The organism is Mycobacterium conspicuum (genome assembly GCF_010730195.1).
Lineage (GTDB): Bacteria > Actinomycetota > Actinomycetes > Mycobacteriales > Mycobacteriaceae > Mycobacterium > Mycobacterium conspicuum.
Genome location: NZ_AP022613.1, coordinates 5,833,116 through 5,947,273, shown reverse-complemented (window position 1 = coordinate 5,947,273; position 114,158 = coordinate 5,833,116). Strand labels below are relative to the sequence as shown.

109 protein-coding genes and 1 tRNA gene (1 of these 110 only partly in view) are annotated in these 114,158 nt (G+C 67.0%); 43 read left to right on the top strand and 67 right to left on the bottom strand.

Translation table 11 applies throughout. The features are described from left to right. Positions 1 to 71 precede the first annotated feature (71 nt). Positions 72 to 656, top strand: coding sequence for a TetR/AcrR family transcriptional regulator (locus G6N66_RS27410; RefSeq protein ID WP_085233985.1), 585 nt, complete (start codon positions 72 to 74; stop codon positions 654 to 656). On the opposite strand, the gene G6N66_RS27405 is transcribed toward G6N66_RS27410, so the two are convergent. Next, positions 643 to 1,245, bottom strand: coding sequence for a TetR family transcriptional regulator (locus G6N66_RS27405; RefSeq protein WP_085233984.1), 603 nt, complete (start codon positions 1,243 to 1,245; stop codon positions 643 to 645). The two genes, G6N66_RS27410 and G6N66_RS27405, sit on opposite strands and share 14 nt — an antisense overlap. Positions 1,246 to 1,262: 17 nt before the next feature. Here G6N66_RS27405 and G6N66_RS27400 point away from each other — a divergent pair, with 17 nt between their 5' ends. The 4 genes from G6N66_RS27400 to G6N66_RS27385 all read left to right on the top strand — a co-directional run bounded on the left by G6N66_RS27400 (position 1,263) and on the right by G6N66_RS27385 (position 4,569). Continuing rightward, on the top strand, positions 1,263 to 2,330 hold the full coding sequence (locus tag G6N66_RS27400) for a DUF1214 domain-containing protein (protein WP_085233983.1): 1,068 nt from the start codon (positions 1,263 to 1,265) through the stop codon (positions 2,328 to 2,330). Beyond that, positions 2,327 to 3,499: a sulfotransferase family protein gene (locus G6N66_RS27395; RefSeq protein ID WP_085233982.1), complete on the top strand. Its 1,173-nt coding sequence runs from the start codon at positions 2,327 to 2,329 to the stop codon at positions 3,497 to 3,499. The genes G6N66_RS27400 and G6N66_RS27395 overlap by 4 nt, the downstream gene beginning before the upstream one ends. A gap of 65 nt (positions 3,500 to 3,564) precedes the next feature. Beyond that, a complete protein-coding gene (locus tag G6N66_RS27390; RefSeq protein WP_232079431.1) occupies positions 3,565 to 3,930 on the top strand; it encodes a hypothetical protein in 366 nt (121 codons plus the stop codon). A gap of 69 nt (positions 3,931 to 3,999) precedes the next feature. Then, positions 4,000 to 4,569, top strand: coding sequence for a TetR/AcrR family transcriptional regulator (locus G6N66_RS27385; RefSeq protein WP_085233981.1), 570 nt, complete (start codon positions 4,000 to 4,002; stop codon positions 4,567 to 4,569). Positions 4,570 to 4,584: 15 nt separating this feature from the next. On the opposite strand, the gene G6N66_RS27380 is transcribed toward G6N66_RS27385, so the two are convergent. From G6N66_RS27380 to G6N66_RS27345, 8 genes are all read right to left on the bottom strand, one after another. Further along, a complete protein-coding gene (locus G6N66_RS27380; protein ID WP_085233980.1) occupies positions 4,585 to 5,760 on the bottom strand; it encodes an acyl-CoA dehydrogenase family protein in 1,176 nt (391 codons plus the stop codon). 64 nt (positions 5,761 to 5,824) lie between these two features. Continuing rightward, a complete protein-coding gene (locus tag G6N66_RS27375) occupies positions 5,825 to 6,058 on the bottom strand; it encodes a hypothetical protein (RefSeq protein ID WP_139825299.1) in 234 nt (77 codons plus the stop codon). 170 nt (positions 6,059 to 6,228) lie between these two features. Further along, a complete protein-coding gene (locus G6N66_RS27370) occupies positions 6,229 to 6,882 on the bottom strand; it encodes a PadR family transcriptional regulator (protein ID WP_085233978.1) in 654 nt (217 codons plus the stop codon). Continuing rightward, positions 6,879 to 7,295 carry a Zn-ribbon domain-containing OB-fold protein gene (locus G6N66_RS27365; protein WP_139825312.1) on the bottom strand — a complete coding sequence of 139 codons (417 nt, stop codon included), beginning with the start codon at positions 7,293 to 7,295 and terminating at the stop codon, positions 6,879 to 6,881. The genes G6N66_RS27370 and G6N66_RS27365 overlap by 4 nt, the downstream gene beginning before the upstream one ends. Positions 7,296 to 7,300: 5 nt before the next feature. Then, the gene (locus tag G6N66_RS27360; RefSeq protein ID WP_085233976.1) at positions 7,301 to 8,491 is read right to left on the bottom strand and encodes a thiolase family protein; all 1,191 of its coding nucleotides are present in this window, start codon (positions 8,489 to 8,491) and stop codon (positions 7,301 to 7,303) included. Continuing rightward, a complete protein-coding gene (locus G6N66_RS27355) occupies positions 8,481 to 8,807 on the bottom strand; it encodes a hypothetical protein (RefSeq protein WP_085233975.1) in 327 nt (108 codons plus the stop codon). Before G6N66_RS27355 ends, G6N66_RS27360 begins: the two co-directional genes overlap by 11 nt. A gap of 1 nt (position 8,808) precedes the next feature. Next, entirely contained in the window at positions 8,809 to 11,151 is a 2,343-nt protein-coding gene (locus tag G6N66_RS27350) for a CaiB/BaiF CoA-transferase family protein (protein WP_232079430.1), read from the bottom strand. Between the two features lie 2 nt (positions 11,152 to 11,153). Beyond that, on the bottom strand, positions 11,154 to 12,506 hold the full coding sequence (locus tag G6N66_RS27345; protein WP_085233974.1) for an amidohydrolase family protein: 1,353 nt from the start codon (positions 12,504 to 12,506) through the stop codon (positions 11,154 to 11,156). A 183-nt stretch (positions 12,507 to 12,689) separates the two neighbouring features. Between G6N66_RS27345 and G6N66_RS27340 the strand changes: the two genes are divergently transcribed. Continuing rightward, on the top strand, positions 12,690 to 14,009 hold the full coding sequence (locus G6N66_RS27340) for an acyltransferase family protein (RefSeq protein WP_085233973.1): 1,320 nt from the start codon (positions 12,690 to 12,692) through the stop codon (positions 14,007 to 14,009). Here G6N66_RS27340 and G6N66_RS27335 read toward each other — a convergent pair. Then, positions 13,978 to 15,357 (bottom strand): FAD-binding oxidoreductase, encoded by a 1,380-nt coding sequence (locus tag G6N66_RS27335; protein WP_085233972.1) that lies wholly within the window; start codon positions 15,355 to 15,357, stop codon positions 13,978 to 13,980. The genes G6N66_RS27340 and G6N66_RS27335 overlap by 32 nt on opposite strands. A gap of 158 nt (positions 15,358 to 15,515) precedes the next feature. On the opposite strand from G6N66_RS27335, the gene G6N66_RS30190 reads away from it, so the two are divergent. After that, positions 15,516 to 18,446, top strand: a complete 2,931-nt coding sequence (locus G6N66_RS30190; protein ID WP_163645930.1) for a helix-turn-helix transcriptional regulator — start codon at positions 15,516 to 15,518, stop codon at positions 18,444 to 18,446. 3 nt (positions 18,447 to 18,449) lie between these two features. On the opposite strand, the gene G6N66_RS27325 is transcribed toward G6N66_RS30190, so the two are convergent. From G6N66_RS27325 to G6N66_RS27295, 7 genes are all read right to left on the bottom strand, one after another. After that, complete coding sequence (locus G6N66_RS27325; RefSeq protein WP_085233970.1) at positions 18,450 to 18,719, bottom strand: DUF4242 domain-containing protein; 270 nt, start codon at positions 18,717 to 18,719, stop codon at positions 18,450 to 18,452. A gap of 25 nt (positions 18,720 to 18,744) precedes the next feature. Then, a complete protein-coding gene (locus tag G6N66_RS27320; RefSeq protein ID WP_085233969.1) occupies positions 18,745 to 19,308 on the bottom strand; it encodes a cytochrome b in 564 nt (187 codons plus the stop codon). After that, positions 19,305 to 20,444, bottom strand: coding sequence for a catalase family peroxidase (locus G6N66_RS27315; protein WP_179968325.1), 1,140 nt, complete (start codon positions 20,442 to 20,444; stop codon positions 19,305 to 19,307). Before G6N66_RS27315 ends, G6N66_RS27320 begins: the two co-directional genes overlap by 4 nt. 69 nt (positions 20,445 to 20,513) lie before the next feature. Then, entirely contained in the window at positions 20,514 to 21,506 is a 993-nt protein-coding gene (locus G6N66_RS27310; RefSeq protein ID WP_085233968.1) for an ATP-binding cassette domain-containing protein, read from the bottom strand. A gap of 3 nt (positions 21,507 to 21,509) precedes the next feature. After that, on the bottom strand, positions 21,510 to 22,559 hold the full coding sequence (locus tag G6N66_RS27305; protein WP_085233967.1) for an ABC transporter permease: 1,050 nt from the start codon (positions 22,557 to 22,559) through the stop codon (positions 21,510 to 21,512). A 46-nt stretch (positions 22,560 to 22,605) separates the two neighbouring features. Further along, entirely contained in the window at positions 22,606 to 23,691 is a 1,086-nt protein-coding gene (locus G6N66_RS27300) for a phosphotransferase family protein (protein WP_085233966.1), read from the bottom strand. Continuing rightward, entirely contained in the window at positions 23,688 to 24,794 is a 1,107-nt protein-coding gene (locus G6N66_RS27295) for a DUF7064 domain-containing protein (RefSeq protein WP_085233965.1), read from the bottom strand. Before G6N66_RS27295 ends, G6N66_RS27300 begins: the two co-directional genes overlap by 4 nt. A 65-nt stretch (positions 24,795 to 24,859) precedes the next feature. Here G6N66_RS27295 and G6N66_RS27290 point away from each other — a divergent pair, with 65 nt between their 5' ends. The 4 genes from G6N66_RS27290 to G6N66_RS27275 all read left to right on the top strand — a co-directional run bounded on the left by G6N66_RS27290 (position 24,860) and on the right by G6N66_RS27275 (position 29,923). Beyond that, complete coding sequence (locus G6N66_RS27290) at positions 24,860 to 25,480, top strand: TetR/AcrR family transcriptional regulator (RefSeq protein WP_085233964.1); 621 nt, start codon at positions 24,860 to 24,862, stop codon at positions 25,478 to 25,480. A 73-nt stretch (positions 25,481 to 25,553) separates the two neighbouring features. Then, positions 25,554 to 26,690, top strand: coding sequence for a phosphotransferase (locus G6N66_RS27285; RefSeq protein ID WP_085233963.1), 1,137 nt, complete (start codon positions 25,554 to 25,556; stop codon positions 26,688 to 26,690). A 133-nt stretch (positions 26,691 to 26,823) separates the two neighbouring features. Next, positions 26,824 to 28,584: an N-acyl-D-amino-acid deacylase family protein gene (locus tag G6N66_RS27280; RefSeq protein WP_085233962.1), complete on the top strand. Its 1,761-nt coding sequence runs from the start codon at positions 26,824 to 26,826 to the stop codon at positions 28,582 to 28,584. A gap of 4 nt (positions 28,585 to 28,588) precedes the next feature. Beyond that, positions 28,589 to 29,923 carry an aromatic ring-hydroxylating oxygenase subunit alpha gene (locus G6N66_RS27275; RefSeq protein ID WP_085233961.1) on the top strand — a complete coding sequence of 445 codons (1,335 nt, stop codon included), beginning with the start codon at positions 28,589 to 28,591 and terminating at the stop codon, positions 29,921 to 29,923. Here the strand turns inward: G6N66_RS27275 and G6N66_RS27270 are convergent. Continuing rightward, positions 29,920 to 30,609, bottom strand: coding sequence for a cutinase family protein (locus G6N66_RS27270; protein WP_085233960.1), 690 nt, complete (start codon positions 30,607 to 30,609; stop codon positions 29,920 to 29,922). The genes G6N66_RS27275 and G6N66_RS27270 overlap by 4 nt on opposite strands. Positions 30,610 to 31,001: 392 nt before the next feature. Between G6N66_RS27270 and G6N66_RS27265 the strand changes: the two genes are divergently transcribed. Further along, positions 31,002 to 31,376, top strand: coding sequence for a limonene-1,2-epoxide hydrolase family protein (locus G6N66_RS27265; protein WP_085233958.1), 375 nt, complete (start codon positions 31,002 to 31,004; stop codon positions 31,374 to 31,376). 13 nt (positions 31,377 to 31,389) lie between these two features. Here G6N66_RS27265 and G6N66_RS27260 read toward each other — a convergent pair whose 3' ends face one another. From G6N66_RS27260 to G6N66_RS27245, 4 genes are read right to left on the bottom strand one after another with little or no spacing between them, the layout of a single operon-like run. Then, on the bottom strand, positions 31,390 to 32,409 hold the full coding sequence (locus G6N66_RS27260) for an aldo/keto reductase (RefSeq protein WP_085233957.1): 1,020 nt from the start codon (positions 32,407 to 32,409) through the stop codon (positions 31,390 to 31,392). Between the two features lie 43 nt (positions 32,410 to 32,452). Then, positions 32,453 to 33,460, bottom strand: coding sequence for an alpha/beta hydrolase (locus tag G6N66_RS27255; protein ID WP_085233956.1), 1,008 nt, complete (start codon positions 33,458 to 33,460; stop codon positions 32,453 to 32,455). 41 nt (positions 33,461 to 33,501) lie between these two features. Continuing rightward, positions 33,502 to 34,005 carry an SRPBCC family protein gene (locus G6N66_RS27250; protein WP_197747054.1) on the bottom strand — a complete coding sequence of 168 codons (504 nt, stop codon included), beginning with the start codon at positions 34,003 to 34,005 and terminating at the stop codon, positions 33,502 to 33,504. A gap of 1 nt (position 34,006) precedes the next feature. Beyond that, the gene (locus tag G6N66_RS27245) at positions 34,007 to 34,939 is read right to left on the bottom strand and encodes a zinc-binding dehydrogenase (RefSeq protein ID WP_085233955.1); all 933 of its coding nucleotides are present in this window, start codon (positions 34,937 to 34,939) and stop codon (positions 34,007 to 34,009) included. A gap of 66 nt (positions 34,940 to 35,005) precedes the next feature. Between G6N66_RS27245 and G6N66_RS27240 the strand changes: the two genes are divergently transcribed. From G6N66_RS27240 to G6N66_RS27225, 4 genes are all read left to right on the top strand, one after another. Next, positions 35,006 to 35,410, top strand: a complete 405-nt coding sequence (locus G6N66_RS27240; RefSeq protein WP_085233954.1) for a winged helix-turn-helix transcriptional regulator — start codon at positions 35,006 to 35,008, stop codon at positions 35,408 to 35,410. 71 nt (positions 35,411 to 35,481) lie between these two features. Beyond that, positions 35,482 to 36,111, top strand: coding sequence for a TetR/AcrR family transcriptional regulator (locus G6N66_RS27235; protein WP_085233953.1), 630 nt, complete (start codon positions 35,482 to 35,484; stop codon positions 36,109 to 36,111). Positions 36,112 to 36,142: 31 nt separating this feature from the next. Then, a complete protein-coding gene (locus tag G6N66_RS27230) occupies positions 36,143 to 37,354 on the top strand; it encodes an acyl-CoA dehydrogenase family protein (RefSeq protein ID WP_085234089.1) in 1,212 nt (403 codons plus the stop codon). A 26-nt stretch (positions 37,355 to 37,380) separates the two neighbouring features. Then, positions 37,381 to 38,598 carry a GNAT family N-acetyltransferase gene (locus G6N66_RS27225; RefSeq protein WP_085233952.1) on the top strand — a complete coding sequence of 406 codons (1,218 nt, stop codon included), beginning with the start codon at positions 37,381 to 37,383 and terminating at the stop codon, positions 38,596 to 38,598. On the opposite strand, the gene G6N66_RS27220 is transcribed toward G6N66_RS27225, so the two are convergent. Further along, entirely contained in the window at positions 38,595 to 39,506 is a 912-nt protein-coding gene (locus G6N66_RS27220) for an SDR family NAD(P)-dependent oxidoreductase (RefSeq protein WP_085233951.1), read from the bottom strand. The two genes, G6N66_RS27225 and G6N66_RS27220, sit on opposite strands and share 4 nt — an antisense overlap. A 95-nt stretch (positions 39,507 to 39,601) precedes the next feature. Between G6N66_RS27220 and G6N66_RS27215 the strand changes: the two genes are divergently transcribed. The 4 genes from G6N66_RS27215 to G6N66_RS27200 all read left to right on the top strand — a co-directional run bounded on the left by G6N66_RS27215 (position 39,602) and on the right by G6N66_RS27200 (position 43,966). Continuing rightward, positions 39,602 to 40,171, top strand: coding sequence for a TetR/AcrR family transcriptional regulator (locus G6N66_RS27215; protein ID WP_085233950.1), 570 nt, complete (start codon positions 39,602 to 39,604; stop codon positions 40,169 to 40,171). 84 nt (positions 40,172 to 40,255) lie between these two features. Continuing rightward, positions 40,256 to 42,493 carry an NADP-dependent isocitrate dehydrogenase gene (locus tag G6N66_RS27210; protein ID WP_085233949.1) on the top strand — a complete coding sequence of 746 codons (2,238 nt, stop codon included), beginning with the start codon at positions 40,256 to 40,258 and terminating at the stop codon, positions 42,491 to 42,493. 19 nt (positions 42,494 to 42,512) lie between these two features. Beyond that, positions 42,513 to 42,743 carry a DUF167 domain-containing protein gene (locus tag G6N66_RS27205; protein WP_085233948.1) on the top strand — a complete coding sequence of 77 codons (231 nt, stop codon included), beginning with the start codon at positions 42,513 to 42,515 and terminating at the stop codon, positions 42,741 to 42,743. Positions 42,744 to 42,787: 44 nt separating this feature from the next. Further along, positions 42,788 to 43,966 (top strand): sodium-dependent bicarbonate transport family permease, encoded by a 1,179-nt coding sequence (locus G6N66_RS27200; RefSeq protein WP_085233947.1) that lies wholly within the window; start codon positions 42,788 to 42,790, stop codon positions 43,964 to 43,966. Between the two features lie 4 nt (positions 43,967 to 43,970). Here the strand turns inward: G6N66_RS27200 and G6N66_RS27195 are convergent, their stop codons facing one another. The 5 genes from G6N66_RS27195 to G6N66_RS27175 form a co-directional block, all read right to left on the bottom strand. Further along, positions 43,971 to 45,311 carry a sensor histidine kinase gene (locus G6N66_RS27195; RefSeq protein ID WP_085234088.1) on the bottom strand — a complete coding sequence of 447 codons (1,341 nt, stop codon included), beginning with the start codon at positions 45,309 to 45,311 and terminating at the stop codon, positions 43,971 to 43,973. 58 nt (positions 45,312 to 45,369) lie between these two features. Continuing rightward, a complete protein-coding gene (locus G6N66_RS27190; protein WP_085233946.1) occupies positions 45,370 to 46,362 on the bottom strand; it encodes an LLM class flavin-dependent oxidoreductase in 993 nt (330 codons plus the stop codon). 9 nt (positions 46,363 to 46,371) lie between these two features. Then, positions 46,372 to 48,183, bottom strand: coding sequence for a selenocysteine-specific translation elongation factor (gene selB / locus G6N66_RS27185; RefSeq protein ID WP_085234087.1), 1,812 nt, complete (start codon positions 48,181 to 48,183; stop codon positions 46,372 to 46,374). Further along, the gene (gene selA / locus G6N66_RS27180; protein WP_085233945.1) at positions 48,180 to 49,478 is read right to left on the bottom strand and encodes an L-seryl-tRNA(Sec) selenium transferase; all 1,299 of its coding nucleotides are present in this window, start codon (positions 49,476 to 49,478) and stop codon (positions 48,180 to 48,182) included. The genes selB and selA overlap by 4 nt, the downstream gene beginning before the upstream one ends. Positions 49,479 to 49,494: 16 nt before the next feature. Beyond that, positions 49,495 to 49,587: transfer RNA gene (locus G6N66_RS27175), tRNA-Sec, on the bottom strand. A gap of 137 nt (positions 49,588 to 49,724) precedes the next feature. Here G6N66_RS27175 and selD point away from each other — a divergent pair. Next, positions 49,725 to 50,705 carry a selenide, water dikinase SelD gene (gene selD, locus G6N66_RS27170; RefSeq protein WP_085233944.1) on the top strand — a complete coding sequence of 327 codons (981 nt, stop codon included), beginning with the start codon at positions 49,725 to 49,727 and terminating at the stop codon, positions 50,703 to 50,705. Positions 50,706 to 50,712: 7 nt separating this feature from the next. On the opposite strand, the gene nrfD is transcribed toward selD, so the two are convergent. The 13 genes from nrfD to G6N66_RS27100 form a co-directional block, all read right to left on the bottom strand. Next, complete coding sequence (gene nrfD, locus G6N66_RS27165; RefSeq protein ID WP_085233943.1) at positions 50,713 to 51,774, bottom strand: NrfD/PsrC family molybdoenzyme membrane anchor subunit; 1,062 nt, start codon at positions 51,772 to 51,774, stop codon at positions 50,713 to 50,715. Beyond that, positions 51,771 to 52,733, bottom strand: a complete 963-nt coding sequence (locus G6N66_RS27160; RefSeq protein WP_085233942.1) for a 4Fe-4S dicluster domain-containing protein — start codon at positions 52,731 to 52,733, stop codon at positions 51,771 to 51,773. Before G6N66_RS27160 ends, nrfD begins: the two co-directional genes overlap by 4 nt. Next, the gene (fdh, locus tag G6N66_RS27155; RefSeq protein ID WP_232079429.1) at positions 52,733 to 56,020 is read right to left on the bottom strand and encodes a formate dehydrogenase; all 3,288 of its coding nucleotides are present in this window, start codon (positions 56,018 to 56,020) and stop codon (positions 52,733 to 52,735) included. The genes G6N66_RS27160 and fdh overlap by 1 nt, the downstream gene beginning before the upstream one ends. A gap of 43 nt (positions 56,021 to 56,063) precedes the next feature. Further along, positions 56,064 to 56,951 carry a fructose bisphosphate aldolase gene (locus tag G6N66_RS27145; RefSeq protein ID WP_085233939.1) on the bottom strand — a complete coding sequence of 296 codons (888 nt, stop codon included), beginning with the start codon at positions 56,949 to 56,951 and terminating at the stop codon, positions 56,064 to 56,066. A gap of 207 nt (positions 56,952 to 57,158) precedes the next feature. After that, the gene (locus tag G6N66_RS27140) at positions 57,159 to 57,911 is read right to left on the bottom strand and encodes an ABC transporter permease (RefSeq protein WP_232079428.1); all 753 of its coding nucleotides are present in this window, start codon (positions 57,909 to 57,911) and stop codon (positions 57,159 to 57,161) included. Beyond that, positions 57,908 to 58,870: an aliphatic sulfonate ABC transporter substrate-binding protein gene (locus G6N66_RS27135; protein WP_372515950.1), complete on the bottom strand. Its 963-nt coding sequence runs from the start codon at positions 58,868 to 58,870 to the stop codon at positions 57,908 to 57,910. The genes G6N66_RS27140 and G6N66_RS27135 overlap by 4 nt, the downstream gene beginning before the upstream one ends. Then, complete coding sequence (locus tag G6N66_RS27130) at positions 58,864 to 59,631, bottom strand: ABC transporter ATP-binding protein (RefSeq protein ID WP_179968374.1); 768 nt, start codon at positions 59,629 to 59,631, stop codon at positions 58,864 to 58,866. The genes G6N66_RS27135 and G6N66_RS27130 overlap by 7 nt, the downstream gene beginning before the upstream one ends. A 26-nt stretch (positions 59,632 to 59,657) precedes the next feature. Further along, positions 59,658 to 60,773, bottom strand: coding sequence for an ABC transporter substrate-binding protein (locus G6N66_RS27125; protein ID WP_085234084.1), 1,116 nt, complete (start codon positions 60,771 to 60,773; stop codon positions 59,658 to 59,660). A 23-nt stretch (positions 60,774 to 60,796) separates the two neighbouring features. Beyond that, positions 60,797 to 61,585: an ABC transporter ATP-binding protein gene (locus tag G6N66_RS27120; protein ID WP_085234083.1), complete on the bottom strand. Its 789-nt coding sequence runs from the start codon at positions 61,583 to 61,585 to the stop codon at positions 60,797 to 60,799. Then, complete coding sequence (locus tag G6N66_RS27115; RefSeq protein ID WP_085233937.1) at positions 61,582 to 62,400, bottom strand: ABC transporter permease; 819 nt, start codon at positions 62,398 to 62,400, stop codon at positions 61,582 to 61,584. Before G6N66_RS27115 ends, G6N66_RS27120 begins: the two co-directional genes overlap by 4 nt. Continuing rightward, positions 62,397 to 63,224: an ABC transporter ATP-binding protein gene (locus G6N66_RS27110; RefSeq protein WP_085233936.1), complete on the bottom strand. Its 828-nt coding sequence runs from the start codon at positions 63,222 to 63,224 to the stop codon at positions 62,397 to 62,399. The genes G6N66_RS27115 and G6N66_RS27110 overlap by 4 nt, the downstream gene beginning before the upstream one ends. Further along, positions 63,221 to 64,090, bottom strand: coding sequence for an ABC transporter permease (locus G6N66_RS27105; RefSeq protein WP_085233935.1), 870 nt, complete (start codon positions 64,088 to 64,090; stop codon positions 63,221 to 63,223). Before G6N66_RS27105 ends, G6N66_RS27110 begins: the two co-directional genes overlap by 4 nt. 127 nt (positions 64,091 to 64,217) lie before the next feature. After that, positions 64,218 to 65,729 (bottom strand): adenylate/guanylate cyclase domain-containing protein, encoded by a 1,512-nt coding sequence (locus tag G6N66_RS27100; RefSeq protein WP_085233934.1) that lies wholly within the window; start codon positions 65,727 to 65,729, stop codon positions 64,218 to 64,220. A 98-nt stretch (positions 65,730 to 65,827) separates the two neighbouring features. Here G6N66_RS27100 and G6N66_RS27095 point away from each other — a divergent pair, with 98 nt between their 5' ends. Beyond that, positions 65,828 to 66,505 (top strand): SDR family oxidoreductase, encoded by a 678-nt coding sequence (locus G6N66_RS27095; RefSeq protein WP_085233933.1) that lies wholly within the window; start codon positions 65,828 to 65,830, stop codon positions 66,503 to 66,505. Positions 66,506 to 66,540: 35 nt separating this feature from the next. Here G6N66_RS27095 and G6N66_RS27090 read toward each other — a convergent pair whose 3' ends face one another. Then, entirely contained in the window at positions 66,541 to 67,482 is a 942-nt protein-coding gene (locus tag G6N66_RS27090; RefSeq protein ID WP_085233932.1) for an alpha/beta hydrolase, read from the bottom strand. Positions 67,483 to 67,643: 161 nt separating this feature from the next. On the opposite strand from G6N66_RS27090, the gene G6N66_RS27085 reads away from it, so the two are divergent. After that, positions 67,644 to 68,648 (top strand): LacI family DNA-binding transcriptional regulator, encoded by a 1,005-nt coding sequence (locus G6N66_RS27085; protein WP_085233931.1) that lies wholly within the window; start codon positions 67,644 to 67,646, stop codon positions 68,646 to 68,648. Between the two features lie 9 nt (positions 68,649 to 68,657). Here the strand turns inward: G6N66_RS27085 and G6N66_RS27080 are convergent, their stop codons facing one another. Continuing rightward, positions 68,658 to 70,058, bottom strand: a complete 1,401-nt coding sequence (locus G6N66_RS27080) for a xylulokinase (protein ID WP_085234082.1) — start codon at positions 70,056 to 70,058, stop codon at positions 68,658 to 68,660. Positions 70,059 to 70,261: 203 nt separating this feature from the next. Here G6N66_RS27080 and G6N66_RS27075 point away from each other — a divergent pair, with 203 nt between their 5' ends. Continuing rightward, positions 70,262 to 70,666 carry a SecDF P1 head subdomain-containing protein gene (locus G6N66_RS27075; protein ID WP_085233930.1) on the top strand — a complete coding sequence of 135 codons (405 nt, stop codon included), beginning with the start codon at positions 70,262 to 70,264 and terminating at the stop codon, positions 70,664 to 70,666. A gap of 80 nt (positions 70,667 to 70,746) precedes the next feature. Here the strand turns inward: G6N66_RS27075 and G6N66_RS27070 are convergent, their stop codons facing one another. Continuing rightward, positions 70,747 to 71,067: an STAS domain-containing protein gene (locus tag G6N66_RS27070; RefSeq protein ID WP_085233929.1), complete on the bottom strand. Its 321-nt coding sequence runs from the start codon at positions 71,065 to 71,067 to the stop codon at positions 70,747 to 70,749. A 98-nt stretch (positions 71,068 to 71,165) separates the two neighbouring features. Here G6N66_RS27070 and G6N66_RS27065 point away from each other — a divergent pair, with 98 nt between their 5' ends. Further along, a complete protein-coding gene (locus tag G6N66_RS27065) occupies positions 71,166 to 71,684 on the top strand; it encodes a nuclear transport factor 2 family protein (RefSeq protein ID WP_085233928.1) in 519 nt (172 codons plus the stop codon). Between the two features lie 20 nt (positions 71,685 to 71,704). Here G6N66_RS27065 and G6N66_RS27060 read toward each other — a convergent pair whose 3' ends face one another. Both G6N66_RS27060 and G6N66_RS27055 read right to left on the bottom strand, forming a co-directional pair. Further along, positions 71,705 to 72,742 (bottom strand): LLM class F420-dependent oxidoreductase, encoded by a 1,038-nt coding sequence (locus G6N66_RS27060; RefSeq protein WP_085233927.1) that lies wholly within the window; start codon positions 72,740 to 72,742, stop codon positions 71,705 to 71,707. Positions 72,743 to 72,753: 11 nt separating this feature from the next. Then, positions 72,754 to 73,176, bottom strand: coding sequence for a nuclear transport factor 2 family protein (locus G6N66_RS27055; protein WP_085233926.1), 423 nt, complete (start codon positions 73,174 to 73,176; stop codon positions 72,754 to 72,756). A 112-nt stretch (positions 73,177 to 73,288) separates the two neighbouring features. On the opposite strand from G6N66_RS27055, the gene G6N66_RS27050 reads away from it, so the two are divergent. The 5 genes from G6N66_RS27050 to G6N66_RS27030 are packed head-to-tail and all read left to right on the top strand — an operon-like array spanning position 73,289 to position 77,032. Continuing rightward, entirely contained in the window at positions 73,289 to 73,855 is a 567-nt protein-coding gene (locus tag G6N66_RS27050; RefSeq protein WP_085233925.1) for a PadR family transcriptional regulator, read from the top strand. 9 nt (positions 73,856 to 73,864) lie between these two features. After that, entirely contained in the window at positions 73,865 to 74,788 is a 924-nt protein-coding gene (locus G6N66_RS27045; RefSeq protein WP_085233924.1) for a TIGR03619 family F420-dependent LLM class oxidoreductase, read from the top strand. 44 nt (positions 74,789 to 74,832) lie between these two features. Then, positions 74,833 to 75,789 (top strand): DMT family transporter, encoded by a 957-nt coding sequence (locus G6N66_RS27040; protein ID WP_169721524.1) that lies wholly within the window; start codon positions 74,833 to 74,835, stop codon positions 75,787 to 75,789. A 56-nt stretch (positions 75,790 to 75,845) separates the two neighbouring features. Continuing rightward, a complete protein-coding gene (locus G6N66_RS27035; RefSeq protein WP_085233923.1) occupies positions 75,846 to 76,286 on the top strand; it encodes a flavin reductase family protein in 441 nt (146 codons plus the stop codon). An 8-nt stretch (positions 76,287 to 76,294) separates the two neighbouring features. Beyond that, positions 76,295 to 77,032 (top strand): pyrimidine reductase family protein, encoded by a 738-nt coding sequence (locus tag G6N66_RS27030; RefSeq protein ID WP_232079427.1) that lies wholly within the window; start codon positions 76,295 to 76,297, stop codon positions 77,030 to 77,032. On the opposite strand, the gene G6N66_RS27025 is transcribed toward G6N66_RS27030, so the two are convergent. Further along, positions 77,008 to 77,931, bottom strand: a complete 924-nt coding sequence (locus tag G6N66_RS27025; RefSeq protein ID WP_085233921.1) for a class I SAM-dependent methyltransferase — start codon at positions 77,929 to 77,931, stop codon at positions 77,008 to 77,010. The genes G6N66_RS27030 and G6N66_RS27025 overlap by 25 nt on opposite strands. Positions 77,932 to 78,028: 97 nt before the next feature. On the opposite strand from G6N66_RS27025, the gene G6N66_RS27020 reads away from it, so the two are divergent. After that, positions 78,029 to 78,646, top strand: a complete 618-nt coding sequence (locus G6N66_RS27020) for a TIGR03085 family metal-binding protein (protein ID WP_085233920.1) — start codon at positions 78,029 to 78,031, stop codon at positions 78,644 to 78,646. Between the two features lie 2 nt (positions 78,647 to 78,648). Here the strand turns inward: G6N66_RS27020 and G6N66_RS27015 are convergent, their stop codons facing one another. Then, complete coding sequence (locus G6N66_RS27015) at positions 78,649 to 81,561, bottom strand: aminotransferase class I/II-fold pyridoxal phosphate-dependent enzyme (RefSeq protein WP_085233919.1); 2,913 nt, start codon at positions 81,559 to 81,561, stop codon at positions 78,649 to 78,651. 242 nt (positions 81,562 to 81,803) lie between these two features. Between G6N66_RS27015 and G6N66_RS27010 the strand changes: the two genes are divergently transcribed. Further along, complete coding sequence (locus tag G6N66_RS27010) at positions 81,804 to 82,049, top strand: hypothetical protein (RefSeq protein WP_085233918.1); 246 nt, start codon at positions 81,804 to 81,806, stop codon at positions 82,047 to 82,049. Positions 82,050 to 82,060: 11 nt separating this feature from the next. On the opposite strand, the gene G6N66_RS27005 is transcribed toward G6N66_RS27010, so the two are convergent. Both G6N66_RS27005 and G6N66_RS27000 read right to left on the bottom strand, forming a co-directional pair. Next, the gene (locus tag G6N66_RS27005; RefSeq protein WP_085233917.1) at positions 82,061 to 82,777 is read right to left on the bottom strand and encodes an NUDIX hydrolase; all 717 of its coding nucleotides are present in this window, start codon (positions 82,775 to 82,777) and stop codon (positions 82,061 to 82,063) included. Continuing rightward, complete coding sequence (locus tag G6N66_RS27000; RefSeq protein ID WP_232079426.1) at positions 82,774 to 83,835, bottom strand: ketopantoate reductase family protein; 1,062 nt, start codon at positions 83,833 to 83,835, stop codon at positions 82,774 to 82,776. The genes G6N66_RS27005 and G6N66_RS27000 overlap by 4 nt, the downstream gene beginning before the upstream one ends. Positions 83,836 to 83,863: 28 nt before the next feature. On the opposite strand from G6N66_RS27000, the gene G6N66_RS26995 reads away from it, so the two are divergent. The 3 genes from G6N66_RS26995 (at position 83,864) to G6N66_RS26985 (ending at position 85,972) form a co-directional block, all read left to right on the top strand. After that, entirely contained in the window at positions 83,864 to 84,130 is a 267-nt protein-coding gene (locus G6N66_RS26995) for a YdeI/OmpD-associated family protein (protein ID WP_085233916.1), read from the top strand. A 206-nt stretch (positions 84,131 to 84,336) separates the two neighbouring features. Then, on the top strand, positions 84,337 to 84,735 hold the full coding sequence (locus tag G6N66_RS26990; RefSeq protein WP_085233915.1) for a Zn-ribbon domain-containing OB-fold protein: 399 nt from the start codon (positions 84,337 to 84,339) through the stop codon (positions 84,733 to 84,735). Positions 84,736 to 84,760: 25 nt separating this feature from the next. After that, a complete protein-coding gene (locus G6N66_RS26985; RefSeq protein WP_085233914.1) occupies positions 84,761 to 85,972 on the top strand; it encodes a thiolase family protein in 1,212 nt (403 codons plus the stop codon). Positions 85,973 to 86,057: 85 nt separating this feature from the next. Here G6N66_RS26985 and G6N66_RS26980 read toward each other — a convergent pair whose 3' ends face one another. From G6N66_RS26980 to G6N66_RS26960, 5 genes are all read right to left on the bottom strand, one after another. Further along, entirely contained in the window at positions 86,058 to 87,707 is a 1,650-nt protein-coding gene (locus tag G6N66_RS26980; protein ID WP_232079425.1) for an MFS transporter, read from the bottom strand. Positions 87,708 to 87,753: 46 nt separating this feature from the next. After that, complete coding sequence (locus G6N66_RS26975) at positions 87,754 to 88,677, bottom strand: TIGR03564 family F420-dependent LLM class oxidoreductase (protein ID WP_085233913.1); 924 nt, start codon at positions 88,675 to 88,677, stop codon at positions 87,754 to 87,756. 78 nt (positions 88,678 to 88,755) lie between these two features. Then, the gene (locus G6N66_RS26970; protein WP_085233912.1) at positions 88,756 to 89,496 is read right to left on the bottom strand and encodes an SDR family NAD(P)-dependent oxidoreductase; all 741 of its coding nucleotides are present in this window, start codon (positions 89,494 to 89,496) and stop codon (positions 88,756 to 88,758) included. Between the two features lie 114 nt (positions 89,497 to 89,610). Then, complete coding sequence (locus tag G6N66_RS26965; RefSeq protein WP_085234079.1) at positions 89,611 to 90,426, bottom strand: SDR family NAD(P)-dependent oxidoreductase; 816 nt, start codon at positions 90,424 to 90,426, stop codon at positions 89,611 to 89,613. 17 nt (positions 90,427 to 90,443) lie between these two features. Continuing rightward, positions 90,444 to 93,596, bottom strand: coding sequence for a bifunctional cytochrome P450/NADPH--P450 reductase (locus G6N66_RS26960; protein ID WP_085233911.1), 3,153 nt, complete (start codon positions 93,594 to 93,596; stop codon positions 90,444 to 90,446). Between the two features lie 125 nt (positions 93,597 to 93,721). Between G6N66_RS26960 and G6N66_RS26955 the strand changes: the two genes are divergently transcribed. Continuing rightward, positions 93,722 to 94,753 (top strand): fused (3R)-hydroxyacyl-ACP dehydratase subunits HadA/HadB, encoded by a 1,032-nt coding sequence (locus tag G6N66_RS26955; protein ID WP_085234078.1) that lies wholly within the window; start codon positions 93,722 to 93,724, stop codon positions 94,751 to 94,753. Here G6N66_RS26955 and G6N66_RS26950 read toward each other — a convergent pair. Further along, the gene (locus G6N66_RS26950) at positions 94,750 to 95,229 is read right to left on the bottom strand and encodes a DUF4262 domain-containing protein (protein WP_085233910.1); all 480 of its coding nucleotides are present in this window, start codon (positions 95,227 to 95,229) and stop codon (positions 94,750 to 94,752) included. The two genes, G6N66_RS26955 and G6N66_RS26950, sit on opposite strands and share 4 nt — an antisense overlap. A gap of 150 nt (positions 95,230 to 95,379) precedes the next feature. Here G6N66_RS26950 and G6N66_RS26945 point away from each other — a divergent pair, with 150 nt between their 5' ends. Further along, positions 95,380 to 96,711 carry an NtaA/DmoA family FMN-dependent monooxygenase gene (locus G6N66_RS26945; RefSeq protein ID WP_197747053.1) on the top strand — a complete coding sequence of 444 codons (1,332 nt, stop codon included), beginning with the start codon at positions 95,380 to 95,382 and terminating at the stop codon, positions 96,709 to 96,711. Positions 96,712 to 96,727: 16 nt separating this feature from the next. On the opposite strand, the gene G6N66_RS26940 is transcribed toward G6N66_RS26945, so the two are convergent. The 11 genes from G6N66_RS26940 to G6N66_RS26890 form a co-directional block, all read right to left on the bottom strand. Further along, positions 96,728 to 98,077: an LAGLIDADG family homing endonuclease gene (locus G6N66_RS26940; RefSeq protein ID WP_085233909.1), complete on the bottom strand. Its 1,350-nt coding sequence runs from the start codon at positions 98,075 to 98,077 to the stop codon at positions 96,728 to 96,730. A gap of 106 nt (positions 98,078 to 98,183) precedes the next feature. Beyond that, entirely contained in the window at positions 98,184 to 99,998 is a 1,815-nt protein-coding gene (gene dnaB, locus G6N66_RS26935) for a replicative DNA helicase (protein ID WP_085233908.1), read from the bottom strand. 506 nt (positions 99,999 to 100,504) lie between these two features. Continuing rightward, entirely contained in the window at positions 100,505 to 101,215 is a 711-nt protein-coding gene (locus tag G6N66_RS26930) for a sensor domain-containing protein (protein WP_139825297.1), read from the bottom strand. Between the two features lie 57 nt (positions 101,216 to 101,272). Next, positions 101,273 to 101,731: a 50S ribosomal protein L9 gene (rplI, locus tag G6N66_RS26925; RefSeq protein ID WP_085233906.1), complete on the bottom strand. Its 459-nt coding sequence runs from the start codon at positions 101,729 to 101,731 to the stop codon at positions 101,273 to 101,275. A 30-nt stretch (positions 101,732 to 101,761) separates the two neighbouring features. Beyond that, positions 101,762 to 102,016, bottom strand: coding sequence for a 30S ribosomal protein S18 (gene rpsR, locus G6N66_RS26920; protein ID WP_085233905.1), 255 nt, complete (start codon positions 102,014 to 102,016; stop codon positions 101,762 to 101,764). Between the two features lie 55 nt (positions 102,017 to 102,071). Further along, positions 102,072 to 102,590 carry a single-stranded DNA-binding protein gene (locus G6N66_RS26915; protein WP_085233904.1) on the bottom strand — a complete coding sequence of 173 codons (519 nt, stop codon included), beginning with the start codon at positions 102,588 to 102,590 and terminating at the stop codon, positions 102,072 to 102,074. Between the two features lie 68 nt (positions 102,591 to 102,658). Beyond that, on the bottom strand, positions 102,659 to 102,949 hold the full coding sequence (gene rpsF, locus G6N66_RS26910; protein ID WP_085233903.1) for a 30S ribosomal protein S6: 291 nt from the start codon (positions 102,947 to 102,949) through the stop codon (positions 102,659 to 102,661). 119 nt (positions 102,950 to 103,068) lie between these two features. After that, positions 103,069 to 103,710, bottom strand: a complete 642-nt coding sequence (locus G6N66_RS26905; protein WP_179968324.1) for a DJ-1/PfpI family protein — start codon at positions 103,708 to 103,710, stop codon at positions 103,069 to 103,071. Next, positions 103,707 to 105,392, bottom strand: a complete 1,686-nt coding sequence (locus G6N66_RS26900) for a glycosyltransferase family 87 protein (protein ID WP_085233902.1) — start codon at positions 105,390 to 105,392, stop codon at positions 103,707 to 103,709. The genes G6N66_RS26905 and G6N66_RS26900 overlap by 4 nt, the downstream gene beginning before the upstream one ends. After that, entirely contained in the window at positions 105,389 to 107,818 is a 2,430-nt protein-coding gene (locus G6N66_RS26895) for a transglycosylase domain-containing protein (RefSeq protein ID WP_085233901.1), read from the bottom strand. Before G6N66_RS26895 ends, G6N66_RS26900 begins: the two co-directional genes overlap by 4 nt. A gap of 139 nt (positions 107,819 to 107,957) precedes the next feature. Then, on the bottom strand, positions 107,958 to 108,392 hold the full coding sequence (locus G6N66_RS26890) for a DUF5318 family protein (RefSeq protein ID WP_085233900.1): 435 nt from the start codon (positions 108,390 to 108,392) through the stop codon (positions 107,958 to 107,960). Between the two features lie 248 nt (positions 108,393 to 108,640). On the opposite strand from G6N66_RS26890, the gene G6N66_RS26885 reads away from it, so the two are divergent. From G6N66_RS26885 to G6N66_RS26860, 6 genes are all read left to right on the top strand, one after another. Beyond that, positions 108,641 to 109,171: a PadR family transcriptional regulator gene (locus G6N66_RS26885; RefSeq protein ID WP_085233899.1), complete on the top strand. Its 531-nt coding sequence runs from the start codon at positions 108,641 to 108,643 to the stop codon at positions 109,169 to 109,171. Positions 109,172 to 109,233: 62 nt separating this feature from the next. After that, positions 109,234 to 110,331, top strand: coding sequence for an inositol-3-phosphate synthase (locus G6N66_RS26880; protein ID WP_085233898.1), 1,098 nt, complete (start codon positions 109,234 to 109,236; stop codon positions 110,329 to 110,331). Between the two features lie 75 nt (positions 110,332 to 110,406). Next, positions 110,407 to 111,279 carry an alpha/beta fold hydrolase gene (locus tag G6N66_RS26875; RefSeq protein WP_139825296.1) on the top strand — a complete coding sequence of 291 codons (873 nt, stop codon included), beginning with the start codon at positions 110,407 to 110,409 and terminating at the stop codon, positions 111,277 to 111,279. Beyond that, a complete protein-coding gene (locus tag G6N66_RS26870; RefSeq protein ID WP_085233896.1) occupies positions 111,276 to 112,100 on the top strand; it encodes an LLM class F420-dependent oxidoreductase in 825 nt (274 codons plus the stop codon). Before G6N66_RS26875 ends, G6N66_RS26870 begins: the two co-directional genes overlap by 4 nt. 84 nt (positions 112,101 to 112,184) lie before the next feature. Then, positions 112,185 to 112,925 carry a GntR family transcriptional regulator gene (locus G6N66_RS26865; protein ID WP_085233895.1) on the top strand — a complete coding sequence of 247 codons (741 nt, stop codon included), beginning with the start codon at positions 112,185 to 112,187 and terminating at the stop codon, positions 112,923 to 112,925. 40 nt (positions 112,926 to 112,965) lie between these two features. Then, on the top strand, positions 112,966 to 114,158 hold the 5' portion of the coding sequence (locus G6N66_RS26860) for an ABC transporter substrate-binding protein/permease (protein WP_085233894.1). 619 nt of this gene lie beyond the right edge of the window; the window shows 1,193 of its 1,812 coding nt (coding positions 1-1,193); its start codon is at positions 112,966 to 112,968; its stop codon lies off the right edge, out of view.

Sequence of the window (114,158 nt, the reverse complement as noted above, 5' to 3'; positions counted from 1 at the left end):
GAGACGGACCGTCTCGTCGTGTGGCAGACTACGGGAGCGGGTCACCAGATGTAAAGCGAGGGTCCAGCCAGATGCCAACCGATCTCACCCCGGTCAGCCCGCCCCGGCGCCGCAGTGAGAAGTCGCGCATGGCGATCGTCACCGCCACCCGCGAATTGCTGCTCGAGCGCGGGTTCGACGGTCTGACGATCGAGGCGGTGGCCGCTCGGGCCGGGGTAGGCAAGCAGACCATCTACCGCTGGTGGCCCAGTCGTCCCGCGCTGGTCGCCGACGTCATGCTCGAGGACGCCGACAGGATCCTGGCGTCGGTGGACCACACCGACGACCTGTCCGCCGACCTGGTGGGGTGGGTGCGCAAACTGGCCGCGACCCTGACGTCGGCGCGCGGTTCGGCGATGTTGCGAATCCTGACCGTCGCCGGCATGGAGCACGAAGACACCAAGGCGAAGCTTCGGGCCGGGTTCAGCAAGCCGTTGCACGACAGCGTCCGCACGCGCCTGCTCGCCGAGGGAATCGACGACGCCACCGCCGAGTCGGCCGCGGATGCCATCGTCGGCGGCGTGGTGTATCCGATCCAGTCGGACGCCCAACGGTATTCGCGGCGACGGGCGGAACTGACCACGCGGCTGATCGTCGCGGGGCTCACGCGATCGTGATCGCCGCCAGGCCGTGGCGAATGCGGCCGGGCAGCGACCCGCCGTGGACCAGCCAGTCGTCCAGCGCGATGCGCACCGTGGCCATCGCCAGCGCCCCGATCAGGCGGGGTCGGGGATCTTGCGGAATCAGCCGGGGTATGCGCGGCGCGATGAGTCCGGCGATCGCCTCTTCGTAGCGCACGTAGATGTGCAGCGTCCACGCGTCCAGCGTCTCGGATGACCGGGTGAGCGTGGCCAATTCGCGGACTTGCTCCTCGATCTCGCCGAATCCGTCCGCCAGGTCGTGAAAGGCTCCGATGACGGCCTCGACCGCGGTCAGGTCGTCGGCTTGGGCCGCCAGCGCCGCAGTGATCCGGTTGAGCCAGTGCACGTTCATGCCCTCGGCGACGGCGTCTTCCTTGGAGTTGAAGTAGCGGAAAAAGGTCGCCCGGCTGATGTCGGCCGCATCCGCGATGTGCTCCACCTTGGTCGCCGCCAGACCGCGTGCGGCCACCACCTCGGCGGCGACGGCCGCGATGCGCCGTCGCATCCCCATCCGCTTCCGGTCGGCGAGCGAATCTCGCGAATCACTATCTAAGACGTGAGACATCGTCTAATTATGAGACTATGACTCAAGCATCTACAGCCGCGTGGCAGTTCTTTCAGCAGATGCTCGCCGACGTCACCAAGATCGTGACCGAAGACGCCGAGTCGGAGCGCGAACTCCTCGAAGGGCTGCGCGTCATCGCCCGGGTGTCGTCGCTGTGCTCGCAGATGTCGGTCGAATCCGACCTCGCCCGGCCGGTGTTCTTCGACATGTGCTCCGAGAACCGGATGATCGGCGGCCCCAACCCGGACGGCAACTACTTCCTGGCCATGATCCGCGGCGATCGCCGCTACCGCATCGCCGGCACCCGCGGCGGCACCGCCTACCTCGGCTTTCAGGTCCTCGCCGGCACCGGGCTCACCCCGCGCCGGATGTCCAATTACGTCAGCGACGCCGACCTACGGCTCAGCGGTGACGACTTCGCCCTGGTGCTGTCGGCGCAGGACCCCGGCGACCTGAGCGGCGCGCAGTGGGTGCAGATCCCCGAGGACGCGTCGGCCGTCGTCGTCCGGGAATACATCGCTGACCGCGCCACCGAAAAGCTGGCCACGTTGCACATCGAGGCGCTCGACCCGGACCCGGTGGCGCCGCTGACCGACGACGACCTCGCCGAACAGTTCACCGCGATGGCGTGGTCACTGATGAAGCTGGTCACGCTGCACCGCACCATCAAGCCCGAGCTGCTCGACCGTCCCAATGTGTTGCTGACCGCCGAGGCCGCCGATCTGGGCGCGGCCGACACCACCCCGGACAACCTGTACATGATGGGCACCTTCCGCCTCGAACCCGGCGAGGCGCTGGTGCTCGACATCGAGCCGCCCGACACCCGGTACTGGAACGTCACGCTGGAGAACATCTGGCATGAGTGCCTGGAGCCGCGCCGGCGCCACAGCTCGGTCACCAACCGGGGGGTGCGCCCGGACGCCGACGGGCGGGTGCGCATCGCGATCTCCGATCAGGACGTCGGGTTCGGCCATTGGCTCGACACCGGCGGCCGGCATCGCGGATTCGTGGTGCTGCGCTGGCTGGACAACCCGGCTCCGCCCGACGTGAAGGTGTCGGTGCGCCGGCAGGAGGAAACGGCATGACGCCGCCGGATCGGTTCAATCCGGAACGGCTCATCGCCGCCGCCTGCGAGGAGGCGGGCAGCGACGACTTCGGCGCAGATGGCTGGCGGGACGGGCTAAACCGGCTCGCCGATGGGCTGGTCAACGAGGCGCGGCTGAACGCCATCGGGGTCGAAGTCGCCTACCTCGACGTCATGCGCGCGCTCAAAAACCGGCTCGGCGTGATCGCGTGGCGCAAGCAGCACCCCGAGATCGCCACCGAGCCGATCACCCAGCCGATCGTCATCATCGGCCAACCGCGCACCGGAACCACCATCCTCTACGACCTGCTCGCCCAGGATCCCGAGCTGCGTGCACCGCTGACCTGGGAAGTCGACGAACCGCTGCCGGTCCCGCAGCCCGAGACCTACCACGACGACCCACGCATCGCGCAGGTGCAGGCCACCATCGAAATGTCCGAACAGATCATTCCCGGGTTTCTGAAGTTCCACCCAATGGGCGCTCTGGTCGGACAGGAGTGCGTCCGGATCACAGCCAGCGAATTCACGTCCATGATCTTCCCGGTGCAGTACCGCCTGCCGAGCTACTCGCACTGGCTGCTGTACGACGCCGACTATGCCGGCGCCTACCGCTACCACCGAATGTTCCTGCAGCACTTGCAATCCGGTGTCCCCGGCCAGTGGCTGCTGAAATCGCCCGCGCACCTGTGGCAGTTGGACGCGCTGTTGGCCGAATACCCCGACGCCCTGATCGTGCAGGCGCACCGCGACCCGCTCAACGTCATCTCCTCGATCGCCGCGCTCACGCACCACCTGCGGCGCATGGCCAGCGATGAATCGAGCATTGCCGAGTGCGCGGCGCAGTCCTACGAGGAGATCGTCGTCGGCCTCGAGCGCGGCATGGCGTCGCGCGACAGCGGCGCCATTCCCCCCGACCGCATCGTCGACGTGCAGTTCACCGATTTCATGAGGGACCCGTTCGCCACGATCGGCGATATCTATCAGAAGCTGGGCCGCGAGCTGCGACCCGACACCGAGCAGAAGATGCGCGACTTCCTGGCCGCCCATCCTTCAGATGGCGGCGGCGCGCGCTACACCTGGTCAGACACCGGGCTGGACGCCGCCGAGGTGCGCGACCGGGTGCGCGCCTACCAGGACCGCTATGCGGTACCGACCGAACAGCTGCGTTAATTGGGTCACAATTAGGCATCGATTGTCTTTCAAATCACAGCACAAGCCAATTAGACTCCCGCCTTGTGACGACCGCGTCGAACGCTTGGGCCGACGAATGGGGAATGCTCTCGCGTCAGCGCGGAGACCAGTGTCTGGGCCGTCGGCAGGCGCGACGGCTGAGCCGGCGCTTCGCGCAAGTCGGCGTCGATACCGAGCCGCAGCGCCTGCAACAGCTGGTTGCGGGTGCGCCCGTGCCGGATCACGAAGTGACCGATGTGCATTTCGCGTTGATCGCGAGCCAGATCAAACGCGACGAGCGCACCGCGAAGTTCGAGCGCCTGCAACGCCGCGGCACCAGGTTCCTCATCTTCCTGGGGCTGGTCCTGGTGATGTTGAACTTCCTGTGCTGCATCGCCTATCTCCTCGTTAGCCTGACGCAGCAGGCATAAGCGGCGGCTCGGCTCTTTCGAGCCCTTTGGGGACGCTTTCGAGCCCTTTCGGGCCGTAGTCTGCCCAGTATGCGACCGCCGCATAGATCACCGGGCCCGCTGTCGGTCAGTGATTGGTTGGAGGCCGGCTACGCACTGATCGCCGAGGAGGGTGCGCGGGCGCTGAAGATCGAGCGGTTGTGCCAACAGGTCGGTGCGACCCGCGGAAGCTTCTACTGGCATTTCGAGGACATCGCCAGCTACCGCGAAGCCCTTGTCGCATCGTGGAACTCGTTTTTGGAAAAAGACCGTGATTCGCTGGCCGGGCTCGACGGATTGCCTCCGCGCGAGCGGCTGTCGAAGATGATGGACCTGCTGGTCAGTCCCGAGCATTGGATGCTCGAGCGCGCGATGCGCGAATGGGCGCGAACCGACGCAACGGCGGCCGCCAACGTCCGCGCCGCGGACCGTCGCGTATTGCGCGCGGTGGCAAAGGCATTCGAGGACCACGGGTGCAGTCAGGACGAGGCACGATTTCGCGCCGAGGCGACGTTCGCCGCCGGCATCGGCTTGCTGCACCTGGCCGGGTCCGCCGCGCAAACCGGGTCGACGGCGCAACGGGAACGGTTCGTCGATCTGATGCTCGCCAACCCGGGCTGAGGGCGGCCACTGCTTTTAGATCATCGCAAGCGGGGAGATCCCGGCGCCGATCGACAACGCTCCAGACAGCTCGCGGCTCAGGTCGTAATCAAAAACGACGTGGCCCGCGGCGATATCGACATCGCGTTTGGCCCGCTGCAGCGGGTTGCTCAGAAACTGGGCGCTGGCCCCGGACGCTTCCAGCAGATCGGCGATGACGGCCCGCGACTCGTGCACGATGTGCGCGGCCGCGGCCCGCGCGTCCGCGCGCACCGCGCGGGGCACCCGATCGCCGGCGGCGACAATCCGCTCGATGCCGGCCGCGGTGTCGTCGACGAGGGCGCTCAGGGCGCGCAGCCGCACCCGCGCGTCGCCGAGCCGGATCTGTGCAGCCGGTTGGTCTTTTTGCGCCACGCCGCTGTAGGCCAGCACCCGGTCTCGCACGCGTTCGCGGTACAGCTCGACCACCTTTTCCGCCGCACCCAGCACCGGCATCGCGGCCGTCAGTGCCAGCGCCGGAACCATCGGCCAGCGGTACGTGGCGGCGCCGTGGGCGATGGCGCCCGGGGCGGTCCCGCCGTAGATGTCGACCACGCTGACGACACGGCGCCACGGGACGAAAACGTCGGTGACGATCACGTCATGGGAGCCGGTGCCGCGCATGCCCGCTGTGTGCCAGACGTCGACGACCTCGGCCTGGTCCGCCGGCAACGCCACCAGCGCGGGATAGACGCCGCCCGCACCATCTTCGGTGATGGCGCCGACGATCACCCAGTCGGCGTCCATGATGCCGGTCGCCCACGACCACCGGCCGGTCAACCGGACACCCCCGTCGACCGCGACGGCGCGCCCGGTGGGCGCCAGCGGCGCCGGAGCCAGCACCGGTCCCGAAGCGAACACCTCCGCTTGGGCCTCGATGTCGAACAGCGAGAGCATCCAGTTGTGCAGGGTGTAGAAGCCGAGCGTCCACGCGCTGGATGCGCATCCGTGCGCCATCCGGCGGACCGGGTCGAGCAGCCGGGGGAACGGGGCTTGCCGGCCGCCGAATCTCTCCGGGAGCAGCAACGTCGCCAGCCCGCAGGCCTTGAAGTCTTTGATCGTTTCCGGCGGGAGTCTTCTCAACCGCTCGGCTTCATCGGCGCGGGCGGCCAACGCGGCGACGAACTCGGTGCTGACGTCTCCTTGTGCCGAGACCTCCTCGGGCGAAGACATTTCCGCACCCTAGCATACTTTTTAGTACGGACTGTGGCGCCCTTCGTGGGCGAGCGCGCACCCGTCAGCTAATGCGGTCGCGCGCCGGGAATTCGAGCACCGTGGTGCCACGCAGCACGCGCAGCTCGCGCACCATGGCGCCCTTGCCGTCTTCTCCCAGGACAGCGCGGTGCAGGCGGGATTGGTACGACGGATGGCGGCGCATGGCGGCCCTGAGTTCTTCCGCCCGTCGCTCGGCCGCGGCAAAGGCCGGATGTGACTGGAGGCGAATCACTGCTGCGTCAGGTGCACTGGCCATGCTCGCGAATACCTCTCAAAGAAAAGCCTCAAACCCCCTCAGCTACACCTCGTCGTGTGCTGCGCTTGCCGGGCAACTACCTACTTCCTCGAAGTACAGCTTGCCGGTCAAAGCTGAGCGATGTGCTTAAAACACCCAAGATGTTGCTGAGAGCCGCGGGACTGTTCCAGCTAGGAGCCATTTGTGGGCACGCGGCGACGCATTTGTCCCTTGGCGCGTCGGACTCGCTTGATCGGATCCCGGGTGGTGCCGTGGGCGATCTCGTCGCGCAGCTGGCCGATGTTCGACAGCTCCGCGTACAGGCCGCGGATCGAATAGTCCAGGACGGCGAACGAGAAACGCTGATCCGGATCGTCGACGATGCCGAGCTCGCGGGACCGCTGCCGTGACCACAGGGCTTCGTCCAGCCGAGCCCGAGTGGCTTCCAGATGCCGGTCCAAGGTGTCGACGATGTGTTCCGGATCCTCGCCCCGGGCCAGCCACGTCCGCAGGATGACCGGGTGCTTGATGACGACCTGGTCATGACCCGGGAAGTGTTGCACCCACCGGCGCAGGGCGTCGCGCCCGGCATCCGTCGTCTCGTAGAGGGTGATGGCGCGCTTTCCGGATTGCGCACCCATCTCGCGAACCATGCCCCGCGCCAACAGCCTGTTCAGTTCGCGCCGCACATGACTGACCGATGGCGACCAGTAGAAGTGCCCCACCGACAGTTCGGCGCGCGTCTTGATCTCACCGGCGGTGAGTTGCTCGTCATTCGCCGCCAGCACGCCCATCACGAGGTAGGCGGTTACCGGCAGGTCGCCGCTGGCGCGGATCGGGCTCACGACCGTGCGGTGAAGTACGGCAGGGTGAGATCGTCACCCACAGCATGGAATTGGACCTGCACGGGCAGGCCTACCGCCAGGGTCTCGGGCGCCACGCCCACGATGTTGGTCAGCATCTGATAACCCTCGCCCAACGTGACAATCGCTGGGGCATAAGGGGGTTCGAATTCGGCCGTTACCGGCCGGTGGACCACCGTCCAGCTGTAGATCTCGCCGAAGCCATCGCTGGTGCGCCAATCCAATTCGGCCGATAGGCACTGCCGGCAGTGCTCTGTCGGCGGAAAGTTCGACAGGCCGCACGCCACGCAACGTTGATAGCGCAGCTCCCCGGCTTGGCAAGCCTGCCAGAACGGGGCGCTGAGGTGACTACTGGCATGGGGCACGGGGCCGGTCTGCGGGCGCAACCTGATCATCTCCGTCATCGCGGTTCGTCTCCCAGGATCATCAAGGTGGTGAACAAGGCTCCCGCTCCCCCGTTGCTGCACAACGCAATATGGGCGTCGGGCACCTGCAGCGTGCCGGCGTCGCCGCGCAATTGCTGGACGGCGCGAATGGCGCGCTGCATCATTTGCGGATTCGAACCCGCGTGGCTGAAGGACATCGTTCCGCCGTCCGTGGTGACCGGGTGACTACCGTCGATGGCGATATGGCCGTCGGCAACAAAGGGTCCGCCTTCGCCCTCGCCGCAGAAACCGAATGCCTCCAGCTGCCGAATGATCTCGAACGAGAACGGATCGTAGAGCTCCAGCACGTCCACCTCGTCACGGCGCAGTCCCGCGTGAGCGAACGCCAGATCGGCGGCGCGGGCACCGACCACCCCGTTGACGTGATCGCCGCGCCGGCCGGCCAGGTCCCACGCGGGCGGGTGCTGATACGACGGGCCGTGAAAGTCCGCGCCGCTGCCCAATACGTAGATCGGCTGGCTAGCTCGCCCGACTTCGGCGTCGATCTTGTTCAGGTTGGCCACCACCAGCGCGCAGCCCCCTTCTGAGGTGGTCGCGCAGTCAAGGAGGTGAAAGGGCTCGGCGATCGGTCGTGACGCGGTGATGTCGTCGGGGGTGAACGGTCCGCGTTGATAGTAAACGGCTTCGGGGTTCTGTGAGCCGTTGTTCCGAATGGTGGCGGCGACCACCGAAAGTTGTTCGCGCGTCGTGCCGTAGACGTGCATGTGACGCCGGGCGATCAGCGCGAACTCGGCGGTGGTGAACATGCCCCAGGGCGCGACGAATTCGTTCTCGGGCCGGGTCCACGGGGCGGTAGCCTCGTGATCACGGTATTCGCCGGCCTGCGCCGCGACGAGCACCACCACGTCTGCCATGCCGTGCTCGATGGCGGTGGCCGCCTCGGTGATCATGCCGACCCCGAAGCCCAGCCCCTGCCACGCCGGGCCGATGCGCAGGTCGTAGATCAGGGTTGTGGACAGTGGGCCCGCGCTGATGCCGTCCACGTCGTCGAGGGTCAGACCGGCATCGGCAAGCGCGCCGTGAATTGCCTTGAGCGCCAGGCTGCGCGACGTTTCGCCGTCAAGGCGGCGGCCCTGCCGGGTGTTGTGGACCCCGACGATAGCGGCCCTGCGATTCGTCACCGGCGACTCCGTTCTAGTTTTCATCCGCGACCACCCCGAGATAGGTGCCCATGACGTCGTATGGCCGTCCGTCGCGGACAATGCGGCCGATCGTTTTGGTCCGCGGCTCCGTGCGGGCCCCGGGATCCACGATGTCGATTCGCACGTCCACGGGCCGCGCCGTTTGCGGGTCGGTGATCTCGACGACCATCGCGACCGCCCGTTCGCGCTCATCCCACTCGACGCCGGTGATCCGGTGTCGCGCAGTCAGTTCCATCACCAGCGAGTCCTCCCGGACCAGGAAGCGGACCGGCGCGCAGAGCTCGCCCGGCCGGGGCGGCACGCACAGCGTGACGGCCACGTCACAGCCCCGCCGGACGCACACTGGTGACCCCCGCTTCGCGCAACCGCGCCAGGTCCTGCTCGCCGTGCCCCAGCACGCCCATCAGCACCTCGTCGGTGTGCTGTCCGTACAGCGGCGGCACTCGGCGCAGCCAGCGCCTGCGCTTCCCGACGAACTCAAACGGCATCCCGGTACACAGAAATGCCCCCACGACCGGATGGTCGACCGTCTCCCAGAAGCCCCGCGCGAGCAGATGCGGGTCGCTCAGCAGTGCTGCGGGCCCCGTCACGGGCGCGGCGGCCACACCGCAGGAACGAAGCGCCGCAACGGCTTCCGAGACCGTGCGCCCGCTGGCCCAGGCTGCCAGTTGCTTGTCGACGTCGTCGGCGCGTTCCCGCCACCCGGCCTCGTCGGGTGCCAGGTCGGGTTGGCCGATGAGCCCCGCCACGGCGGCGCGGCCGGCGTCGTCCAGCGCGGCGAGTGCGATCCACTCGTCGTCGCCGCGGCAGCGGTAGACCCCCTGGGGGCTCGCGCCCGGTCCGCGGTTTCCCTGCCGCCGCATCTCGATTCCGTTGCGCGAGTGCTCCACCAGCATTTCGGCGGCGACATTGAGCGCCGACTCCACCATCGTCGATTCGACGTGCAGGCCGGTCCCGGTCCGGTCGCGAATCGCCAGGGCCGCGATGGCGGCGAAGACGGCGTGCAGACCCGCAATCGGGTCGCACACCCCGCGCGGGATCACCGGAGGTCCGTCGGCGTGCCCGGTCATCCATGCCATGCCGGTGGCCTGCTCCATCGTCTGGGCGAAGCCGACGCGGTCGCGCCAGGGGCCGTCGAGGCCAAAGGCCGGCATCCGGACCATGATGGCGCGCGGGTTGGCCGCCGCCACGGCCTCCCACTCCAGGCCGAAGTTTTCCATCACGCGCGGCGAGAAGTTCTCGATGACGAGATCGGTCGCCGCGATGAGCTCCAGCGCGACGGCCCGCCCGGCGGCGGTGCTGAGCTCGAGGCTGACGCTGCGCTTGTTGTTGTTGCTGCACAGGAAAACTGGTCCGGTTTCCCACCACTGATCCCAGTCGGGGGGACGGCCCGCGGAGAACCTCATGCCGTCGGGCCGGCGCACGCCCTCGAGTTTGATCACGTCGGCGCCGAGGGTCCCGAGCAGTTGGGTGGCGACGGGCCCGGCCCAAAAGGCGGTGAGGTCGGTAACCCGGACGTCGGCCAACGGGAGCGCGTCGGCAAGGGTTGGCCGCCGGTGCCGTCGGGGCCAGTGAACGCGGCCGTTGTCCGCGCCCAGCGACGGCGGCCCCGCTCCGGGCGTCCTCGTCGCGATCGCGTCGCTGCGGTACGGCACCCGCGGCGCAATGACGCCCGGCTGCGATTCGACGAACACCCCGCGCTGCACGAAGTGGTCGACGGTCAGCAGCGTGGCGGGGGTGGCGATGGGGGCCACCGGGATCCGGAACGCCACCGCGAGATCGACGATCTCGTCGGTGGTGCGGGCCAAGGTCCATTCGGTGACCATGCCGACGAACTCGTCGCGGCGCTCGATCCGGCCGGCGAACGACGCCAGTTCGGCGTCGTCGACCAAATCGGCCCGATCGATCATCACCAGGAAATCCTGGAACTGCTGGGCGGTGATGGTGCAGAAGCCGACCAGCCCGTCGGCCGTGGGGACGATCGATGGCAGCTCCAGGCTGCGTTGCTGGATAAGGGAATCCGGGCCCAGCACGCTGGCGGACATGGCCGGCAGGCCGCCCATCGCGATCACCATTGACTCATGGATTGAGACGTCGACGATCTCGCCGCCGCCACCCAGCGCGGCGTGCCTGGCGGTCGCTGCGGCGACCGCGGCGGCATACGTGCCCGCCAGCCACTCGCCGAGACGTCCACCCGCCTGGACCGGTTCGTCGTCCGGCCAACCGCGACCGGCGGTCGAACCGCACAGGGCCTGCAGGATGAATTCGTTGGCGGCGACGCGGTCGTCGACGTAGGGACCCGTCAGCCCGAATGGCGTCACCGTCACGACCACCGCCGACCGGCCCGTGTGCGCCGTGATATCCGCCAGCGTCCAACCGTCGGTCAGGTCGGTGAGCACGACATCGGCGCCGGCCAGGAGCGGCGTCACCGCCGCCTTTTCCCGATAGGTCACCGACTTCTTGCCCGCCGCCAGATAGCCGAACAGGGCGCCGGCCGGCCCACCCGCGTTCCAATTCCGCATCGAGTCGCCTTGGGGTGACTCGAGTTTCACCACCTCGGCGCCCGCGTCTGCGAACATCTTGGCGCAGTACGACACCGCGATGCCGTTCGACAATTCGAGCACCCGCCAGTCGGCGAACGGTGCCTGGGCGTGGTCCGCCACGCTCAGTTGCCCAAAGTGGTCGCGCGTTGCGCGATTCCGGTGGCCTCCACCGTCGCCGGTGTCGCCGCGGCCTGCGCCTGCAGGGCGAATTGCGTCATCCGGGTCCACGCATCGCGGTCACGCTGGCTGGCCCGGCGGCCCACGTGGGTGACCACGTCGACGTCGGTGGCCTGGGCACGTAGCTGCCCGGCGCGGGCGTGCTCTTTCGGGATGTATCTGAACGGATCGAAAGAGTATGCGGCCATTGCGTTTTCGTGCGTGATCTTGTTGATGACCGCGTCGTCGAGATGGCCCATGGTTTCGATGACGTCCTCCGGCGCGAACGGCCAATTGCTGTCCGAGTGCGGGAAGTCGGACTCCCAGCACAGCATGTCCTCGTTGAACCAGTCCATGTTGCGCACGCCCACTTTGTCGCTGATGAAGCAGGTGTAAAAGTGTCGCTTGAACACGTCGGCGGGCCCGCTGTAGCCCGGCGGGAATTTTGCCAGCGTCCAGCCCGAGTGCCGGTTGTAGACGTGCTCGGCGCGCCACAGGAAATACGGGATCCAGCCGACATCGCCCTCGGTGAGCGAGAACTTCAGTTGCGGGAAATCGGCCCAGAATTCGGCCCAGATCAGCTCGGTGAAGGTGAACATGCTCATCATCGACGACGCCGTCATCTGCACACTGGGTGGGGCGTCGGTCGACACCTGCGGAGACCGCGACGCCGAGCCGACATGTGTGCACAGCACCGTCGTGTTCTCGCACACGGCCTCGAACAACGGATACCAGTACTTGGTATGAATGCTGGGCATTTGCAATGCTTCTGGATTTTCGGAGAAAGTCACCGCGTGACATCCCTTGTCCGCCAGGCGTTTTACTTCCTTGGCGGCTTCGTTCACGTCATACAGCGGCAGGATCCCGCACGGAATGAAGCGGCCCGGGTATGCGGCGCACCATTCATCGATGTGCCAGTCGTTGTAGGCCTTGATCATCACCAGGTTGACGTCGCGGTCGGGGCCTTGATTGAGGACCTGGCCCGAGAAGCCGGTGAAGTTGGGGAAGTTCAAACCCGCCAGCTGGCCGCCGGCGTTCATGTCGCGGATCCGCTCGTCGACGTTGAAGCAACCCGGGCGCATCTCGTCGTAGCGGGAGGCGTCGATGTTGTACATCTCGCGCGGCTTGCCCGCGACGGCGTTCAGACCCATGTTCCGGCCGCGGATCTCGCCGTAGTACCACTGCTGGACGCCGTCCGGTTCCATCACCACCCGAGGGGCCAGGTCCTTGTACTTCGGGGGGACGTGCGCGTCGAACATGTCCGCGGGCTCGGCGATGTGGTCGTCCACGCTGATCAGGATCAGATCGTCCTTTTGCATACTGACTATTAGATAATGGTGTCAATCACAGAGTCAACGGATTCTGGCGCGTACTGCCCAGCGCAGGCGGGCCACGTGCGGTAATTTTTCATGGACTATTAGTCCCTATATTGCGTAGGCCTACCCCCAAGACAGGTAGAACTACGCACGCGGCGGCGCCCGCCGGTCGGCGACGCTCAGGGAATGAAATTGCAGACCGCCTTTCCCAGCGCCGCCGAACTGGCCGACCGCACCCCGCCCGAGCGTGACCGGGCCATCGACGTCATCCGGATCGTCTCCTTGATCGGGGTGGTGGTCGGGCACACGGTGATGGCCATCAGCATCATCCGTGGCGGCGTGCTGATTTGGGACAACCTGCTCACCACCTCACCGGTGTTTCAGGCCCTGACGTGGATTTTCCAGATCATGCCGCTGTTCTTCTTCGCCGGTGTGGCGGCGTGCGAGGCGTCGTGGCGACCGGGCACCAACTGGGGCGGCTGGCTGCTGAAGCGCTGCAGCCGGCTGTTTCGTCCGGTGTTCTACTACTTCGCGTTCTGGGCGGTCGCGCTGACCCTGCTGTCCGCGGTGCTGCCCCGGCACGTCTACGAGCCGATAGCCGGTGTCAGCATTCAGTTGCTGTGGTTTTTGGGTGCCTATGTGCTGGTGCTGGCCGCGATGCCGCTGCTGTACCGGATCACCACCACCGCCCGGCTGGCCGCGGGCGTGGCCGCGGTGTACGGGGCCATCGCCATCATCGATGTGGTCAGGCTGCACTGGTCCGCCGCGTCCTCGCTTGGTTATCTCAACCTCGCGGTCTGGCTGATCCCGGGCATGTTCGGCATCGCCTACCGGCGCGGGCTGCTCACCGGCCGCGCCGCGCTGGGCACGGCGCTGACGCTGCTGGCCGTCGACATCGCGCTGATCCATTGGGGCCCTTACGAATTGAGCATGGTCGGGACCGGCGACCACCGCCTGTCCAACACCAGCCCGCCGTCGCTGCTGCTGGCCGGGCACGCGATCGTCCTGAGCGCCTTGGCAATCCTGGCCGCGCCGGCGATCGCCCGGTGGGCGCAGCGGCCACGGGTGTGGTGGCTGGCCGCGATCGGCAACTCCGGCGCAATGACCCTCTACCTCTGGCACATGCCCGTGCTGCTGGGCGCGCATTTGCTCTTCGACGGTCTGGGTCACCCCCGCTACCCCGGGCAGCCGCACTTCGTCCTGATCAGCGTCGCGCAACTGCTGCTCGTAATCGCCGGGGTGGCCGTGCTTTTCCTCACGTTGCGACCCCTGGAGAACAACCCGTTGTCCGGTTGGGACGGGGCACCCCCGGTCACCTCGGCCCAGCGCGGCGCGGCGGTCGGGGCGCTGCTGTGTGTGGCGGGGGTCGCGACCCTGGCCGCGATCAGGTGGGGGCTCAAAGACGACGGGCTGATCTGCGTGGCGACCATGGTGACCGCACTCGTGGCGGCACGGGCGGTGGCCGAAGTTCGGATCAGCCGCCCGCCGGCGGGATGTTCTGATTGATCCGGAACACGTTGCCCGGATCGTACTGCGCCTTGATTTCGCTGAGCCGTTGGCAATTCGGGCCGTAGGTGGCGCGGATGCGGTCCTGGCCCTCGTCCATCATGAAGTTCACGTAGGCCCCGCCGGCCGAATGCCGATGGGTCGCGTCCCAATAATCCACCGCCCACCGCTTCAACACCTCGGCGTTGGCCGGGTCCGGGTCGACGCCGGCGATCACCTGGGAGAAGTTCACGTCCCGGTAGGCGAACGCGGTGTCGGTTTGCCCGACGCGGTGCACCGCCCCGTCGATCGGATACAGGTGCATCGTGGAGTGCATCGTCGGCAGCTCCTCGGCGAAGCGCGCGTGCGCGTCCACCGCGGCGTCGGACACCGTCCGGAAAAAGTCGCCGCGCCAATACCATTGCAACCCTTTGGGATACAGGTCATCGAAGGTGGACTGCAGCGCGGGATACGGAGCCGGCCCGAGGCCGTCGAAGGCCGGCTCCATCTGCCGCACCGGCGCGAAGGCCTCATCGGCCCGCGCGGGATCACCCGAATAGCACCACACCACCGCGCACGCCTTCTGCAGATGGAAGGCCTCGGGGAACGGCGCCACCGGCGGGACGGTCATGGTCGCGAAGAACCCGTAGAGATCCTCGTCCTGCGCGGGCAGGAAGTCCCGGTACCAGCTCAGGATGTCGGCGGTGGCCGACGCCGGCCATGCGGTGGGGCCGCAGATCACGGTGTGCACCGGGTGCAGACGGAAGGTGAACGCCGTCACCACCCCGAAGTTTCCGCCTCCGCCCCGCAGCGCCCAGAACAGGTCGGGGTGTTGGGATTCGGACGCGGTCACCACCCGCCCGTCGGCCAGCACGACCTCGGCCTCGAGCAGGTTGTCGATGGTCAGGCCGTGCTTGCGGGACAGGTAGCCGTGGCCGCCGCCGAGGGTGAGGCCGCCGACCCCGGTGGATGCGATGATGCCGGCCGGTGTCGCCAAACCGTAAGCGTGGGTTGCGCTGTCGACCTGGCCCCAGGTTGCGCCGCCCTGGACGCGGGCGGTGCGTCGGTCGCGGTCCACGTCGATGCGATTCATCGGCGACAGGTCGATGACGAGGCCGCCCTCGACGGAACCGAAGCCCGGACCGTTGTGACCGCCGCCGCGGATCGCGACCAAAAGCTTCGCCCCCCGGGCAAACTCCAGCGCGCCCGCGACATCGGACGCCGAACGGCAACGCACAATCACCGCGGGCCGCTTGTCGATCATGGCGTTGTGCAGCGCCCGCGCGTCGTCGTAGCCCGGGTCGGCGGGCAGGATCACCTCGCCGCCCAGCCGGGCGCGGATGTCGTCGGTCGCGGTTGTGAGGCTCATCGGCAGAACCTTCTCCTTGCTTTGCAGGGGCTGATACCGCGACGCTACGAGGCCAGCAGGTGATGCGTCATGACCACAACGGGGCATTTGCGGGCCGCTCCCTGTTTAGTCAGATCTGACTATTCTCCACCCGGCATCGGCGCGGCTACCTTATGAGCATGGCTCAGGCCATCAAGTGGGTGCCACCGCCGCTTCCGGCCGAACTGATCGCGCGTCGCCGCGGCCCGCTGGTGGGCCGCGCCACCGAGCTCGCGGCGTTCGAGCGGGCGTGGGAGCGGGTCGAAAGCAGCAACCGCCAGGCGGTGTTCATCGGCGGTGAGCCCGGGGCCGGCAAGACGCGTCTGGCCGCCGAGGTCGCCGCGACGCTGGCCGAGCACGATGTCGCGGTGCTGGTGGGCAGCTCAACGGCCGACGCCGACGTCCCGTACGCACCGTTCGCCGAGGCGCTGGATCGGCTGCTGGTGGCCAGCCCCGCGGGCTCGATGGCCGACCTATTGGCGGACGCGGGTCCCCAGCTGCGCCGGCTCACCACCCAGGTGGATCGGCACCTGCCGGACGCCGGCGCGGTAGCGGACGACGGCGGCACCGCCCGCCGCGCGCTTTTCGACGCGCTCACCGGCTTTCTGAGGCGCCTGGCCGCCGACCGCCCCATCGCGTTGATCCTCGACGACCTGCATTGGGCGCAGCTGCCCACCCTCGCGATGCTCGAACAGGTGCTCATCGGCTGCGCCGACGTCCGACTGCTGCTGGTGGCGACATTCCGCACCACCGAACCCGACCGCTCCGACGAGCTCATCACCCGGCTGGCCGAGCTGCACCGGTTCGACGGCGTACGCCGGCTGGATCTCGGCGGCTTGGACACCGAGGCGATCGCCGAATTCGTCAGTCAAACACAACAATTGGCGCCGTCGTCGGCACGTACGGCGGCGGCCCTGCTGCGCGACAGGACCGGCGGCAATCCGTTCTTCGTCACCGAACTGTGCAACGACCTCGAACTCCGCGGCGGCCCAGCCGGATTGGCCGCATTGAGCTCGCAACAGACCGTTCCGGCGTCGATTGGTGATGCGATTGCCCGACGGCTCAGCGGACTGGGCCTCAGCGTCCGCAAGGTTATCGAGCAGGCGGCGGTGCTGGGCGAGACCTTTGATCTGCCCGCGCTCATCGCATCCAGCGAGACTGATCTCACCTCGACGCTGGCCGCCGTCGATGCGGCCGAGGGGCTCGGGCTGATTCGGCCGGTCGACGACTCCGACGGCGAGTTCTCGTTCGTGCACGCACTCACCCGCGAGGCCGTGGTCGCCGGGATGGCGGCGTCCGCGCAGCGGATCATGCACGCCCGGGCGGCCGAGGCGCTCGAGGGACGCGCGGACCCGACGTTGGTTCCCCGACTGGCGAACCACTACCTGCGGGCGCATGTGCTCGGCTACCACGAGCAGGCACTGCGGTACGCGCGTGAGGCGGCCCGGATGGCCGAGCAGAGCGTGGCCTACGAAGACGCGGCCAAATGGTTCGAACGGGCCGCGTCGCTCCCCGAGCTGAGCCCGGAGGATCGGGCCCGAATGAACCTTGGTGCGGCGGCAAACCATGTGCGCGCCGGTGACTTTCCCCGCGCGCTGGCAATCTATGAGCGCGTCAGCGCGATGGACGACCCGCTGGTCCGATTGGAGGCCGCCGTCGGCTATGAGGACGCGAACTGGCGCTACCGGCGGGCCGATTCGAAGGCGGCCGATCTGCTGGCATCGGCGCTGGAATCGTGCGGATTGCAGACGGACGACCCTCGCTACCTGCAGGCGCTCGGCAGCTTCGGGCGGGCGCTGGCGTTCGGCGGTGAGGTCGTGCGGGCCCGTGAAATCAGCGACCGCGCCATCGAGCGCGCGCGAATCGCGGGCGACCCGGCGGTCCTGCTGCACACCCTGACAACGAGTTTGTGGCAAGGCCTCACCCCGGAATTGTGCGAAATCCAACTCGAGCGTTCGGCCGAGGTTTCGCGCACGGCGCTGGCGAACCGCAACTACGAGGCGTTGGGTGCATCTTCGCATTTCCGTGCCATGGCAAGCTATCTGGCCGGCCGGCCGGACGACTTGGCCACGTCGACCGTCGACATGCGGCGCGCCGCTCAAGCCTGCGGTCAACCCGTCTTCGGGTTCGTCGGCGCATGCGTGGAGCAGGCGCTGACGTATCTGCGCGGCGATTTCGCCGGGGCCGAACGGTGGGCCGACATCGCTTTGCGCACAGGCAATTTGTTCGATGCCGAGGACACCGAGGGCTCGCACGGGGTCCAGATGTTCATGATCAACCGCGAAACCGGCGGCTTGAAAAGCTACGGCGGGTTTGTCGACGGCAGCGAGACATTCGCGGGCCGCTGGGTGCCCGGCTTACTCGCGCTGTATACCGAGCTCGACTGCGAACGCGGCATGACCCGAGCGCTCAATCAGTTGCTCAACCGCAACCTTTCCGACCGGACCAACGAGGCGCAGTGGCCGATGGAGCTGGTTTTCATGGTCGAGGCGGCGTTGGCGCTCGGCAACCGCGAAGCGCTGCACGCGCTGCGGCCCTACATTGCCCAGTACGCCGGCAAGAACCTGGTGGCCGGCCAGTTCGTCGCCCTGTTCGGCAGCGGTGATCGATACCTCGCCCGGATCGCGGCGTGCGGCGGTGATACCGGTTCGGCTGAGCGGCATTTCGACGCGGCGTTGGAAATGGACCGGCGGATGGGCTCGGTGGTGCATATCACCGAGACGCTGGCCCGCCAAGCGTTGTTCGCGGCGTCCCGCGGTCGCACGGACGACGCGCGTCGCCTGGCCGATGAGGCCAGCGCAATGGCCACCTCGATCGGACAGGTCCGGGTGCTCGACCTGGTGAATCCTTTGCTCACCACGGGATCGGAGGGCCCGGACGGCCTGACGGACCGCGAAGTCGAGGTGCTGCGGCTGCTGGCCGCCGGGCTGAGCAACCGCGCGATCGGTGAACGACTCTTCATCAGCACCAACACGGCGGCCAACCATGTGCGCAGCATTCTGCTCAAGACCGGAGCCGCGAACCGAACCCAGGCGGCGATGTACGCCGCGGATCACGACCTACTCACATAGGGCTCAAATCTCGGACAGGGTGCCGTCCGGCATGACGCGCTGATTCACCTCGACGATGACGTCGGCCGGAAGCCCGGCGCGTGCCGCCGCGGTCCTGATCGCCTCGGGCGAGGGTGCCTCGTAGAGGCAGTACGTCTTTCGTTTGTCCGCCGACAAAAACGAATACAACCACCGAACCCCCGCCTCGGCGTTGATCCGGTTGATGCCATCGGCGCTGTCGAGGGTGGGTTCCAGTTCCTCGGCGAAGGCGCGCTCCACCATGAATATCGGCATCGTGGACTCCTGTTTCGCTCGGGTATCAGCTTCGGCTAGATTTCGTACGCCACACTGCCATTCGATCGATCAGCCGATCGCGCAGCACGAGCGTATGAAAAAGGACCGCGCACACGTGGGCGGTGAACGCCAGGAAAAGCATGTATGCGAAAACGCTGTGGCACTCCCGAAGTATCCCGTAAACGTCAAAATTGTGCGGGGCGATCCCGGGCAGACGAAACGGACCCACCATGGCGATCGGGAATCTGGCGGCCGACAGCATGGCCCAGCCCACCACGGGCTGCACGAGCAGCAGGGCGTAGAGCAGGTATTCCGACCAGGAGGCGATACGGCGCTCGGTGCGGCCCATCGTCGCCAGGAACGGCGGCAGCTTGTGGGTGAGCCGATTGCCCAGGCGTATCACGGCAAAAATCAGGATCAAAATCCCCAACGGGCGGTGGATCGCCAGCAGCAGCGGATAGTAGGACAGCGAGGCGATCATGGTCGCGCCGATGAACAACTGCACGATGACCATGGGCGCCATCAACCAGTGCAAGATCCGCGAGGGCAGCGCGAAACGCGTTGGTGCGGTGCCGGTTTCGTCCGTCATGAGCGCACCTGACCGACCACCCGGCCAACACTGACCTCGCTGGGTGACTTGGATTCGGTGGCGCGGCGGGTGAAGGAACGCGCATACACGGCGGATCTCGCCGCGGGAAGGGGATCATCGGAGGCGGTGATGCCGTCCGGCAACACCAGCGGGTCGAAATTGATGTCGCGCGCGTTGCCGGGCCCCTCGGTCTGCACCGCGGAAATCGTGATCGTGCCGGCGTCGACGGTGCGGCGCGACGTCGGCCAGGGTTTGGTGGCGTCGTGGGTGGGATCGCCCGGCTCCCCGATGGTGATGACCAGCCGCCAACTCACCGGTCGCTGCGCAACGGTGCGAATCAGCTCATCGAACAGGTAGTCCTTGCCGCCCGGCGGGGCCGGCGGGGCCGGCGGACCCTCGTGCGGAACCGCGGACCAGCGCACCGGAACAGTCGCGCCGGCGCTGTTGGTGAAGTAGAAGGCATTCAGCCCGTGAAACGTGCTGTCCGCGAAGCCCGCGCTGGGCGGTGATTGCTTGATGATTTTCATTGCCGCGGCGGTCTCGGGGTGCCGGTCGAGGAACGCCGCCATCTTCGCCGGGTCGGGCTTGCCCGTACCGGGTAGCGGCTTGGACGCCAGCAGCCGTTCGTAGAAGCCCTGCGGGGTGGCGTCGGTGAAAACCGGAATGTTGATCATTGCCGTGCGCCACTGCTGGCCGTTCGCCTCGAGCAGCAGCCCCAATCCCCGGACCGTGTCGGGTTTGTCGGCCTGATCCGGCAGCCCCCCGCCCAGCGAGAACCGCCCGACCACCGCGACGCTTCCGGGTTGGAAGACGGCTGCCCGGCAGATGGCCGCGGCCGCCCCGGTACTCGCGAAGGTCCCGGTGGCGCTCAAACCTTTGGCATGGTTGCGCCGGAAACCGTCGTGGCGGCCATAGACGTTCTCGAACCGATCGGCGAACCGCGACGGGGTCAGCGCATCGGGCCGCAGCCAGCCCCTGGCATAGGCAAATCCGCCCACGTCCACCGCGGCTATCCCGGCTATCCCGGCTAGGGCGCCCATTCCCGCCAACGCACCGCGGCGGCTCAGCGCGGAACGCCCCGATGGCTCGCCGGGCTCGCCTTCACCAGACTCGTCGTGCTGCTCGTCGGGCTCCATGCCGACCATCCTTCCCGACTACGCAGTGCCAGAACGCCGCTCGTACCACGACGCACGACGTGAATTCGTTCACTCGGTGGCGAGCTTGCGATGTTCGATCAGGTCGCGCACACCACCCGCGCCAAGGCGCTCGCGGAAGACCGGCGCGGTGTAGCCGACGACGGTCGAGTCGGTGCGGGCACGCGCGGTGGCCGAACGCGGCATGTGGAACAGCACGCCTATTTCGCCGAAGTAGTCCCCGGGCCCGGCGACTTTGATCAATTCCTCACCGCCGTCGGCCAATTCATGCACCAGTTCGAACTCGCCCTTGGACACGACGTAGATCAGTTCGCCCATCGTGCTCTGTTCGAACAGCACCTCGCCGGCCTTCACCTCCAGCGTCTCCGGCGGCTTGGTCGTCTCGATGAAATCGGGTCTGAGTTCGACGACCCGGTCGGCCATCGGCAACATCCGGGCGTCGTGCGTGGCGACCACCACAATGCGATCGCCGTCGGCGAGTTCGCGGATCAGCCGCAACACCTCTTCGACCTGGATGAAGTCGAGGTGCGCGGTCGGCTCGTCGGCGAGGATGAGCGGCGGGTCCAGCGCGATCGCGCGCGCGACCGCGACGCGTTGCTGTTGCCCGCCGCTCAGGTCGCCCGGGCGGTGTTTCATTCGCTCCTGCAGGTTGACCCGGGTGAGCAATTCCTCGGCGCGCTGGCGCGCGGCGCGGCGCGACATCCCGGCCTCGCGCATCGGAACCATGACGTTCTCCAGCGCGGTGAGGCTGGGCACCAGGTTGAACGCCTGGAAGACGATGCCCACCTTGTCGCGTCGGTAATTCGCCAGCGCGGCGCCGTCGAGCGAGGTGACGTCGACGTCGTCGTACTTGATCGTCCCGGACGTGGGTCGCAGGATGCCGCCGAGGCAGGACAGCAGCGTGGTCTTTCCGCAGCCGCTGGGCCCGAGCAGGATCAGCAGCGATCCCGCCGTCACATCCAGGTTCAACCCGTTGATCGGTCGCAGCGCGTAGCCGCCGCTCGAGTACTCGACCACCAGGTCCTGGATGCTCAGATCGCCCATCGCTCAAGGGCCTCCGAAGGCCAGCGCCGGATCCACGGCGACCACCCGCCTCAGCCCGGCCAGGCTGGCCAGCAGACCGATCGCGACCGCTACGGCCGGCAGGAGTACATAGGCACTGCCGGGCATCGCGACGATCATCGGAAACAGCGGCGCCAGGAACTGCGCAAGGATGACGCCCAGCAGAGCCGCGAGCAACGCGACGATCAACGCCTGCAGGGCCAGCCCCGCCATGATCGAGCGCGACCGCGTGCCAATGGCTTTGAACACCGCGAAGTCGCGCACCCGCTCGAGGGCGGAGAGATAGACCACCGACCCGACGATCAGCGCCGCCACCACCCACAGCAGGATGGCCACGATCGAGATCGACGTCACCGCAACCTTCAACGGACGCACCAAATCCCGGACGGCGCCCGCCCGGTCGTAGGCCTGGTAGCCGCCCGGCAGCTGCCGCGGCTTGCCCACCACCCCGATCGACGTGACCAAGGGCTGCCCGTTGTAGGCGACCTGCTGCAGGCCCTGGGTCGTCAGGAAGATGTTCGGAATCTTAGCCAGCGCAGTCGAATTGGGCACGATGCCGACGACGCGCAACACGTGGACGCCGACCTGCAGGGTGTCACCGAGGCGCCGGCCCAGTGTGCTCGACGCCGCGACCTCGTCCGGCCTCGACGGCGCCCTGCCCTCCGAGACCCGCGGCATGCCCGGTCCGCGCTCGGGCGCGCCGAACGCCGTGACGTTTCGCGTCGACGAGCCCTCCCGCATGATCGTGCCGACGCAGCCCAACGGGGCGGCGGCCACGACGCCGGGCGAACCGGCGATCCTCGCCAGGTCGACGTCGGGAAATGGGGTCGACCCCAAAAAGGGTCCGGCCGCGCCGTCCTTGACGACGAAGGTGTCGACGCCCATCGAATCGACGGTGTTGCGGGCTTCCACGCCAAAGCCGTTCGCGAGCCCGGTCATCACGAGCGTCATGCCGAAAATCAGCGCCGTGCTGACGATCGCGATGGCCAGCCGCCGCTTTCGCCATTGCATGTCTCGCAGGGCCGCGAAGAGCATTCACCGAACGTACCAACTGCCCTTGTTCGAGGGCAGGGGTTGTCAGCTAGGCCAGAACCTGCCGGATGCGTTCTTCGCGAGGCAGCACCGGGCCGTCGTCGAGTGGTTCGTCGATGCGCAACTCGGTCAGCCCGACCTTGGTCAGCATGGAGGTGCCGTAGGCGGCGAGGACGAGTTTCTGGTCGTCGCTGTGGCCGTCGTCGACCAGCATCGCGCCGATCAGGCAGATGACGGCCATCTTGTAGGCGGCCAGCGCGCGGTACCAGGGCCGGTGTGTGATGGTGATCCCGCTGGTGGCCTGGTAGTGCGCGAGCAGGGCGTCGATGCCCAGCGCTGCGGGATGGCTGTTGATGCCGACGGGCTGCATCCAAAGGATTTCGAGCCAACCGATGTCGGTCAACGGATCGCCGACGGTGGTCATCTCCCAATCGAATACCGCGCTGACCTCACCATCGACGAAGGCGAAATTGCCCGGTTTGGCGTCGCCGTGCACCAGGGTCACCGTCGGGCAGGGCGCGGGCCGAGCTTCACACAGCACCCGATGAAGGCGCTCGAGGGCGGGCAGCGAATCGCGCTTGACGCGGTTCATCTCCGCGGCCCAATGGCCGAGTTCACGCTCGAGGTGGTCGCGCCCGTCGTCGAGTGTGTCGAGGCCGGTCTGGTTGAGGTCGACGGCGTGGATCGCCGCGATTTGTTCGGCCAGGCTTTGGCACATCCGCGCCACGGTCTGGTCGACTTGGGCACCGGAGCCGGCGGGCGGCTCCATTTCGTAGACGTCGCCGTCGGCGCGCTCCATGACGAAGAAGGGCCGCCCGAGGACGTCGCCGCTGTCCTCGAGCCACAACGCCCGCGGAACCCGAACGGCGGTGCCTTCCAGCGCGCGCAGGATCTTGAATTGCCGGGCGAGGTCGTAGGGTTCAAGCAGCGCAGGCGGTTTGGGCCGCAGCCGCAAAACCACCTCCCGGCGGGTGTCCGCGCCGGTCGCGGTTCTCACGATGCTGAACATCATCATCTCGGCCGAATGCCCGAAGTTCACCCGGTCCAGGCCCTCGACCCGGACATCGTCGGCGTCGCCCAATTGGGAGCGCAGCCAAACGGTCAGGCGCTCGAGGGCGTTGCCGTGCAGCGTCATTGCCGGGCTTTCGGCTTGTCCTGTTTGAACGCCGACATGTCCATCGCCGCCCAATTCGGGTATCGACGGTAACCCTGCCCGCCCATCAAAAACTCGAAGATGCCCCAACCGGTTTGGCCGTCGAGCTGGAAGCGCATCAGCTGATCGAGCGCCATCGATTTGCCTTCGGTCTCGCTGAGTTGCCCGGGATTAGTGCTGTCCCAAAGGAAGTGGAGGAAGTATTCCCCGCCGCCCAGGTCCTCGTAGGAGCAGTGCGCCATCGGCAGCCCGTAGTAGGCATTGACGTCCTGGTGCGGCGCGTCGGCGGTGACGCGGTAGCTCTCGCCGTCTTCGTCGGTGAAGACCAACCTCGCGCGGGCCGGCCGCTTGGTGTCGCCGTCGAATTCGACGTCGTGCTCGATCTTGACGAAGCGCTTCGACAGGGTGCCGTCTTGGTGCGTGATCCCGCCGTCGACGTAATGAACTGTGCCGTCGTGTGATTCGATGATCCACGCCTCGATGGCGCGGTCTTCGAAGCCCGCGTCCAGCCACAGCCAGAAGTCGATCTTGTCGGCAACGCGCACCCCGACGGTGCGGTCCCGGCCGCCGTGGAATCCGTCGACGCTGATGCGCTCACCGTCGATCTGCACCCAACCGCTCCACCGGCCGGGCTCCTTCATGTGATACATATCGGCCAGTTCCTGGCCGTCCTTGTCGCGCACCTGCATCGGCAGCAGCTCCCACATCGGCGCGGTGGGTTCGTAGTGCAGCTCCCATTCGATTCCGGACCCATTGGGCTCGACGTCAAGTCGCCACTTCTTCAGCGGCTCGACGCAGGTCCAGCGCATCGGTCCGGCACGCAGATCACCGCGGTCATCACCGGTCACCGGCCGGCCCGCCAACAGATCCCAATGTCGGCCGTCGGCGAGGCTGACCTTGACATAGCCCAGGCCGCTTGCCGTGTTCGGGTTGTTGCCGTAGCCGGCGGCCAGCAGCATCGTGCCGTCCGGCGACGCAGCGAAGAAGTAGCAGCGATCCGACCACGTCGGATCGGGATTGTGCACCCGGTCGAAAGTCGTCGGGAGCTGGTGGGTGAACGACTCATCGGCGGCGGAATAGCCCATCTAATTCACCTGTCCTGCAAAGGAATTCGTGTTGAAATAGCAATTCATGCCGTAACATCGACGCCATGGAACCGAGCCGGCGGTGGGGCGACGACCGCGCGATCCTCGACGACGAGGAGGCCCGCCGCCGCATCCTGGACGCCGCGGGCCGCTGCATCGTGCGTCGCGGCAACACCCAGTTCCGGATGGGCGAAGTGTCCGACGAGGCCGGGGTGTCGCGGTCGACGGTGTACCGGTACTTCCCCGGCCGCGACGATGTCCTACTGGGCCTGATGTTGACGCGCATCGACCACGCCCTCGGTGAGCTGGTGCGCTCGCTGCCCGCGCCCGACGACCCGGTTCGCTCGGTGCCCGAGATGGTCCTGGCCCGCGTCGAGTCGGTGAACGGCAATCCGCTGAACGAGGCGCTGTTCGCCGCCGAGAGCACGGCCGTGGCCGCGGCCCTGGAGAAGGGTTCGGCTCCCATTGTGGAGTTGCTGCTGCGCCACTACGGACCGCTGCTGGATCGGTGGAAGCTGACCGGCCGCCTCTACGACGATCTCGATCCCGCCTCGGTCGTGCAGTGGCTGCACACGACCACCTTGTTCTTGCTGGCGCCGTCGTGGCGGCACCGCACGGCCGCCGACAAACGCGAATTCGTCGAGCAATTCGTGGTGCGCGCCCTGGTGCCACAGATCAGACAATAATCTGATACTGTCTGATGTCCAGACATTTGTGTCTTTTTGTCTGACGGAGGGTCGCGAACGAGAGCGGATCACCATGCAAAACCCTGTTAAAGAGGCCTTTTCTGTCGTCGGCCTGGCCGCTCATCTGGGCCGTGGAGCCGGCCGGGTCGTCACCGACGCCGTGGTGGGTGACCGGCTGGGGCTGCCGCGAACGGTCGAAGGAATCGATCCGGGAGTGCTCTCCAAGGTCATGGGCAGCACCGTCCGATCGGTCCGTGTCCTAAGCAGCGACGCGGGCACGTCGTCGCGGGCCCGGCTGGTACTGACCGGAAGCGGCGTGCCCGAATCGGTGTTCGTCAAGCTGTCGGCAAAGACCGCCGCCACCCGGCTGATCGGCGAACTCGGCCGGCTGGGCCACACCGAGGTGCGCTTCTACACCCAGCTCGCCCCGCAGATCAGCGGCGTGCCGCAGGCCTATGGTGCGGCCTTCGACCCGTGGACCGGCCGGTATCTGCTGGTGCTCGAGGAGCTGCCGGCCGCGTCGTGCGAATTCCCCGACACCTTGCACCCGCTGTCCGTCGACCAGGCCAGCCTCGTCGTCGAGCTGCTGGCCAACCTGCACGCCACCTTCTGGGACCGGCTGCCACGCGATGGGCGCGGTCCCCTGGGCTGGCTCTACACGCCATCGGGTGACGTCACCTCGCTGTTGACCGGCTCCCTGATGCACACGTCGATCAAGCGCCTCGCCGAGCGCACCACCATCCCTGTTGATAAAGGCGCGTTCATCGCCGACAACTACCGGGCCGTCGCCGCACTCATCGACAAACCTCCACACACGGTCATGCACGGCGACGCGCACCCCGGCAACATGTACTTCCACGGCGGCAAGGCGGGGCTGCTGGACTGGCAGGCGGTCCGGCGCGGGCACCCCTCGCGCGAACTGGCGTACACCCTGATCACCAGCCTGACGCCGGAAGACCGCCAATCGGCCCAACGCGAGCTGCTCGACGACTACCGGCGCGCGCTCGCGGCGGCCGGCGGACCCGAGCTGGATCGCGAGGAGCTGTGGCTGCGCTACCGGCAGGCCGCGCTGTACGCCTACACCGCGCCCCTGATCACCGCCGGAATGGGCGGCATGCAGGTCGAAGACATCGCGCTGGAAGGCCTGCGGCGCGGCGTCGCGGCACTCGACGACCTGGGAACCATCCCAGCATTGAGAATTTCGCTGTAACCGCCGGTCAATCCTGGTCGGAAATTCTCGCCGGATTCCCTTGCCATACCCGCGCCACGAGTTACGCTACTAACCGTAGCGTAATGCTGCGGGTCTTGCGCGTCTTCAGCCCATGGCGACGAGGAGAGTTTTCATGTTCGACCTGAAGATCATCGGGGGCACGGTCGTCGACGGCACGGGCGCGGAGCGCTATCACGCCGACGTCGCCATCAAAGACGGCGTGATCGTCGACGTGGTCCGGCGCGAAGCCAACGACCCGGTGATGGCGGGCGAGACGGCCGAAACCATCGACGCCACAGGCAAAGTGGTGGCCCCCGGCTTCGTCGACATCCACACGCACTACGACGGGCAGGTGAGCTGGGACAGCTTGCTCGAACCGTCCAGCGGCCACGGGGTGACCACCGTGGTCACCGGCAACTGCGGCGTCGGCTTTGCCCCCGTGCGACCCGGCACCGAGGAGTGGTTGATCGAGTTGATGGAGGGTGTCGAGGACATCCCCGGCACCGCGCTCACCGAGGGCATGACCTGGGGTTGGGAGACCTATCCCGAGTACCTCGACGCGATCGGCAAGCAGAAGTTCGCCATCGACGTCGGCAGCCAGGTCGCCCACGGCGCCATCCGCGCCTACGCGATGGGGGAACGCGGCGCCCGCAACGAACCGGCGACGCCCGACGACATCGCGGCGATGGGCCGACTGGTCACCGAGGCGATCGAGGCCGGGGCGCTCGGGTTTTCCACCTCCCGCACCATGGGCCACCGGGCGATGGACGGCGAACCCGTGCCCGGCACCTTCGCCGCCGAGGACGAGCTCTTCGGCCTGGGCCGCGCCATGGCGGCCGGCGGCCAGGCCGTGTTCGAGCTGGCGCCCCAGGGCGCCGCGGGTGAGGACATCATCGGCCCGAAGAAAGAACTCGACTGGATGCGGCGGTTGAGCGGGGAAATCGACCGACCGGTCTCGTTCGCGATGATCCAGGTGGACGCCGACCCCAAACTGTGGCGCGAGCAGCTGGACCTGTCCGCCGCCGCACACGCCGCCGGCAGCCGGTTGTACCCGCAGATCGCGGCGCGCCCGTTCGGCATGATGATCGGGTTCCAGGGCCACCACGGCTTCACTCATCGGCCCACCTATCGCCGGCTGAAGGCCGAGTGCAGCCGCGAGGAGCTCACCCAGCGCCTGGCGGATCCCGCCGTGAAGGCCGCGATCCTGTCCGAGGACGACCTGCCCCCGGACCCGACGCTGTTGTTCGACGGCATGTTCGCCCTGGTGCAGCATTCGCTGCAACGGCTGTACGCGCTGGGCAATCCGCCCGACTATGAACCCACCGCCGACCGGACCGTGCTGGCCATCGCCGAGGCGCGCGGCGAGGACCCGCTGTCGACGCTGTACGACCTGATGCTCGAGCGCGACGCGACGGCGATGCTGATGCTGCCGCTGTTCAACTACGCCGACGGCAACCACGACGCCATCCGCGAGATGATGCTGCATCCGGCCGGCGTGCTCGGATTGTCCGACGGCGGTGCACACTGCGGGATGATCTGCGACGCTTCGTATCCCACGTTTTTGCTGACGCACTGGGCGCGCGACCGGCAGCGCGGCGAGAAGCTGCCGCTGGAGTACGTGATCCGCAAGCAGTCCAAAGACACCGCCGAGTTGTTCGGGCTCACCGACCGCGGCACCATCGAGCGCGGCAAGAAGGCCGACATCAACGTCATTGACATGAACGCGCTGACGTTGCACCCGGCGGCGATGGCCTGGGATCTGCCGGCGGGCGGAAACCGAATCCTGCAGAGCGCCAGCGGATATGACGCGACCATCGTGAGCGGGACGGTGACCCGCCGCAAGGACGTCGACACCGGGGCCCGTCCCGGCCGGTTGGTGCGCGGGGCGCGTTAGAGCCATGACGGTCGCCGGGAACCCGACCCGCGCCCGCGACGAGGACGCGATCGGCACCCCGCCCGCGTCACCGACCCTGGTGCCCGCCGAACGGTACTACGCGCCGGCATTCGCGGCGCTGGAGATCGAGCGGATGTGGCCGAAGGTGTGGCAGCTCGCGTGCATGGTGGACCATGTGGCCGAAGCGGGCGACTATTTCGAATACCGTTGCGGCCCATACGCGGTGCTGATCGTCCGCGGCGACGACGGGGTGCTGCGCGCCTTCCAGAACGTCTGTCGCCACCGCGGCAACTCCCTGTGCGCCGGCTCGGGATCGGGGCTGCGCGAACTCAAATGCGGCTATCACGGCTGGACCTGGGACCTGGCCGGCGCGCTCAGGCGGGTGCCCAACCGCAAGGGCTTCGGTGCGCTGCGGATGTCCGACTTCCCGCTGCTGCCGGCGCGCGTGGACGTTTGGCAGGGACTGGTCTTCGTCAACCTCGACATGGACGCGATGCCGCTGCTCGACTACCTGGAGGCGGTGCCCGACGATCTGGCCTGGTGCAATCTCGGCGACTTCCGCTGCTACGCCACGCTGACCGTCGAGGTGGACGCGAACTGGAAGACCATCGCCGACGGCTACAGCGAGACCTACCACATTCAGACGCTGCATCCGGAGTTGCTGCGCTGCGTCGACGACATTCATGCACCGCAACAGATTTGGGGCCACACCGGCAAGTCCGACCAGCCCTACGGGGTGCAAAGCCCGCGGTTTGACGGTGCGTTGAGCGACGAAGAGGTTTGGGACGCTTACGTTTACACGCAGGGCGCGCTGATGGGAGCGGCCGAAGGCACGCCGTTCCCCGCCGACGAGCGCCAGCCCGGTCAGACGGTACAGGATCTGATCGCCGCACGCACCAAGGCTTTTGCCGCCGAGCGCGGGGTCGATCTGGACTGGGCCGACACCGACCGGATCACCCGGCTGCACCAGTACAACGTGTTCCCGAACATGACGCTGCTGGTGAACGCCGACCACCTGACCGTCATGTGCTCGCATCCCCGCCCGCACCCCGACGCGACCCCCGACCAGGGCGAGCTGGTGATGTTCTTGATGACGCACATGCCGCCGGGCGCACCGTACAACAAGCCGACGGATATTCGCACCACCGCCGGGGAAGCCGAACCCGGCCTGGTGATCACTCAGGACATCCGGGTGCTCGCGGGACTACAGCGCGGCGTGCACCAGCCCGGTTTCACCCATCTGGTGCTGTCCAACGAGGAGCGGCGCGTGATCAACATGCACCGCAATCTCGAGCGTTACCTCGATCTGCCCGAATCCGGACGGATGACGGGAGGCTAGAGATGGCCGACCACGAAAGTCGCGGCCTGCGCGGGCATCCCGGACTGCTGATAGGAAAGGTGGACCGGGGAGAACAGCTCGTCGTGTGACGGCAGCGTCAGGGCCGGCCCGCCCGGGGTGCACACCGGATCGCCGGGAGCGCACAAGTCGATGGCCTTCGCCCCGTACCAGTCGCTGACCACGTTGACCGGCGCCCCCAGGATTCTGTCCGACGGGTTGCCGAAGGTGGCGACCGCGGCGACGTGAGCCGCCTCGTCCGCGGTGAGTATGTCGGGGTTCAGGCCCAGAATCGGTGCTCGGCTGATGGTGGTCAGGTCGATCACGCCCGCGCCCTGGGAGTATCCGCCGAGCACCAGCTTGGTGTTGGGACAGGTCGCAACCATGTCCCGCACGTGGGCGTGCGCATCGACGGCACCGGCGGATGCGGATGGCGCGAGATCGTCGCTGGCGGGGTAGTTGACGGCATACACGCCGAGGGTCCGGCCCCCGACCTGCGAGCGCAGCGAACCGATGAACGCCTGCCCGACCCCGCCGACGCCGGGTGGCTCGTCGGTGCCGCGGGCGAACGTCACCTCAACGTCGGGACAGGGAGCAGCGAAAGCGGAGGTAGTGAAAAGCGGGTTTATCGGTAGCGCCGCGAGGGCCACTGCGGCGGCCGCCAAACGAGGGAAATAGCGTGCGTTCACGTCCTAATGCTGACATATCGCGGCCGAATCGGGCAGCCCCCCGTCAGGTGACGACAATTTCGGCGAGACGTGGTGGGAAAGACAGTGTCCACCAGCGGTTTACATTGGTACCTCAGGCAGCCCGAGCTAGGGATAGGGCCGCTTCATCATCGCCATAATGAACACCTGGTCGCCATTCTCTCGGAGCTGGAAGTTGACCAACTCCCACCTGTCCGCACCAAAGTGATTCGCTCTTTCCATCGCCCATCCCAGGACGGTGTTCTCATCGTGATGCGTACCGGTCGTGAACCAGCTGTACTCCCACCTCGTATTCATAACCCGGCAGCCTAACGGTTCGATTACCTGCGCGGATGGGTGTTGACATCTGTTGGTGTTTACCGTTTTATCGACGCATGACGCGCACGCCGGGTGACCTAGTTACGGAATTCTGCAAGCTGTGGGCGTCACCCGATCCGGAAAAGCTGGCCAGTTACTTCACCGAAGATGCTGTGTACCACAATATTCCAATGGCGGCGGTGCATGGCCGTGCGGCGATTAAGGAGTTCATCGCCGGGTTCCTGGCGGCATTCGACGGCATCGATTTCCAAATCCATCGGCAGGTCAGCAGCGACGGAATCGTGATGAACGAGCGCACCGATGTGATGCGCCGCCAGGGCGGCGAGGATATTCCGCTGCCGGTGATGGGTGTATTCGAAGTCGTTGACGGGCAGATCGCGGCATGGCGCGACTATTTCGACATGGCGGCCATCACCAGCGCGTTCGGCTAAGCGCACCCACCGCCTATTCGCGAGCCGACGACACCCACTCGGGAAACACGGATCGTCCGCCGGATACCAGCTCGTTCGTCGCGTCGAGCGCGACGAGCTGCTCGGGCGTCAGCGTCACCGACAACGAACCGAGATTCTCCTCGACCCGCTCCGGCCGCCGGGTGCCCGGGATAGGCACCGAGGCCACGCCAAGCTCGTCAGCGCGGTAGCGCAGCCACGCCAACGCCACCTGTGCGGCGGTCGCACCCTGCTCGGCAGCGATGGATTCGATGACCTCGACGACCGAAAGGTTGGCGTCCAGCGCGCCCTCGGCGAATCGCGGCATTCGGCGGCGGAAGTCAACCTCGGAGGCCAGGTCCGTCGCCGAGCGAATGGTTCCGGTTAAAAACCCTCGTCCCAAGGGCGAATACGGGACGAACCCGACACCGAGCTCCGCGGCGGCCGGCACCACGTTGCGCTCGACGTCGCGGCTCCACACCGACCATTCGCTTTGCACTGCGGCAATCGGGTGCACCGCGACCGCCGCGCGCAGCTCGTCGGCGGTGACCTCCGACAATCCCAGATGGCGCACCTTGCCGGCGCGCACCAATTCCGCCATCGCGCCGACCGTCTCCTCGATCGGCAGGCTCAGGTCGCGGCGGTGCATGTAGTACAAATCAACGACGTCGGTGTTCAGCCGCTGCAGGCTTTCGTCGATGCACTGCCGGACGTAGTCGGCATCCCCGCGGGCTTGCGGGCCGCCGGCGGCCCCGCTGGCGGCGCGACTGGCGGGGTTGCCGACGATGCCGAACTTCGTCGCGAGGGTCACCTCGTCGCGACGGTCGGCCAGCACGTTGGCGATCAGCCGCTCGTTGTCGCCGGCACCGTAGACGTTGGCGGTATCGATGAACGTCACACCGAGATCCAGGCAATGGTTCAGCGTGGCCAGCCCCGCGGCGTCGTCGGATTCGCCGTATGACTTGCTCAGCACCATCGCGCCGAATCCCATTGCGCTGACGGTCAATCCGTCGCCGAGAGTTACTGCCGCCACCATCTGTCTGCTCCTGTTCGCCGTTGAACCCGATCCCCGGGCCTCATCATCGCAGTGCCGAATCCAGGACGCGCACCATCTCCTCGCGAAACCGCTTCATCGAGGGTGCCTTGCCGTCGAGGAACACGTCGGCGGCGTGATACATCCCGGGTTCGACGTGCAGTTGGCAGTCCACCCCTGCCGCGTCGAGCCGCCGGGCGTAGGCAACATCCTCGGGATAAAAGAGGTCCAGGTCGCCGACGCCGATCCACGCGGGCGGCAGACCCGCCAGGTCCGCACGTCGTGACGCGGCGATGTACGCACGGTCGTCGTCCAGGCGGGGCGAATGCCCGAGATAGGCCGTCCAGGCGTAGGTGTTGGATCCCGGCGTCCAGGTGTATGCGCGGTCCCGCGGCGCGGCCCGCAGGGCGGTGCGGTCGTCGAGCATCGGGTAGACCAACAGCTGAAAGCAGACCGGGTTCCCGGTGTCGTGGGCGCGCTGCGCAAGCACCGCAGCAAGCCCGCCGCCGGCGCTCGCCCCCGCGACCGCGATCCGACCCGGATCAACCCCGAGCTCGCCGGCGTTGTCGCACAGCCAACGCAGCGCGGCGTGGCAGTCGTCGAGCGCGGCCGGAAACGGATGCTCAGGTGCCAGCCGATAATCGACGCTGACTACCAGTGCCCCGAGCTCGTCGGCCAGCCGAGCGCACCACGCGTGATCCTGACGCGCGGCGCCCATCACCGTGCCGCCATCGTGTATCCACAGCACCGCGCCGCTGGGCCGGGTTCGCGAGGGCGACTCGTAGCTGAACACGTCCGATCCCGCGCCGAGGGTGCGCTGCTCCATCCGGATGCCGGGTCTGACGGCGCCGCGCGGCCGCGACCACACGCGGCGCATGACGGCCAGCGCCGCCGAGCTGTTGACGCTCATTTGCAGATACAGCAGCGGGATCCGCAACTCACGAGGTATCGGCGCGAGCAGCCTGCGTCGCCTGGCAAGTCCCCCGCCGACGACGGCGATCGCCGCCAGGGTACCCAGCAGCGATGCCCGCGCAGCACCGGTTGTGAGCGTCATGGCTAGAACGTCGCCGATAATCGTCGACGCGTCAAATGTGGTCAATTGGGTGGCCTCTCACCGCTTTCGGCGAGCCGGGCGAGCTGCTCGATCCAGCGCTGGTGCTGACGCAGCATCGCCGGCCGCATGACGGGCCGGAGCAGGGCCGGAAGGAAGCCGCTCTGGGTCTCCTCGGTCACCAGCTGCCACTCAGGTGCGCCGGCCTCGAGCAGCCACGCGTGATGCGCGGTCGCGCCGAGGCCGGCACCAGTCCAGGCAAGGCGCTGATACGGCTCGAACTCGGTGATCTCGGTTGTCACCAGCGCCCCGAAGGTGATCCACGAGAATCGGCTGCCGAGCCCAAGGCGCGGCCACGGGCCGGAGCGGTGGCGGATGCGCTTGGCGTTGGCGTAGTAGCGATGCCACTGATCGGGGCGGGTCAGCCAGGCCCAGACGAGCTCGGGATCCGCGGTGGTCAAGGTTCGGTTGGCGACGTGGATCGACGCCAGGTCGGGAGCATGGGCCATCGGCCAGCGCACCGCGAGTGCCTTGTCATTGGTGGTCATCTCAGTTCCTTTCCGGGTTGGTGAGTGCGAGCACGGCATGGCCGCGCAGGCGGCGGGCGAGCAGCTGCTCGATCGCGTCCTCGGTTTGTGTCCAGTGGCCGCGAAAGCCGATCTCGGGTGTCAGCCGACCCGCTGCCACGAGATCGACCAGCGTGGACAGGTCCTCCTTGACCCGGTCGACGGGCTCGAGGTAGTGGAACTTGCGCAGCGTCGCGTTCAGTCCGCCCGACCAGTCGAAGAAGTCCAGGCTCGACGGGGTCCTGCTCGCCTGTCCGAACCAGACGAAGGTTCCCTCCGGGGTGAGCGTGCGCCAGGCGGCCTGCGTCGTGTCCCCGCCGACCGAGTCGAGCACGACCTCGAACGGACCGCGCGCGAGCCGCACGTCGGTGACGATCGCGTGCGCGCCTAGCTCGAGGAGGCGCTGGCCGCGTTCCTGACTGGACGTCACGGCGGTCACCCGCGCTCCCTGGGCGGCGGCCAGCTCGACGAAGAAATGGCCGACGCCCCCGGACGCGCCGGTCAGTAGCACGGTGCGGCCGTAGAGCGGTCCGGCTACCCGCAGCAGCCGGAGCGCGGTCAGCCCGGCGAGCGGAAGCGTCGCCGCATCGGTATGGGATACGTCATCGGGGAGCTCGACCAGCCGATCCGAGCGCACCGCCACCAGCTCGGCCCAGCCGCCCGCGTCGACGTGGGCGACGACCCGCGCTCCGACGGCCGGCCCGCTGCTGTCGGCGCACGCGGTGACCACCGTCCCCGAAATGTCCTTGCCGGGACGCCAGCCAGCGGGTTCGCGCTCGAGCAGGAACGTCTCGCCTCGGTTGAGCGAGTACGCGCTCACCGCGATAACCGCCTCGTTGACTTTCGGGGTTGGTGTCTCGACCTCGACCATCTCGATCGCCGGAGCATCGTCGCGAGCAATAGCGAATGCCTTCATGTTGGGAACCGTATGCGGCTAACTCTCCACTGGGAAGAGAGCACTAATTTGTGGTATAGGTACCTAATGAAAACCATAGGGACCACCGCCGTCCGCTGGGACGCGCTGAAGGCGCAGTGCCCGACTCGCCAGGTAATCGCCCGCATCGCCGACAAGTGGGCGATGCTCGTCATCACCGTGCTGGAAGGCGAGCAGCCCCTGCGGTTTTCCGAGCTGCGCCGTCGGATCGAGGGCGTGAGTCAGAAGATGCTCACGCAGACGCTGCGGGCACTCGAGCGCGACGGCCTCGTGACCAGGACGGTCTACCCGACCGTGCCCGTGACGGTGGAGTACCGGTTGACGCCGTTGGGGCAGAGCCTGACCGAGGCGGTCGACGCGATCCGCGGCTGGGCATACGCGCACATGTCCGAGATCGAACTCGCGCGCGACGCCTTCGACAAACTCACCGCCGCACAGCCCGTGACGACGTAACGAGCCGGCAGAGCGGCGTCGTCACGATCCGAGCTTTGCCATTCCGATGGTGAGTGAGTACTCTCTCACCTATGCCTCCAGAACCCACCCGCGGGCGTGATCGCCTGCTGGCCGAGGCGTTGCAGCTGTTCGCCGCCAAGGGGTACGCGGCCACGTCGGTGGCCGACATCCAGCGGGCATCCGGCCTCGCTCCGGGGTCGGGCGCGCTCTACAAGCACTTCGGCTCCAAACGCGAACTGCTGGAGGCCGCGGTTGCACACCGCACCGACAGCATCGTGGCCGCGCGCGAGCAATTCGACGCCGGTACGCCGGGCAGCGTCGAGCAGGCCGTGCGCACCGCGGGCGAGCTGATCTGGAGCAACCTGACCCAGAGCGAGGAACTGCTCAAGGTCATGCTGCGCGAGCCCGACGAACTCGGCGATCTCGACGAGAAGACCTGGCAGGTCATCACCGACAACGCCTACCAGCGGTTCGCCGAAGAACTGGCCGCGTCCAACCGCTCGGGCCGAACCTGCATCCCCGATCCGGAGGCGGCCGCGGCCGTGGCGATCGGGTCGTTGTCGTATGCCGCGACGCTGCGAGCGCTCACCGGCCGCACGCCCGGCAACATCGACGACGACCGCTACTTCGAGGCTTGGGTCAAGCAAACGCTCAGCGTCCTCGCGCAGTACACCGTCACCAGGGAATCTGCGAAACACTAAGCACGACAATGAATTTCAGGAGATGGAAGCTGTGACATTCTCACTACAACTCAGCGACGACGTGATCGAGGTCCGCGATTGGGTGCACCAGTTCGCGGCCGAGGTCATCCGGCCCGCCGCCGCAGAATGGGACGAGCGCGAGGAGACTCCGTGGCCGGTGATCCAGGAGGCCGCCAAGGTGGGCCTCTACTCCCCCGACTTCTTCGCGCAGCAGGCGGCCGAGCCGAGCGGGCTGGGCATGCTCACCGCGTTCGAGGAGATGTTCTGGGGTGACGCCGGCATCGCGCTGTCCATCCTGGGCACCGGGCTGGCCGCGGCGGCGTTGGCGGGCAACGGAACTCCCGAACAGATCGGCCGATTCCTGCCCGACATGTTCGGCACACCCGGCGACCCCAAGCTCGGGGCGTTCTGTTCCTCGGAGCCCGACGCAGGCTCCGACGTCGGCGCCATCCGCACTCGCGCCAGCTACGACGAGGCGGCCCGCGAGTGGGTGCTCAACGGCACCAAGACCTGGGCGACCAACGGCGGCATCGCCAACGTGCACATCGTGGTGGCCTCGGTGTATCCCGAACTCGGCGCCCGCGGTCAGGCCTCGTTCGTCATCCCGCCGGGCACCGAAGGCCTTTCTCAGGGACAGAAATTCAAGAAGCACGGGATACGCGCCTCGCACACCGCCGAGGTGGTGCTGGACAACGTCCGCCTGCCCGAGGACATGATCCTCGGCGGCCGGGAGAAGTTCGAGGCCCGCATCGCCCGGGTCAAATCCGGCGCCTCCGCCGGCGGCCAGGCGGCGATGAAGACCTTCGAGCGCACCCGGCCGACCGTCGGCGCGATGGCCGTCGGCGTGGCGCGCGCCGCCTACGAGTACGCCCTCGAATACGCCTCCCAGCGTGAGCAATTCGGCCGCAAGATCGGTGAATTCCAGGCCGTGGCGTTCAAGCTGGCCGACATGAAGAGCCGCATCGACGCGGCCCGGCTGTTGGTGTGGCGCGCCGGTTGGATGGCGCGCAACAACTTGAGCTTCGACGCGGCCGAGGGCTCGATGGCCAAGCTGGTGGCCAGCGAGACCGCGGTCTATGTCACCGACGAGGCCATCCAGATCCTGGGCGGCAACGGCTACACCCGCGACTATCCCGTGGAGCGGATGCACCGCGACGCCAAGATCTTCACCATCTTCGAGGGCACCAGCGAGATCCAGCGCCTGGTGATTTCGCGCGCGCTGACGGGCCTGCCCATCCGCTGACTCGGGCCGCCAGCCATGATGGCGGCATGACCACCGAGATCCGGGTGCTTGACAGCGAGGACGACCTGCTCGCTGCGGCCAACGTGTTTCGCACCGCCATGGTCGGGTTCCCGCCGCTCTCAAATCTGCAGCCCGGCCAGATCTTCACGCTGCTCGAACCCGGGCGCACCATCGGTGCGTTCGTCGACGAGCAGCTCGTCGGCACCGCCGACGCCGTCACCGGCGGACTGACCCTGCCCGGCGGGGCGACCGTCGGCCACGCCGCCGTGACACACATCGGGGTGCTGCCGTCGTTCACCCGCCGCGGGATCGCCACCGAGCTGGTCCGGCATCAGCTGCACGACATCGCCGCGCGCGGTGAGGTGCTCGCATCGTTGCGGGCGTCGGAGGCCACGATCTATGGGCGCTACGGCTATGGCGTCGCCAGCTCGACGCACACCGTGGAAGTGCAGACCGCGCGCGCCGCGCTGCGCCCGGGTGTGGGCGCCGGTGGCCCGGTGCGGCTGCTGGACGTGGCGCAGGCCTGGGATGTCTTGCCGCGCATCTGCTCCGAGAATCGTCCGTCCCGCGCGGGCACCGTCGATCGCGCCGCGGTGTGGTGGCAGGGCCTGCGGCTACGCACCGAAGCCTTCCCGGGCGCGTCCTACGTCGCGGTGCACGGCGAGCCCGGTGCCGAAACGGGATTCGCCCGCTACCGCCCCGTCGACACCGAGAGGTGGTTCGTCAGCGATCAGCGCACCATTGTGGTCGAGGATTTCTTCGCCCCCACCACGGACGCCTACCTCGGGCTGATGCGCTTCCTGCTCGGACTGGATCTTGTTGATCGCGTGACGTTTTGGATGCTGCCCGTCGATGACCCGCTGCCCCAGTTGCTCCTCGATCGACGCGCCGCGCGAGTCACCGCTGTGCACGACGAGACGTGGCTGCGCGTCGTCGACGCACACCAGGCGCTGGCGGCACGACGCTACCAGGGCGACGGCGCCGTCGTCATCGCCGTCAATGACCCACTGCTGCAGAATAATTCGGCCAGCTTCGGCATCACCGCGGACGGTGCTACCAAGACCGACCAAACCCCGGAACTGCACGTCGACATCGAGGGTCTCGGTGCCGTCCTGCTCGGCGGCACCACCTGGCGCGGCCTCGCGCTGGCCGGGCTGGCCCGTGCCGACGACCCGTCGACGCTGGTTACCGCCGACCGGCTGTTTGCGGTGCCCGAAGCACCCTATGCCGGGTTCTACTTCTAGACCGGGTACGCGATCCCCGTGAGTTCTTCGGAGACCGCCCACAGCCGCCGCTGCAGTTCAACGTCGTGGGACTGCGCGCTGGAGCTCACCACCTTCGGGTAACCACGTGTCTGGGCGAAGCCGTCGGGCCCGAAATACTGGCCGCCCCGCACGGCGGGGTCGGTGGCGGCGCGCAGCGTGGGCAGTGCGCCCATCGCCGCGTCCTGGAAGAACCGCGCAAGCAGGCGGTCGTAGGTCGCGACCAGCGGCCGCGGCATGTTGCGCATCAGCTCCGTGTTGGAGCCGCCCGGATGAGCCGCCGCGGCGATCGTGGTCCCGCGGGAGGCCAGCCGGCGCTGCAGCTCGTAGGTGAACAACAGGTTGGCGAGCTTGGATTGCCCGTACGCGGCGACCCGGTTATAGCCGCGTTCCCACTGCAGGTCGTCGAAATGTATTGCGGCGCGGATACGGTGGCCGATGCTGCTGACGGTGACCACCCGCGATCCGGAAACCGGCAGCAGCCGATCGAGCAGCAGGCCGGTCAACGCGAAGTGGCCCAAATGGTTTGTGCCGAACTGTAATTCGAAGCCATCCTTGGTGGTCGACTTCGGTGTATACATCACGCCGGCGTTGTTGATCAGCAGGTCGATGCGGTCGTGATTGGACCGCAGCTGTTCGGCGGCCGCCCGCACGGACGCCAGCGAGGTCAGATCGAGTTCCTGCAGCTCGACGTTGGCGCCCGCGGTCGCCTCGGTGATGCGTGCCGCGGCCTGCTTGCCCTTCTCGACATTGCGCACGGCCATAACGACGTGCGCCCCGCGGGCAGCGAGCGCGGCGGCGGTTTCGAAGCCAAGCCCGGTGTTGGCGCCGGTGACGACGGCGGTGCGGCCGGTCTGGTCGGGAATGTCGGTGACGGTCCATTTGGTCATGGCGTGCTCCTCGCTAAGATGCGTTAAACGGGGCGGGCGCTCCGTTTGACCAAGACTATACGGAACGTGCGCCCCGTTTAGCCAGGAGGTGTTGCGTGGCCCAACCCGATCGGCCGGTGCGCGCCGACGCGGCCCGCAATCGGGCGCGCGTGCTGGAGGTCGCCTACGACACCTTCGCCGCCGAGGGATTGTCGGTGCCGATCGACGAGATCGCCCGGCGCGCGGGCGTGGGTGCGGGCACGGTGTACCGCCATTTCCCGACCAAAGAGGCGCTATTCCAGGCGGTCATCGCCGATCATCTGCGACGCATCATCGCCGACGGGCGTGCCCTGCTGGAATCCGAGCAGCCGGGTCAGGCGCTGTTCGCGTTCCTGCGGTCGATGGTGCTGCAGTGGGGGGCCGCCGACCGCGGGCTGGTCGAGGCCCTCGCCGGCCTCGGTATCGACGTCAACAGCGCGGTGCCCGAGGCCGAGGAGGACTTCTTGGCCCTGCTGGACGAGCTGTTGACCGCCGCGCAGGAGGCGGGCACCGCGCGGTCCGACGTGACGGTCCCCGAAGTGAAGACCCTATTGGTCGGGTGCCAGGCCATGCAGAGCTACAACGGCGAACTGGCCGACCGGGTGACCGAGGTCGCCCTCGACGGCCTGCGAAGCAACCGGGGGTGAGCGCCTTCGACCGGCCGTGCAGCCAACAGTAGGGTTGCGATCGATACTGATAGCGACGACCGTGACGCCGGGAGAAAACGAACCATGAGCGCCGAGCAGCCGACCATCATCTACACGCTGACCGACGAAGCACCGATGCTGGCGACCTACGCCTTCCTGCCGATCGTGCGCGCCTTCGCCGAACCCGCGGGAATCAAGATCGAGGCCAGCGACATCTCGGTCGCGGCGCGCATCCTGGCCGAATTTCCCGACGAACTCACCGAAGACCAGCGGGTGCCGGACAACCTGGCCGAACTGGGCAAGCTGACGCAGGAACCGGACACCAACATCATCAAACTGCCCAACATCAGCGCCTCGGTGCCGCAGCTGGTCGCCGCGATCAAGGAACTGCAGGGCAAGGGCTTCAAGGTTCCGGACTTCCCGCAGAACCCGAAGTCCGACGAGGAAAAGGAGCTGCGCAAGCGCTACGCCAACGTGCTGGGTAGCGCGGTGAATCCGGTTCTGCGCGAAGGCAACTCGGACCGTCGCGCCCCCAAGGCCGTCAAGGAGTACGCGCGCAAGCACCCGCACACCATGACCGAGTGGTCGATGGCCTCGCGCACCCACGTCGCAACCATGAAGCACGGCGACTTCTACCACGGCGAGAAGTCGATGACGCTGGACCGCGCGCGGGACGTCAAGATGGAGCTGGTCACCAAGGGCGGCGAGACGATCGTGCTCAAGCCCAAGGTGTCGCTGCGCGACGGCGACATCATCGACAGCATGTTCATGAGCAAGAAGGCGCTGTGCGCCTTCTATGAAGAGCAGATCGAAGACGCCTACGAGACCGGCGTGATGTTCTCGTTGCACGTCAAGGCGACAATGATGAAGGTCAGCCACCCCATCGTCTTCGGCCACGCGGTCAAGATCTTCTACAAGGACGCGTTCGCCAAGCACCAGGAGCTGTTCGACGAGCTCGGCGTCAACGTCAACAACGGGCTGGTCGACCTCTACGACAAGATCGAGTCGCTGCCCGCGTCGCAGCACGACGAGATCATTCGCGACCTGCACGCCTGCCACGAGCACCGGCCCGAGCTGGCCATGGTGGATTCGGCCAAGGGCATCTCGAACTTCCACTCCCCCAGCGACGTCATCGTCGACGCCTCGATGCCCGCGATGATCCGCGCGGGCGGCAAGATGTACGGCGCCGACGGGCGGCCAAAAGACACCAAGGCGGTCAACCCCGAGTCCACGTTCTCCCGGATCTACCAGGAGATGATCAACTTCTGCAAAACCCACGGGCAGTTCGACCCGACGACGATGGGCACCGTGCCCAACGTCGGCCTGATGGCGCAGCAGGCCGAGGAGTACGGCAGCCACGACAAGACCTTCGAGATCCCCGAGGACGGCGTCGCCAACATCGTCGACCTCGACACCGGCGAGGTGCTGCTGAGCCAGGACGTCGAGGCCGGCGACATCTGGCGCATGCCCATCGTCACCGACGCCGCGATCCGCGACTGGGTGAAGCTGGCCGTCAACCGCGGGCGCCAGTCCGGCATGACCGTGCTGTTCTGGCTGGACACCGAGCGGCCGCACGAGGCCGAGCTGCGCAAGAAGGTCAAGGCCTACCTCGAGGACCACGACACCGAGGGGATGCAGATCCAGATCATGCCGCAGGTGTGGGCCATGCGATACACCCTGGAGCGCGTTGTCCGCGGACAGGACACCATCGCCGCCACCGGAAACATCCTGCGCGACTACCTCACCGACCTGTTCCCGATCCTGGAGCTGGGCACCAGCGCCAAGATGCTGTCGATCGTGCCGCTGATGGCCGGCGGCGGCATGTATGAGACCGGTGCGGGCGGTTCGGCGCCCAAACACGTCCACCAGTTGGTCGAGGAGAACCACCTGCGGTGGGATTCGCTGGGCGAATTCCTCGCGCTGGGCGCCTGCTTCGAGGACCTGGGCGTCAAGACCGACAACGAGCGGGCCAAGATCCTCGGCCAAACGCTCGACGCCGCGATCGGCAAGCTGTTGGACAACAACAAAAGCCCGTCGCGCAAGACCGGCGAGCTCGACAACCGCGGCAGCCAGTTCTATCTCGCCATGTACTGGGCGCAGGAACTCGCCGCGCAGACCGACGACAAGGAACTCGCCGAACACTTCGCCAAACTCGCGGAATCGCTGGCCGAGAACGAGGACACCATCGTCGCCGAGCTCAACAAGGCGCAGGGTGAGCCGGTGGACATCGGGGGCTACTACTACCCGGATCCGGACAAGACCGCGGCGGTGATGCGGCCCAGCCAAACCTTCAATGCCGCGCTGGAGGCCGCGCAGGGCTGACGCCCGCGGGGAGGCGTGCATGACCGAGATTGTCGTCGTCAAGGTCAAGCCGAACAGCCGCAAGGGCCCGCTGGTCGAGGTCGATTCCGCCGGTGAGCTGACAATTTATGTGCGCGAACCGGCGGTCGACGGTAAGGCCAACGACGCGGTCGTCCGCTTGCTGGCCGCTCATCTCCAATTGCCAAGAAGCCGCGTCGAATTGGTGTCGGGCACGACATCACGCCGGAAGCGCTTTCGTATTAGCCGCTGATCAGGGCTAACCTGATCGCTGCACCGCTCACAGGAGAAATGGCAATGCTGCATGCGTTCTGGCAGAACTTCACCCATAACTTGTTCAAGCCACTCCTGCTGTTCTTCTACTTCGGGTTTCTGATCCCGATCCTGCGGGTGCGTTTCGAGTTTCCGAATGTCATCCGTCAGGCCCTGACGATGTATCTGCTCGTGGCCATCGGCTGGCAGGGGGGCGAGCAGCTCGCCGCGATCAAGCCGGCGCACGTCGGCGCGATCGCCGGTTTCATGGTCCTGGGCTTCGTCGTTAACCTCGCGATCGGCGCCGTCACCTACGTGGCATTGAGTTGGCTCAGCGGGATGCGACGCGTGGACCGAGCGATGGTCGCGGGCTACTACGGCTCGGATTCGGCCGGGACCTTTGCCATCTGCGTGGCCGTGCTGACCGGCTTGGGTATCGCGTTCGACGCCTACCTGCCGGTCATGCTCGCCGTCATGGAGATTCCCGGCTGCCTGGTCGCGCTGTATCTAGCCGCGCGGCTGCGGAACCGCGGCATGGACCCCGACGGGCACATGCCCGACGAGCCCGGCTACCGTGCGCCGGCGACGCTCGGCACCGGACCCGGCACCGCCGCGGTGGGCGAGCGCGAGATCGCTTCGGGGGAAGGCGAATACCCCGCGCGACAGTTCCCGCACGCGCATTACTTGGACCGCCCCGCATCCAAGACGGACGTGATCAACGAGGTCTTGCTCAACCCCGGAATCTGTCTTCTCCTGGGCGCCATCGTCATCGGCTTCGTCAGCGGGCTGCAGGGCCCGAGCGTGGTTCACGACGACAACTCGTTCTTCGTATCGGCGTTCCAGGGGGCGTTATGTCTTTTTCTGCTGGAAATGGGCATGACCGCCTCGCGAAAGCTGAAGGATCTCCGGTCCGGCGGCGTGGGCTTCATCCTGTTCGCTCTGGTCGCGCCGAATGTCTTTGCGACACTGGGGATCATCATCGCCCACGGTTACGCCTTCTACACCCAGACCGAGTTCAAGCAGGGCACCTACGCGCTGTTCGCGGTGTTATGCGCGGCCGCGTCCTACATCACCGTCCCGGCCGTGCAGCGGCTGGCGGTTCCCGAAGCCAGCCCCACCCTGCCGTTGGCGGCGGCGCTCGGTCTGACGTTTTCCTACAACGCCACCATCGGGATTCCGCTCTATATCGAGATTGCCCGCGTCGCTACCTGGTGGGGCTTGTAACGATTCAGGCGGGGCCGCGTCCGTCGCCGGTCAGTTTCACCAGCAGCCGGGTACCGCCCAGCGGGCTGGCGTGCAAAGACGCTGCGCCGCCGTGCAATTCGGCCTGCTGGGCGACCAGCGCCAGTCCCAGTCCCGATCCGGAACGCGACGCGGTCGATCCGCGAGAGAAGCGTTCGAACACCGCGGCGCGCTCCTCCTCGGGAATGCCGGTGCCGTTGTCGTCGACCGTGATTTCCACGCCTTCGGCGGAACTGGTTACGTGGAGCCGGATTTCGCTGGCACCGCCGTGCTTGACGGCGTTGGCGATGGCATTGTCGATCACCAGCCGCAGCCCGGTAGGCAGCCCGATCATCAGCACGGTGGGCGACGGCGCCAGCGACACCCGCACGTCCGGGTAGGTGCGCAGCGCGTCGTGCGCGGCGCGGTCCAACAACTCGGTGATGTCAAACGGGACAAAGTCATCGACGGTCGTTAATTCGCCCTGGGCCAGCCTTTCCAGGGCCGTCAGCGTCGCTTCGATGCGGCTTTGGGTGCGGATGACGTCGCCGATCACCTCGTGACGCTGGTCGGCGGCCAGCTCCAACGTGGACAGCACCTCCAGGTTGGTGCGCATCGCCGTGAGTGGGGTGCGCAATTCGTGCGAGGCGACGGCGGCGAAGTCGCGGGCCGACTCCAGCGCCGCCTTGGTGCGTTGTTGCTCGTTGCCGATGCGGTCCAGCATTCCCTCGACGGCTTCGGCGATCTCGACGGCCTCACGCACGCCGCGGACCTGGACTTCGTCGGGACTGGATTGCGCGTTGATGGCGCGGGCCTGCTGCGCGAGCAGCAGGAACGGGTTGACCATGATCAACGAGATCACCCAGCCGACCAGGATCGTGCCGCCGATGACGCTGGCACAGATCAGCAGCACCCGCAGGTGCAGTTCGTTGATCCGGTGTTGGGCCTCGGCCAACGGCGCGGCGAGCGCGATCGACGCCGGACCCGCGGCGAAGGTACGCACCCGGTACTGCACGCCGTTGATGGTGGTGTTGGCGTAGCCGTTGGCCAGTTTGGGCACGACGATGCTGGCGGGCACCGACACGGTCACGTCGCCGATCCGCGCCGTGCGCACCAGGTTCCCGTCGGGCGTCGGCCGATCGGGATTGGCCAGCTCCGCGCCGTTGAGCAGGCTGTTGATATCGCCGAGGCTGGTGACCGAATCCAGGCGGCGGTCGAGCTGGCTGTATTGGTCGTTGGTGACGCCGATCCACACCCAGGCGCCCAGGATGAGCACCAGTGCGATCACCGACAGTTGCGCGACGATGACGATGGTGCGCAACGACAGCACCCGCGTCGGCAGCCGCATGCCCAGCACACGGACGTCGGGCTGCTTTGCGCCGACGGCGCTTTCCGCTGGCATTTCGTCAGCCCGTGAGGCCGGGGGCGTTGGCGAATGCTTCAAGCTCTCGCTCGATCGCGGATCCGGCCGGCTGGTAGACGATCTCGGTGACGCCCTGTTCGGCCAGGCCGGCAATCTTTTCCGCGACGTGCTCGGCGGTGCCGGTCAGCGCCATCGAGCTGGCGAGCGGGATCAGCTCCGCGACGTAGGGCTCATCGCGAGGATTGGCCTGCACAAGATGCCCGGCATGGATGGCCAGATGCCGCTCGTCCTCGGGGAAGGCCTCGACCGCCGCGCGCCAGCCTTGCCCGCCGGGAAAGTTATCCACCGCGGCGCCGGCCCGCTCGTACACGGCGTGGTAGAGCACCACGGCACCGGGCCCCGCGGCATCGACGGCGCGCGCCGAGGTGAGCTCCTCGCCGTCGTCGAGCACCGTGCCGAAACACAGCAGCGCCCGCCAGTCGGTCAGGTTGACGGCGTCGGGTTGGGGGACGGCGGCGGAGAACACGCCGTCGCCGAGTTCGGCGGCCACCGCCAACCCCTTTGGCCCCTCGGCGCCGATCAGGATGGGCACCTCAATCGGCCGCGACGCCCCGAAGCCGGGGAGGTGCAGCATCGAGATCTTCGCCCCCTCCCACTCCGCCGTGTCGCCGGCCAGCAGCGCCCGCAAGCAGCGGACGTACTCGGCGACCTTGCGCCACGGCATCGGCCGCTGGCCCAGCGCCATCCGGCCGGTAAACCCCGGGCCGACCGCGACGACGACGCGCCCGGGTGCCTGGTGCGCGAGCTCGGCGATCGCGGCGGCGTTGACCATCGGATGCCGCAGGCTGGGGACGAGCACGCCCGGCCCAAGGCCGATGCGCGTCGTGCGCTCGGCGCATCGGGTCAGCACCATCCATACGTCCGGGTAGAGCGCCGGTGAATCGTAGAGCCAGGCGTGCCGATAGCCCAAGGTCTCGGCCAGCTCGACGTGGGCCGGGGTGTCGGACGCGGTGGCAAAGGCGCAGGAGATGTCCACGGGCAAACACTAGCCCGACCGTCGGCGCACCACCTCGCGGTGCCCGGCGTCGAGGCGACGCGTCCAGCCGCGGGCGTCCAGGTGTTCCAGCAGCGGGATCGCGACGCGCCGAGTGGTGCAAAGGGCCTGCCGCGCTTGGCTTGTGGTGAATGGTTGCGCCAGTTCCGCCAGGGCTCGCATCGCCAGCGCGGGTGCCGTGGGCAGCAGGACGATTCCCGTCGGCGAGCCGTCCCGCAGCCGTAGCACCCGACCGGCGCGCTCGGCCGCGGCCAGCTCACGGGGGCCGAGCCGCAGCGCCGACAGGTCGTCGGCCTCCGGCGCGTGGAACGGCTCGGCCCGCAGCCGCGCCTCCAGCTCGCCGACGGCCGCCTCGGCATCCCCGAGGTCGTCGTGGGCGCCGACCAGCCGGATGTGCCCGCCCCCTTGCTCGAGCCCCGCGTCGCGGGCGACCGCGTCCAGCAACGACTCGTCCGGCAAACCCAGCAGGTCGCGTGCCGCGCCACGAGATAGACCGTCCGCCAACGGATCTCGGGCGTGTAGTTCGGCCACCGCGGCCTTGAGCCGCCGTTGCCACGCGTCGTACGTCGGCCGATGGATCCACCAGCCGTCGAGCACCCGCACCTGCGTCGGCACGCCGTCGGCGACGATTAGCCCCAGCCGCTGCAGCTGGCTGTGCCGCACCGCACCCCGTCGGGCCACCTCGGCCAGGACATCACCATCGGCGTCCATCCCGGCCAGCGTCGCGGCCCTGCGGGTCCCGTCGCCGCGCCTGCGCAACGCGGGCGGGTCCGCATCGAGCACTAGGGCGCCGCCGAGGCCGCCCGGGTAGCGCAATATCAACCGGTCGCCGAGCACCAGCGGCAGCCGCCGGTCCAGCGTCAGCCGGCCGTGCTCGTCGTCGAACGGGCGTAGCCGCGCCGGCACGGCCGCGGTTCCGACATGCACGATCAGCCGCGCCGGGGCTTCGCTCAGTGGGCCCCCGCTGACGCGGCGCACATCGAGGCTGCGCGTGCTCGGCCACGCATCGGGGGTGACCAGCGCGTCGCCGCGGTGCACGGCGTCGCGGGACACGCCGCGCAGGTTGAGCGCGACTCGGGCCACCGGGCCCACGGTGGGGTATGGCTCGCCCCGGCTCTGCAGACCGCGCACACCCACCGATCGGGTGCTGCGCGCGCCCAGTAGCTGTAGCTCGTCGCCGCGGGCCAGCGTGCCGGCCGCCAGTGTTCCGGTCACCACGGTGCCCGCGCCGGTGATGGTGAAGGAACGATCGACCCACAGCCGCACCCTGGCGGTAGTGTCGGGCGCCGGCACTGCCGCCAGGACGTCGTCGAGCGCGGCGCGCAACTGCGTCAGGCCGCTGCCGTCGGCCGCCGACACGACGACGCCGGGCGCGTCGCGCAGCCCGGTCCCCGACAGCTCCTCGCGGGCCTGCCTCAGGACGTTCGCGGCGGCGCCTTCCGAGGCTCGGTCGGCGCGCGTGATCGCAATCAAACCGTGGCGAATCCCCAACGCGGTCAGGGCATCTCGATGATCACTGGACTGCGCCTGCCACCCCTCGTCGGCGGCGACGACGAAGCAGACCACCGGTGCCGGTCCGAGACCGGCCAGGGTGTTGCCCAGGAAGCGTTGGTGGCCGGGCACGTCCACGAATGCGACCTCGCGACCCGACGCCAGCGTGGTCCAGGCGAAGCCGAGGTCGATGGTCAGCCCGCGCCGACGCTCCTCCGCCCAGCGGTCTGGCTCCATGCCGGTGAGGGTCCGAACGAGGGTGCTCTTGCCGTGGTCGACGTGGCCGGCGGTGGCGACGACGTAGGTGTTCAGCGGTCCACATCCAGTGCGTGACGCACGGCGGCCAGCAGGCGGTCGTCGTCGGACTCGGGGACGCACCGCAGGTCGAGCAGGCACGCGCCGTCGTGCACCCGTGTTAGCACCGCCGGGTCGCCGGCGCGCAGCGGCGCGGCCGCGGACTCGGGGAGGCGCACGGCCCATCCGGGGAGCGGAACGCCCGGGGCTCCCCCGCCGCCGACGCGGCCGTCGTGCGCGACGACGGACGCGTTGACCGCCGCGGCCAGCCGCTCGGCCCGGGTGCGCAGCCGTTCGGGATCGGCGTGCAGGGACTGGGTCACCGGTGACGCGCCGGCACGCAGGGTCGCCTCGAGCGCGGCGAGGGTGAGTTTGTCGGCGCGTACCGCGCGGGCCAGCGGATGCCGCGCCATCTGGGCGACCACCTCGGCGCGGCCCAGCACGATGCCCGCCTGCGGGCCGCCGAGCAGCTTGTCGCCGCTGGCGGTGACGACGTCGGCGCCTTCGCAGAGCGCGGTGGCGGCGTCGGGTTCGTCGGGCAGCGTCGGGTCGGGCCGCAGCAGCCCGCTGCCGAGGTCGGCGATCAAGGGAAGCGCGGTCAGCTCCCGAAGTTGCTGCAACCCAACGGCTTTGGTGAAGCCTTCCACTCGGAAGTTGCTCTGGTGCACCTTCAGCACGCACCCGGTCTGCGGGCCGATCGCGTCGGCGTAGTCCTTCGGGTGGGTGCGGTTGGTGGTGCCCACCTCGCGCAGACGAGCGCCGGTGGAGGCGATCAGGTCGGGCAGCCGGAATCCTGCGCCGATTTCGATCAGCTCGCCCCGGCTGACCACCACCTCGGCGCCGGCGGCGAGCGCCGTGGTGGCGAGCACCAGCGCCGCGGCGCCGTTGTTGACCACCAGGGCCTCCTCGGCCGCCGGGCACGCGGCCAGTAATGCCGCGCGGGCCGCGACCCCGCGCTTGGAGCGAGTGCCGGTAGCCAGGTCGAGTTCCACGTCGACGTAGCCGCTCGCGTTGATCAGCGCCTCGACCGCGGCCGTGCTTAGCGGGGCGCGACCCAGGTTGGTGTGCACGACGACGCCGGTGGCGTTGAGGACCGGCCGCAGCGTGGTGGCGGTGTGCTGGGTCAGCGCATTGACGAGCGCGTCGGATATTTGCTCGACCGGCAGGTCACCGCGTCGGGCCCGGTCCTGGACGGCGTGCACGGCGGCCTTTACCGCGTGCTCGCCCAGCCGCGCCCGCGCCTGCTGCACCGCCGGGAGCGCCAGCAGCTGATCCGTGCGCGGGATTCGGCGTCGCGGGTCGACCTGGGTCACGTGCCTCCTCGATTCGCGGAGGCGGACGGGAATCGAACCCGCCAGACCGAGCTGCTCGATCTCACCGGTTTTGAAGACCGGGGGGACCACCAGGAACCCAAACGCCTCCACCGAGGAGGCTAGCCCGTGCCTCAATGTCGGACGACGCGCCAGGTCACATCCGCCCCATCAGCACCTTCGGCCAACCATTACCCCGTTCTGGAAAGCGATGGCGCATGTGATGTCAGTGACACATACGCTGGCGGCATGACCCAGACGATGCGCCTCACCGGATACGCGCACGGCGGCGGCTGTGCCTGCAAGATCCCACCCGGTGAGCTCGAGGACGCGGTCCGGGGCCTGACCGGGCAGTCGGGCGGGGACGTGCTGGTCGGGCTCGACGACGGCGACGACGCCGCCGCCGTGCGGGTCGGCGATCTCGCGGTGCTGTCCACGGCGGACTTCTTCACCCCGGTCGTCGACGACGCCTACGACTGGGGGCGCATCGCCGCGGCCAACGCGCTCTCGGACGTCTACGCCATGGGCGGGCGCCCGATCGTCGCGATCAACCTGGTCGGCTGGCCGCGCGAGGTGCTGCCGCTGGAGCTGATGACCGAGGTGCTGCGCGGCGGATTGGCGGTGGCGTCGGAGGCCGGCTGCCCGGTCATCGGCGGCCACTCCATCGACGACCCGGAACCCAAATACGGGATGGCGGTGACCGGGGTGGCCGAGCCGGCCCGGCTGCTGCGCAACGACGCCGCCGCCCCGGGCCTGCCGCTCACCTTGACCAAACCGCTCGGAGTCGGGCTGCTGAACAATCGGCACAAACAGACCGGCGAGGTGTTCGCCGAAGCGATCGCCACGATGACCCAACTCAACCGCGACGCCGCCGAGGCCGCCGTGGCCTGCGGGGTGCGCGCGGCCACCGACGTGACCGGCTTCGGGCTGCTGGGGCACCTGTACAAGATGTGCCGGGCCTCGAAGGTCGGCGCCGTCATCGAGCGCGCGGCCGTGCCGGTGATCGCGAGCGCACGCGAGGCGCTGCGCGACGGGTTCGTCTCGGGCGGGTCGAAGCGCAACCTCGACTGGGTGCAACCGCAACTGCGATGCGGCGCCGACGTTACCGATGACGACCTGCTCCTGCTGGCCGACGCGCAAACCTCCGGCGGTCTGCTCGTGGTGGGCGAGCTCCCCGGGCATCCGGTAATCGGACATACCGTGGCGGGCAACGGGATTGAGGTCCGCTAGCCCTGCTTCAACCAGAAGTCGTGATCGAATCGCCCGTGATGCCGACCGCGCGGCGCGCCGCCAGCCTGCGCTTCTGCGGTTCGATGGTGTAGCGCGGATCCCGCGCGGATTCCTTGCCCGCTTCGAAGAATCCGAACCTCAGCAGCGCCGATGCCGTCAGCAACGTCAGACCGGACAGGGCGGCGATGTCGCGGCGATGGCCGCCGAGCAGCGCGCCCAAACCGCCTGCGGCGGCGAGCAATTCGCTCCATTTCAGCAACCTGCCGGGGGTGCCCTCGTGCAGCGGTTCCCTGGTCACCGGGTCCATCCGGTACTCGGTGAACCTGGCGGAGATCAGATCACCGGCCGCGCCGATCACCGCCAGCGTGCGGGCGGGCCCGGCCTCGGCGACGGGGGTGGTGATCATCGCCAAGCCCGATGCGGCCAGGCTCGCCGAGCTGACGAAGACGAACGGCAGGTCTTTATAGGCGGCGTTCCACGTCGGGGTCGCCGTGTCGGTGAGCAGCACGGCGGTGTAAACGGCGAGCGGCGCCGCGAAGGCCGCCGCTTCCAATCCGGCCGGTCCCTCCAGCGCGCGCAGCACGGGTCGCAACGGGCCCAACGGGATTCGCTCCCCGGTCATCCGGTCAACCTCGGACGCGGCGGCAATCCCGATGCCGGCGCTGAAGAAGCTGAGGATCCACGAGCCGATGCTCATCGGCGAGGTCAACTTGACGGTGCGCAACATGTTGACGAAGCGCTCGGGCCGGCCCAGGTCCTTCACCAGCGCGACCGCGCCGAGTCCCACCGCGGCCAGGGCGGACAGCCTTGTGTTGCGGCGCAACGTGTTTCGCCCGGTAAGCTGGGCACCCGCCGCCAGCAGACCGGAGCCCCCGGCGACGCCGCCGAGGAACAGATACGCGCCCACCTCGTGCCCCCACGGCGCCGGCTTGACCACCGGGCGCCCGTAGTAACTGGTGAACTCGGCCTCGGGCACCATCAGCGACTCGTCACGTCGGCCTTTGCCTCGACGGCGCCGCTTCCCGGCGGGTTCGGGCGGGCGCAGGCTGTCGTACTCCGACGTGCTCACCTATTCCTCCAGAACGCCAGTCCCGCCGCGGCGACCATTCCCGCCGCGGCCACGCTGGCCCGCTTGAACATGGTCATCAGATCGGCCGTGCACACCCGCGGGTCGGGCGGCAGACCATACACCTCCGGCTCGTCGAGCAGCAGAAAGACCGAGCCGATCCCTCCGACGCCGTCGTGCTCGTTGGCGCCGTAGAGGCGAGCCTCAGTGAGCCCGCGCGCGTGCAGTTCGGCGACCCGTTCGCGGGCCTGGGCGACCAGGTCGTCATGGTTGCCGAACTTGATCGACGTCGTCGGGCAGGTCTGGGCGCAGGCCGGTACCTCGTCCTCGATCAGCCGGTCGTAGCACAGGGTGCACTTTTGCGCGACGCCGGTGACGAATTTTTCTTCCGGCTGCTCGGATCGCTTTGCCGGGGTGGTGTAGGTGCCGTCGCTGCGCCGTTCGACGACGCCGAACGGGCACCCGGCCACGCACGTGCCGCAGCCGTTGCAGACGTCGTGCTGCACGACGACGGTGCCGAACTCGGTGCGGAACAGCGCTCCCGTCGGGCACACGTCCAGGCAACCGGCGTGGGTGCAGTGCTTGCACACGTCGGAGGCCATCAGCCAACGGAATTCGGGCGTGTCCGGCGGCGTGACGTCGACGGCGGGCGGCACGGACGGCATGCCGAGACTCACCAGCTGGCGCCCGGATTCGCGGGCCTGCTCGATGCGTTCGCGGCCCTGCTCGATGAACGCGACGTGCCGCCACGTGCTGGCGCCCAGGTGCCCGGTGTTGTCGTAGGACGAGCCCAGCAGTTCCAGCTGCCCGTCGAGCGGGTTGCGGTTCCATTCCTTGCAGGCCACCTCGCACGCCTTGCAGCCGATGCAGATCGACGTGTCAGTGAAGAAACCCTTGCGCGGCTTGGGATCTGACCAGTGCGCGTCGTCGGTGGGGTCGGTCGGCCCAGACAGTTGACCCATCAGCCCTCCCGTCCTGGATCGGTGAGGCGGATATTATCCGTCTCCACGGTTACCCCCGCGCGGGACTGGTATTCCTCGATCAGCCGCAGCAGCGCCTCGCCCTGCGGCCGGCGGCCCGGGCGAATGTCGCAGGATCCGGCCTTGGACTCCTGGATCTGCACGTTAGGGTCGAGGGTCACCCCGAGCAGATCGTTGGCGGCGTCCCCGCTCACCACCGCGTCGCTGCCCACTCCCCAGTGATACGGCAGGCCGACCTGGTGCACGGTGCGCCCGCCGATCACCAGCGGTGTCATCCGTTCGGTGACAAGTACTTTGGCCTCGATCGCCGAGCGTGGCGAGATGATGGTGGCCCAGCCGTACGGCTGCAGGCCGCGTTCGGCGGCCAGCTCCGGGGACACCTCGCAGAACATCTCGGGCTGCAGTTCGGACAGGTAGGGCAGCCAGCGGCTCATCCCGCCCGCGGTGTGGTGTTCGGTGAGCCGGTAGGTGGTGAACACGTACGGATACACCTCCGCGCCGGGGTCTCCGGCGCTGGGCGCCCACAGATTGTCCTTGCGCGGGAACATGATTCGCGACGGGTTCTGCTGCTGCGGATAGAGCGCGTTGGCGATGGGCGACTCCTGCGGTTCGTAGTGGGTCGGCAGCGGGCCGTCGACCAGACCCTTCGGCGCGAACAGCCAGCCCTTGCCGTCGGCCTGCATGATGAACGGGTCGTCGCCCGCCAGGGCGTCCGGGCCGCCGACGTCGGGATCGGGACGGACGTGCGGGTCCCGGTCGACGGGGAAGTCGGGCACGTCATGACCAACCCATCGACCCGTCGATTCGTCCCACCAGATGTAGCGCTTGCGCTCGCTCCACGGCTTGCCGTCGGGGTCGGCCGAGGCCCGGTTGTACAGGATGCGCCGGTCGGCGGGCCAGGCCCAGCCCCACTCCGACTGGCTCGGGCTCGGGCCGCCGAGCGGGACCCGGCGGGCGGCCTGGTTGACCCCGTCGGCATAGACGCCCGAATAGATCCAGCAGCCGCAGGCCGTCGACCCGTCGGCGGCGAGTTCGGTGTATCCCGGCACCGGCCGGCCGGCTTTCGGTCCGCTCAGATAGCACCCGCTGATCTCGGCCAGCACCGCGGCGGAATCGGGTTCGCCGTGTTCGTCCACCGGATAGTCCCACGTCAAATCGAGCAGCGGTCGGTCGCGTTCATCGGTGGACCCGGCCAGCCGCTGCCGGATTCGCTTGCCCAGTTCGAAGAAGAACTGCAGTTCGCTTTGGCAGTCGCCGGGCGGGTCGACGGCCTTGTGCCGCCACTGCACCAGGCGTTGGGTCTGGGTGAACGATCCGGCCTTTTCGACGTGGCTGGCCGCCGGGAAGAAGAACACCTCGGTCTCGATCTCCTCGGTCTTCAGCTCGCCAGAGGCGATCTCGGGGCCGTCCTTCCAGAAGGTGGCCGACTCGATGAGGTTGAGGTCGCGGACCACCAGCCACTTCAGGCGCGACATGCCCATGCGCTGCAAGCGCCCGTGCGCCGATCCGACGGCGGGGTTCTGACCCAGCAGGAAATAGCCGTCGACCTCGTCGTCGAGCATCGCCATCACCGTCTGATAGGTGCCATGCGGGCCGGACATCCGCGGCAGGTAGTCGAACGCCCAGTCGTTGTCTGCGCGGGCGGCGTCGCCCCACCACGCCTTGAGCAGGCTGACGATATAGGCGTCGGCGTTGGCCCAGAACCCTTTCTGGTTCTTCGGGCCGACCTCCTGAAGGTAGTCGCGGAAGGTGTCGTGCACGCCGGCCTTGGGCATCGACAGGTAGCCGGGCAGCAGGTTGAACAGCGTCGGGATATCGGTGGAGCCCTGAATGGTGGCGTGGCCGCGCAGCGCCATGATGCCGCCGCCGGGGCGTCCGACGTTGCCGAGTAGCAGCTGCAAAATCGTTGCGGTGCGGATGAATTGGGCCCCGAGCGTGTGCTGGGTCCAGCCCACCGCGTAGGCGAAGCAAGTGGTGCGTTCGCGGCCGGAGTTCTCGGTGACGGCGCGGGCGAGATAGTCGAAGTCCTCGATGCTGATGCCGCACACGTCGCGCACCATTTCGGGGGTATAGCGCGCATAGTGTCGCTTGACGATCTGAAACACCGTCCGCGGATGCTGCAGGGTCTCGTCGCGCAGCACGCGGGCATGGGGCAACGGCGGTCCGCCGCTGCCGTGCACATCGCCGGCGGCGCGGGCCGAGGCGCTGGCACCGTGTTCCTGATCGGCTTCGTCTTGTTCCATTCCGGCGTAGGCCCACGTCGACGGGTCGTAGTGCCCGGTCTCGGGATCGAAGCCGGAGAACAGACCGCCCAAATCCTCGGCGTCCTTATAGTTTTCGTTGATCAGCGTGGCCGCGTTGGTGTAGGCGATCACGTAGTCGCGGAACCACAGGTCGCGGGTGATCACGTAATTGATCAGCGCACCCAGCAGCACCACGTCGGAGCCGGCCCGGATCGGGATGTGCTTGTCACACACCGCCGATGTGCGGGTGAAGCGCGGGTCGACGTGAATCACCTTGGCGCCGCGCGCTTTTGCTTCCTCGACCCATTGGAAGCCGACCGGATGGCATTCGGCCATGTTGGAGCCCTGGATCACGATGCAGTCCGCGTTGGCCATGTCTTGCAGTGATTGGGTGGCGCCGCCGCGCCCGAAGGAGGTCCCCAGACCGGGAACCGTGGCGGAGTGTCAAATGCGAGCTTGGTTCTCGATCTGGATGGCGCCCGCGGCGGTGAAGAGTTTCTTGATGAGGTAGTTCTCTTCGTTGTCCAGCGTCGCGCCGCCCAGCGCGGCGATCTTCATGGTGCGCCGCAGCGGGTGGCCCTTCTCGTCGATGTCCTGCCAGGCGTGGCGGCGGGCCTCCACGAAGCGGTCGGCCACCATGTCGATCGCGGTGTCGAGGTCCAGCGACTGCCATTCGGTCGCGCGGGGGGCACGGTAGAGCATCTTGATCTGTCGGCCCGGCGAATTGACCAGCTGCTCGCTGGCCGATCCCTTGGGGCACAGCCGGCCCCGGGAGATCGGGGAGTCCGGGTCACCCTCGATCTGCACGACCCGCTCGTCTTTGACGTACACCCGCTGCCCGCAGCCGACCGCGCAGTACGGGCAGATGCTTTGCACGACGCGATCGGCCGTCGCGGTGCGCGGGCTAATGGCGCGGGTCTGCTTGGAGGTCACCGCCGGCCCGCGGCCGAACAGGTCCCCGGAGCGCAGCTGACGCACCACGGGCCATTCGAGGAAGAGCTTGGGCAGGAAATTGTTCGGGGCCATGCCCGAAAGGTTAGTGCGCTTGGAGCCCGCACGCGACGGACGATCACGTCAGCGACGCGGCGTAGATCTCCTCGATGTTAGACGCGAGCTTCTCGTCGAATTGCGCGTCGGTTTGCTGGGCGGTCAACCCCTCGGTCAGCGCCCGGGAGAAGCTCGCGATGAGCCCGGGATTGCGGGCCAGGATCTCGCAGCTTTCCGCCAGGCTGTAGCCGCCGGACAGGGCGACCACCCGCAGCACCCGGGGATGATCGATCAGCGGCGCGTACAGATTGTCTTCGTCGGGCAACGTCAGCTTGAGCATGACCTGCCGGTCACCGGGCAGCTCGTCGAGCTTGGTGCGCAGCGCGGCCACCAGCAGGCTGTCCGCTTTCGGCTTGTCGGGGCTTTTGATGCTGACCTCGGGCTCGATGATCGGCATTAGCCCGGCCGCCGCGATGGTGTCGGCGTACTCGAATTGCTGGTCGACGATCGCCTCGATGCCCTGCTCGTTGGGTTCGGCGATGAACGAGCGCATCTTGGTGCCGAAAATGCCCTTGTCAACGGCCCGCTCCAGCAGGGAGTCCAGCTTCGTCATGGGTTTCATCAGCTGCACGCCGTTCTCGAGGTTACTGAGCCCCTGGTCGACCTTCACGAACGGCACGATGTGCTTCTGCTTCCACAGGAAGGCGGCAGACTCCTCGCCGTCGATGGTGCGGTCCATGGTCTGCTCAAACAAGATGGTCGCGATGACCTTGTCGCCGGTGAACCCCGGGCTCGAGATCAGCCGTGCCCGCATCTGGTGGATGAGGTCGAACATCTGCTCGTCGCCGCTGTATTCGCCTTCCTCAATCCCATACAGCTTCAGTGCTTTTGGAGTGCTGCCGCCGCTTTGGTCCAGCGCGGCGATGAAGCCGCGACCCGACGCCATCACGCCGCGTTGCTCGTCGTTCACTGTGGTCCTTCCGTCGTTGGCGACCTCGAGGTTCTAGCGCAAGGTCTAGCATCGCGCATCGCGACCCTATCCGGCTACCACCTACCGAATGGTTGAAACCCGCCAAATTAGCCGCTGGATGCCGCGCGGCAGGACCGCGATGCGCGTGGTCAAGGCCACGGCTTCTCGACACCGAATCCTCCGGCCCCTAGAACAGGGTTCGCCAAGCTAGCCGCGCCGGCCGACCATCCGGCGTTCGAGCGCACCGAGCGCCGAGTCGCTGAGCTTACCGAGTCCGGCCAGCAAGACGATCGCCACCAGCATCACATCGGTGCGGCCGGTGTTCTGACTGTCGATGAGCAGAAACCCGAGCCCCTTCGATGAGGCGATCAACTCCGCGGCAACCAGAAAGAGCCACGCGTTGGCCAGACCCAATCTGAGCCCGTTGACCAACTCCGGTGCCGCGGCGGGCAGCATTACCGTCGTCAACAACGAGGCACCCCGCCGGCCATAGGCACGGCCCACCTCCAACAGTTGCGCGTCGACATGCGCAAGCGCCGAGGCCGTCGTCGTATAGACGGGGAAGAACGCGCCGATGGCAACCAGCAACACCTTCGGCGTCTCGTCGATCCCAAACCACAACAGCAGCAACGGAACCCAGGCCAGCGAGGGCACGGTGCGGAGCGTGGCCACCGTCGGCGCGAGCAGGCGGCGCGCGGTCAGCGAAAGGCCGACCAGCGAACCCAATCCCAGCGCGACGGCCGCGCCGGCCAGGTAGCCGAGCAGCACGCGCGTGAGGCTGGCCCGCAGATGGGTCCACAGGTCGCCGCGCGAAAGCAACTCACCCAGCGCGGCCATCACGTCGCCGGGTGGCGGCAGTTGGCTGGCCGAGAACAACCCCCTTGCGGTGACGACCTGCCAGATCGCCAGCAGCACAACAGGGACGATCAGCCCCGCCAACGGCGCGACGCGGAACCTCAATGGGTTTGCTGGGCGTACTTCGGTTCGATGAGAGTGCTCAACGCGCTCCGGCCGGCCTCGTCCGATTTGATATCGGCGTCGGCCACCGCGATCGGGAGGATGTTGGTCAGCACCACGCGCTGCGGATCGCCCGGGGCGGGGTCGATGTTCAACGCCGTGCGCTGCAGTTCCTCTTGGGCCACGCTCGGCGACACCTTCGCCTGCGAGGCCAGCAATGCCGCCAGCTCGTCCGGGTGTGCCTTCGCCCATGCCCGGGCCTCCTCATAGCTGTTGACCACCGCCTGAACGGCGGCCGGATTCGCCGAGACGAAATCCTCGCGGGCGTTCAGGACGCCAAAGGAATTGAAATCGGGGTTTCGGTACAGCAACCGCGACCCTTGCTGCTGCACCGTCTGCGCCATGAAGGGGTCCAGCCCGGACCAGGCGTCGACGTCGCCGCGCTCCAGCGCCGTCTTGCCGTCGGCGTGCTGCAGATTGACGATCTCGACGTCGGCGGGTGAAAGGCCAACTGTGGCAAGCGATTGCAAGAGGAAGAAATACGGATCGGTGCCCTTGGTGACCGCGATCTTCTTGCCCTTGAGGTCGGCCACCGTGTTGGCGGTCGAGTTCTTGCCGACCACCAGCGCCGTCCACTCCGGCTTGCTGTACACATCGACGATCTTGATCGGGCTGCCGTTAGCCCGCGCCACCAACGCGGCCGAACCGGCGGTGGAGCCGAAGTCCAACGCCTTGGAGCGCAGGCCCTCGTTGGCCTTGTTGCTGCCCGCCGAGAGTACCCAGGTGACGTTGTAGCCCCTGTTCTCCAACAGGTGCTGGTCGCGCACCACCAGGCTCAGCGGGTTGTAGTAGGCGTAATCGAGGTGGAGGTCCTTGGTTGCGGTCGTGCCGCTGTGCGAACCACAGGCGGATACGATGCTCGCTGCAATCGAAATCGCTGCCAGATAGCGGCCTTTCAGCACGGCTTGGGCTCCTCGGTCACACCGGCCCGGCGCGGTACGCCGAGTTCGTCCAACAATCGGTCACGCAGTGCGGTGACGCGTGGGTCCCCGCGGTCGCGTGGTTTGGGGATCGCGACGTCAAAGGCCGCGGCGATGCCGGCGACACCCGTGCTGTCGGCGCGCAGGACCAGGACTCGGTCGGCGAGGATCACCGCCTCGTCCACGTCGTGTGTCACCAAAACCGTTGTCGTTCCGGCCTCTTGCTGCACCGTGTCGAGCAGGTCTTGCATCCGCAGTCGGGTCAGCGCGTCGAGGGCCGCCAGCGGCTCGTCGAGCAGCAGGACCCTCGGTCGCCGGGCGAGCGCACGTGCGAGTCCCGCGCGTTGCGCCATGCCACCGGACACCTGCCGCGGGTAGTGGCCGGCGAATTCCGACAGCCCGACGACATCCAGCCAATGCCGCACCGTCGCGGCGCCTTTCGGTCGACCGTCGCCCGGCGGAAGTCCGTATTCGACGTTGGCTGACAGCGTTCGCCACGGCAGCAGCCGAGGTTCCTGGAAGACCATGGCGCAGCGCGGGTCGATTCCCCGCACGGCATCATCGTCGATCGCGATCCGTCCATCGGTGGGACGGTCGAGGCCGGCGATGAGCCGCAACAAAGTCGACTTGCCGCTGCCGGAGGAGCCGAGCAGTGCGATCACCTGACCCGGGTCGATCTCGATGTCGACGTCGCGCAGCACGGCACGCGTTCCGAACGTCCGTCCGACGCGGCGAAGCGACACGCGGGCCGGTGCCAGGCTACTGGATGTCATTGCGCCCGAACGAATCCCGCACCGGTGGCCGTGTTGACTCCCGCGTCGCGCAGCACCTCACTCGCGATATCCGGCTGGACCGCGCCGTCGGGCAACGTGGCGGCGGGTATTGCCTTGATGCGGAACAGGAAGTCGGTGGCCGTCTTGATCAGATCGGCGCTTTGCCCGGTGGGCACGAAGGGCAGTTGCAACCGGATGCCGTCGGCGCTGCCGCCCTGGTCGACGGGCCACTTGCGGTACAGCGAGTCGCGGAGGTCCTGGGCTGAATAGCCCTCGGTCTGACTCTGCGCCATCCGCACGATCTCGTCGGCGTTCGCCGGGTCGGCGAGGTAGCGCTGCGCGTCAAGTTCGGCCTTCAGCCAGCTTTTGGCAATGTCCGGATGCTGGTCGACGAACTGTTTGTCCATCACCAGGAACCCGCCGTCGCGCTGGTCGGTCAGGATGTCGCTGGCAACGCGCTTGGCCAGTCCGGCATTGATGAGTTTGGACGGCACGGGCTCCCACACGATGGCGCCGTCAATGGTGTGGTTCTGAAAGCTCGAGTTGATCACCTCGATGCTTTGGTTGAGGTAGGCCGCCGGCTTGACGTTCAGGCTCTGGAACGTGCCTTGCGCGATGCGGTCGGTGCAACTGCCCTGAGGGGTAGCGACGGTTTTGCCGTCAAACCACGCGAGCGCGTCGCGCTGACTGGCGAAGTTCGGCGCGTCGGGCCGTACGAGAAATACGCCGCATTGGTCTTGGGAGAGTCCGAGTGTGGCGACGATTCGCAGATCTCGTGTGCTTCGCTTGCTGACACCAACGATCGACGGCATGTCCCCCGCGTAGCCGATCTGCTGCTTTCCGGCCAGCATCTGGCTCACGATGATCGATCCCTGCAGGCCGACTTGAAAGTCGACCGTCGAGCCACTCGGCAGGTACTTCTTCCAGAATTCCTTGCCCCGCATGACAAGTCCGGACCACGCCTCGGTGTAGTACGGCTGGTAGCCGACCGTGAGGTGTACGGCGCCGCCGTTCGAGACGATGTCTTTTCCGCCGATATTGCCGACCGCCGCGCAGCCGGCAGCGGTCAGTACCGTCGTTAGGGCAACGAGCAGCGCACGTTTGAGTCGCATCAGCATCTTCCTGGTATCTGTTGTCAAATATGTTGGGGCAGAGCGGATTGCAGCAAATCCAGCGCGCGGTGTTTGATTTGTTGCAGCCCGTCGTCGTGCAACAGATCCGCGCGCTGACGAGGACGGGCCCGGTCGATGAAGAACTCTTCGCGCACCCGGGCCGGCCGCTCGGTCATGATCAGCAGGCGGTCGGCGAGCAGCAGCGCCTCGTCGACATCGGTGGTGATGAACAGCACCGTACGTTGTTGCTCCGCAAGCAGTTCCGCGGTGTACTCCTGCATCAATTCACGGGTCATCGCGTCCAAACCGCGAAACGGTTCGTCGAGCACCAGGACGGCGGGCTCGTTGATCAGGGCGCGGGCCAATTCCGCGCGCCGGCGCATGCCGCCGGATAGTTCACTGGGATAACGGTCACTGAACTCGGCAAGCCCCACGCGGGCCAGGATGGCGTCCGCGCGCCGGCGGGCCTCCGGGGCGCGTTCGCCGCGCGCCCGCAGCCCAAACATGACGTTCTCGGCGGTGCTCAGCCACGGCATCAACGCGTTCTCTTGGAACAACAACAATCGTTCGGCCGACGGGCCGGTCACCTGACGGCCGTCGACGGTGATCAAACCACTGGCCGGTCGGTGATATCCCGCCAGCAGGTAGCCGATGGTGGTCTTGCCGCCGCCCGAGGGACCGATCATCGCCACGATCTCACCGGGCGCGAGCCGAAATGAGCAGTCCTCAACCACATTCACGTCCTGACGGCCCCTGCGGAAGTGCAACGAGACGTAATCGAACAGCACCGCTCCGCCCCGGTTGGCCGTCATGACGTCACCCGTCGCCACGGCATCAGTCGGTTTCCCAGCGTCCGCACCAGGCCGCTGGACAGGTAGCCCGCGATGCCGAGGCTGATCATCGCCACGACTACCCGGGGTAAGTTGTTGCCCTCGTAGGCATTCCACACGAGGAAGCCCAGGCCGCCGTCGCCGGACTGCCGGCCGCCGCCGGAGATCAGTTCCGCGGCCACCACAACCTCCCAGGTGATTCCCATGCCGACCGCGGCCCCCGTCACCAGCGACGGCAGCAGCGCGGGAAACACGACGCGCCGGAAGATAAATGACCGGCTCGCGCCCATCGACTGCGCCGCAAGGATGTGGCGGCGGTCGATCTCCTCGGCGCCGCCGACGGTGTTCAGCACGACGGGAAACAGCGCCCCGAGAAACGTGACGAACGTGATGGACAGTTCCTGGGTGGGCCAGAAGATGATCGCAATCGGCACCCAGGCCAGGGGCGGGATCGGACGCAAGCACTCGAACACCGGAAACGCCATGCGCTTGAACCACGGACGGGTTGCCATCAGCAGTCCCGCCGTCCCGCCGATGATCAACGCCAGCGCAAAGCCCGCCAACACCCGCTGAAACGACAGCGACCAGCTGTTCCAATACCCGGGGCTGCCAGCAAGTTTCAGGAAGTCGACCGCGATGGCGGACGGCGGCGGCAGTTGAGCCACCAGCGGGACGCGAATGTCGAGCCACCCGCTGAGGCGGGTCGCCAGCTCCCACACCGCGGCGAAGACGACGACACCGATCGCGCCGCGCCGGAAGGCGATGGTCTCGACGTTCCGCACCGAAAGTGCCGTCATCGCACCATCTCCCGCTCGCCCACGTCGAACGCGCGCCGGGCTTCGTCGCGGACCGCGTCCGACACGTCGCCGACGAGGTCGCGGAAACGCGGTGCGGTGATGATCCCACGGTCCCTGGGCCGATCCAGGTCGATGTCGATCGTCGTCTTGACGCGGCCGGGGCGGGTCGTCATCACCGTGACGCGACTGCCCAGATACACGGCTTCCTCGATGTCATGAGTGATGAAAAGCACTGTGACGGCGAACTTGTCGTAGATCGCCAGCAGCGCGTCGTGCATCGCGGAGCGCGAGATCGCGTCCATTCCGCGGAACGGCTCGTCGAGCAGGAGCACCGCCGGTTCCATGACCAGTGCCCGCAGGATCTCGACGCGGCGCTGCACGCCGCTGGACAACTCGCCCGGATAGCTGTGCGCTATGTCGCCGAGCCCGACCTCCTGTAGGCGCGCACGCGCGATGCCCGCGGCGTCGCGCCGGTTGAGCCGTCGCTGCGCGACCAAACCGTAGCCGACGTTGTCGGCGACGGTGAGCCACGGAAACAGCGTGCTGTCCTGAAAGACGACGACCCGGTCGGGCCCGATGCCGGCGGTTGGGCGGCCCGGGCCGCACAGCGGATGCCCGTCCAGATCGATTCGGCCCGAGGTGATGTCGGTGAAGCCGGCGACCGCGCCGAGCAGGGTGCTCTTGCCGCATCCGGACGGCCCGACGATGACGTGCACCTCGCCCGCGCCGATGTCGAGGCTGAAGTCCTGCACGGCCACTACCGGCGCGCCGGCCGTGCGGTATTCCTTGCCGACGGCGTCGAGGACCAGGTTGCCACCGGTCATGCGCCGATGCTCCGGGCGCGGTACGCCATCAACCGGTTGCCGACAAAGCGGATCAGGGCACTGCTGGCGTAGCCGACCAAGCCGAGCGTGATCATCGCGATCACGATCGTCGGGTAGCGGGTCGTCGTGTACGAGGCGTTGATCAAATAGCCGAGCCCGAACTGGCCCGCGATCATCTCACCCGCGACGAGCGAGAACCACGCGACTCCCATCCCGATCTGCAGCCCGGTGAAGATGTAGGGCAGCGAACCCGGAATCACCACGGTGCGCAGCACTGTGGTCGGGCCGGCGCCCAGGCATCGCGCCGCCCGGATGAGGTTTTGATCGATGGAATGCACGCCGAGCAGCGTGTTCAACGTGACCGCATAGAACGCCGCGAGGTAGGTCAGGAAGATGACCGAGCCCTCCCTGGTGTGAAACATCAGCATTGCCAATGGAACCCACGCCAGGATCGGGATGGGGCGGATCAACTCGAAGACCGGAAACGCGTACTGCCGAAATCGCGTTGACCACCCCAGCAGCAGGCCCAGCGGACTGCCGGTGACCAGGGCCGCGGTGAAGGCGATGGCGACCCGGCGGACGCTGGCCCAGATGTGCGCGTAATAGTCCAACGTGAAGATGGACGTGCCGTAGGCCGGGTTGGGGCTGATCCATTCCCGAATGACCTCGGTCGCACCGGGGATGCCACGAAATCGCGGCAGCGCCAGCACATCGACGGTCAGATACCAGCCGGCGACAAACAACCCCAGGCCGAGCACCGCCAGCGGAAGCGAGGGCGACACGCTTCGACGCCGCGCCGGTTTCGGCCTGGTTGCCGCGCGGGCCGGCGCGGCCAGGGGGATCGTCTCGGACGAGATGGCGCTCACGGAGGTTCCTAGGCATAGCGAAGCCCCGTGCTGTCCGGGGCGGAGGCTCCGGTCGCGGGGCTTTCTGGCGAAACTCAGTGATCATTTCGTCGCCGGCCGCGCGGCACAACGGTATAGATCGGCTTGACTAAAACCTCGCTTCAGCGAGGCCGAAGACCTGCACGGCGGCCGATTTTCCTTTCAGAACATGCGATCCCCGGTCGACGAGTTGCGGCGGCGGAGATGCGAGGGCATCGACACACTGCCCGGTGAGAAGGATCGCGTCGTCGGTGGTTTTGGTGAGTTGCTCGACGCGGGCTGCGACGTTGACCGCGTCGCCGATCAGGGTGAACTCCAGCTTCCCGCCGCCGCCAATGGTGCCCGCGATCACCACGCCGGTGTTGATCCCGATCCCGATGCGAAGGTCGGCGCCGAACCGCTCGGCGACAAGGCGGTGAATCAGCACCGCGGCGCGCACGGCGGCGTCGGCGTGATCCGCTAGATCGTTGGGTGCGCCGAAGACCGCGAGCGCGCCGTCGCCGAGGAACTTGTTGACGTGCCCCCCGGCGTCGACGACGGCGGGCACCACGATCTCGAATAGTGCGTTCAGCCGCGCCACCGTGTCCTCGGCGGTGTTGGCCTCGGCGAACGGCGTGAAGTCGCGGATGTCGATGAACATCACCGTCACCTCCCGGCGCTCGCCGGTGAACACATCGTCGCCCTGCTCCAGCAGCCGGGCGGCCAGGGCCGGGTCGACGTAGGTGCCGAACGCGGCCTGAAGTCGTTGCCGCTCAGCCAATCCCGCCTGCATCCGGTTGAACGACGCCGCGAGCGCGCCGAGGTCGTCGTCTTGAACCACCGGCAGGCGCTGGCTGTAATCGCCTGCCGCAACACGTTCGGTTCCTTGCGCAAGGTCTTCAATTGGCTTCAAGGAGGGCGAGAAAGAGGCGAAAACCGTTATCGGCATACCAAATCCCACGGTCAATCCGAGTCCGATCAACACCCAAAGCGCGGGACTCTGATGCGCGGGCGCGAATACCGCCGTGAGCATCGCGCCCGCGATGGCGAATGCAAGCACGACCCCGAGCATGGACAGGTTCGTCCAAGTGGCGAACGTAGGGCGAGACCGCGGCAAGGAGTCCCCAATCGCCTTGCCACCAGCGAGCGCGACCCGCACCGGCCGTAGGGAAGCCTCGACCAAGCTGTGCACTCCGATCGAATGGGAGCCCGATCCGAAAGCGGCGCCTAAGATCGCATACTGGCCAAGCCGTGATAGGTCCGCGCCGACAATTAGACCGACAGTGATCGCCATTACGCCGGCCACGACCGCGACGACCCCTAACGCTCGAGCCGTCTGCTTACGAGACCAGACGTAAGTGGCCTTTAGAACGCTCGCCCGATCGCCCTCACCGGCCGCAGCCCAACGATCGACAAGCCGCCACGCGCCCAGGCCGGGAAGAACCAGCGCGTACACCAGTACCAGCACCGCTCCAACGGTGACACCTGCCGACTCGACGTAGCGACCCGACTTCTCGAAAGCCACGATGATGAACGACAGAGTTAGGTAGACCGGGAACGCTATGGGGAATCCGATCGCGCAGATCACCCATGAGTACCGCGCGCCGTATCGATCCCATGCCCACTGCAAGATGCGGTCCATAGCGCGACACTAAACCGCTGGCCACCCGCGATTCGCCGTCTTCTGCGCTCCCACGAAAAGCTAGCTACGGTTGCTCCTAAACAATTGAAGGGTCCCCGATGAATAGCGACCAGATCGTCGCGCTGGTTACTGGCGCCAACCGTGGCTTGGGCAAGCACTTCGCAACCCAGCTTGTCCAGCGTGGGGCGAAGGTCTACGCCGCGGCACGCCGCCCCGACACAATAGACATCCCCGGCGTCGAGGCCGTCCAGCTCGACATCACCGACCCGACCTCGGTGGGCCGCGCTGCCGATCAGGCCGGCGACGTGACCTTGCTCATCAACAACGCCGGTAGCTCTACTCGCGCCGGACTGCTGTCCGGGTCGCTAGAGGACATCCGGCTCGAGATGGACACGCACTACTTCGGCACACTCAACGCGATCCGCGCGTTCGTTCCGATCATTGAAGGCAATGGCGGAGGTGCAATCCTCAACATGCTCTCGGTGTTGTCCTGGCTGCACCTCCCCGGCTCCGGCGCCTACGGCGCGGCCAAGGCAGCGGCCTGGGCCATGACCGACGCGCTTCGGCAGGAACTGGCCCCTCGCGGCATCCACGTCACTGCCGTGCACGTCGGCTACATGGACACCGACATGGCCGCCTTCGCGCCAGCAGACCAGAAGACCGATCCTGCGGTGGTCGCCGAACTCGCGCTCGACGGCCTATTCGCCGGTTTGCCGGAAGTCCTCGCCGACGAGCAGACGCGCACGGTGAAGGCGCAGTTATCCAGCACGTCCTAACGCCCAATGTGAAGCAACGAGAAGCGGTGTCAGCCCTACAACGCCAGCGCTTGGCGCAGTACCGCGATCGCCTCGGCCTGCTCACGCCGGGAGATCGCCGCGGTTTGGATGAGGGAGGAGCCGTGGAAAGTGCCTGGGAACAAATGCAATTCGACGCTGACACCCGCGGCGAGCATGGCCAGCGCGTAGGCGACGCCCTCGTCACGCAGGGGGTCGAACTGCATCACCGAAACGTAGGCGGGTGGTAGGCCCGCCAGATCGGTCGCGCGGGCCGGCGCGGCGTAGACCGACACGTCGTCGGAGCCGGCGCGGCCCGGCCCGAGGTAGCAGTCCCAGCTGAACACGGCTCGGGGGCGACTCCACAGCGGGGTGTCGGTAAAGGCGGTCATGCTCGGGCTGGTGAGCCGATCGTCGAGCTCCGGCACCGCCAGGAATTGAAAGGCGATGTGCGGCCCACCGCGGTCACGGGCCAGCAGCGCCAGCCCCGCGCACAGACCGCCGCCGGCGCTCATGCCGTGGATCGCGATGCGCCCGGGATCGATGCCCAGCTCACCCGCGTGAGCCGCCATCCAGACCAAGCCGGCGTAGACGTCTTCCAGCGGCGCGGGGAACGGTGCCTCCGGCGCCAGCCGGTAGTCCACCGACACCACGACGACGCCGAGCTCGCGAGCGAGCGTGACGTTGGAGGCGTGCTCGGTGTCGAGGTCACCGGCGATGAACCCGCCGCCATGAACGCTGTAAATCCCGGCGGGCGCCGTCGGGTGCTCGGGCCGGTAGATACGCACCGTCACGTCGGGATCGCCGTCGCGGCCGGGAATGCGGCGCTCCTCGATGTGTAGCCCCGTCGTGTCCGGCACCGGCAGCTGCGCGATCATCTCCGCCAACGCCGTCCGCATTCGCGCCGGGTCGTCACCCTGCCAGGTCGGCAGGAGCGGGACCATCTCGGCGATTTCGGGGTCGAACGCGTAGGTCGTCATGGGACCACATCATGCCCAGCAATCGCGCCACTGACCAGAGCTGACCGCGAGCCGAACCGGGCCGCCATTTTCGACCGCGATTTTCGCAGTGCGGTTGGGCTCGCGAAGCGCTGCCCCGCCCGACCGACGGATATCGAAACCGATTCATGTCACCATGAGGCATGGCTGGAGCCGATCCAGGCGCGTCGAGCACGAACAAGCTCGCCCGCCCCACCAACGCCGACGTGGCCCGGCTGGTGGGTGTATCGACGGCGACGGTCAGTTACGTGCTCAACGAGGTGGCGGGACGAAAGATCTCGCCACGCACTCGCGAGGCCGTCTATCGCGCGGCTGAGCAGCTCGGATACCGGCCCAATCTGGCCGCGCGCAACCTCGCCCGCGGCCGCAGCGGCGTGGTGTTGTATGTGCTGCCGCGGGTGGCGGTCGGTGACATGCCGATGCAGGCGGGCAGCCGGATGACCACGGAATTGGCGCGGGTCGGATTGCTGCAGGTGCAATTCTTCGAGACCGAGGACCACCAGCACGTCATCGACGCGATCAAGAATCTTGACCCCGTCGCGATCACCAGCCTCTTTCCGCTCAGCAGGGATGTTCTCGAGGTGGCACGGGCGGCGTCGATACCGCACATCGAGATCGGGACGCTGCCCGCTCTGGGCGCCCCGCATCTCTCGGTTGGAGAGCTGCGCGTCGCGCACCTGGTCTCGCGGGGTCATCGATGCATCGCGTTCGCCTATGCGGGGGCCGGTCGGTGGCATGCCCTGGGCGATTACTGGCTGCAAGGGGTCGCCGACGCGGCGCAGGCGCGTGATCTTCCGCCGGTGCGCATTGCCGAGGTGACCGGGGACAACGCCGCGCAGGTGGTCACCGACTGGGTGCGCGACGGTGTCACCGCGGTGTGTGCGCAAAGCGACGAGATCGCGTGTGTGGTCTTGAACGGCATCCGCGAGGCGGGGTTGCGCTGCCCGGACGATCTCGCCGTGATGGGCGTCGACGCCACTCCGATCGCAGGAGCGCTGAGCTCTCCCGCACTCACCACGGTGGAGTTCGACCCCGTCGCGGTCGCCGACGTGGCCATCGCCGCTCTGCTCACCGAGTTGGGGTATGCCGCGCCCCCGTCTCCGCAGCCGACGGACATCGGCCGCCTGATCGTGCGGGCCTCGACCTGATCGGACGGGTTAGGCACCTTCGGTGAGGTCGCGGACCCGGGCATAGCGCTCACGCACAGCGGGCCGCGCCGGCCCGGCGTATACGTCCGCGTGCTCCTGGGCCGGGGTCCATTGCGGCGGATGCGGGCCTCCCGCGAGTACCCACGCGGCCTGCCGCGCCGCCCCGAGCGCCACGTATTCCGCCGGGCTGGGCGCCAGCACCGGGACGCCGAAGACCGTCGGCGCGATTTCGCGCAAGGCGCGCGATCGGGCGCCGCCGCCGATGATGAGGACCCGGCGGGCATCCACTCCGAGGGCGGTCAGGTGGTCGATGCCGTCTGCCAGCGCGCAGAGCAGGCCTTCGACGGCCGCGCGCGCCAGGTTGGCGGCCGTCGAATTCGACACCCGCAGGCCGTGCAGAGCCCCTGTGCCGTCGGGCCGGTTGGGCGTGCGCTCGCCTTCCAGGTAGGGCACCAACACCAGGCCTTCGCTACCCACCGGCGCCGCTAACGCCAGCCGGGACAGCTCGGCGTGATCGACGCGCAGCATGCGCGCGGCCGCGTCGAGCACCCTGGCCGCGTTGAGGGTGCACACCAGCGGCAAGTATCGCCCGGTGCCGTCGGCGAATCCGGCGACAAACCCGCGGTCATCGTGGGTCGGCGTGTTCGCGATCGTCGACACCACCCCCGAGGTGCCCACCGAGACGATGACATCGCCTTCCTCCGCGCACAGCCCGAGGGCGGCCGCGGCGTTGTCGCCCAGGCCCGGCCCGAACGCGGTCGAACCACTCGCCGCGATGGCCTGTCCGGGCGCCAGCACCGAGGGCAACAGCGGGCGCCTGCCGCGCAGCGCCAGCTCGAGCAGATCGTGGCGGTAGGCGTTGGCTACCGCGTCGTAATAGCCGGTGCCGCTGGCGTCGCTGCGGTCAGTGGTGAGTTCGGTGAGGCTCCCGGCGCCGCGTAGTCGCCAGGTCAGCAAGTCGTGGGGCAGACACACCGCTGCCGTGCGGTCGGCGCGGTCGGGTTCGAGGTCGGCCAGCCAGCGCAGCTTGGCCACCGTGATCGCCGCCAGCGGTACCACGCCGACGGCGTCCGCCCAGGCGTGCGGCCCGCCCAGCTCGGCCACCAACGCCGACGCCGCCGCGGCCGAGCGGGTGTCATTCCACAACAGCGCCGGCCGCACCGGATGGCCATCGCGATCGAGGCACACCATGCCGTGCTGCTGGGCCGCGATCGAGACCGCGGCCACGTCGTCGAGCCCACCGGCGTCCGCGATCGCGCTGAGCGCCGCGAGTTCCCAAGCGGCCGGATCGATTTCGGTGCCGTCTGGATGTGCCGCGCGACCCATGCGAACGATCCCGCCCGTGCCGGCATCGCATACCAGCACCTTGCATGACTGCGTCGACGAGTCGATGCCGGCGACCAATGTCACGGCACCCATGATCCCCCACCCTGGATCAACGACCTAAACTGAGCGGCACTGTGCCCGACACCGAACACACCCGCGCTGCACGCCAACGGGTTCTCAGGGTTCTGCTCGGCGCGGCTTTGGGATTGGCAGCTTGCCAAACACACGTACCTGCACCACCGACACCGGCACCGACGACGCCCGCACACAAGTTGCACCCGCTCTCGGTGCGTACGGTCAAAAACTTCGCCCCCGCACCGCCGGGGTCGCATCAGTGCCAGCAGGCCTCCGCCGCGCCGGCGCCGGGCAATCCCCTCGTCGCCTGTGACACCGCCGGCACCGAGTCCTTCACACTTGGGCCCGAGGCGGTGGTGCTGCACCCGACGCACGCCGAAGCACGGCAAAACGCCACCGGATACGGCGTTGTCGTGACGTTGGACCAAGCCTCCCAGGCGGCCTTCGCCAGTTACACCTCCGCCAACGTGGGTGCCCAAGCCGCGCTCGTCCTCAACGGCCTCGTCATCGGCGCACCCGAAATCCGGTCGCCCGTCAACTCGAATCGGCTCGAAATATCGACGTACGGCGAGACCGCCCAGCAGGCCGACGCCATCGTCAAGTCGTTGCAGTCGTGACCGCCTAGCGCCAAATGTGCTTGACGGCAGCGTCTCTCACGAATTGAGCCCACCGATGCGCTCGAATTCCGTTGGCGCGACTACGGTTTCGCGGGCCCCGCTTCGACGTTCGCGATCTTGGTGAGACCGCTGATGGTGAGGACGCGAATCAGCAGGGGGTGCACGATCAAGTGTAGATCCTCAACGTGTTCGGCATGCTCGAAAAGCGCGTTGATGCCGGCGCTGTCCAGGTATTTAATCGCGCTGAGGTCGACGGTCATTGGCCCGCGGGCGCCCGCGCTGGCGGCTTGGAGTGCGTCAGTGAACGCGTCGATGTTGCTGAGGTCGATCTCCCCCGCCGCGGTCAGCAGGGTCCGTCCGTCGTCACCAACCTCGGCTGTCAAGTTGAGTGGTGTGGCCATCACGTGATCCTCGCGTCCGGGTGAACGGTGTGCCGGGGACGCACGCAAAGTCCACGCAGTTAAATGTCTCGAGATCAATTACCCACCCTGGGAGGATTATGAACACCGCCGACAGCGACGTCGTCGCGATCACGCAGCTGGTGAACCTCTACGGGCTGGCGGTCGACAGCCAGCGCTGGGAGCTGTTCGACCGAATCTTCGCCACGGATGTGGATGCCGACTACGGCGCCAGTTCGCACTGGACCGACCGCGAGGCGTTCAAGAACGATTTCGCCGCGTTCCACGCTCCGTTCGACTCCACCCAGCACACCATGTCCACCCACGTGGTCCACGTCGACGGGGACCGCGCGGTCAGTTTCTGCAACGGTGGGTGGCGCCTGCTGCGCAAAGCCGCCGGCGGCGACCCGCTCTGGGACGGCACCGGCTGGTACGACGACGCGCTGGTGCGCACCCCCGGTGGCTGGCGCATCGTTCGCAGGGTGTGCCGCATCACCTGGTGGACCGGCAATCCACGCGTCAATGACGCGATCCCCGGCGTGAAGTTCGACCTAACCACCTCGGTGCTGCGGCGCGAGGCCGACGCCGGGCGCGTCGGGATTCTTGCGGCCACCGGGTGAGGCCGCACGAGCGTTGCCGCTCAGAGCAATTCGCGTAGCGTCTCGATCAGCTTGATCCGCTCCCCCGGCGTGCCCGCGATGGGTGCCACGTTCAACGTGGTGACCCCCGCCTCGCGAAAGGCCGCCACGCGCTCCTTGACGAACTCGCGGGTACCGATCAGGTTGACGTCGCGGGCGAGTTCGTCGGGCACGACCTTCGCCGCCCCGTCCTTGTCGCCGGCGAGGTAGAGCTCTTGGATGCGGTCCGCCTGCGGGCCGTAGCCGTACTTGGTGGCCAGGGCATGGTAGAAGTTCTTGCCCTTGGCACCCATCCCCCCGATGTAGAGGGCCAGGTGTGGCTTGACGAATTCCCGTAGCGATTCGACGTTTTCGCCGATGGCAAGCACCGGGCCGGCGTACACATCCAGCTCCCCCAGCGCGGGGTCCCGCTTGGCTTGGCCGGCGGCCAGGGCCTTGCCCCACACGTCCTGTGCCTTCTCCGGCAGATAGAAGATCGGTTGCCAACCTTCGGCGATTTCGGCGACCAGCTCGACGTTCTTGGGTCCCAGCGCGGCTATCAGTATCGGAATACGTTCCCGGACAGGCTGATTGATCAGTTTCAGGGATTTGCCCAGCCCGGTGCCCTGGTCGGCGGCCAACGGGATGGTGTAGTGCTTGCCCTGGTAGTCCAGATACTCGCGGCGCCATACCCGACGGCAGATCTCGATCACCTCGCGGGTGCGGCCGATCGGAGCGTCGTAGGGCACGCCGTGGAAGCCCTCGATGACCTGTGGGCCGGAGGCGCCGAGGCCGAGGGTGAACCGCCCGTCGGAGACGTGGTCCAGACCGGCGGCGGTCATCGCGGTCAGGGTGGGCGTGCGGGTATAGAGCTGCAAGATTCCCGAGGCCAGCTGAACTTTCTCGGTGGCCGCGGCGAGGTAGCCCAGCGCGCTCACCGCGTCGAACGAATACGCCTCGGGGACAAAGACAATGTCCAGTCCGGCGCGCTCGAGGTCGGCCACTTCGGCGGCGACCTCTTTGAATCCGCCCGCGTAGTTGATGCCCAGCCCAATGCGCATCTTCGGCGACCCTACGCCGACGGAGCCGAAGTGAACTGGTCGGCCAGCTCGACAGCCTCTTGCTGGATCCGGTCGAACTGGGCAGCCATGGCCTCGGACAATGCCGTCGCGCCGGACAGCGGCCGCACCATCACCATGAAGTCGTCGATCAGACCGTCGTCGTTGAAGTGCAGGAAGTCGCAGCCGGTGATCTTCTTGCCTGCCACGGTCGTTTCGAAGACGAGTGCGTGGTCGCGGCCGTTGGGGTCGGCGATCTCTCGGACGTAGTGAAAGTCCTCGAAGACGCGGAGCACCCCACGCAGGATCGCCGCGGTGATCGGCTTGCCGGGGTAGGGCTTAAACGCCACCGGGCTGGTGAACACCACGTCGTCGGCCAGCATCGCCTGGACGGCCGCCTCGTCGCGTTCCTCGACTGCCTTACGAAAGGGGTGCATGAACGACCTCGCGTTGTTGAGTGAACGTGGTCGACGCTAAAGGGCGCGCCGGCATATGTCCATGTGCGATTAGTCACTTTATTGAATAATCGCATTGTTGTATTATCGGCCGATGTCGCTGCGTGACGCGGTGCTCGCCGCCCTCTTGGAAGCGGAGGCTTCCGGCTACGACCTGGCCAAAAGCTTCGACGCCTCGGTGGCGAACTTCTGGATGGCGACCCCGCAACAGCTCTATCGCGAACTGGACCGGCTCGCCGAGCAGGGCCTCATCCAGTCGCGCGTCGTGGAACAACAACGGCGACCCAACAAGCGGATGTATTCGCTGACCCCGGCCGGTCGCGAAGCGATTCACCGCTTCACCGCCAAGGCGCCCCGGCCCGGCGTGATCCGCGATGAGCTGATGGTCAAAGTCTCGGCGGCCGATGTCGGCGACGCACAGGCCGTGCGGGCGTTCATCGTCGAACGGCTGGACTGGGCGACGGCCAAATTGCAGCGCTACGAACGGTTTCGGGCGCGTCTGCTCGACGGTCGCACCGAGGAGGAGTACCTGGCCGAAACCGACCGCATCGGTCCCTACCTGACCCTGCTGCGAGGAATCGCGTTCGAAGAAGAGAACATTCGTTGGGCAGAACGTGCACTGAAGATCCTGGAGACCCGGCTGCCCGCTGCCACGCTGTAAATTCACGGCATGAAGTTGGCGTTCGCGTTGCCGCACACCATCGAGCTCCCGGCCATCACGGCGCGATGGGAATTCGCTGTGACCGGCCCCCAGCAGGCCGCGATCGCCAGGCGCGCCGAAGAACTCGGCTACGACATGATCGCGATCCCCGAGCACTTTGTGGTCCCGCACTCCCATTTGGAGTTGTCGGGCCCGCACTACCTGCACTCGACGGTCGGGCAGGCATTCGTCGCCGGCGCGACGGAACGCATTCGGGTCAACTCGTCCGTGACCATCTTGCCGCTGCAGCATCCGATCGTGATGGCGAAAGCGCTGGCGACAGCGGACTGGATGAGCGGCGGGCGTCTCACCGTGACGTTCGGAGTGGGTTGGGACGCAGAGGAATTCAAGGCGCTCGGGGTGCCGTTTCGTGAACGGGGCCAGATGGCGGATGAGTATCTTGCCGCGATTGTCGAGCTGTGGACCAGTGACTCGCCAAGCTTCGAGGGTAAGTACGTGTCGTTCGACGACATCGCGTTCGCGCCGAAACCCGTCCAGCGACCGCATCTGCCGATTTGGATCGGCGGCGACGCGGACGTCGTGCTCAAGCGCGCGGCGAAGTACGGCTCAGGGTGGTGGCCGTTTCTGACCAAGCCGGAAGAGCTTCCCGCCAAGGTGGATTCCATCAAGTCACAGCCGGCGTACGACGGGCGTCCGTTCGACGTGATGTACCCGTTGGGCATGGGCAGGGTCGGCGAAGGGCATGTCAGCATCGACGACCCTAAGCAACGCAGTGGAATGAGTGCGCAGGAAATCATCGACCGACTCAACGAATACGCGGGAATGGGTGTGACATATACCAGCGTGCCCACGCCCAAGGTCTCGGGCCTCGACGCCTACCTGGAGTTCGCGCAGTGGGTGATCGAGGAGATCAAGCCTCACCTGCCTGAGTGAGCCCCGAGTTAGTCCCCGGGGGATACCGGGTATAGGCCTGCGACATGGGGTGGGTGCCAGTACACGCGGTCGCGATCTTCTCCGGGTTGTTCGCTGCCCTTTGTGCCGCGGTGGGCATCGTCGTTCGGCAACAAGCCGCCCAGAGTGTTCCAACTGGTCCGGCCGGCCGGGCCGAGTCGGCAGCGTTGCTGACGACGTTGGTTCGCGAACCGTCGTGGTGGGCCGGGATGCTCGCCACCGTCGGGGGCTACGCATTTCAGGTTCTCGCGCTGGCCCACGGCTCGTTGCTGCTGGTCCAGCCTTTGCTGGTGTCGTCGTTGCTGTTTGCTCTGCCGTTGAGCGCGCACGTGCGCCGACAGCGCGTCAGTCGGGCGCAATGGGGCTGGGCCGCGCTGTTGACCGCCGCACTGGCGGTGTTCGTGCTCGTCGGGCAGCCCGGCGAGGGCCACAACCGCCCGCCGATACCGGCATGGACGTTCGCATTCCTGATCACCGTGCCGCCGCTAATCGTTTGTGTCGGCGCCGCGCGCCGCGCCATCGGCCGCAGCCGCGCCATGCTGCTGGCGGCCGCGGTCGCGGTGTTGCTCGGTATGATCGCGGTCTTGACGAAAATCTGTACGCATCGTTTCGCCGTCGGCGGATGGCATGGGCTGCTGGCCATCCCGGCGCCCTACCTGTTGGTCGCACTTGCGGTGGGGGTGACGGTGGTGCAAAACGCCGCGCTCCGCGCCGGAGCACTACAGGCGTCGGTACCAATCATGTTGGTGGGCGAGCCGGTGGTGGCGGTCCTGCTGGGGATAGTGGTGCTCGGTGAACACGTGGCGGTGCGGGGCCCGGGGGCAATTGTTCTGGTGGTGGCAATCTGGGCGATGCTGGCGGCCACTGTTGCACTGGCCCGCAGCCAAGCGAGCGAACGGGCGGATTCCGCGGTGCCGCAACGGTATTGGCACGAGTCCGACGCCCGATTTGCCGGTGTCGGTTCGCAGCGACCGCCGTCGTGACGGCTTCAGAAGGGGCAGCAGCCTTCGAACGACTGGTCGGACTCCTGGACTATCCGATGTTCGTGGTGACGACCAAATCCGCGGGGATCCCGGCAGGGTGCCTGGTCGGCTTCGCAACTCAGACCAGCATCCGGCCCCCGCGATTCCTCATCGGCCTGTCCAAGCGCAACCACACTTACCGAATCGCGCAGGACGCAGACCATCTCGCGGTGCATGTGTTGTCGCATCGGCATCGCGAGTTGGCCCGCCTGTTCGGCAGCGAGACCGGCGACACCATTGACAAGTTCAGCCGCTGCGCCTGGCATGCCGGCCCGAAGGACATGCCGATTCTCGATGACGCCGTCGCCTGGTTCGTCGGCAAAACGTTGGCGCGCATGGACGTTGGCGACCATGTCGGTCACATCTTGGAGCCGATCGCCGGTGACGCACCGGATTCGGTTGGCGAGCTGATCACATTTGCCGATGTCGCCGATCTAGAGCCGGGGCACGAGGCATGACCGTCCGCATGCCAGCGTTTGAGGTGGACGACATCGCCGAACTCGCGGGTTTCTATCGCGACCCTCCCGACGGAGTGCGCGCCAACATGATCTTCAGTGTCGACGGCGCCGCATCGTTGCATGGCCGAGCGGGCCCGCTGTCGGATTCCCTCGACCATCAGTTGTTGTTGGCGCTGCGCGGTTATGCCGATGTCGTCCTCGTCGGGGCCGGGACAGCACGCGCGGAGAATTACGGCCCGGTGCGGTTGACCGACGCTCAGCGCTCCGACCGGTGGGAGCGTTGGGCACTTGACGAACCGCCGCCCATCGCGGTGGTGTCGCAGTCGGGCAAGTTGCCCCCGTCGCTGTTCGCCGAGCCCTCACAACCCCCGATGGTCATCACGAGTTCGGCGGCCGCTGCCGGCCTGCGGTTCGAGGGCAGCGCGGTTCCCGACGTGGTGATCGCCGGCGAGAACGGCGTGGATGTGGCGACAACCATTGCCGCCCTGAGAGCGCGCGGCCTGCGGCGCGTGCTGTGCGAAGGCGGGCCCACGCTGCTCGATGAACTCGTGTTACGCGGTCTCGTCGACGAAATGTGCGTGACGATCGCACCTAAACTCGCCGGAACGGGCCAATCCGCGACATCGGCGGGCCTACCGCAGCTTCCGGCCGCCCAGGAACTTTCGCTGCACCACGTGCTGACCCACCAGGGATATTTGTTCCTGAAATACGGCCGCGCCGGTCACCCGAGCTCGGCGGTGAGGTAGCTGACCGCGCCGCGAAAGGCCCTGATTGCCTCGTGATCTGGCAATGCGAAACCATTGGCCGCATACGCCTGCTCGGTGGTCTGCAGAGTGACCGTCCAGCCGGCAGACGACAAGTGCTCAGCGGCCTGTTGGCGCTCACCGAGCCACACCAACTCGGCGACATCGATGTCCAATCCATGCTTGCGCCACCCGCTGCGCATGGCGCGAAAGCGCTCGTCGGTGAACACGCTCATGTCGGAGATGTTCTCCGTGGCCAACCGGCTGCCCGGCGCGCTGAGTGCGGTGATGTTGTCCAGAAGCCGGTCCTGGGCCTCCGGCGGCAAGTAGGGCAGTAGGCCTTCGGCGATCCAGGCGGTGGGTATCGCGGTATCAAAGTAGTTGTCGCGCAACGCGGTTGGCCAATCATCGCGCAGGTCGACGCCGACGGCGCGCCGCTCGGCGGTCGGTTCGGCACCGAGTTGGGCCAGCGTGGTGCTCTTGAACGCGATGACCTCGGGCTGGTCCACCTCGAACACGACCACACCCGCGGGCCAGGCCAGCCGGTAAGCGCGCGCATCGAGCCCGGCGGCCAAGATGACGGCTTGACGGATACCGGCGGCGGTGGCGTCGAGGAAGAAGTCGTCGAAAAACCTGGTGCGCACCGCGATCTGTTGGCGTCGTTGCTCGGCGGTGGTGGGCAGGTCCTGATTGTCGAGCGGGATTTCGCCGTCCAGCATGCGGGTGAAGAAGGGGTGTCCGACCGCGCGCACCAGCGGCTCGGCGAACCGATCGTCGATCAGCGCATCCGGGCCGCGAGAAGCCAGCGCTCGGGAAGCCGCCACCATCGTCGCCGTCGCTCCCACGCTGGAGGCCAGGTCCCAGCTGTCGCCCTCGCTGCGCGCCGAATTAGGTGATGACAACTCATTCCTCCCAACGATCCCGATCTCACCGGCAAGCCTATCGGCTCTACGCTGAGAGGGTCAGCGCCCGCGGCTCACCCAACTGAAGGGAGACCAGGTGTCTATTGCCCAACGCGAACGCGCCGCACTCGTCGACACCCTGCGCGGCGTCGGGCCGGAAGCGCCCACCCTATGCGAAGGTTGGAAGACCCGCGACCTGGCCGCCCATTTGGTGATCCGGGAGTCCCGGCTTGATACCGCGCCCGGCATCCTCATCCCGTTCTTCGCCAGCCACACGGCCAAGGTGCAGGACGAGGTGGCCCAGACCGAGTGGAACGAGCTGGTCGACAAGATCGCCTCCGGCCCGCCGGTCTACTCACCGTTCAAATTGCTCGACCCGATTGTCAACGTCGCCGAGATGTTCATCCATCACGAGGACATCCGCCGCGCGCAACCGGGGTGGCAGCCGCGCGAGCTCGAGCCGCGGCTAGCCAACATGCTGCGCCGCACCCTGCCCCTGATGGGCCGGATGACGCTGGCGAAGGTCCCCGCCCGGCTGGCCCTACGGACGCCGGAGGGCAAGACGGTGCTGACAGCGGGTAAGGGCCCGGCGGTCACGGTGACCGGCGCACCCGAGGAACTGCTGCTGTTCGCCGTCGGGCGCGAGGCCCGCGTGGAATTCAGCGGCGACGCCGCGACAGTGCAGGCGGTCCGGGACGCACCGAAAGGCCTTTAGCTCTACTTGCCGCCATTACCCATCGGTGGCACGGTGACCGCATCGCCGGGCTGTTGCTGGCCGACCAACTCATCCTGCCCGACCTCGGGAACGTTGCCATCGCCATTCCCGCCGCGACGCGCCAGCTTCCTTTTCGGCGCCTTGCCCTTGTCCGGCTCGGGTGCATTCCCGTTAACCGGCAACCCGACGGCCGCGCTGACCGTCTCGATCGCCTTTTCCGTATACACGCGGTAGCCGAAATTCGGTAAATAGCCATGGATTTCGGGTGTATCGAGATCCCGCATGAACTGAAGTATTTCGCGGCTGAACACTTGGCCCGGCACCAACACCGGGAAGCCGGGCGGATAGGGGGTCACGTAGGTCGCCGACACGATGTCGACCCCGGCGTCGAGTCGTTCGTCGATCTGCTCGCCGGTGAGGTATTCACAATTGGCGTCGTCGTAGGACAGGTAGAAGGCCCGGCGGACATCACCTTCGGGTGTCGGCTCGCTTCCGTTGCGATCCATGAATGCGGGGTGGAAGCCGCTGAAATCGGGCAGCGGCAACGACATTTCGGTGAGCCGGTACACGGCGCGCTCGAAGTGTTCGCGTTCACCGAGGCTCATCTCGGAGATGTCTTGGTCGAGCTCGCGCGCGATGTTGACCAGGACTTCCACCAGGAACGCCACCGAGCTGCGGGTGGTCCCGATGTTGGTCATGAACAGCACGCTGTTGCGCGAAGTCTTGTTGATCTGAATTCCGTAGCGGTCCATCAATTGCTGGCGCTTGAAGGTGTCGCCGTCGTAGCCGGTGGGCCCGATGAACAGGGTGATCCGGGAGGGATCGAGCACGAACTCGTCCTGATCCCAGGCCGCGATCATGTTGCGCAGGCCCGAACGCAGCGGCTGGGCGATGGCCGACGGCCGGAACCGGTCGGGAATCAGGTCGGATGTGCGCAGGCACCTCATGTACTTGCTGAGCAACGGGTGGTTGTCGATGGCGTCGCGCAGCTGCATCGCGTTCTCGATCTGCCGCTGCACCAATTCGACGCCTTCCAGCGCCACCTGCCGGCGGCCCAGATCCAGGGACGCGAGGATCTGGTAGTTGGGCGAGGTCGAGGTGTGGGCCATGTAGGCCTCGTGGAACGGCTCGGCGACCTTCTGGTCGAAGTCCTGGTCGTAGACGTGGATCATCGACCCCTGCCGCAGGGCGGTCAGCGTCTTGTGTGTCGACTGGGTGGCGTACACCCGCACCCGGGCCCGTGCCGGGTCGGGCAGCAGGCGGCGATGCAACAGATCGTCATCGCTGGCTGCGGCCTGGGCGACCAGGGCTTCCTCATAGCGCCGCTTATAACCGGAGTCCTGCAGCCGCTCGCGCAACGCCTGCGCTGACGCCATCGCGGTGCGGGTCCGATAGACGGGGTGGAAACGCGCGAACGCGAACCACGCCTCGTCCCAAAGGAATACCAGGTCGGGCTTGATGGCGAGGCACTCCTCCATGACCCGCTGCACGTCGTAGACGACTCCGTCGAAGGTGCAGTTGGTCAGCGACATCATCTTGACCCGGTCGAGCTTGCCGGCGCGCTTGAGCGCCAACAGCTTTGACTTGATCTCGTGCAGCGGCACCGCGCCGTACATCGAGTAGTCATTGAGCGGGTAGGCCTCGAGGTAGATGACGTTCGCGCCGGCGAGCATCATGCCGTAGTGGTGCGACTGGTGGCAGTTGCGGTCCAACAGCACGATGTCGCCGGGGGCCACCAACGCCTGCGTCACGACCTTGTTGGCCGTCGAGGTTCCGTTGGTGACGAAGTACGTGTGACGTGATCCGTAGGCTTGGGCCGCGAGCTGTTGGGCTTCGCGCAACGGCCCGGTCGGTTCGAGCAGCGAGTCGAGGCCGCCGCACGTCGCCGACGTCTCGGCCATGAACACATCCAGGCCGTAGAAGCCGACCATGTCCTTGATCCAGTGCGAGTTGACGATCGACTTGCCCTGCGAAATCGGCAGCGCGTGAAAGACACCCGTCGGCCGGTGGCTGTACTGCTTGAGCGCGCTGAAGAACGGGGTGCGATAGCGCGCCGCCACCCCCTGCAGGATCGTCAGGTGCAGCTCGAGCATGCCCTCCCGCGCATGAAACACCCGGCGGAAGTACTGGCCCAGCCGCCCGGCGATGTCCTCGACCTCGATTTCGGTCATCAGGTAGAGGTCGAGTTCGGGGCGCAGCTTCGCCAGGGAAACCGCGAGGATCTGCGCGCGGTCTTCGGGTGACTGGTGATCGTTGAGCTCGTCCGACACGTCGCTGTCGACGAACTCCGACAACGCGGACAGGTCCCGCGTCGATTGGTGGGAGAAGCGGCGCCGGATCACCACCGCCTGCAGGTTGACGTTGAGCCGCGCCGCGATCAGTGCCTCGTCGCCGCTGGACACCACCACGAGCTCGAAGACGAACTCGTCATCGGGACGCCGCCATTTGCGCACCTCGTTACGCAGCGCCGCTTCCTGGGCCTCCGACATCTTTTCGACGACGAGTACCTCGAAGTATGGGCGCTCGCCCTGCGTCGGCGGTTGATGCTCGAGCTGGCGGGGATCGGCGGGAAAGATGTCCAGCTCGTCGGCGCCGGCGTTTTCCACGTCGCCGGAGCGGTACGACTCCGTGCTCAGTGCGCGGTTGATCCGCAGCACCGCCTGAGCGAACTTGTCATAGCTGCCGGCCGCGAAAAGTCTTTGCACGCGGGCGAATTGCGGCGAACCGGGGAAGGCCCAATAGGGCTCCAGCGTGCTCAGCCGAGCCAGCAACTCCTGGCAAGTACTGACGCACTTCTCTTTCAACGCTCCCGCGGTGGTCGGGCGGGTCAGCCGGTCGGCGGCTTCCTCTAGTCGGCACCAGGAGTCACTGCGGACCTGCCAGAGACTGTTGTAAGCGCGCAGATGTTCGGTCATCGCAAGCCCTTCCGAGTCGCGGCGGACTCCTCTGCCCCCGGTGCGTCGCCCAAGGTTCGCAGACCCAGTGCGCGCGTCGGTGACCGAAAAGCGAACACTGCGCGTCCGTCGCATGACGGCGTCAACAGGCCCCGGGTAACGGGGCGAGTTCGCCCTTGCGCTCGATGTAGTCGTCTGACTACACTTCGGTTTATGACAAGTGTAGTCAAATGACTACGGCCTGATCACTACAGGAGGACGAGATGAAAACCAAGCTTGCGATCCGAGTTGCCACCGCCGCTGCGCTGGCGTTCGCCGGACTGATGACCGTCGGTGTCGGGGTGAGCAACGCCGCCACCCTGCAGACCGAAGGCAGCTACCCGAACCGCGCTGCCTGCATCGCGGCGGGCCCGGGGGTCAAGGCCACGACGGCCGGGGAATGGACTAACTTCTGGTGCGTCCCGGACCGCGTCGCCGCCGGGTCGTGGCGCCTGGTTCTCAGCTCATAACCACGGAGGGATTACTCCCAGGCGAACACCGGCTGTTCCAGCTCGTCGACGGGGTCGTGGCGGCCCTCCAGGCACAGCCACCGCAACTGCAGCAGCACCGCGCCCGTCGGCGCGTGAATGAGGTCGTTCCCCAACGGAATTTGCACGACGGGACGGGGGCTCTCCGGGATGGTGATGAACCGTGGCGAATCGTCGCGTTGCAATTCGTGCAGTCCCACCCGATAGACCGCCACCACCTCGTCGGGGGCCGGGCGCGGATCGAGCCGTCCGCCGCCCCAGATCACCACCGGTGTGATGACGTATCCCGAGCGTGTCGGGTAGTCGTCGAGCAGGCCCAGCACGGTGTGATCTGGCAGCCGGATGCCGACCTCCTCGTCCAGTTCCCGTAGCGCGGCGTCGATCACGGTCTCGTCCGGGTCCAAGCGCCCCCCGGGCAGCGCCCACTGTGCGGCATGCGAATTGAGGTGGGATGCGCGCCGGCACAGCAGGAACGCCGCACCTCCCGAGACGTCGACCATCCGCCCGTCCAGACCCGATTCCATGGGCCGCCCGGCGATCCAGTCGTCCACCGGCGCGGGATCCACCCTGTCCTCGCCGACCTCGGAGTCCACCAGCAGCACCGCGACCGCGGCGTGCCGCTTGGCCGGGTCCGTCACGACGCGGCGATCGTGACCGGTTAGATGGCCGCGAACCCGCTCGCGCAGCGCCTCGTCGTAGGGAATGGTCATGCGTGACTGCCCGAGGCGCCAGCCGCGCTCATCCCCAGCAGTTCCGCAAGCTCCGCAGCCGAGTAGGGAGTTGGCCCCGCGCCGCTGCGGACCGCGGCCCGCGCCGCGCGCGCTATCGCGGCGTTGCGTGGCGCGGTGGTCCCGTGTTCGTGGGCGAGCCGAACGATCTCGCCGTTGAAAAAGTCGGTCTCTACGTTGCCAGTATTGCGGCTCAACGACTGCCAGGTCGAATTGCTTTGCCCGGCATCCCATCCCGGTATCGGACGGATGGTCGGGCCGTCTTCGGCCCGCGCCGCCGTGGATGTCTCGAATGAGATGTAGTCAATTCCCGCCTGGCGCAGCACATCCGCGCCTTCCTCGCGCAGCGCCGCGATCACGTCCCTGGTGTCGTCCGCGGTCAGGGCGCCCACGGCGTTGCCAAGGTTGCTCAGCAGCTTGTTGTACTTCCAGGGCACGACGTCGTCGGGCGTGCGCACGTGGATTCCGGCGGCGGTCCACGTCTCGGCGAGCCGAGCCAATAGCTCGGCGTCGGCCGGGCTGCTGATCGAGGCCGGCCAGCGTGCGATGTGGAGCTGACCGACCAGCGGCCAGGACCGCACGATCACCTCGCCGGGCTCGAGGTGTACGGCGGGCAACCACACGCAGACACCAAAGACCCGCGAGAAATAGCGCAGCGCTTTCTCCTCGGCCGCAACGCCATTGAGTGCGGTCATCGCCGGCAGCAACTCGCCCGCCATCCCAACCACACCGTCTCGGTCATGGACCGGCTGATCGACCCACTCCTGCAGCGCGGCGTCGAGTTGCTGGGTCTTGGTCGCGAAGACCAGAACGTCCCGACGGCTCAGGCGCACATCCGCGGGCCGCGACGCCGCGCTGACGGCCGTGTGAAAGGTGCCGTCCGGGGTCCTTAGCGTCATGCCTGCCGATGTCAGAACCTGAGCGTGCTGACCCCGCGCGACCAATATCGCAGGAATGCCAGCCCGCGTCAGCACCCCGCCCACGGTGCCGCCGATGGCGCCGGCACCGATGATGACGTACCGGTAGTCGTGTTCAGTCACGCCATTCATCATGGGCTAACCTGGCCGCGTGAGCACCAAGCAAGTGCCCGGTGGGGTGGTGCACAAGCTGCCCGCGGACCTGCGCACGGCGCTGATGGCGAACTCCACGGCGCTGGCCGCGTGGCAGGACATCACACCCTTGGCGCGCAACGAGTTCATCTGCTGGGTCGAGGATGCCAAACAAGAGGCGACCCGGCAGCGACGGATTCGGCGCACCCAAGAGGAGCTGGAAGAGGGCCTGCGCCGCCCCTGCTGCTGGCCCGGCTGCAAGCACCGCGAGCGCACCGGCAGGTGATTTTCTTTGTCCGACAACGATATTCATCGAAGCTAACGGGCAGCAGGTCGCCTCTTTCCATTCGCCTCCGCAAAGCTCCGCACCGGCCGGAGGGCAGCGGCCCGAAGCCCGGTCTGGCGCCCGCCATACCACCGGTTCATGATGGTCAAATCTGGGCAAGTAGGTTGACGGTATTGGTGCGGTAAGCCGACGTGGTGGAGGTTTTTATGGCTGGGCAGATCCCATTGGTCGACTATCTGGTGCTCGACGACGGCGCACCCCACCTGATCGCGCAGGAATGCACCAGCTGCGGCGCCCGATATTTCGACCGGCGCAACGCGTGCGCCGGCTGCTTCGCGACCGAATTCAAGACCGTGCCGGTGGCGACCGAGGGCACCGTGCGCGCGTTCACCATCGTCACCTTCGCCGCGCCGGGGATCCCCGTCCCGTTCGTCGCGTCCGTGGTCGACTGCGACGGCACCCGGGTGCGCGCCAACCTCGTCAACGTCGAGCCCGATCCCGCACAGATCCGTGACGGCATGAAGGTGCGGCTCGCCACCTACCCGATCGGCACCGATTCCGAGGGCACCGAGGCGATCGGCTTCGGCTTCGAGCCCGCCAACTGACCGACCACACGAAGGAGCAGCGACGATGAGCGCCCGCGACGACATTTGGATTCTCGGGATCCGGATGACCAAATTCGGCAAGCACCCGGACAAGGACACCGTGGACCTGGCGGCCGAGGCCGCGACCGGCGCGCTCTCCGACGCCGGCGTGACCATGGCCGACATCGGCGTCATCGCGGCCGGGAACCTGATGGCGGCCAACGCCGGGATCGGGCAGCAGCTGCAAAAGCAGATCGGCCAGACCGGCATCCCGGTGTACAACGTGGCCAACGCCTGCGCCACCGGGGCGACGGCGCTGCGGACCGCCATCATGGCCGTCAAGGCGGGCGAGGTGAAGTACGGGTTGGCCGTCGGCGTCGAAAAGCTCTCCGGCGCAGGGCTGCTCGGTGCGGGCGGCAGCAAGAAGGCCGACGCCGAGGTCTGGGCGCCGAAGGGCCGCTACGGTGCCGTCGCGGGGATCGACGGCCGCATCGGCACCGAGGCCATGCCCGGGGTGTTCGCCCAGATCGGCACCGAGTACGGCCATAAGTACGGCGGCACGAGCTTCGAGTTGTTCGCCAAGATCAGCGAGAAGAACCACGCCCACTCGACGTTGAATCCGCTGGCGGCCTATCAGAAGAGGTTCACACTCGAGCAGATCATGGGCGACGTCATGATCGCCTATCCGAACACCCGGCCGATGTGCTCGGCCAACTGCGACGGTGCCGCGGCCGCGGTGGTGTGCAACGGCGAGACGCTGAAGTCGCTGTCGCTCGAGCAGCAGCGGCGCGCGGTGAAGGTGTCGGCTTCGGTGCTGACCACCGACCCCTGGGAGGACGGCTGCCAGGTGCTGCCGAACGTCAACACCCTGACGCGCAACGCCGCCGCGACCGCCTACGAGCAGGCCGGCGTCGGGCCGAGCGACCTCGACCTGGTCGAGCTGCACGATTGCTTCGCCACCGCCGAGCTGGTGCACTACGACAACCTGATGCTGTGCGAGGAGGGCGGCGCCGCCGACTTCTTCAACTCGGGTGCGTCCTGGCGCGACGGGTCGACTCCGGTCAACGTGTCCGGCGGGCTGCAGTCCAAGGGCCACCCGATCGCGGCCACCGGCATCGCCAACATCTGGGAGATCTGCCATCACCTTCGCGGCGAGGCGGGCGATCGCCAGATCGAGAACGCGAAGGTGGGGCTGGCCCATGTCATTGGCTTGGGTTCTGCCTGCGGCGTGCACATCCTGGAGAAGTCAGCGGTCTAGCGGGCCTCGATTAGCGCGCGCACAGGGATTTGAGTGTGCGCCTGTGGCGGCCGAGCCCGGCGTGTCGCCCGTCCTAGCAGCACACTCAATGTTGGTGTCCTGCCATGCGTTTCGTTGTGCGCGGCCGGCGCATGCGTAAGGCTAGGTAGTATTCCTGCACCCGCTCGTCGTCGACGGTGAAGCTGCGCGCCCTCGCGACAGCGTCGTGGTCATACTCCAGCCACCGCTCGGTTCGCTGGCGCTCGAAGTCGGTCCACGACGCGACGGTGAACCTCTCGAGGAACGTATCCGGCCGTCCCACACTGTGATACAGCCGCCAGCTGTGGCCGCCCGTCCGCAGCCGCGCCTGCCTGACCGCCCTCATCGCCTCGGTGAAGTCGTCCAAGCTTTCGGCCGGAACGCGGTAGTGGACGGTGACCAGCACCGGTCCGTCCTGGGGGCAAGGCTCGAAAGTGACTGTCGGCGTTGGCCAGGCGGTCGAAACATCGAGGCTCAACGTCCCAGTGCACGGCCGCAGCCCCAGCACCGGGGTGCTGAGCGCGACGACCCCCAGCACCACCGCCGACCCGATCATCGCGACGGGCAACCCCTCCCGGGTCGCAAGGGCCCCCCAAACGTAGGAGCCGATCGCCTGCGATCCCGTGGCGACCAACAGATACGCCGCCAGCCCTCGGGCCCGAACCCAACTCGGCAACGATAGCTGCGCCGCGGCATTCAGCGTCGTCAGCGACATCAGCCAGGCCATCCCGGACAACACCAGGAACGGTATCGCCGCACCGAACGGCAGCCAGACGACCGCCAACGGCGCAAGACCGGACACGGCGGCGGACGCGGCCAACAGCACGTTGTCCGACGCTCTGCGATGAAGCGGTGTGGCGAAGACGACAGCGAGCACGGCGCCGCAACCGATGGCCGCCAACGCCACCCCGTAGCCGGCGGATCCCAGGTGCCACCGGTGGGCGGCGGCCACGGGTAGCAAAGCCAGCAGCGCCGATGCGGGAAACAGGAAAAGCGCTGCGCGCGTGAGGATCCTGCGGAAGATCGGACTGTTGCCAACGAACTGCAGCCCGGAGACGATCGCGTTGCCAAAGCGCTCTCGCTCGAGCGGCGCCGGTTGGACCGGTCGTTTCCATGCCAGCAGGGCAAAGATGATGCCAGCGAACGACACCGCGTTGATCGCGAACACCGCGGCCGGCCCGGCCAACGCCACAACGACGCCGCCGATTGCCGGTCCGATGGCGCGGGCGGCATTGCCCGAGACGCTGCCCAACGCCGAAGCGGCGGGTATCTGCTCGCGCGGCACGGTCTCGGGCTGAATCGCCTGCCAGGCCGGTCCGGTCAGTGCCGAGGCGCAGCCGATGGCGACGGTGAACAGCAACAGTTCGGTCGGACCGACGCGGCCGAGGTAGGTCAGCGCCGCGAGGGCCATCGCCACCACCACGGCATACGTTTGCAGCACGATCAGCAGGCGCCGCCGGTCGAATATGTCGGCAAGCGCGCCGGCGAACAGCCCCAACAACAGCGTCGGGGCGAGGCTTGCCGTCTGGACCAAGGCGATCACGACGTCGCTGCTGTGCTTCTCGACCAGGAACCATTGGGCCGCCACGCTTTGCATCCACGAACCGATGTTGGACGCGAGTTGCGCGATGAACAGGTTGCGGTACACGCGGCTGCGAATCGGCGCCCACACCGACGGTATCTCCGCCTCGGCGCGCTCCTCCTGGTCCAGGGTCACGAGATGAGCATCCCCCGAAACCCGGGCCACCGCGACCGGGGGAAGGTCAGGCCTTAGATGCCCAGGCGCGCAAGCACGCTCGCGTGCGCGCGCCGACCTCGGGCGACGGTTCGAAGGAGATGGCGACGAACTCGTTCACGCCCGCGTCGCGAAGCTCATCGAGGTGCTGCGACACGGTCGACTCGTCGCCGATCAACGCGGCGTCCTCCGGGCCGGAATAGCCCTCCCTGTCGAGCATCGCGCGGTAGGACGGCAGGTGGCCGTACATCGCGAACTGCTGAGCCGCGAGCGAGCGGGCGGCGTCGACGTCGTCGGTCACGCTGACTGGCAGCGCCGCGGCTACCGCGACGGACCCGTCCGGGCGTCCCGCTTCCGCGGCCGCGTCGCGCAGCGTGGGTCCGATGTGCTCGCGCAGGGTCTTCGGGCCGGTCATCCAGGTGATCGTGCCCGCGGTGCGCCGGCCGGCGAGCCGCAGCATCTGCGGCCCGAGCGCGGCGACGTACACCTCGGGGGCCGGCGCATTGGGGATCTGCAGGGCACCCCGGGTGGTGACGAGCTCGCCGGGCGCGTCGGCCTGTTCGCCGGCCAGCAGGGGCAGCAAGCCGTCGAGGTACTCCGACAACCGCTTCACCGACCTGTCCCAGGAGATCCCCCACATTCCCTCGGTCACTGCCCGGTGGGTGACTCCGATGCCCAGCGTGAAGCGGCCCTCGCCAATCATGTTGAGCGTCAACGCCCGTTGCGCAAGCAGCGACGGGTGCTGGTTCTGGATCGGCACCACGCCACTGGCGACCGCGATGTCCGGAACTTCGCGCAGCGCGGCGGCGAGCACGGTGAGCAGATCGGCGTCGAACGGCATCTGGGTGAACCAGAGGCGGGCGAAACCCTGGTCGCGGGCTTCGGCCAATTCACGGATGCAGGATTCGACCGGCGATGCGTTGTTGAGGCCGGTGATCAGGCTGATGCGCATGGGCTGAAGCGTAGGGCACCGCGATCCGCGTCTACTCGTCGCGTTGCCGCGTGCCCGATTTCGCGCTGGCCCGGTCTCTTAGCCGGCGCCCTTGCCGTTGTCGACCCGGTAGACGGCGCCGTGAACGGCCGCGGCGTCGTCGCTGGCGAGAAACGCGATGACGCTGGCGACGTCGTGGGGCTGCATCATGCCGCGCGGTGAGGCCGACCGCAGGATCAGGTCGTAGTTCGGGTTCTCCGGGGCGGTGAACTGCTCGATCTGCGGGGTCAGCATGCCGCCCGGGCACACCGCGTTGACCCGCAGCCGATCCGCCGTGTATTCCACGGCCAGGGCACGGGTCAGGCCGATCAGCCCATGTTTGGCGGAGCAATAGCCGGCCGAATACGCCTGCCCCTCGACACCGGCGATGGAGGCGACGTTGACAATGTTGCCGCCGCGGGCCAGCAGGTGCGACAGCGCGGCCCGGCACAGGTAGAACGGGCCGCTGAGGTTGGTCGCGAGGTCTTCGGCCCAGTCCTCGTCGGTCATCGACTCGGTCCGGCGCATCTGGTGCCGCCCGGCGATGTTGATCAGCGCGTCCAGCCCGCCGAACTTGGCGACGCACTGTTCCACCGCGTCTCGGCAGGCCTGCGCCGAGGCCACATCCACCAAAGCGTATGCGCCGCCGTCGATGTCAGCGAACACCCCGGCGAGCCGGTCCGCGTCTCGTCCGATGCCGAAAACCGTTGCGCCTCGCCGAGATAGCAGCCGCGCCGTTTCGGCTCCCAGCCCCGACGAAGCGCCGGTCACCAATGCAATCTTGCCTTGTAGTGCGCTCACGGTCTGCCTTTCAACTTTAGTCAGTCTGAAAACTAGCGGCTGCTGCGATTGTTAGCGGCCATTGGCTCGATTGACCCGAAATCGACTGTGGTGTAACGGAATAGTGGCGATTGGCTAATGCCCGCGGAATTCGTCCATCGAGTTGTACACGCCGACGCGCCGCAGGTAGGCGTCGCGCAGCCGGACCGGCAGCATAGCCGAGAGCACCTTGTTCATCTTCGACGTCCACGGGATGACCACGAACGGTTTGCCTTTCAGCATCGCCGTCCACGCGTCGTCGACCACGTCCTGCTGCTCGAGCATCGGAGTGAACAGGATGCCCTTGGCGCCGTCGAACATGCCGGTGTTGATATAGGTCGGACACACGGTGGTGACCTTGACCTGCTGATGGCCGGCTTGTTCGAGCTCCAGCCGCACGGAGTCGGAAAAGCCGATCGCGGCCCACTTGGAGGCGGCGTACGCGGCCATGCGGGGGATGGCGTTGAGCCCAGCCGAGGATGCGATGTTGATAACCCGGCACTGCGTGCCCGACGCGATCATCGCCGGCAGGAACTCGCGGGCCACCAGCATCGGGCCAATGGCATTGACTTCCATGGTGAGCATGAAGTCGCGTGGCTGGTTCTCCCAGAAGTAGCCGTTGCCCCGCACGATCCCGGCGTTGTTGAAGAGCACATGAATCGTGCCGACGTCGGCGCGGACCTGCTCGGCGGCCTCGGCTACCCGCGATTGCGAAGTGACGTCGACGGTTTCGTAATGGACGGTGCCACCGGCCGCTTCCAACTCCGCCGCGGTTTCCTTCAGCGCCGCCTCGTTGGCGTCCCAAAGAACCACCGAGGCGGCACCCTCCTGGACGGCCCGGGTCGCGAACAGCTTGCCCAGGCCCATGGCCGCACCGGTGATCAGGACGTTGAGCCCCTTGACTGACTGCATGACGCTACCTTTCCGTTCTACCCGGCCCACACGTCCTCGACGTAGTGGTCAGATTCGATGAGACCGCTCAGCCAGTCGCGGGCCTGACCCTCGCCAGCGCCCGTGCGTGCGCGATAAATGTCGAGGAACGACCCGCGCACCGCCGGCGCCATCCGCGCGCCGTCGCCGCACACGTAGACGTGAGCGTCCTTGGCCGGGTTGCCCAGTAAGTCCCACACGTCGTCGGCGTCCGCGGCGATCCGGTCCTGCACGTAGCGAACCCCGTCCTGCGGCGCGCGCGAGAAGGCTGGGCGCATCTGCACGATACCGATGGCCTCGGCCTGCTCGAACCGGTCCCGGAAGATGTAATCGACCTCCGGATCACGCACGCCGAAGAAGCACAACGCAGGCCGCACTGGTGCGCCTGCCCGCTGTGCGGCCAGCCGATCACCCAGGAAGCCGAGGAACGGCGCGACACCGGTACCGGCACTGACCAGGATCACGTTCTTAGCCGGATCGGCGCCGGCCCGGAAAGCATGGCGGGCCGGGTCAACCCGCGCCCGAATCGATTGTCCGGGTTGGACTGTCGCAAGGTAGTTGGACGCAACACCCTTGAACGAGCCGCGACCGGATCGGGCCGGCGCATCGAGCACACTTACGACCAGTCCTACGGTGCGTGGTGACAGCATCGACGACGATGCGATCGAATAGTGCCGCGGCACCATGGGGTCGAGCAGTTCGAGAAGTTCGGCTCCGGTGAGAACGCAAGCCGGGTATTCGTCGAGGCATTCCAACACGCTGAGCGGGCAGCCAGCCGGGTCCTCGGCCAGTTCAGTGAGCCGCTGGCGCTCCGCGGGGCTGTCGTTGGCGGCCGCAAGCCTACGTAATTGACTGCTGGTCACCGGTTTCCGCAATTCGACGAAGTGCGTCAGCAGTTCTCGCGCGCTGACCTCGCGGTCCAGTGCGATAAGCCGTCGCGAGCTGCGTCGCGGATTGATCGCCAGCCGCAGCCCGGGGTCGATGCCGAGTTGGGCCAAAACCGCGTCGACGACCTCGGGCGGGTTGTCGGCCATCACCGTGAGGTGGTCACCCGTTTGATAGTCGACGCCGTCTGGAAGTTCCACGCGGACATTGGTTTTGGCTTGACCGAGACCGGGGCTGACCAGTTGGGTGGTCTCGACGACGGTCATGGGGACGACCGACGACCGTGCGTCCATCGCCGCCGTCACCGGGCCGACGATCTGGCGCAGCTCGTAGAGCGGTTCGGCCGCGTCGGAAAGCGGCGCGGCGTCGGGATCACCGAAGCGTTCCGCCATCGACGACCACAGCGCACCGGCGAATTCTTCGACCGTGCCGACCATATCCCCCGAGGTGTCCGCCGCTGCCCGCGGAACCAATCGGTGGGCGTTCAGCTCACCGAGGCGCTCGTCGATGCGCTGCGGGATCGCCTGGTAGGTGTCCGCCCAGTTGTGGTCCCCCACGCCGAGAATCGCGACGTTGGGTGTCGGACTCAGCGAGGTATTCGCGTCGAGTAGCCAGCTGAGGAACGCGCGCGCGTCGTCGGTCGGCTGTCCGTTATAAGACGATGCGATGATCACGATGGCCTCGGCTTCGGGGAAACCACCCACTGCGTCGTCGAGGGGCGCCACCGTGGCCGCGCAGCCGAGAGCCGTTGCGTCGTCGGCGAATTGGCGGGCCAGGGCGCGGCACGTGCCGAGGTTGGAGCCGTGCAAGACCGCCAGCCTGGTGCCGGCCTTTATCGCCGTCGGGGACTGGGTGTCGTTGGGGGTGTCGGCGCTGCCGATGTCAGGGGTTTCCGTGCGGCGGTCCTGTGAAGTGCGCCTGACGACATCGAGCCGGAATCCGACCGGTCGGCGACTGGTTGGGGTTTCCCATTGCGGCACATAGTGGTAGGCGTCGATGAGACGGTAGCGATGCACCGCCCGGGCCACTGCCATGGCCGCCTCATGCAACGCGAACTGCCGGCCGATGCAGGATCGCGCCCCGGTTCCAAAAGGTTTGAACAGCGCGGTCGGCCGGCCTGCCGCGCGTTCGGGCGCGAAGCGGTCGGGATCGAAGAGTTCGATATTGTCGCCCCACTGCGGCTGGCGGTGCAGTGCGCCGGTGAGGACCGTGACCGCCTCGCCACGCTTGATCGGATACTGGCCGCCGATCACGGTGTCTTCCAGGGCCATTCGATCGAAATGCAGCACCGGCGGCGACAACCGCAGGGTTTCTTCTATGACCTGCCGCAGGTAGGTGAGTTTGCCGATGTCGTCGTAGCAGGGCAGGTAGTCGTCTTCGATGCCGAAAACGCTGTCCACCTCGGCCTGCACCCGATGTAGCACCGTCGGATCGCTGACGATGTTGTAAAGCGTGTTGGGCATCAACTCCGACGTGGTGAGCTGGCCCGCGATCAGGAAGGTCATGATCTGATTGCGAATGTTGTCGGTGTCCAGCGCCGAATCGCCGTTTGGATCCTGTTCCAGCATCAGCGCCAACAGGTCGTCGAAGTCGCGGTCGCCCGATCGGTGCTCGGCGATGAGTCCGTCAATGAACGCGTACAAAGTCGCGAGTTCCTCGGTGAACACCGGCGTCGGCTCGTCCGAGGCCAGCTCCCCGAGGGCCGTCGTGAAGCTCTGCGGGATCGGAGCCAGGCCCGGACAGTCGAAAGAGTCAAAGCGCGAACCGAAGCCCGCCAGCGCCACGGTGTCCATGGCCAGCTTCTGCAGGTCGTTAGACACGTCGACCGGCCGGACTCCGACGCTGGCGTCCCACCGGTCCATCATTTTGCAGTTGATGTCCAGCATCGCTGCGTGATAGCTGCGCAGACCCGCGTAGCTGAAACCCGGCAACAGGACGTCGTGGGCTTTCTGCCAGTTCGGTTCGCCGTGGTATGCGGTGAACAGGCCGTCGCCGGCCAGCGGCCTGACTCGGGCCAGGGTGGCGGTGAGGTTCTTGGCGAAGCGGGCTTCGTCGCAAAGCTCGCTGACGAGCTCCAGCGAGCACGCGTAGAGCTTCCGGATGCCGCCGTTGAAGTCGGCGTAGAACAGCGGGCCGTGCAATTCGCCGAGTAAGTCCACGGCCAGCGCGCGGGGGCGGCCGATCAAGTGCTCGGGCCCGGGCAAGGGTCCCTCGGCCGAGGGGACCCCGGGAAGATCCGGCGGTGGCGACGCACGGAACTCGCTCATGCGGGCAGCATAGGTTTCGACACGGCAGCTCGTTAGGGATCCGCGGACGTCGTCCTCGGGAGGACGCGCGTTAGTGTGCTTTGGTCGGCCTCAGCTACAAGCCGGCGGAAAAGTTGGGCGAATTCATGACCGCAGAAGCAGAAGCGTCGCCGCTCGAAGCACGGGTCGGCCACTACTACCAGATGGACGGCACCTACCTTGTCGGTCGCGAGAAGGTGCGCGAATACGCGCGTGCGGTGCAGGACTCTCACCCCGCACACTGGGATGTCGCGGCCGCCGCTGATCTGGGCTATTCGGGCCTGGTGGCGCCCCTGACGTTTACGTCGGTCCCGGGCATGACCTGCAATCGCCGCATGTTCGAGTCCGTGGTCGTCGGCTACGACACCTACGTTCAGACCGAAGAGGTCTTCGAGCAGCACCGCCCGATCGTCGACGGCGATGAACTGCATATCGACGTCGAACTGACCTCTGTGCGCAGGACCGCCGGCAGGGATTTCATCACCGTGACCAACACCTTCACCGACGCTGCTGGCGAGCGGGTGCACACCCTGCACACCACAGTCGTCGGCGTCACCGCCGACGACGTCGATCCGGCGATCAAGGCGATCGTGCAGAACGTCACGATGCACGACGCGTACGCGCTGCCGATCGGCGAATCCAAGACCGCCTATGAAAAGACGGTGCGCCCCGAGGGTGAAATCCGGATCGCCGAGGGCGGCACGACGCGCACGCCGGGGACACCATCCTTCGACGACGTGAAGGTCGGCGACGAGCTAGCGGTGCGCCACGCCCGCCTGTCCCGCGGCGACCTGGTGAACTATTCCGGCGTCGCCGGCGACGCCAACCCGATCCACTGGGACGAGGCGATCGCCAAGGCGGCGGGCCTGCCCGACGTGATCGCCCACGGGATGCTCACCATGGGGCTGGGCGCCGGATACGCCTCCGCGTGGTCGGGCGACCCCGGGGCGGTTACCCGCTACGCCGTGCGGCTGTCGCAGCCCGCGATCGTGTCGGCCACCGAGGGCGCCGACATCGAGTTCAGCGGCAAGGTGAAGTCACTGGACCCCGCGACCCGTAGCGGTGTCGTCATTGTGGGCGCGAAGTCCGGCGGCCGAAAGATCTTCGGCCTGGCGACGCTGAACGTCCGCTTCCGCTAACCAGCGTTGGGTAGAGCGGTGCGGACGCCGAGCACCGGTTGCCTGCGCCGGCCATGACTCCACCCGCGATCCCATGGCCAGTGGCGGCGGTCGTCGGTCCACACAAGTTGATACGCGCGAACGTCCGGCCCGCACAGCGCGACGGCGAACTTTAGATGCACGTCGGGGTGTTCGACCTCGACAACCTCCAAAAGGAACTCGCCCTGGTAGTCGATGTGCTCGGCCGGCAACAGCCTCATGCCCTCATCGACAATCTGCTGCGCGACCGCATTGAGCAACTGCGCCGACGGCTGTGGCTGCAATCCCGTGATCAACAACTCAGGCAGACCGCGTTGATGTAGGCCGATCGTGTACGCGAAGGGTCGTCGGTCGTCCTCGACAAACTGGACTGCCCATCCGTAGTCCGCGATGATGTCCCGCAGAACGTCCAGGTAATCCTCGGTGGTGGCGCCGGGGTTGTCGCACTGCCAGCACATGTGCACACCTTTCTGTAGTGGTTACGGACAACCCTGCCCCGACCCACCGACAGATTCGCCGCGTCTCTAGGCAATGCCAGCGGCACGTTCGGGTCCATGAAATTCCTGAGCCAGACCACGTGTTGTGGCATGCATGAAGGACCTGATCCGATGAGCCCGCGGCCGTTGCACTTCAACGCGTTCATCTGGCCCAACGGCTACCACGAATCCGCCTGGCGCGTAGTCGACGACGACGTACGCGACGTTGTCGGCCTCTCGTACTACACCGACATCGCGCGGATCGCCGAACGCGGCTTGATGGACTCCATCTTCCTCGCCGACAACATCGCCATCGCCGAGTACCGGGCCACGCACCTGCCACAGACTCAGTTCGACCCGATCTCGGTCCTCTCGGCGTTGGCCGCCGTCACCGACCACATCGGGTTGATCGGCACCGGCTCCACGACTTACAACAAACCGTGGGAACTCGCTCGCCGCTTCGCGACGCTGGACCACCTCAGCGGCGGCCGCGCCGGGTGGAACATCGTCACCACCGTCACGCCACTGGCCGCCGCCGCGTTCGGTGAACCCAACCATCCCGACCATGCCGACCGTTACGCGCGCGCAAACGAATTCGTCGAGGTTGTGACGCAAGTGTGGGACAGCTGGGACGACGACGCCGTGATCGGTGACCGCGAGCGCGGGGTGTGGGCGGACCGCAGCAAGCTGCACGCACCTCACTTTCACGGACGCTACTACGACGTGGAAGGAGTGCTGCCCTTCCCTCGCTCGCCTCAGGGACACCCGGTGCTGGTCTTGGCGGGACAATCTGACGCGGGCGTCGCGCTCGCGGCGCGATACGCCGAGATGGTCTTCTCCGGGCCGCCCTCGTTGGAGTCGGCGGTCTCCTTCCGCGCTGACCTCCACGCACGGGCGGCCGCATCTGGTCGTGACCCCGAACAGCTACTGGTCCTGCCGGCGTTGATGGTGACCCTGGGCGGCACCGAGGCTGAGGCCCGCGCTCGGGCGCGGCGGCTGGAAGACTTGGCCAGTCCCGAATTCCGTTGGCAGAACGCCCTTTACACGGCGGGTCTCGACCCCGACGCCTACGACCCTGATGCTCCGCTGCCCGCCCATCTCTGGGCTGGGCAATCGCCGTCGACGCGGGCCGATCAACTCTTCGCGGCCGCGCGGGCACAACCGCACGCCTCATTGCGGGAGATCGCCCAGCGGGTGAGCGGAGGCGCGGGACAGACTCACTTCATCGGAACACCCGAGCAACTCGCCGATCACGTCGTCGCGTGGCAAGATGCCGGCGCCATCGACGGATTCACCATCATGGGATCGACACTGCCCTACGAGCTGGCGGCGTTTGTCGATCACGTCGTGCCGATCCTGCAGCGGCGGGGACGATTTCGCACCGAGTACGCCGGGAACACGTTGCGGGATCATCTGCGGCTTGAGCGGCCAGCGCGTCGTTTCCGCCATTCGGCGCGAATCTGACGGGAAGGCGACCCGGTCACACGGATGATGGCGGGCACCGCACCACTACACCTTGAGTGACAACAGGATGGCCCTTTGCCTCGGTCCAATTGCAGATCTCCCGTCGACCCAGGCGGACGATGCCTACCACCTTGTCCCAGTAGATGTCGCTGGTCGCTAAGTCATGCAAAGTCGAGTCGGCCAGGACGACGGCCAGCCGGTGCAGCCTCGGACGTCCTGGTGCGTGAGTCCACATTCGTGGACCGTCGTATCTGGTATTCGTTGCGAGTGCGAAATCCATATCTGACCAGTTTCGTTGTGCCAAAATGGTTTTAACCCGCTCCCATACCTCGATCGGAATTGTATCCGTACCCGGACGACGGATACGCCCAGCGAGCTCTCGCACGACTTCCTGTGCCTTTGCGCCTCGCTTGCCATACACACCCACCTTGTTAAGGAATGCGACCTGATTTCCCGCTCGGTCTATGCTCAGGAACCAGCAATCGCGATAGCCTGGCTTCGTTGTCTTGATAACCTTGCTCTGCACTCCAACCCGAAGGAGCAGGTGCATCACATCGCCTATCAAGCGTCTGCTGGTCGAGGCGTAATACACCCGTCCCTGCGATGTCTTCGCGTCCCAGCGTACCGAGCCATCGGTCGCCCAAAGATGCCTCAGGAATAGTGCAACTTGCTCGTCGGGAAGCGCGAAGACGGGTGCTGGCACGAACTTCTCGTAGCTACGCAGGCCGAAAAGGCCAAGGCCATCCAGCCATTCCGCGATCGGATTGCGCTTCCCATGCGTCAGGTGAAAAGGAGCAGGCAACCGCAACGTCGTCACGCGCGCGGCCTCGTACTCATCGCGTATCGCTGTCACACCGAAATATGCCGCCGCAATCGTCACCGCCACGAGATTGGCCTCATCAATCGATGCATAGCGAATAGGTTGGTTCTTGACGCAGGAGCCGTCGCCGATCATGTGCGCCAACATGATCAGCTCTGGCTCATCCATTCGCTTTGGCTGGGACGGTTCGGACAACCGGCGAACGACGCCAATCCTGTTGCCAACACTCAACTGCCCCACCGGCATCCAGCCATCGACTTTGAGGACGCTCTGTTCCGGAATCAGCTGTAGTTCACGTCCGGATGCCAAACTCAAGCAAACAGCCTCCCGACTGCGGATTGATACACGTCCTGTGATATGCCGCCTCACTAGGCGCATCTTCTCGTCCACCGACCACAGCAGCGGACGCTCGCCAGTGTGCCCCAGCTCATTCAAGGAGATGTGAAATCCATTATCTGCCCTTGCGGCTCGCAGCTGCAGACACCCGCTGCCATCGCTAGGTGCATCCGCTTCACCGGCGGGAGCGAGATCATCGCGCATCGTCATAACGAGAGGCTACCGACACGTACCGACACCTGCCGACGGCGCGAAATCGACTGCCACGATGGCGGTTCACTGGCGCGGCGGTGATTGTGAGTGGAACCGTTCGGTCTCAGCGAGCCATGTTGGTGAATCGCGACAGGTGCAGTTGGTGGGCGACAGTAATCGTCTTGGTCGGACCGTTGCGATGTTTGGCGAGAATGAAATCCGCCTCTCCCGCACGCGGGTCGTCTCGGTCGAACGCGTCCGGCCGGTTCAGCAAGATGACCATGTCGCTATCCTGCTCCAGCGAACCCGACTCGCGAAGGTCCGCCAGCATCGGCTTCTTGTCGGTGCGCTGCTCGGGGCCGCGGTTCAGCTGACTGATCGCGACCACCGGAACCTCCAGCTCCTTAGCCAAAAGCTTGAGGTGCCTTGAGAATTCGGAGACTTCGACCTGCCGCGACTCGTGCTTCTTGCCCGAGGTCATCAGCTGCAGGTAGTCGACCACGACCAGCTTCAGGTCGGCCTTCTGCCGTAGCCGTCGCGCCTTGGCGCGGATCTCCATCATGGTCAGGTTGGGTGAGTCGTCGATATACAGTGGCGCCTCGCTGATTTCGCTCATCCGCCGCGCCAGCCGCGTCCAGTCGTCGTCGTTCATCCGGCCCGACCGCATATCGGCCAGTTTGATTTTCGCCTCGGCCGAGAGCAGCCGCATGACGATTTCGGACTTGCTCATTTCCAGCGAGAAGATGACGCTGGCCAGTCGATGCTTGATCGAACACGACCGCATGAAGTCCAGCCCCAGCGTGGAATTGTGCGTCGGCACCATCCCGCTGCCGGCCAGATACAAATGCGCGGGATTGTCCACCTCGACGCAGCGGACCGGAACGCTGGGCACCCGGCGCACCGCGGCGACGTGCACCACCGGCGCCAGCACGGCGGAGGCGGTCCGCCGCTCGGCATACCGAGCGGCGGACCTTTCCACCACGATTGTGTCCAGGCCGCAACGCAATTGGGCCGACGTCCGGATGCCGGTGCCGGTCGGCCAGCGGTGCTGGGCGTCAGCGACGATGACCGTGCCGTCGGAGAATTCGATCTCATAGCACGGCCGGCCCAACATGACCTCAGTGGCCGCCACCACCCGCGTGGGTCGCCCGTCGGCGTCGAGCAACTCGTCGCCGACCGCGACGTCACCCATCGTGGTCCAGCCCGCCGGTGTGGGCAGCGGCGTCTCCAACGCGAGTGCCTTGCCCACGCCGGGCCGGGCCGCCACGATGATCATCTGCCCCGGATGCAGCCCGTTGGTCACCTCGTCGAGTTCGGTGAAGCCGGTCGGCACACCGCGCGCGATGCCACCGTTGGAGGCGATCGCGTCGATCTCGTCCATCGTCGGCTGCAGCAGATCCTCGAGCGGGACGAAGTCCTCGGACAATCGGCGATCGGCGACGTCGTAGATCTCGGCCTGCGCGCGGTCGACCACCTCGGCCACGTCGGCGCCCTCGGCGCCCGCGTAGCCGTACTGCACTACCCGCGTTCCGGCCTCCACCAGCCGCCGCAGCAAGGCCTTCTCCGCCACGATGCCCGCGTAGTAGCCGGCGTTGGCGGCCGTCGGCACCGTCGAGATCAGGGTGTGCAGGTACGGGGCGCCGCCGATGCGGCGCAGCAATCCACGGCGGTCCAGTTCGGCGGCCACCGTCACCGCATCGGCCGGTTCCCCGCGTCCGTAGAGGTCCAGGATGGCGTCGTAGACATTTTGGTGCACGGGGCGATAGAAGTCGCCGGGCCGCAGCCGCTCCAACACATCGGCGATGGCGTCCTTACTGAGCAGCATGCCGCCCAGCACCGATTGCTCGGCGGCCAGATCCTGCGGTGGCTGACGGCCAAAGTCTTCACTGGGTGGCGAGGCGTCCATGCCCGGATGGCCCAGATCGTCGACGACCGCCACGGACCCTCACCTCCTTCTGACAAGCAGCCGAACATACATTCGATAACAGGCATTCAGAGCGTAGGGCGACGCACCGACAATCCCCGCGTTGACTCGCGTCGGGAAGAACGTAAACGTTGCTGGCGACTCCTCCAATGGGCGGCTGTTCATGAAGCTGTGCATGGTGTGTGCATATCTATCGACAGCCGTGTTGAACGGGGTGTGGAGAACCTGTGGATTAATCCGAAGCATGTCGACATCACTGCTGATGGACGCTTCACCACGCCGGACATTTGGTGTGGAGAATAATCTCCTCGGCGTGTCGGGCCAGGTTACCGCGCCGGGCGTGTTGGCTTTCGGTCAGATTTTCGCTGCGTTACGTGCCGGTAAAGAGGTTTGCGCGCGAGCCGCGTCGAAATCGTTCGCCAGCCCGGCTCCAGCCCGACGGAGCCGCTGCGGCGAACCACCCGGCCCGGCGATTCGCCGGGCTCCCGCCGCCGCGTCGTTGTTTGCCGCGCCGGCCATCCTCACAGCGGATTGCGGCCGGCGATCGCGTTGACCACGCGCACAGCCTGGTCACTCACGCCGTAATCGGTGACGCGGACGTCGATCACCACGTCGTCGACGACGCGCATGGCGTGCGAGGTCCGCCAACCCGCCCCCGAGTCGGGGTCATCGGCGTCGACGACCTGGACCCCGTTGACGACCCGTGGACTTTTCATGGTCCAACGATGGGGCGGTCTGTTCGGCGACGTGATCGTCAAAACCGCGTCGGCGCAGGCTCGCCAGGATTGCACGGTGGCCGCGACAAGTGCCTGTGCAGCCGGAGTGCTGTCGAACGCGACCACGGCCTCGTCGATGCTGCGTGCACCGCTCGGACGGTCGTCGGCCAGCCGCGCCCCCCGCATCTGGCCGTAGTGGCTGCCGTGGTATCCCGCCTCCATCGCGTTGGCGATCTGCGGCATGCATTCGGGGCGCGAATACACGTCGCCCTCCGGCCACCCAGGCAACGAACGGTAGGTGTAATAGACCCGAAGTCCGTTGGTGCCCATGATCGCGTTGATGGCCGATTCATCGGCCAGCATGCCCGCCAGTTGGTCGACGACGACCGGTTTGTCGGCTTGGTTGACGCGGGTCTGGCACGCGCTCACCGGCGCGGCACAGACGACCACAGCCATGAGCACCCCGCCGCGGTGCACCCACGCTGTCGGAATCATGCCGCCCCCAAGCTTTCTCACCGCTGACCCCTGCCTGACAGGTCAACGATACGGGCGGCTCGGTCAAGCCGCCGGGGCTTAGCTCTGCCCGACGACCTCGAGCGAAACCACCACGTCGATCTCGGGGTGCAACCGCACCGACACGGGGTGCGTGCCCACCGACTTGATGTGCGCCTGGGGCAGCCGAACGATGCGCTTGTCGAGGTTCGGCCCGCCGGCCTTCTTGATCGCAGCGACCACGTCACCGGCGGTGACCGAACCGAACAGCTTGCCGGAATCGGCGGCCGTCTTCACCGGCAGCGACACCGGGCCCAGCGCCTCGATCTCGGCCTTGATTTCGTTGGCGTGCTCGAGGTCGCGCACGGTCTTGGTCTCGCGGGCGCGACGGATATCGTCGGCCTGCTTCTGCGCGCCGCGCGAGGCGACGATCGCCAGGCCGCGCGGAAGCAGGAAGTTGCGACCGAACCCGTCCTTGACCTCGACGGTGTCACCGACGGAACCCAGGTGGTCGACGTCAGCCGTCAGAATGAGCTTCATTGTTTTCGTACTTTCCGTTAATTCCGGCGACTATCGCGTCGACGAGGTGAAGGGCAGCAGCGCAACCTCGCGGGCATTCTTCACCGCGAGCGCGATGTCACGTTGGTGCTGGACGCAGTTGCCGGTGACCCGGCGCGCGCGGATTTTGCCCCGCTCACTGATGTAGGTGCGCAGCAGCGTCGTGTCCTTGTAGTCGATCGATTGGCCCTTTTTCGCGCAGAAGACGCATTTGCGCGCCTTGATCGGCTTTTCCGGGGCCGGGCGCCGTTTAGTGGACTTCGCCATGTGTTTCGGTCTTTCTCTTTCTCAGTGCTGTGAAGTGTTTCGAATTGTCGTGATGTCAGAAGGGGGGTTCGTCGTCACCGCCGCCGAACGACCCAGACGCCGGGGCGCTGCCCCACGGGTCGTCGGCCGGTGCGCTGGCCGGCTGGGCCGCTGGCGCCGGACGGGAACCGCCGCCGCCGGAGCCGAACCCGCCGCCGCCGCCGCCGCTGCGGCTGGCCTTGTTGACCTTGGCCGTGGCGTAGCGAAGCGAGGGCCCGATCTCGTCGACCTCGACCTCGACGACGGTGCGCTTCTCGCCCTCGCGCGTCTCGAACGAACGCTGCTTGAGCCGCCCGGTGACGATCACCCGTGCGCCCCGGGTCAGGCTTTCGGCCACATTCTCGGCGGCTTCCCGCCAGATGTTGCAGCGCAGAAACAGCGCCTCGCCGTCTTTCCACTCCCCGGTCTGCCGGTCATAGATCCGCGGTGTCGATGCCACGGTGAAATTCGCGACGGCGGCACCCGACGGAGTGAACCGCAGTTCGGGGTCAGCGGTTAGATTTCCGACAACGGTGATGGTGGTGTCACCAGCCACAATTTCCTCCTGAGTCGCGGGTCCCCGCTGAGCCTACGCAAGGACCCAGACAAGGGGGAGTCACCGCGCTAGTGCTTGTCGGTGCGCATCACTTTGGTGCGCAAGACGGACTCGTTGAGGCTGAGCTGACGGTCCAGCTCGGACACCGTCGTCGGCTCGGCCTGCAGGTCGATGACGACGTAGATGCCTTCGGCGTGCTTGGCAATCTCGTAGGCCAACCTGCGCTTACCCCAAATGTCGATCTTGTCGACCTTTCCGCCGTCCTTGCGGACGACGTTGAGGAACGTCTCCAGCGACGGGGAAACAGTGCGTTCGTCGAGCGTGGGGTCAAGAATGACCATGATTTCGTATGGACGCATGGAAACCTCACCACCTCCTCTGGTCTCAAGCGGCCACGGTCGATCCGTGGCAGGAGGGTCGCCTGCGTCGGCAACCGCCCCAGGTTACCGGACGTGCGGGTGCGCGGCGAAATCCATCGTCATTTGCGACCTAGGCGGTATTCGTCGGCCCTGGCCTTGGTCGCGGCGTCGGCCTTGGCGAGCGAACCCGAGTCGAACGGCGGCTGCGGGTCGTATTCGATGAGCAGCTGAGCGGCCTGCGCGGCCTGTCGATCGACCAACAGCTCAACCAGCCGCAAGGCCATATCGATCCCGCTGGACACCCCCGCGGCGGTGACGATCCGCTGCGGGAGATGCTCGACGACGCGCTCGGGTACGTAGTGCGCTCCCAGCTCGTTGAGCGTGTCGATGGCGCTCCAGTGCGTCGTCGCCGTGAGCCCGTCAAGCAGCCCCGCGGCGGCGAGCAATAGCGAACCGGTGCACACCGAGGTGGTGAACGTGGTCTGCGGATGAACCGACTGCAGCCAGCCGCGGATCACCTCGTCGTGGATCAGTCGACGGGTGCCGATGCCCCCGGGCACCACCACCACATCGGGGGCGCCGACCTCATCGAAGGCGGCGTCGCAGGTGACGCCCAGGAGCCCGTTTTCGGTGCGCACCTCACCGCGCCGGTGTCCGACGAATACCACCTCGATCGACGGGATGCGCTGCAGCACTTCGTAGGGCCCGACGGCGTCGAGCGCGGTGAACCGGTCGAACAGGGGGATGGCGACCTGCATCATGCCTCCACGGTGGCGGGCTCGGGTTCGGCTGCGTCCGACGGGCGCAGCCTACGGGGACGTAGCCAGTCCGGCAGCCAATCGGGCGGCGCGTCGGGAGCACGGTCGAACGGACCACCGCCGGGATCGTCCACCCGGCCGCCCCATCGGACCAGATCCTCGGCGGGCCGATAAATCTGATGAATCACCAACGCGCACAACATGATTACCGCGACATCACGCAGCAACACCGTCGCGGTGAACCACTGTTCGGGCAGGGAGCGGTTCGGATTGCCGTAGAGGAAGTACATCCGCGGCACCCACACCAGCGCGTCCACCGTCATCCATGCCAGCAGGATCCGCCGGTGCGGCAGGGCCAGCACCGCCAGCGGTACCAGCCACAGCGAGAACTGGGGGCTCCATACCTTGTTGGTCAGCAGGAAGGCCGCCACCACCAAGAACGTCAGCTGGGCCACCCGCGGCCGCTGCGGAGCGGTGAGTGCGATGTAGGCAATTGCCGCACAACACAATGCGAACAACACCGCGACCACGGTGTTCAGCACCACCGGCGGCTCCCAGAAACCCAGCTTGGGATCGAAGCCGCGCCAGCCGGTGAACGATTTCACGACGCTGTACAGCGAGTCCATGTCGTCGCCGCGGCGGGTGTTGAGCCGGAAAAACTCCGACCAGCCGCGCGGAAACAGCACCAGCACCGGCAGATTCACGACCACCCAGGTCATCACCGCCGTCAGCGCCGTGCGGGCCACGCCGCCCAGGCAACGGTCGCGACCTGCTGCGCCCGGCTTCGCCGCGCTTGCAATCGCTCCGAGGCGACCGGTGCGGATCCCCAGCACCACCAGCGGGCCCAAGAACAACAGCGGATACAACTTGGCCGCGGCTCCCAGCCCGATCAGGAAGCCGGCCAGCACCGGCTTTCGCCGCGCCCACGCCAGCAGTCCGCTCGTCGCGAATGCCGTTGCCAGCGCGTCGAAGTTGGTGAATATCTGGAAGATCAGCAACGGGGAGGCGGCCACCAGGGCCGCATCCCACACCCGCCGGCCCGATAATCCCGCGGTGGCCCATACGGTGCACAGCCAGGCCAGCGCCAGCCCGAACGCGGCGATGTTGAAGAACATCACCACCTCGGCGATCACCGGAAGCGGAACCAGCTTGCTCAGCGCCGTGTAGGACTTGGCCAGCGCCATCGACACATACTGGTACACCCCGGTCAGCACCGGATACTCCATGTATCGCACCGCGGGCTGGCCGTCGTAGCGGATCTGCTGCACGCCGTTGGCGTCGCTTTCGATCCAACTCGACTTGTACGGAAACTTGCCCTGGCTCAACAACTCCGCGCCGTAGAGCGGCACCGTGTCGGAGTAGCACAGCTCGTAATAGGCGCGCTGATTTTCCCAGTTGGCGACCCGCTGGTCACCCGGCCCGCTGCCGGTGGACTGTAGACACGCCGCCTTCGTCGACCAGCCGAAGGCCAGGAATACCAGTGCGATCACGAACATCGCCCGCACCGGGGTCATCAACCGGGTGCGGCCCACCAACGCGTGTCGACCCACCGGTCCGCCGACAACGTCTGCCAGAGCGGCACCCAAAACGTCTGTGCGGCTGGGGCAGTCGCGGTTGTCGGCGCTGCGCAGATCGGCGGCCAACGGCACCGGTGAGATGGTGGCGCTCTGCTCAGCGTCCGTCACGGCGGCGGCGGGTTGGGCGGCTGGCCGAACGGCGGTGGCGGGCTGGGCGGCTGGCCGAACGGCGGTGCCGGGCCGGGCGGAGGAGCCGGCGCCGGCGGCGCGACGGTGATCGTCGTCGGCGGACCGACCGGGATGGTGATGCCCGGGGCGACCTCGACGGTGGGTTGGATGACGGTCACTGAGGGCGGCGGCGGCTTCGGCGGCGGCGCGGGAACGCCCGCGTAGCCGCCGATCTCGCTCGGCTTGGGGAACGTCTCGTTCGAGGTGCCCTTCAGCGCGCCGTCCATGGTCGCCTTCCAGATGTCGGACGGCAGGCCGGAACCGTAAACGTCTGCGCCCGAGGCGGTTACCAGCGGCTTGTCGTCTCGGACGGTGCCCACCCACACCGCCGTCGACAGTGACGGCGTGTACCCGACCATCCACGCGTCCTTGTTGGCATCGGTGTCACCCAGCTGGGCGGTTCCGGTCTTGGCCGCCGACGGTCGTCCCCCGGCCAGATTGTGCCCATTGGAATAACCGGCGATCGGCTGCATCGCCGCGGTAACGTTGTCGGCGACGCCTTTGTCGATGCGCTGCTCACCGTTGTTGTTCGACGTGCCGGCGTCGAAAAGCACTTGGCCCTCGGCGTTGACGACCTTCTGCACGAAATGCGGGCGGTGATAGATACCGGAGGCGGCCAGGGTGGCGTAGGCCGAGGCCATGTCGAGCACCCGGGTTTGGTACTGCCCCAGCACGACGCCGTTGTTGGGCGGTCCGCCCTTGCCGTCCTCGGAAAGGGTATGCGCGACACCGGGAAAGCTCGTCGCGATGCCGGCCTGATGCGCGGCGTCCGCGACGGCCTGGGGTCCGCCCTTGAGTTTGAGCATCAGCCGGTAATAGGAGGTGTTCAGCGACATCTTGAGCGCTTCCGCGAGATTGCAGGTCCCGCAGCTCTCACCCTCGACATTGGTGATCTTGATGCCGTCGACGGTCAGCGGGGAACTGTCCACCTGGTAGCCCAGTCCGATGCCCTGCTCGAGCGCCGCCACCAAGGCAAACACCTTGAACGACGATCCGGTCTGCAACCCGCCCTGCGCGAAGTCGAACCCGTTGGCGTCCGGGCCGCCGTAGTAGGCGCGTATCGCGCCGTTGTGCGGGTCGATGGAAACGACGGCGGTCCGCATGTCGGGGTCCTGCCCGTCAAGGTATTTAGAGACCGCCTTCTCCGCCGCCCGCTGAGCCTTCGGGTCGATCGTGGTCGTGACCTGGAGACCCTGGGTGTTCAAGGTCTGCTCGTCGATGTTGAACAGCTCCATCAGTTCCCGGGTCACCTGGCGTTCGATCAGCCCGTTGGGCCCGGTGGTCTGGTTCTGCGCGCGGGCCAGGTCCGGCGGGACGGTCGCCGGAAAGGTTTGTGCCGCACGGTCACTCGGGGACAGCGCCTTGGTTTCCACCATGCCGTCGAGCACCCAGTTCCACCGGGCCTCCGCCCCCTTGGGATCGACCGCCGGGTCCAGCGTGGAGGGGCGCCTAATCAGCGCCGCCAGCAGCGCCCCTTCGGAAACCGTGAGTTGCTCGACGGGCTTGTTGAAATACGCCTTGGACGCGGCCGAGATGCCATAGGCGCCGCGGCCGAAATAGATGATGTTCAGATATGCCTGCAGCACATCATCTTTGGACCACTCCCCCGACATCTTGGTGGCGATGACCAGTTCCTTGGCTTTACGCAGCAGGCCGGCCAGCCCGTGCTGCGCCGAACCGACCAGTGCGTTCTTCACGTATTGCTGGGTGATCGTCGACCCGCCCTGCAGGTCTCCGCTGCCAAACAGGTTGTTGTTCACGGCCCGCGCGAAGCCGCGGAAGTCGAAACCCGGGTTCGAATAGAAGTTGCGGTCCTCGGCGGCGATCACGGCCTGGCGCACGTGCACCGGCACCTGGCTAAGGTTGACGTCAACCCGATTACCTTCGGGGGGAACGATTTTGGCGATCTCCGAACCGTCGCTGGCCAGGATGGTCGAGACCTGGTTGGTGCGGATGTCTCCCGGCTTGGGGATGTCGACGATGAAGTAGGCCATGGTGAACGTGACGATCGGCAGCAGCACGATCATCGCGGCGGTGAGATACAGGCCGCGCCGCACCCAGTGCCAATTGATCTGCTCGGACCATTGGGCCTTCACCCTCGGCCCGGGTCTGCCTTGGCCCGGTCCAACCGGGGCCCGCGGCCCTGGGGGCGGCGGTTCTTCCGGTGGGCGACGCGCGGAGTCCGTCCGATCACTAGGCTGCGACAGCAAGGGTTTCGAGGATCTTGAGGCCGGGCGCTCCATCGCGGCCCTCACCTCGTCGATCGGGTCGCGCCGCTGACCCTCGAGCGCCGCCTTGACCTCGTCGATGGGGTCCGCCCGTCCCGGCGATCGGTCGTCGCCGACGGCGGGGATGATCGACGTCATCCGATCGTCGGGCGGAACCTGACGACGCTGACCCGGCCTCGATCGCCTGCTGTCGGCTTCGGCGTCGGGGGCATGCTTGCCTGCGCGCTCAGTCTGTGACTCGCTGGCGTCCCCGGACGACTGGTGGTGGCGCCCTTCGTTATTCACTGGCCGTGCGCGCGCCGTTACGCGCCGTCCGCGTGCCGCGCGTGCCCCGGGGCGGAGGCGCCGAGCGAGCCGCGCCGAGCACATACGACTTGACCAGATGATTCCAACTGCAGGTGCGGCACACCTCCACCACGTGGACCGAGAACTCCTCGAACCGGGTCGCCAACAACACCAATTCTTCGGCCGTGCGAGCCGAACCCGACACGGCCCCCAGGTGGTCGCCGAACACCCAGGACACCAGCGTCAGCTGTTCCTTCCGGCAGATCGGGCACATCACCTGGCTTGATTTCCCGTGGAACTTCGCGGCACGCAGCAGGTACGGATTCGCGTCACACACCTCGGATACGCCGGTGCGTCCCGAATACACCTCCGCCAGCAGGGAGCGACGCCGAAGCGCGTAGTCCACCACCTGTCGCTGCAGTCGCACGCTGACCAGAGTACGTGCCCTGCGGCAGCACCGACACGCAACCAAAATGTCCGCGCACACGCGCCGCGACTTCGATGACGAGCCGGTCTCGGGCCGGCCAGCCCGCACCAGGGCCCGCACCTGGGTTTGTGACTAACAACGCACCAACAACAGGTTGTGTTGTCGTAAATATATCGACCCGATACTATGAAGCGACGCATTGGTGCGTTGCAGTCCGTCGTAATCAGCCGCGCAAGGGAGGTGACTCGATGCTGGAACTGGCCATCTTGGGCCTGCTCATCGAATCTCCGATGCATGGCTATGAGCTGCGCAAACGTCTGACGGGCTTGCTCGGGGCCTTCCGGGCATTTTCCTACGGCTCCCTGTACCCGGCCCTGCGCCGGATGCAAACCGACGGCCTGATCGCCGAGAATGCGGCCCCGGCCGGCACCCCGGTCCGTCGGGCACGGCGGGTGTACGAACTGACCGAGGCGGGTCGCCAGCGCTTCGCTGAATTGGTCGCCGACACCGGACCCCACAACTACACCGATGACGGCTTCGGCGTACACCTGGCGTTCTTCAACCGCACTCCAGCCGAGGCGCGGATGCGGATCCTGGAGGGCCGTCGCCGCCAGGTCGAGGAACGCCGCGAAGGGCTGCGCGACGCCGTGATGCGGGCCAGCAGCTCATTCGACCGTTACACCCGCCAACTGCATCAGCTCGGGCTCGAGTCCAGCGAGCGCGAGGTCAAGTGGCTCAACGAGCTGATCGCAGCGGAGCGGGCAGCAGAACAAACGTGAACCCCCACACAAGCAGCCGAGAACACCAACGAGAAGAAGGCATGAGGTTAGGAGAACGCCCTATGAGTGAGTACACCGCGTCAGAGGCGTCGGCCGAGGTTCGAGTCGCCATTGTCGGCGTTGGAAACTGCGCGTCCTCGCTGGTTCAGGGCGTTGAGTACTACCACAACGCCGACGAGACATCGACCGTCCCCGGGCTGATGCATGTGAAGTTCGGCCGGTATCACGTCCGCGACGTGAAGTTCGTGGCCGCCTTCGACGTGGACGCCAAGAAGGTCGGCTTCGACCTTTCGGAGGCGATCTTCGCGTCGGAGAACAACACCATCAAGATCGCCGACGTGCCGCCCACCAATGTCACGGTGCAGCGCGGCCCGACGCTCGACGGCATCGGCAAGTACTACGCCGACACCATCGAGCTGTCCGACGCCGAGCCGGTCGACGTGGTGCAGGTGCTCAAGGAGAACAAGGTCGACGTCTTGGTGTCCTACCTGCCGGTGGGCTCCGAAGAGGCCGACAAGTTCTACGCCCAGTGCGCCATCGACGCCGGCGTGGCGTTCGTCAACGCGCTGCCGGTGTTCATCGCCTCGGACCCGGTGTGGGCCAAGAAGTTCACCGACGCGGGCGTGCCGATCGTCGGCGACGACATCAAGAGCCAGGTCGGCGCGACGATCACGCACCGTGTGATGGCCAAGCTGTTCGAGGACCGCGGGGTGCAGTTGGACCGCACCATGCAGCTCAACGTCGGCGGCAACATGGACTTCCTCAACATGCTCGAGCGGGAGCGGCTGGAGTCCAAGAAGATTTCCAAGACTCAGGCCGTGACCTCTAACCTGCAGCGCGAGTTCAAGACCAAGGACGTGCACATCGGCCCGTCCGACCACGTCGGCTGGCTCGACGACCGCAAGTGGGCCTACGTGCGGCTGGAAGGCCGCGCGTTCGGTGACGTGCCGCTGAACCTGGAGTACAAGCTCGAGGTGTGGGACTCGCCGAACTCGGCGGGCGTCATCATCGACGCGGTGCGCGCCGCGAAGATCGCCAAGGACCGCGGCATCGGCGGACCGGTGGTGCCGGCGTCGGCCTACCTGATGAAGAGCCCGCCGCAGCAGCTGCCCGACGACGTCGCGCGCGCTCAGCTCGAAGAGTTCATCGGCGAGGGCTAGTTTCGTTCGGCTCGCGAGCGGAACCGCACTGCGATTTTCGGCTTTGATTTTCGCAGTGCGGTTACGCTCGCGGCTGTGACCGACATTTCCGAGTTCGATCTGCTGTCCGAGAACGCCGAGCAGGCCGGCGTCACGGGCCCGCTGCCCGAAGTAGAGCGGATACACGCGGGGGGCATCAGCGCGTTGCGCTGGGGTCGCACGCCGCGGATCATCTTCCTGCACGGCGGCGGTCAGAACGCGCACACCTGGGATACCGTCATCGTCGGCCTCGGTGAGCCGGCGCTGGCCGTCGACCTCCCCGGCCACGGTCATTCCGACTGGCGCGAGGACGGCGACTACTCGCCGCAGAACAACGCCGCCGCGCTGGCTCCGGTGCTGAGCGAGCTCGCACCGCAGGCCGACCTCGTGGTGGGCATGTCGTTGGGCGGGTTGACCGCGATACGGCTGGCCGCGGTCGCACCGGCCTTGGTGGACGAGCTCGTCCTGGTCGACGTCACCCCCTCCGCGCTGCAGCGGCATGCCGAGCTGACCGCCGAACAGCAGGGCACCGTGGCGCTGATGCACGGCGAGCGGGAGTTCCCCAGCTTCCAAGCGATGCTGGACCTGACGATCGCCGCCGCGCCGCACCGCGAAGTTAAGGCGTTGCGCCGCGGCGTGTTCCACAACTCCCGCCAGCTCGACAACGGCAACTGGACATGGCGCTACGACACCATCCGCAAGGTGCCGGACTTCGACGGCCTGTGGGACGACGTCGACGCCCTCACCGCACCCGTCACCCTGATCCGCGGCGGTACGTCGGGCTTCGTCACCGACGAGGACGCAGCCGAATTAGCTAAGCGCGCAAAGCATTTCCGTGCGGCACATGTGGTGGAGAATTCGGGCCACTCGGTGCAAAGCGACCAGCCGCGCGCGTTGATCGAACTCCTGCGCGGGGTGCTCGGCAAATGACCTCGCTCGTGCGACCCGATCTCCCCATCCGCATCGGGGTGCAGCTGCAGCCGCAGCACGCCCCGCATTACGGCCACATCCGCGACGCCGTTCGCCGCTGCGAGGACATCGGCGTGGACATCGCCTTCACGTGGGATCACTTCTTTCCGCTCTACGGCGATCCCGAGGGCCCACATTTCGAATGCTGGACCGTTCTGGGAGCCTGGGCCGAGCAGACGTCTCGCCTTGAGATCGGCGCGCTGGTGACGTGCAACTCCTACCGCAATCCGGAGCTGCTGGCCGACATGGCCCGCACCGTCGACCACATTTCCGGCGGGCGCCTCATCCTGGGCATCGGATCCGGTTGGAAAGAAAAGGACTACGACGAGTACGGCTACGAGTTCGGCACCGTCGGCAGCCGCCTCGATGACCTGGCGGGCGCGCTGCCCCGGATCAAGTCGCGCCTGGCCAAACTCAACCCGGCACCCACCCGGGAGATCCCGTTGCTGATCGGCGGCAAGGGCCCCCGCAAAACCCTGCGCTTGGTCGCCCAATACGCCGACATCTGGCACGGCTTCACCACCGTCGACACCTACCCCGAGGCGGCCGGCGTGCTGGACGAGCACTGCGCCACCGTCGGCCGGGACCCGGCCACGGTCGAACGCTCCGCCGGGGTGGAGAACAACAGCGGCGTGCGGCGTGGCGAGGGCATCGACGGGTTGATCGCGAACGCCGAGGGCCTCGCCGCCCTGGGCGTCACCCTGCTGACCGTGGGCTGCAACGGCCCGGACTACGACCTCACCGCCGCGGAGGCGCTGTGCCGGTGGCGCGACAAGCGCTAAGTCCGGGTCGGTTCACGTTCGCCTCCGATTCATCCGTCAAACACCTCAACGGCGGCGTCCATTCATGAGAAACTTTGCAGCGCGATGCCGAAGAAATACGGAGTCAAAGAAAAGGACCAGGTTGTCTCGCACATCCTCAACCTGGTCCTGACCGGCAAACTGCGTAGCGGAGACCGCGTCGACCGCAACGAGATCGCGCACGGACTGGGCGTGAGCCGCGTCCCCATTCAAGAAGCTTTGGTCCAACTCGAGCACGACGGCATCGTGTCCACCCGCTACCACCGGGGCGCGTTCGTCGAACGCTTCGACGAAGCCACCGTCCTCGAGCACCATGAACTCGACGGCTTGCTCAACGGGATTGCGTCGGCGCGCGCGGCTGCCAACCCGACACCGCGGATCCTCGGCGAGCTCGATGCGCTGATGCGGGCGCTGCGCAACGCACGGGAACCACGGGCCTTCGTCGACATCGCGTCCGAATATCGATCCACCGTCAACGACGAGTACGCCGGACCGCGCCTGCACGCCACGATCCGTGCCTCGCAAGCTCTCATCCCCCGCATGTTCTGGATGACCCACCAAAACAGCCGGGACGACATGCTGCCGTTCTACGAAGAAGAAAACACCGCGATCCACCGTCGCGACCCGCAAGGCGCGCAGGCAGCTTGCGTCGGCCGCTCGCGCCGAATGGCGGAGATGATGCTGGCCGAGCTGTTTCGGCGCCGAGTGTTCACCCCACCGGAGTCGGCGGAGATCGAAATCCCCGACCCGCTCCGGGTGCCCGCGACCGCCGATGCGGTCCTCGCCGAGCCATCGATCGCGTTGTAGAACAAGCGAGTTTGCCGGCGGCTCGATACCGTATGCGGTGATGAGTTCGTGCGTGGGCCCGCCCGCTTCGCGCCGTCGCCGGCTACTGGCAGTAGCCGCGACCGTATTTATCGTGTTCGGCTCGGCGTCAGCCTCATTGGCTGCACCCGCGTCCGCCGACCGCAACCAATGCGCGCCCGCCGGAGTGAACAGCGCCACCGTGTTGCCGAAAAACCTCACCGAAACCGGCGCCATGGGTCACGACGACGAACACACCACGCCCACGGTCGAACCGCTGAGCTCGGTGCACATCGACACGCTCGGCTTGGGCACGCCGGGGGTGCTGACCGTCGGCACCCTGTCGGACGCGCCGCCGAACATCTGCGTCACCCCCACCGGCCAATTCAGTGGCTTCGACAATCAGCTGTTGCTCGCCATCGCCGGCAAGCTGGGCCTGCAAGTCCGCTTCATCAGCACGGATTTTTCGGCCCTGCTCGCCCAAGTGGCGTCCGGGCGCTTCGACGTCGGCTCGGCGGCGGTCAAGGCCACCGACGCCAGGCGCCGCACGGTGGCGTTCACCAACGGCTACGACTTCGGCTACTACTCGCTGGTGGTCCCGCCCGGCTCGGCGATCACGAAGTTCACCGATCTCCGGGCCGGGCAGCGCATCGGCGTCGTCCAGGGCACCGTCGAGGAGTCCTACGTCGTCGACATTCTGCATCTGCAACCGGTGAAGTATCCCGGCTTCGCCACCGTGTACGCCAGCCTCAAAACGCGTCAGATCGATGCCTGGGTGGCCCCGGGAACGTTGGCGGCCAACGTGATTCGGCCAGGTGACCCGGCGGTGGTGGTGGCGAACACCTTTAGCCTGGGCAACTTCGTCGCCTATGCGGTGGGTCCCGGCAACCAGCCGTTGGTCGACGCCCTGAACTCCGGACTGGATGCCGTGATCGCCGACGGCACCTGGGCACACCTGTATTCCGAATGGGTGCCACGAACCCTGCCGAGTGGCTGGAAACCCGGATCCCTCGCCGCTCCAGCGCCGGCACTGCCCAACTTCGCCGCGATCGCCGCGAGCCACCACCACAAGCCGGTGGGCCCGTCGGCGCCCAAGTCCACGTTCGCGCAGCTGCGCGATTCCTTCTTCGATTGGGACTTGTACAAAGAGGCCATCCCGATGTTGCTCACCGTGGGCCTTCCGAACACCATGATTCTGACCAACAGCGCGCTCGTCATCGGGCTGTTGCTCGGCAT

Coding starts and splice junctions, on each gene's coding strand:
- G6N66_RS27410 (WP_085233985.1), top strand. CDS start 72: ATGCCAACCGATCTCACCCCGGTCAGCCCGCCCCGGCGCCGCAGTGAG.
- G6N66_RS27405 (WP_085233984.1), bottom strand. CDS start 1,245: ATGTCTCACGTCTTAGATAGTGATTCGCGAGATTCGCTCGCCGACCGG.
- G6N66_RS27400 (WP_085233983.1), top strand. CDS start 1,263: ATGACTCAAGCATCTACAGCCGCGTGGCAGTTCTTTCAGCAGATGCTC.
- G6N66_RS27395 (WP_085233982.1), top strand. CDS start 2,327: ATGACGCCGCCGGATCGGTTCAATCCGGAACGGCTCATCGCCGCCGCC.
- G6N66_RS27385 (WP_085233981.1), top strand. CDS start 4,000: ATGCGACCGCCGCATAGATCACCGGGCCCGCTGTCGGTCAGTGATTGG.
- G6N66_RS27380 (WP_085233980.1), bottom strand. CDS start 5,760: ATGTCTTCGCCCGAGGAGGTCTCGGCACAAGGAGACGTCAGCACCGAG.
- G6N66_RS27375 (WP_139825299.1), bottom strand. CDS start 6,058: ATGGCCAGTGCACCTGACGCAGCAGTGATTCGCCTCCAGTCACATCCG.
- G6N66_RS27365 (WP_139825312.1), bottom strand. CDS start 7,295: ATGATCAGGTTGCGCCCGCAGACCGGCCCCGTGCCCCATGCCAGTAGT.
- G6N66_RS27360 (WP_085233976.1), bottom strand. CDS start 8,491: ATGAAAACTAGAACGGAGTCGCCGGTGACGAATCGCAGGGCCGCTATC.
- G6N66_RS27345 (WP_085233974.1), bottom strand. CDS start 12,506: ATGCAAAAGGACGATCTGATCCTGATCAGCGTGGACGACCACATCGCC.
- G6N66_RS27340 (WP_085233973.1), top strand. CDS start 12,690: ATGAAATTGCAGACCGCCTTTCCCAGCGCCGCCGAACTGGCCGACCGC.
- G6N66_RS27335 (WP_085233972.1), bottom strand. CDS start 15,357: ATGAGCCTCACAACCGCGACCGACGACATCCGCGCCCGGCTGGGCGGC.
- G6N66_RS30190 (WP_163645930.1), top strand. CDS start 15,516: ATGGCTCAGGCCATCAAGTGGGTGCCACCGCCGCTTCCGGCCGAACTG.
- G6N66_RS27325 (WP_085233970.1), bottom strand. CDS start 18,719: ATGCCGATATTCATGGTGGAGCGCGCCTTCGCCGAGGAACTGGAACCC.
- G6N66_RS27320 (WP_085233969.1), bottom strand. CDS start 19,308: ATGACGGACGAAACCGGCACCGCACCAACGCGTTTCGCGCTGCCCTCG.
- G6N66_RS27315 (WP_179968325.1), bottom strand. CDS start 20,444: ATGGAGCCCGACGAGCAGCACGACGAGTCTGGTGAAGGCGAGCCCGGC.
- G6N66_RS27310 (WP_085233968.1), bottom strand. CDS start 21,506: ATGGGCGATCTGAGCATCCAGGACCTGGTGGTCGAGTACTCGAGCGGC.
- G6N66_RS27305 (WP_085233967.1), bottom strand. CDS start 22,559: ATGCTCTTCGCGGCCCTGCGAGACATGCAATGGCGAAAGCGGCGGCTG.
- G6N66_RS27300 (WP_085233966.1), bottom strand. CDS start 23,691: ATGACGCTGCACGGCAACGCCCTCGAGCGCCTGACCGTTTGGCTGCGC.
- G6N66_RS27295 (WP_085233965.1), bottom strand. CDS start 24,794: ATGGGCTATTCCGCCGCCGATGAGTCGTTCACCCACCAGCTCCCGACG.
- G6N66_RS27290 (WP_085233964.1), top strand. CDS start 24,860: ATGGAACCGAGCCGGCGGTGGGGCGACGACCGCGCGATCCTCGACGAC.
- G6N66_RS27285 (WP_085233963.1), top strand. CDS start 25,554: ATGCAAAACCCTGTTAAAGAGGCCTTTTCTGTCGTCGGCCTGGCCGCT.
- G6N66_RS27280 (WP_085233962.1), top strand. CDS start 26,824: ATGTTCGACCTGAAGATCATCGGGGGCACGGTCGTCGACGGCACGGGC.
- G6N66_RS27275 (WP_085233961.1), top strand. CDS start 28,589: ATGACGGTCGCCGGGAACCCGACCCGCGCCCGCGACGAGGACGCGATC.
- G6N66_RS27265 (WP_085233958.1), top strand. CDS start 31,002: ATGACGCGCACGCCGGGTGACCTAGTTACGGAATTCTGCAAGCTGTGG.
- G6N66_RS27260 (WP_085233957.1), bottom strand. CDS start 32,409: ATGGTGGCGGCAGTAACTCTCGGCGACGGATTGACCGTCAGCGCAATG.
- G6N66_RS27255 (WP_085233956.1), bottom strand. CDS start 33,460: ATGACGCTCACAACCGGTGCTGCGCGGGCATCGCTGCTGGGTACCCTG.
- G6N66_RS27250 (WP_197747054.1), bottom strand. CDS start 34,005: ATGACCACCAATGACAAGGCACTCGCGGTGCGCTGGCCGATGGCCCAT.
- G6N66_RS27245 (WP_085233955.1), bottom strand. CDS start 34,939: ATGAAGGCATTCGCTATTGCTCGCGACGATGCTCCGGCGATCGAGATG.
- G6N66_RS27240 (WP_085233954.1), top strand. CDS start 35,006: ATGAAAACCATAGGGACCACCGCCGTCCGCTGGGACGCGCTGAAGGCG.
- G6N66_RS27235 (WP_085233953.1), top strand. CDS start 35,482: ATGCCTCCAGAACCCACCCGCGGGCGTGATCGCCTGCTGGCCGAGGCG.
- G6N66_RS27225 (WP_085233952.1), top strand. CDS start 37,381: ATGACCACCGAGATCCGGGTGCTTGACAGCGAGGACGACCTGCTCGCT.
- G6N66_RS27220 (WP_085233951.1), bottom strand. CDS start 39,506: ATGACCAAATGGACCGTCACCGACATTCCCGACCAGACCGGCCGCACC.
- G6N66_RS27210 (WP_085233949.1), top strand. CDS start 40,256: ATGAGCGCCGAGCAGCCGACCATCATCTACACGCTGACCGACGAAGCA.
- G6N66_RS27205 (WP_085233948.1), top strand. CDS start 42,513: ATGACCGAGATTGTCGTCGTCAAGGTCAAGCCGAACAGCCGCAAGGGC.
- G6N66_RS27200 (WP_085233947.1), top strand. CDS start 42,788: ATGCTGCATGCGTTCTGGCAGAACTTCACCCATAACTTGTTCAAGCCA.
- G6N66_RS27195 (WP_085234088.1), bottom strand. CDS start 45,311: ATGCGGCTGCCGACGCGGGTGCTGTCGTTGCGCACCATCGTCATCGTC.
- selD (WP_085233944.1), top strand. CDS start 49,725: ATGACCCAGACGATGCGCCTCACCGGATACGCGCACGGCGGCGGCTGT.
- G6N66_RS27160 (WP_085233942.1), bottom strand. CDS start 52,733: ATGGGTCAACTGTCTGGGCCGACCGACCCCACCGACGACGCGCACTGG.
- G6N66_RS27125 (WP_085234084.1), bottom strand. CDS start 60,773: ATGCGACTCAAACGTGCGCTGCTCGTTGCCCTAACGACGGTACTGACC.
- G6N66_RS27120 (WP_085234083.1), bottom strand. CDS start 61,585: ATGACGGCCAACCGGGGCGGAGCGGTGCTGTTCGATTACGTCTCGTTG.
- G6N66_RS27115 (WP_085233937.1), bottom strand. CDS start 62,400: ATGACGGCACTTTCGGTGCGGAACGTCGAGACCATCGCCTTCCGGCGC.
- G6N66_RS27110 (WP_085233936.1), bottom strand. CDS start 63,224: ATGACCGGTGGCAACCTGGTCCTCGACGCCGTCGGCAAGGAATACCGC.
- G6N66_RS27100 (WP_085233934.1), bottom strand. CDS start 65,729: ATGGACCGCATCTTGCAGTGGGCATGGGATCGATACGGCGCGCGGTAC.
- G6N66_RS27095 (WP_085233933.1), top strand. CDS start 65,828: ATGAATAGCGACCAGATCGTCGCGCTGGTTACTGGCGCCAACCGTGGC.
- G6N66_RS27090 (WP_085233932.1), bottom strand. CDS start 67,482: ATGACGACCTACGCGTTCGACCCCGAAATCGCCGAGATGGTCCCGCTC.
- G6N66_RS27085 (WP_085233931.1), top strand. CDS start 67,644: ATGGCTGGAGCCGATCCAGGCGCGTCGAGCACGAACAAGCTCGCCCGC.
- G6N66_RS27070 (WP_085233929.1), bottom strand. CDS start 71,067: ATGGCCACACCACTCAACTTGACAGCCGAGGTTGGTGACGACGGACGG.
- G6N66_RS27065 (WP_085233928.1), top strand. CDS start 71,166: ATGAACACCGCCGACAGCGACGTCGTCGCGATCACGCAGCTGGTGAAC.
- G6N66_RS27060 (WP_085233927.1), bottom strand. CDS start 72,742: ATGCGCATTGGGCTGGGCATCAACTACGCGGGCGGATTCAAAGAGGTC.
- G6N66_RS27055 (WP_085233926.1), bottom strand. CDS start 73,176: ATGCACCCCTTTCGTAAGGCAGTCGAGGAACGCGACGAGGCGGCCGTC.
- G6N66_RS27050 (WP_085233925.1), top strand. CDS start 73,289: ATGTCGCTGCGTGACGCGGTGCTCGCCGCCCTCTTGGAAGCGGAGGCT.
- G6N66_RS27045 (WP_085233924.1), top strand. CDS start 73,865: ATGAAGTTGGCGTTCGCGTTGCCGCACACCATCGAGCTCCCGGCCATC.
- G6N66_RS27040 (WP_169721524.1), top strand. CDS start 74,833: ATGGGGTGGGTGCCAGTACACGCGGTCGCGATCTTCTCCGGGTTGTTC.
- G6N66_RS27035 (WP_085233923.1), top strand. CDS start 75,846: ATGTTCGTGGTGACGACCAAATCCGCGGGGATCCCGGCAGGGTGCCTG.
- G6N66_RS27030 (WP_232079427.1), top strand. CDS start 76,295: ATGCCAGCGTTTGAGGTGGACGACATCGCCGAACTCGCGGGTTTCTAT.
- G6N66_RS27015 (WP_085233919.1), bottom strand. CDS start 81,561: ATGACCGAACATCTGCGCGCTTACAACAGTCTCTGGCAGGTCCGCAGT.
- G6N66_RS27010 (WP_085233918.1), top strand. CDS start 81,804: ATGAAAACCAAGCTTGCGATCCGAGTTGCCACCGCCGCTGCGCTGGCG.
- G6N66_RS27005 (WP_085233917.1), bottom strand. CDS start 82,777: ATGACCATTCCCTACGACGAGGCGCTGCGCGAGCGGGTTCGCGGCCAT.
- G6N66_RS26990 (WP_085233915.1), top strand. CDS start 84,337: ATGGCTGGGCAGATCCCATTGGTCGACTATCTGGTGCTCGACGACGGC.
- G6N66_RS26985 (WP_085233914.1), top strand. CDS start 84,761: ATGAGCGCCCGCGACGACATTTGGATTCTCGGGATCCGGATGACCAAA.
- G6N66_RS26975 (WP_085233913.1), bottom strand. CDS start 88,677: ATGCGCATCAGCCTGATCACCGGCCTCAACAACGCATCGCCGGTCGAA.
- G6N66_RS26965 (WP_085234079.1), bottom strand. CDS start 90,426: ATGCAGTCAGTCAAGGGGCTCAACGTCCTGATCACCGGTGCGGCCATG.
- G6N66_RS26960 (WP_085233911.1), bottom strand. CDS start 93,596: ATGAGCGAGTTCCGTGCGTCGCCACCGCCGGATCTTCCCGGGGTCCCC.
- G6N66_RS26955 (WP_085234078.1), top strand. CDS start 93,722: ATGACCGCAGAAGCAGAAGCGTCGCCGCTCGAAGCACGGGTCGGCCAC.
- G6N66_RS26950 (WP_085233910.1), bottom strand. CDS start 95,229: ATGTGCTGGCAGTGCGACAACCCCGGCGCCACCACCGAGGATTACCTG.
- G6N66_RS26945 (WP_197747053.1), top strand. CDS start 95,380: ATGAGCCCGCGGCCGTTGCACTTCAACGCGTTCATCTGGCCCAACGGC.
- G6N66_RS26940 (WP_085233909.1), bottom strand. CDS start 98,077: ATGACGATGCGCGATGATCTCGCTCCCGCCGGTGAAGCGGATGCACCT.
- rplI (WP_085233906.1), bottom strand. CDS start 101,731: ATGAAGCTCATTCTGACGGCTGACGTCGACCACCTGGGTTCCGTCGGT.
- rpsR (WP_085233905.1), bottom strand. CDS start 102,016: ATGGCGAAGTCCACTAAACGGCGCCCGGCCCCGGAAAAGCCGATCAAG.
- rpsF (WP_085233903.1), bottom strand. CDS start 102,949: ATGCGTCCATACGAAATCATGGTCATTCTTGACCCCACGCTCGACGAA.
- G6N66_RS26905 (WP_179968324.1), bottom strand. CDS start 103,710: ATGATGCAGGTCGCCATCCCCCTGTTCGACCGGTTCACCGCGCTCGAC.
- G6N66_RS26895 (WP_085233901.1), bottom strand. CDS start 107,818: ATGACGTCGATCATCCCCGCCGTCGGCGACGACCGATCGCCGGGACGG.
- G6N66_RS26885 (WP_085233899.1), top strand. CDS start 108,641: ATGCTGGAACTGGCCATCTTGGGCCTGCTCATCGAATCTCCGATGCAT.
- G6N66_RS26880 (WP_085233898.1), top strand. CDS start 109,234: ATGAGTGAGTACACCGCGTCAGAGGCGTCGGCCGAGGTTCGAGTCGCC.
- G6N66_RS26870 (WP_085233896.1), top strand. CDS start 111,276: ATGACCTCGCTCGTGCGACCCGATCTCCCCATCCGCATCGGGGTGCAG.
- G6N66_RS26865 (WP_085233895.1), top strand. CDS start 112,185: ATGCCGAAGAAATACGGAGTCAAAGAAAAGGACCAGGTTGTCTCGCAC.